Source organism: Klebsiella sp. C349492 (genome assembly GCF_042055345.1).
Classification (GTDB): Bacteria; Pseudomonadota; Gammaproteobacteria; order Enterobacterales; family Enterobacteriaceae; genus Klebsiella; species Klebsiella scottii.
Map to the genome: position 1 here is coordinate 1,141,530 of NZ_JANQCE010000001.1, position 114,292 is coordinate 1,255,821.

Consider the following 114,292-nt stretch of genomic DNA (forward strand, 5'->3'; position numbering starts at 1 on the left):
TTCTACCACCACCCAGTCGCCCGGCTCCGTAACCGCCTGCAGGCTCAGGTTGAGCGCCTCCAGCGCGCCGGCGGTAATCACGATCTCGTCCGGCGAAATATTCATTCCCTGCAGCGCGTAGCGGCGGGCAATGGCGTGGCGCAGTTCGTCGTTGCCCGGCGGCAGGTTTTCAATCACGCTCATCGCCGTCGCGGTTTTACTGACCTGGGCCAGGGAGCGGTTTAGCTGCTGCAGAGGGAACAGGCGCGGGTCGGGAAAAGCGGAAGCAAAAGGCAGCATGGAGGCCTGACGGCTGGCCTGCAGCACCTCAAAAATGTAGGTATTGATATCCACCGATTCATGCCGGGTCACCTGCGCCGGCGGCTCAGGCTGGCGCGACTTAACCGGTTTTGGCGCGACGTAGTAGCCCGACTGCGGGCGGGCGATAATTCGCCCCTGGCTCTCCAGCAGCTGGTAGGCGTGACTGACCGTCATAAAACTCATTCCGCTGCTGACCACCTGCTCGCGCAGGGAGGGCAAGCGGTCGCCGGGCTGCCAGACGCCGAGCGCAATCTGTTCGGTCAGCTGCTGTGCCAGCTGTTGGTACTTTTTCATAGGTAAGTCCGCAGATGAACGTATAGGCCTATAGTATAACAGGTGATAAAAAATGGCAGTTTATAAAAACTGTTATGCATACGCCTGCGGCCGATCTTGTAGCACGTCTCCCCCTCCGCATCGTGGCGATAATGCGCCGCGGCGGCGAAAAATCCATAACAGTAACCTGACTGTTATAGGAAAAAAGAGCCTTTCTGCCTCTGCAACCGAAAGCAAGCGACGCCTAAAATTGCGCGGAATCAATTTTTTTGCGGAGCACTGCATGTTCGGTCTTGATGCATTCCACCTGGCGCGAATTCAATTCGCTTTTACCGTATCGTTTCATATTATCTTTCCCGCCATCACCATCGGGCTTGCCAGCTATCTGGCGGTGCTGGAAGGGCTGTGGTTAAAAACCAAAAATCCCGTCTGGCGCTCGCTGTACCACTTCTGGTCGAAAATTTTTGCCGTGAACTTCGGCATGGGCGTCGTCTCCGGGCTGGTGATGGCCTATCAGTTCGGCACCAACTGGAGCGGGTTTTCCGAATTCGCCGGTAGCATTACCGGGCCGCTGCTGACCTATGAGGTGCTGACGGCCTTCTTCCTCGAAGCCGGATTCCTCGGCGTGATGCTGTTTGGCTGGAACCGCGTCAGCCCCGGCATGCACTTCTTTGCCACCTGCATGGTGGCAACCGGGACCATTATTTCGACCTTCTGGATCCTCGCCTCCAACAGCTGGATGCAGACGCCGCAGGGGTTTGAGGTGGTCAACGGCCAGGTGGTGCCCGTCGACTGGTTTGCGGTGATCTTCAACCCGTCATTCCCCTACCGCCTGCTGCATATGTCGGTCGCGGCCTTTCTTAGCAGCGCGCTGTTCGTCGGCGCCTCGGCGGCATGGCATCTGCTGCGCGGCAACCAAACCCCGGCCATTCGCGCCATGTTTTCGATGGCGCTGTGGATGACGCTGATCGTCGCCCCCATCCAGGCGATGATTGGCGATATGCACGGCCTGAATACGCTTGAGCATCAGCCGGCAAAAATTGCCGCCATCGAGGGCCACTGGGAAAACCGGCCAGGGGAACCAACGCCGCTGCTGCTGTTCGGCTTGCCGGATATGCAGCAGGAGCGCACCCGCTATGGCCTCGAAATTCCGGCGCTCGGCAGCCTGATCCTCACCCATAGCCTCGATAAACAGGTTCCGGCGCTGAAGGAGTTTGCGCCAGAGGACCGCCCCAATTCGACCATTGTGTTCTGGTCATTTCGCCTGATGGCCGGCCTCGGCATGCTGATGATCCTGCTCGGGGCGCTGGCGCTGTGGCTGCGCTACCGCCGGCGGCTGTACCACTCGAAGCCCTTCCTGCGCTTCGCGCTCTGGATGGGGCCATCGGGGCTGATTGCCATCCTCGCCGGCTGGGTTACCACCGAGGTTGGCCGCCAGCCGTGGGTCGTCTATGGCGTGCAGCGCACCGCCGATGCCGTTTCCGCCCACGGCGACCTGCACATGACCATCAGCCTGCTGACGTTTTTCGTGGTCTACAGCTCGGTCTTTGGCGTGGGCTATAGCTACATGCTGCGCCTGATCCGCAAAGGCCCGCAGGAGGTCAATCCGCCGGTCACCGGCACCCCGGCGCGCCCGCTTTCCGCCGCCACCGGCAATTTTGAGCAAAAGGAGTCCCACTAATGGCTATCGACCTGTCGGTAATCTGGTTTGCCATCATCGTTTTCGCCACCCTGATGTATATCGTCATGGACGGCTTCGATTTAGGGATTGGCATTTTATTCTGCACCATCCGCGACGCCGAGGATCGCAACGTGATGGTGAACAGCGTGGCCCCGGTGTGGGACGGAAATGAGACCTGGCTGGTACTGGGCGGCGCGGCGCTGTTCGGCGCCTTTCCGCTGGCCTACGCGGTGATTATCGATGCGCTGGCTATCCCGCTGACGCTGATGCTGGTCGGTCTGATCTTCCGCGGAGTGGCCTTCGAATTTCGCTTCCAGGCCACGCCGTCGCACCGACCTTTCTGGGACGTTGCTTTCCTTGGCGGCTCCCTGCTGGCCACCTTCGCCCAGGGAGTGGTGGTTGGCGCGGTCATTAACGGTTTCCCGGTCAGCGGCCGCACCTTTAGCGGCGGTATGCTCGACTGGCTTACGCCGTTCACCCTGTTTTGCGGCCTGGGGCTGAGCATCGCCTACGCCCTGCTGGGCGCCAGCTGGCTGGTGATGAAAAGCGAGGAGCCGCTGCAGGAAAAAATGCGCGGCGCGTCGCGGGCCCTGCTGCTGGCGCTGCTGGCGGTGATTGCCGCTATCAGCCTGTGGACCCCGCTGGCGCAGCCCGCTATCGCCGCGCGCTGGTTCAGCTTACCGAACCTCTTTTTCCTGCTGCCGGTGCCGCTGCTGGTGCTGGCTCTCAGCGTCTGGCTATGGCGAGCGTTAGGCAGCCGCGACCATCACGGGCGGCCTTTCCTGCTGACTCTTGGGCTGGTGTTCCTTGGCTTTAGCGGACTGGGGATCAGTATCTGGCCGCATATTATTCCCCCTGCCATCACCCTGTGGCAGGCCGCCGCGCCGCCGCAGAGCCAGGGATTTATGCTGGTGGGCGCGGCGCTGATTATTCCGGTGATCCTCGGCTATACCTTCTGGAGTTACTACGTATTCCGCGGCAAAGTTCAACACGGTGAGGGGTATCATTGATGAATCGATTATGGCTTAAGCAGATAGTCTGGATGGTGGCGCTGTGGGGCGGGAGCGTGCTGGCGCTAGCGGCGGTGAGCATGGGTTTTCGCCTGCTAATGACCGCCGCCGGGCTAAAAGCCTAACTTGTTATCTTAACCGTCCACTAACCGGCAGATGGGCTGCCGGTTAGTGGACGCTTCCGCCCGGCGCCGATCAGGCCCCTTTGCGTTTGGGCAAGGTTTTCAGCAGCTCGTCCGGGCTGACGGAGGCCACGATGCTTCCCGGAAGCGGCATTTTCAGAATATGGTTCTTCATTTTGCCCACCACGTGCATTTCGCAGGGACGACAGTCGAACTTCAGCGTCAGCACCTCGTCGCCGTGAATAAGCTGCATCGGCGTGGCTTTCCAGCTCTTAATCGAGCCTTTTGCCTGCTTCGGACACAGATTGAAGGCAAAGCGCAGGCAGTGCTTGGTGATCATCACCGGCACGTCGCCTTTCTCTTCGTGCGCTTCATAGGCGGCATCGATCAGCTTCACGCCGTAGCGCTGATAGAACTCGCGCGCCTTGTGGTTGTAGACGTTAGCCAGAAACGAGAGATGGGTTTCCGGATAGACCGGCGGCGGCACGGACACCGCCTTGCGCCGGCCGCGAGGCGCGGCGTCAATCCGCGCCTGATCCAGCATCTCTACCGTTTCACGCCGCAGCTGATTGAGCAGGCCGTTGGGCACAAACAGCGCGCCGGGCAGCGCTATCTCAACATCGCGGGCGAAATAAATGGTCTGGCCTAATTTCGCCACCCCGTCGCGCAGGTTGGCCAGCGCTTTATCGGCCTGGGTCGCTTCGGCGAACTCGCCGTCGAGGGTGTGGGTCACGCTGACGCCATCTTCGCAGGTCATCGTCAGCACCAGCTGTTCCTGCCAGCCGCTGAGGGTGATATCCACCGCAATCCGCCGCTCGCTGGAGGTCTTTTGCAGCGCCTGCTGCCAGTTGTGGTCGAGATTGCGGTTCAACGCCTGATGCGGGCGCGCTTTATAGAGATCCGCCGGCATTTCGTTGGGCCATACGCGGTAGCGGTTTTCACCGGTTTTCTCTACCATATTGGCGCGAAAACCGACAATCTCACGCTTAATCATCACATTCAGGCCATCGCCGTTGGTCAGCGCTTCGCTCACCTCAACGTCAAGATGGTCTTTACCCACCTTCAGCACTTCGCCCACCGGCAGGCCGATAAACTTCGGCGAATCGAACGCGCCGATATCGCCTTTACGCGCGTTGACGAAATAATCGGTGCTGCCGCGATGGAAGGTTTTATCCGTAGAGGGCACAAAGAAATGTTCGGTGCGTCCGGCGGAGGCACGCGCGAGATCGCCCCGGTCTTCAATAATCGCGTCCAGCATCTGGCGATAGTGGGCGGTAATGTTCTTCACGTAGCTCATGTCTTTGTAGCGACCCTCAATTTTGAAGGATCGCACGCCGGCATCGATCAGCTGGGCCAGGTTGGCGGTCTGATCGTTATCTTTCATCGACAGGAGGTGTTTCTCATAGGCCACCACCCGGCCCTGGTCATCTTTCAGGGTATACGGCAAACGGCACGCCTGAGAGCAGTCGCCGCGATTGGCGCTGCGGCCGGTCTGCGCGTGGGAGATATTGCACTGCCCGGAGTAGGCCACGCACAGCGCGCCGTGAATAAAGAACTCAATCGTCGCATCGGTGTGTTCGTAGATCGCCTTGATCTGCTGCAGATTCAGCTCGCGCGCCAGCACTATCTGGCTGAAGCCGACGTCGGAAAGAAACTTTGCCTTTTCGACGCTACGGATATCGCACTGGGTGCTGGCGTGCAGCTCAATCGGCGGGATATCCAGCTGCATCACCCCCATATCCTGCACGATCAGCGCATCAACGCCGGTTTCATACAGGTCGGTAATCAGGCGCTGCGCGGGCTCAAGCTCATCATCGTGAAGGATGGTATTCAGCGTCACAAAAACCTTCGCCCCGTAGCGGTGGGCGAAAGGCACCAGCCCGGCGATATCGCTGAGGCTGTTGCTGGCGTTGTGGCGCGCGCCAAAGCCCGGTCCGCCGATATAGACCGCGTCCGCGCCGTGTAAAATAGCTTCACGGGCGATCCCGGCATCGCGGGCGGGGCTAAGAAGTTCAAGATGATGGTTTTGCAGGCGCATACGATTGTTGTTATCCGTTATAGGGGGCGAAATGGCGGCTATTGTAGTCAGAAGTGGGCAGAGACGAAAACAATTTCCACCGCGGCCGCGGCGTGAATTTTCAGATTCTGGCAAAGCATTGAAGGAAAAGCTATTTCCCAGCCAAAACCCCACAGGGTAAAGTCACTGCGTATTCCGGATTTTCCTCGTCACGTTGTGGATTGTTTTATCAGTCATCTTGATTGGCCGCGGGTTAACAGCCGGCGGCTTTTTCTTTTGGGTAATGGATCAGCGAATGAAAATGGGCGGTCTGCGCGCCGCTGTTGCGGTAGGCATGCGCCAGGTCGCCGGCAAAGCGCCGCCCTTCCCCCGGCTGCAGGGTCAGCCACTGCCCCTCAAGGCACAGCTCCAGTACTCCGCTGATAACCACCACGTGCTCAATCACCCCCTTTTCATGCGGCGTTGACTCGCTGAGCGCGCCGGGAGCGAGGGTGATGGAAAAATGGTCGAAACGCAGCTGCGGGTCCCACGGAAAAACGGGCGTTACCACCATCGCCTGCTGCTGCGGGTCGAAGGCGGCCGGCGCAACGGAATCATCGGCAACGATAAACGTCGAGAAGGCCACGTTCAGCCCGGTGGCGATTTTCCACAGCGTCGCTACGGTCGGGCTGGATTCGTTGCGCTCAATCTGACCGAGCATCGCCTTCGACACGCCGGTCTCCTCCGCCAGCCGCGACAGGCTCCAGCCGCGCTGTTGACGCAGCGTTTTCAGGGTCGCTGCAAGATGTTGCGCAATATTCATTCCACCTCCTGATTTTCTCAGCGGAAATTATACGCGTATTAATATGATTCTACAGGGTGTTTAATTGCGAAAAGCGTTTGCGGTACTCCCGGGGCCCCACGCCAAACTGCTGATTGAACAGGCGGGAAAAATAGAGCGCGTCGTCGTATCCCACCAGCTGAGCGATGTGCGCAATCGTCAGCTGCGCGTGTTGTAAAAGCAGCGACGCGCGATTCATGCGCTGTTTTTCTCGCCAGGCGAAAATCGTCATTCCCGTCTCCTGGCGGAACAGGTGCGCGAGCCGTGACGGTGACAGAAATGCCCGCGCGGCCAGCGTATTGATGGTGATCTTCTCCTCAAGATGCTCATCAAGGTACTGACAGATGGCGATGATACGCGGATCGAGCGAGAGGCAGTTGCTACCCGGCTGCAGCTTGAAACAGTGGAGTAAAATCTTTTCCAGACAGTTTACCGCCAGAATCGCATCCAGCCGGTCCGCCGAGGAGTAAAGGCGGATCACCTCTTTAAAATCGCTCTTTAAGCGCTGAATAAAATCGTCGTCGCTGCTCCGGGTTATCCCTACGTCGTGCCATTGACGATCCCATTTCAGCCAGTCAATCCAGTATGGGCGCGGCATAAAATAGATCCACAGGTGCTCCCAGCAATCGCTTTTCGCCTCGCGACCATAATGATGGGGGCAGCCAGGAGGAAACAGCACGACATCGTTGGGACGGCAGATGAAGGTTTCGTTATTACGATGAATCACCCCTGCGCCACGGAGAGTGATATTAATAATGTACCCCTTCATGCCCCGCTCGCGCTGAATGAAGGTATCCAGCCTGTTGCCCGGGAATATTGGCGTATAGCCCGCCACCAGCCAGGCGTTAAAGGTAAAACTGCGCATTAATGGCGAATAGATAATCAGATCATCATCCATCGTCTCTGTCTTCATTGTCGGCAACCACATCGCTGTCTAACCCATGTTGCTTATTCTGCCTGCATTAAAACAGGGCGCAACCGCGAGATTGCGCCCGCAGATTACTCCGCCAGTTTCCCCTGCGAAAGGTCCGTCGCTACCCGCTCGTAGAGCGTGTCCAGGCGATAGAAATACATGATCGCCATATTGATAAGCGCCAGGCCAAAGGGGAACGCGATAAATAAAAATTCAATCATCGACACCACCTGCGGCGACTGCACCGCATTGCCGCCGCTGATAAACCCCGCCGCCCCCAGCATCCAGCCGACGCTCGCGCTGCCCAGCCCCATTCCCAGCGTCTGCCCGAGGGTCCCGGCGCTAAACAGGATGCCTTCAATTCGCAGGCCGGTTTTCCACTCGCCGTAATCGATGGTATCGGCGAGGAAAGCGAACATCGTCGCGCCGATGCCACAGAACCCGACGCTGCGCACGGCGGTTGCCAGGATGATAAATAGCGAGTTGGTCTTATCGAATAACGGTAGCAGATAGGCGATGCTGCACACCGATAGCCCCAGCAGCGCCAGATTGCGCTTGCCGAGGCGCTTAATAAGCCAGGGAATAACCAGCAGCGTGATCAGCCCGGGGGTATATTGCGCGAGGCTGATCCACGACATCAGCGATACGTCCTGCAGGATATAACGCGAGTAATAGACGCTGATCGTGGATAGCGCCGTCAGGCTGGTGAAGGTTATCAGCAGATAAAAGAAGATCATTAGCCAGTAGCGGTTGCCGATTATCGAACGCACCACTTCCCGCGTTTGAATATGATGCCGGTTTTCCTTATTCACCGGTTTAATTCGCTCGCGGGTCCAGGCGCCGGTCAGCAGCAGGCACAGGGCGGTGAAGAAACCAAATATCGCAAAGACCAGGATCCACGCCGTCTGGCTATTGCCGAGAGCCGCCACCATCGGCAGGGTAAAGACGCCGACGGTCAGCGATCCGCAGGTAGAGAGCCCTTTGCGAAAGACGCTAAGGACGCCGCGTTGCCAGGTATCGCGGGTGATTAGCGCCAGCAGCGAGCCGTAGGCGATATTGTTGGCAGTGAAAAAAATATTCGCCAGCAGGTAGGTCACGCACACGTAGATTATTTTACCGTTGTCGCCAATGTCGGGTACGGTGGCCATCAGGAATGCCGACAGGCCGAAAGGCACGGCGGTCCAAAGCACCCACGGCCGCGCTTTGCCCAGCCGGGTCTCCGTTTTATCAATACGAATACCGACAAACACGCAGATTACGCCATCCACCACCCGGGCAAAAAACATTAAAGAGCCAATCAGCGCCGCGGAAATCCCGACGATATCGGTATAAAACCATGCCAGAAAGGTCACCATCATCGTATAGGTAAGATTCGTTCCGTAATCCCCTAAACCAAATGCCAGGCGCTCGCGAAAGCCAGGCCGATCGTCAGTGGAGTGCTCCCGCGCAATTGATAAGGTACTCATGGTTTGTTCTCCAGCAGAATAATTTGCACATCCCAATCGCCTAAATCGATCTCATCGCCGGCGTGGATCGTTTCACCGCTAAAAAGCATGCGACCGGCAGGCTGACTAAATTTAACGCGCTGCGGCTCGGCGCTATAGTTAAAGTAATAAATCAGCTGATTGTTATGTTCATCAAAACCACGGCGCATAATTACCGGGAAGGTAATATGGTCATCAAATATTCCAGAGAAGGCGGTTTCAGTCGCTACATGACGGAATATTGCGGCTAAAACCTCGCCAGATAAATGACAGCCGATATAGGTTGTGCTCCCCTGATAAAACCGATTAAAGGTTACGGCAGCATATTTATGCCAGTAAGGATGTTCGTAGCGGGCTAATACCGTCGAGTCGGCTTCCGGCTCCAGCAGCTCGATCCAGTCATGTACTGTGGTATCGAGGCCCGATAACGGCAGGCAGCTCGATGTCAGCCCGGTGCGCTGCGGCTCAACAAAAAGCTGATAGCGGGCGCCGACGGCCGCCGAGATAATTCCCGGCTGCACGCAGGAGCGCACTTTCATATTTTCATCCGCGAATCCGGACTTAAATGAGAAAATAGCATGACCGCCCTGCCTGATATAATCATTAATCTGCAGCAGCTTTTCATCGCTCACCGTATAAAGCAGCGGAAAGATCAGCATCTCGTATTGAAAGATTCGCGGATCGTCGACGGCCAGAATATCCACTTCAATATTCATCCGGTACAACGTGTCATAGTACAGACGGAAGATGTCATTGTACTGGTGCTGCGCATCGCGGGAGAACTGATGCCCGCGCCACGGATGCCAGTCGATTGCCGTCAGGCATTCGTTGCTCACCACCAGGGCGATGCGGCTTTTGCGCGAATATGCCATCGCCTGCGCCGCGAAATCACGCAGTTCAGCGCCGGTCTGGCAGACCTCCTGGTAAACCGGGTTGGGCTGCAGATCGTGGCTTAAAATCCCCTTCCAGTAGGTTTCGTAAGCGTTATGCAGCGAATGCCAGTGCCAGTAGCCAATCAGGCCGGCGCCGCTGGCGACGTGGCTCCAGGCCTGCAGCCGCAGCTGTCCCGGGAACGGCGTCCACTCCTTGAAGGCCTGGGCCTGGGTCTCCAGAACCAGATAGCGGCGATCTTTGGTCACCCGCGCAATATCGCCGGCAAAGGCGATTTCCGCTCCCGTTAAGCTAAACTGGCTGGGGTGATACACATCAACCCCGGTAATATCCACAACCGCGGAGGTTTTAAAATGGTCGACCTCCGCGCGGACACCGAACGACCAGTTGCGCCAGTCAAAGTCAAAGTTGTGGGTAATAAACTGCCGATCGTTTTTATATTCACGCACCAGCCCGGCCTGCCAGCCAAGGAAGCGGGTGACCAGCGAACGTTGAAAGGTCCTGAATGCGCAGCCCAGGCTGGCGTTAATCGTCCCGGTCAGCGACGGGAAATCCTCCCAGGCGTCAATGCGGTTGCTCCAGTAATCAAGGCCGAACGCGCGATTCATCTCCGCCAGGTTATTATTAAAGCGTTTTTTAAGATGCTTGATAAATTCAATCTGCACGTTTTCAGAGCAGCTGTCATAATATTTCGTTTCGTTATCAATCTGAAAACCAATCACCGCCGGGTGGGCGGCCGTCGTCTTTAATAGCTGGCGAATAATCCGTTCGGCATACCATAAATAGGCCGGATGGGTAATATCCATTTTTTGGCGGTGACCATAGCTATTTTTCCCTTGGGGAGTTGTCGCCATAACCTCCGGGTGTTTTTTCGCCAGCCATGCGGGAATGGCGTAGGTCGGGGTGCCGATAATTACCGCAATATTATTTTCATGCATGGCGTCGAGAACCGTGGTCACTGAACTGAAATCAAACTCCCCTTCCTGTGGCTCAAAGGTACTCCAGGTACTTTCCGCAATCCGCACGTAATTAATACCCGCCTCTTTCATTAGGGCAATATCTTCCTGCAAACGCTCCTCTGCTAAATATTCACGATAATAAGCAACGCCGTACCAAAACTTTTCCATTTCTCGCTCCTCTTTGTTACCGGAAACATAACGCACAATCTTAAGAAGCGGATGAAATTAGCTGCTGGCAACATAGAGCAATCTGCTATCGCCATCGGGAGTCGATAGCGATCACATTTTCCGCTGACGGCAGGCGCTACCGATTGCCCCCTTGTGCGCTATAGCGCACGGTGGTACATTTTATCGGATGTTATAACGCACAAGAGGTTATCATGCGCTCGTTTTCCCTTCCGCTGCCGACGCTGCTCGCCGGCTTTATCGCGGTGCTGGTCGGCTACGCCAGCTCTGCGGCCATTATCTGGCAAGCCGCCGCCGCCGCGGGGGCCGATGCGGCGCAAATCGCCGGCTGGATGACGGCGCTGGGATTAGGTATGGGCGTCAGCACCCTCGCGCTGACGCTGTGGCGTAAGGTGCCAATCCTCACCGCGTGGTCCACTCCCGGCGCGGCGCTGCTGGTAAGCGGGCTGCAGGGCGTGACGCTGGAGCAGGCGGTGGGGGTATTCGTTTTTGCCAACGCCTTAATCGTGCTCTGCGGCGTGACCGGCCTGTTTGCCCGCCTGATGAAAATCGTCCCCCACTCGCTGGCGGCGGCGATGCTGGCCGGGATTTTGCTGCGTTTTGGCCTGCAGGCCTTCTCCAGCCTGCAGGGTAATCTTGCCCTCTGCGGCGGCATGCTCGGCGCCTGGCTTATCTGCAAGGCCCTGCTCCCGCGCTTCGCGGTTGTCGCCGCGCTGCTGGTGGGAGGCGCCATCGCCTGGGCCAGCGGCGAGGTAAGCGGGGAACATCTCAGCCTCTCGTTCGTTGCGCCGACGTTCATCACGCCGCACTTTACCCCTTCTCTGCTGCTCAGCGTCGGGCTGCCGTTTTTCCTCGTCACTATGGCGTCGCAAAACGCCCCCGGCTTCGCCACGCTGCAGGCCTCCGGCTATCCGGTGCCGGCGTCGCCGCTTATCGTGGCGACCGGCGGCCTGGCGCTGCTGCTGTCGCCGTTTGGCGTTTATTCCATTTGCATTGCCGCGATCACCGCCGCGATTTGTCAAAGTCCGGACGCCCATCCCGATCCTCAGCGCCGCTGGCTTGCGGCGGCGGCGGCGGGCGGTTTTTATCTGCTTGCCGGTCTTTTCGGCGGTTCGATTACCGCGCTGATGTCGGCGCTGCCGACGGCGTGGATCCAGATGCTCGCCGGGCTGGCGCTGCTGGGTACCATCGGCGGGAGTCTGTTTCAGGCTCTGAATCATGAGAGCGAGCGCGATGCGGCGGTGGTGACCTTTCTGGTCACCGCCAGCGGTATCACCCTGGCGGGAATTGGTTCGGCCTTCTGGGGCCTGCTGCTGGGCGGGGCGAGCTACGCTCTGCTGTCAGCGCTGCGCCGCGCGTAGCTGCGACGGCGTCAGCCCGGTGGCGCTTTTAACGCGGTTGCTGAAATGGCTGGCGGAGCTAAAACCGCAGGCCAGCGCAATGTCGGTCAGCGAACGGGCGCTGTGGCAGATAAGCTCCTGCGCGCGAACCATACGGCGCTGCATCACGTACTGATGCGGCGCCATTTTCATCGACTGGCGGAACATCCGCGCAAAGTGATATTCGCTGAGCGCCGTCTCCTGCGCCAGCTCGGCCAGCGTCAGCGGCTGGTCAAGATTCTCCTCAATCCACGCCAGCAGCGTGCGCAGAACGTGCGGCGCCAGGCCGCCGGTGACCGTCGGTAAGCGCCACTGGACGTTCGAATAGTGCTGGATCAGGTGGGTCAGCAGCAGCGTGCTGGCGGAGCTTAAGGTCAGCTGGTTGGCCTGCTGCTGCCAGTCGTAGTCGAGGAGAAACTGACGATAGACCGCGGTGATTTTATCATCCTGGGAAAAGGTTTGTTCCTGCAGGCTAAACGATGCCGGGCTGCGGTCCCAGATCTGTTCCCCGACGCGTCTGAGATGCGCATCGGTGCAGTAGAGGTGGACAAAAGAGAGGTCTCCCCGGATATCCCAGGTACTTTCAGCGCCCTTTGGCATCAGGCAGAAGCGGTCCGGCCCGCCGCCGTTTTTCCAGCCCTGCGGCGTTTTCTGATAGCTTTCGTAACCGTCGGCAACGTACAGGCTCAGCGTGTGGTGGTCGCTGCGTACCGTCACCGTATCGAGGTTGTTGTACCACGCCGCCAGTTGAATGCCGGAGTTCAGCTCCACCGTTTCCCGCAGCACGGCTTTTTGTCGACGTAATGTTTCGAAAGTCCCGTAAGCCATAGCCTTCACAAATCAGATTCCGCAAACCCGTAGTCTATGGAGAGTCGACGGCGGATACCAGACCTCCCGGCCCCTTAAAACAAAATAAGCGCAAGAATTTGCAAGTCCGTAACAAGATGGTGACAGCGGCGCGGGCGAAAAGCCGCCACACTGCCCGCGAGTGTTCTTACGGGAGAGATATTTTGAACGCATTACTCTATGGGCTGGTCGTCGTTATCTGGGGCACGACGTGGATTGCCATTTTTCTCCAGCAGGGTCCGGTTGCCGCGCCGGTATCGATTTTTTGGCGCTTCGCCGTCGCCAGCCTTACCATGCTGGCGATTCTGCTGGTCACCCGCCGCCTGCGTCCGCTGGCGTTGCGCGATCACCTGTTCTGCGTCCTGCAGGGCTGCTGCGTGTTCTGTTTTAATTTCTGGTGCTTTTATACCGCTGCGGCGCATATCAACACCGGGCTTGAATCGGTGATTTTTTCTATGGCGGTGCTGTTTAACGCCATCAATGGCTTTATTTTCTTCCGCCAGCAGCCGCCGGGTCGTTTCTGGCTCGCCGCCGCGCTGGGGCTGGCCGGGATCGTGACGCTGTTCTGGGACGATCTGACGCGCAACGGCCTGAACGCCTCTCTGCTGTGGGGGATTGGCCTTAGCGCGCTGGGGACCTACGGCTTTTCGCTGGGGAATATGCTCAGCATCCGCCACCAGCGCCGGGGTCTGGAAACGCTAACCACCAACAGCTGGGCGATGCTCTACGGAACCCTGGTGATGGGCGCAATCGCCCTGATACGCGGCGATGATTTCTCGCCCCAGTGGACGCTGAGCTATATGGGCGCGCTGCTCTATCTGGCCCTGTTCGGCTCCGTTATCGCCTTCGGCGCCTACTTCACGCTGGTCGGGCGAATCGGCGCCGGCAAGGCCGCCTACAGCACCCTGCTGTTCCCGCTGGTTGCGCTGACGATCTCCACCTTTTATGAAGGCTACGTCTGGCACGGCAACGCGGTCGCCGGGCTGGCGTTGATTCTGGTGGGTAATCTGGTGATGTTCGCCCGACCGGAGCAGTTGTTCCTGCGCCGCAGGCTGGCGTAACTGGCGGGAGTCAGCAGCACTCCCCGGCAGCGATGCCGCCGGGGAGACGTTCAGCCGCGCCGGCGAACGGCGCGGGGGGATTATTTCTGCGTCGGGTCGAATTTCACCGCGTCGATAGCCATATCGTCGATAACCTGCTTCAGGGTATCAATGGTCATCGGCGTATTTTCGTTGGCCAGTTTTTTCCCCTCGCCTTTACGCACGATCTTGATCACCGGCTTGTTCGTCCCGGCATCGATCAGCTCACCTTCAAAGTAGAGGTTGGTATCCATCGTACGGTGCCCGGTTGCCATTTCGGTACCCGCAACCACCAGCGCCACCGGCACCACTTCATAGAACTGCAGCCCCTCTTTGCTGGAATCCACGCCGGTAATGGCGCCGCGGAATATCAGGCTGCGCGGACCTGCGGTTGTCGCCAGCGTTTTACGCTCGGCAATCGCCTGCTTCATCTGCTTATTGGCGTAGGTAAGAATATCGCTCAGCGCCTGGGCCCCAACCTGGGTAGAGGGTTTAGGGATTGGGTAATAGGTGATGGGGTTATAGACCACGTTATCGTAGTTTTTCGGATTGTAATCCGGTGAAATCCAGCGCAGTTCCGCTTTACCTGATGCTGAGGTCGTCTCTTTTAAGTTGGAATAATCTTTTAAAAAACCTGAATACCGATCCGGTTGGGCAATTTTGGCAGCGCAGCCGGTTAAGGCTAACAGGCCAGCAAGAGCAGCGGCTTTAAATATAAAATGAGTACGCATGATGAATCCCTGTAAATGCAGTTGTCGGCACGGTTTATAGCAAAACACCAGGGTAAGTGTTGTGACAAAAAGGGTGAAACGCCAGGCGTTGGCAAAAATAAATCCGCCACGGTGGGCGGATTTATTTCCGGCTTGAGAAAAATACTATTCACGATCGCAGCCGCGCATCAGCTGACGGATTTATTCCAGATTCGCGTGACGGCTAAACATCTGGGCATCGCTTTGCGCCGTTTTATCTTTGAGATAAATAATTATACTGTCATATATAAGCCAGCTTAATTGTTCAAAAGAAGAACCGGTGGGTTGAATGGTCGCCGCCTTTGTCGATGACTCCGCACTTTTGGCCGTAATGCCGGGAATACGGATCGCCACATCCGCCAGCCGGCCTATCGTGTGGTCCGGATAAATGGTTAGCGTCGCAATCCGCGCGCCCTGCCCGCTGGCTTTCTGCGCCATCGTCACCAGGCTGCCGGTTTCTCCCGACCCCGACCCGACAATCAATAAATCACCTTGCTGAATTGACGGGGTGGTCGGTTCACCGACAAACCAGACGCTAAAACCAAGATGCATTAATCGGTTAGAAAAAGCCCGCGCGGCAAATCCGGAACGCCCGGCGCCGGCGACAAAGATACGTTCGGCCGTGAGGATCATCTCGCCAAGGCGCGTCACCGCATCGCCGTCCACCTGGCGGGCGTCGTCGGCCAGTTCTGAGATAATAGCGAGCAGGTTATCGCAGCTTTTCATCATCATCTCCTTAGGCGTTAACCATCGCCGCTTTAATCAGGCGCGCTTCTTCCAGCGGATCCTCGGCGCGGGTAATGGCCGAGCCGACAATCACCACGTCCGGTTTTAGCGCCACATAGTCCGCAATCGTCCGGCTATTGATGCCGCCGGCGACGGAGATGCGAGAATACCTGGCGTGCCGTTTGATAACCCGCAGGTCTTCAAGCGGCTCTCTTCCCGCCGCCTGCTGATCGGCGCCGGTATGGACAGCAAGATGTCGGACGCCAGCGTCCTCCAGCTCGCGAATACGCGTTGGCAGATCGTCAACGCAAATCATATCAACCACCACATCGCGGCCGGCCTCTTCCGCCGCCCTCAGGCAGGCCTTCACCGTGAGAATATCGGTGACGCCGAGCGTCGTTACGTAATTTGCCCCCGCATCAAAAGCCAGCTTACTTTCGAAGTAGCCGCCATCCATAATTTTCTCGTCGGACAGCAGCTCCTTCTCGGGAAAGCGTTCGTGAAAGCGCTCAACCGCCGCCATGCCCTGGGCAATAACAAACGGCGTACCGATTTCAATGATATCCACGTGCTCACGGAGTTTTTCCGCCAGCGCCAGCGCCTCAGCAAGAGGTAATTCATCCAAAGCTAATTGCAGTTTCATCGTATCGTCCTTTTGATTATAAAGATGCCAGGCCCACGGCCGTAGCCGGAGCGTCAAGGTAGGTTTTGAGGGAGTCATCGAGCAGTAAAAGCGTCAGGCACAGGCCGTTCATTTCAAGCGAGGTGACATAGTTGCCAACGTAGCTGCGCCACAGACGATGGCCGCGCAGAGTCAGCAGATGGCCGATACGGCCCGCCATCAGATACTGTTCCATCAACGGCGTGGCGCCAAGGCCTGAGACCATGACGGCGAACTCCCTTTGCTCCTCCGCCAGGGAAAAATCATCCAGCAACGCCTCCACCATCACGGCGGCGATCTCTTCTGCTTTGGCTAAGGGGGAAACGTGGCTCCCGGCTTCGCCGTGGTGGCCGATACCAAACTCATAGGTGCCGTCGGCAATGGCAAAGTTAGGCTTACCCACGGCCGGAATTGCGCATGGAGCCAGCCCGACGCAGACGCTGCGCGTGTTGTTCGCCGCCAGGCTGGCGGCAGCGACGGTCTCTTCCAGCGAGCCGCCCGCCGCGGCCACCGCGCCGGCCGCCTTCCACATAAAGATGCCGCCGGCGATACCGTGCCGCTGCTCCGCCCGCTCCGGCGGCGCGGAGGCAATATCATCCCGCGCTTTGACGATGGCGACGCTGTGGCCCAGTTCCCGGGCCTGTTTCAGCGCCATCTGGACGTTCATCGAGTCGCCGGCATAGTTGCCAAACAGGCAGGCCACGCCCCTGCCGCGATCGGCAATTCGCATCGCATCAAGGAAAGCGTTGGCCACCGGGGATGAGAACACCTCGCCAACGGCCACGGCATCCAGCATACCGGCGCCGAGGTAGCCCAAGAATGCCGGTTCATGCCCGCTGCCGCCGCCGGTGACCAGCCCCACGCGGGGGGCAATATCGGCAGCAGAACGACGGTGCACCACGCGATGGTTTTCAGCGCTCAGCTGCACCTCGCTCCCGTGCGCAAGCAGAAAGCCCGCCAGCATGTCGTCCACGACGTCATCAGGGTCATCTATAAATCGTTGCATCAGTTTTCCCCTTTATTGATTAATACAATCGCTGTGTCGGCAAAAGCGCTCAGCAGCAGCATCGATGAGCCGGCTCCCGCATCGGGGCAGCCCCGGCTGCGTTCTCCGAGACGGCTGGCGCGGCCGACCCGGGAAACCAGGCCGCTCGTCGCGGCAAAACTGTCCTTGGCCGTTTGCCGCATTGATTCGAGAGCGCGTATCTCGCCTTCCCCGCGAGCCAGTAGCGAGCTAAGCGCATCGGTGGCGGGGATCAGCACGTCGAGCAGCGTTTTATCGCCGGGCCCTGCCGGGGTGAGCTCACGCAGATCGGCCAGCGCGCCAGTGAACATCCGCTGAAGTACGGCGGCGTCAATCACCTCCTCTGCGCCGCCGCGACTGAGCCCGGCAAACCAGCAGCCATACAGAGGCCCCATTGAGCCGCCAATGTCGTTCAGCAGCTTCTCGCCGATAGTCTGAAAAGCCTCGGTCATGGTCATTGCCGGCGTTAGCGCCTGTCCGGCAAGGGTGAACCCCTTATTCATATTGATGCCGTGGTCGCCATCGCCCGCGGCGCCGTCTATTTCGCTCAGCCAGGTTTTATTTTGCTGAATAACGGCAATCATATTTTTGGCAATAGCAAGCCCGTCTTTGTTGGTAAAAGACATAAACACCTCAAAAAATCAGAATATCAGTGCGGCATTAGCGCTGCATATTGAAATAAAATCGCATCATGTAGCCGCGTATTTTGTAGAACTCCGGTAAAGTGCGTTATTGCCTGACTCGCATTATGTTCAGCGATATATTTTTGCAAAGTAACGCTTTGCTCATCTTGCGGATCGAAATAGTGCAGAGCGGCCGCAAGGCCCTTAACTAAATAATCTGCGGGAAGCCCCGCGGCCTCGCACTGCACGCAGGGGGCGGTCAGTCGATCCTCAGGCGACAGCTTGCGGATCGGCGAACGGCATACCCGGCGAACGGTGTCCGTGATGCCGGGAGTGCTAAAACGCTTGATAACAAAGCGGATATACTCCTCCAGTTCGACAAGCGGAAAAGCATACTTCAGGTGCAGCAATTGCGCCGTTTCGCGCATGCTCTGTTGTATTTCGCCCCGCAGTCCATCATTGCTAAAGATTTCCTGCATCGTCTGATAGCCTTTGAGATGTCCGATATATCCGGCCCACGCGTGCCCGCCGTTAATAATATAGAGTTTACGCTCAAGATATTTACGCAGATCGTGGGTATAAATAGCATCATTAACAGGCAACGCGCCCTCATCGACGAGGCCGTTTTTATCAATAACCAGTTCATAATCGACGCCGATATCAACGACATCAAGCCCTTCCCGCCGGGTGGTCAGGACCATGCGGTCTACCGCGGTATTGGGAAAAGCGGCCAGCTCATCAATTTCAGCCATCTCGCTACCGGCGCAGCGCTGAATTTCGCGACGCAGGATCTCGCCGTTGAGGAGCGCGTTCTCACAGGCCAGCACGTTGATGCGCGGGCGGCCGGCGCGTCGCCTGGCGAGCAGCCCCGCCAGTATCAGCGGGGCAATTTTCGGCAGATTATCCGCCCACACCGCGGTCGTAATCAGGTCCGCATCAACCATAGCCTGAACAACCGCCGGGAAGTCGCTCTCCGGAGATAATGCGCGCAGGGTAGGAATAAATTTTTTTTGGTATTCTTTCTCTATAAGATACAAATTGTAGCCATGCTGTGCGTTTATTTGCGCGTTAAGCTCGACATTACGCTCAACGAACGTAATGTCATAGCCAGATCCTGCCAGCAGATCGCCAATAAACCCGCGCCCGATGCTGCCGGCGCCAAAATGTAAAGCTCGCATCTTTACCTCCTGTCAGAATATGCCGAATAAAGCGCCAAAAATAGAGACGGCAATAATCAGGACCATAATAATCGTAAAGTTTTGATTGCGTTTTAGCAGCCACCAGTAAATACCGAATACGGCCAGCAGCGGTAAAATACCGGGGACAATGTTGTCAATCACCTGCTGCAAAATAAACGGCTTATTTTGGTCGCCAAAGCTAAACTGAAGCGGCGTGCTTAACTTCACATAAGTCGACGAGAGCGCACCCATCATAAACAGCCCGAGGGTGCTGGCGCCGTTTATCAAGGTGCGAATATGCCCCGACTGCAGTATTTCGCGAATTGACGCCTGGCCCGCCCGGTAGCCGTAGGCGGCGAGATTGCGCCCGACGATTATCTGGATCAGCGGCAGCATCAGTAAGAAAAATGCGCCAAGAATACTGCCGTTGGTTGACAGGGTGACGGCAAGGCCAAAAATAATCGGCTTTAAGGTTGCCCAGTCAATTGAATCGCCTATTCCCGCCATCGGCCCCATCAGCCCGGTTTTAATACCGGTAATAGTGTCATCATCAATATCGGCCCCCCTGGCCTTCTGCTCCTCCATCGCGATCACAATACCGTTAATCGGTGCGCCGTAGACGGCTTCAGTATTGTAGAACACCAGGTGACGCTTAATCGCCTGCTTCAGGTCCTCCTTTTCCGGATACAGTTTTTGCAAAACCGGCAAAATTGCGGTGACGAATCCCAGGGCCTGCAGGCGTTCGTATGAGATGCCCATCTCAGCAACGATGTAGTAATAAAGCCAGCTGTTCTTAACGTCTTTTTCAGTGATTTTTTTGGAGTCCATAGCGTTCATCCTCAGGCACCTTTTTGGTTTTGATAATAGGAGATAAGCAGAACGGCGCTGAGACCAAAAATAGCGGCGCCAAATACCGGAATACCGCTAAACTGCACCAGAAAGTAACCAATAAAAAACCAGGGCAGGAGCGCAGCTTTACCAATCACAAAAATGGTCAGGGCAAATCCCAGCGCGGGCAGCAGCCCACCGGCGACGCTAAATCCGTGAATCAACCACTCCGGAACGCTATTCAGGAAAGCGGTAATGCTGTCTTTCCCATACATGTTGGCCAAAAAGGGAACCGGGAAACGAATAAAGAAACCGAGGACCGTCGGCCAGACGATAGCGCACATTTTTATCTGTCTGACGTTTCCCTCTTCGGCATACCTGTCGGCCATATGCACAAATACCGCATTGACCGTTTTGCGGAACTGGTCTAAAAAGACCCCCATGACGCCGACCGGGACGGCGATAGCGATCGCCAGCGTCGGCGACAGCCCCGTATTCAGCGCCAGCGGAATAGCCACCAGCCCCGCCAGGCAGTCATCCGCGGGGAGGTTCGAGCCCGCGGCCACCAGGCCGATGTAAAGAATTTGGATCGCGGCGCCGATAATAACCGCCTGGGTGACATCCCCCATAATCAGGCCGATAAGTACCGAGGCGAACAGCGGCTGGCGGATCGCGTGGGTGATGGCATAGCCAACGTCCGTTTTACAAATCCAGTACCAGATGCCGGTAAAAATTGCGACTTCAACCATGATTAACCCTCCAGCCGGGCAATGGCTTTATCCAGGCTTAACTTGACTTCTTCCGGAGTCACCTGGAAATAAACCTCTGCCCCACCTTGCCGTATATATTTCAGGTCTTGTAAATCCTGCTCATCGATCGAAATACCGCTTACGACGCTGCGCCGGTTCACGCCACCGCCAAGTCCGCCAATCTGCACGGAGCTAAATAGCACCTCGCGCTCAACCAGCCTCTTAACGTTGCCAATCGATTTAAAAAGCAACAGCACATTATTTTTGCCATTGCTAAAATAACCATCGTGAAGCCTCGAAAGGAAACTCTCTTCTGACAGCACGTGAACATCAACACCCGGAGGCGCCGCCATCACATAAATATCCGCCAGAAAGCTATCCTGCGAGAGTTTATTATCAACAATAACAATTTCAGTTGCTGCGATGATGTTCCGCCATTTTGTAATGACCTGACCGTGGATCAGTCGAAAATCGACCCGGACCAGTTTTATATTATTCATATTCATTACCATTAGTTATAGAGGTGATGTTCTTGATACTGCCGTTTCCTGCTTCAATAATTCGCGAGACAAGCTCTGACAAAGTCACTTCTTCACGCTGCATTTCCGCTTCAATTAACATCGGTAAGTTCATGCCGCAAATAACCGGATAGCCTCTGAGCTTGGCAAAAATAGCCGCCACGTTAGATGGCGTACCGGCATAGATATCGGTGAAGATAATAATATTTTCCGGGGCAGCAGAAAGTAATGCTGAAATATCATCCATGAGCTGCTCCGGCGCCATTCCCGGCTCAAGGGAAAAGCAGTAAACATTGTCCATTTTGCCTAAAATCATTTCACAGCTTTTAACTAACTCGCGGCCAAAGCCGCCGTGAGAAATCACCAGAATCCAGGGTGCTGCAATCTTTTGATCCATAAAGAAATCCTGATAGAGATAATTAACCGCGGGATTTCCCTCCGGTGATATTAATCGTCGTTCCGGTGATATAGCTGGCCCTGTCCGACAGTAACCAGCTCACCAGATCGGCGATCTCTTCCAGACGACCGGGTCGTCCGAGGGGAATTTTGTGGCTGTAGTCTTCGTCTATACTGGCGAACGCCATGCCGCGGGTATAGGCCAGCGCTTTACGGTGCACAGCGTTTCCCATCGGCGTTGGTTCATTGATGCCCGGCGCGACGCCAACGACCCGAATGCCAAAGGCCCCAAGCTCTTTTGCCCACGAGAGCGTAAAGCCGTGCAGCGCGGCTTTGGTTGCGGCATAGCAGCTTTGTCCCTTTGAACCCTCGATGCCGGCTTCAGAAACGATATTGACGATCGCCCCGGATTTTTGCCCGATCATGATCCGCGCCGCTTCCTGGGTAAAAATAAAAGGGCCTTTTTGGTTAATTCTGACCATAAAGTCAAAATCATCATCGCTTAACTCATATTCAGGCTGGCTGCCGTAATAATCGACGAGCAGACGCGCGCGATTAACCGCGGCATTATTCACCAGCCCATCAAGACGCCCGTAGCGCGCAACGACATCGGCGATCAGCCGGCATACGGATGGCCGGTCGGTAATATCGCACTGACGGTAATCAACGCCGCTAACAACCGCCGCCGCCGCCGGCTGCTGAATATCCGCCACCACCACCTGAGCGCCGTTGCCGGCAAGCCCTTTGGCGATCCATTCGCCGATTCCTGAACAGCCGCCGGTAACAATAATCACTTTGGGACCAAGCGCGATCCACTGTGTTGATGCCATTTGCATTATCTCCAGTTGAGAGTCAGTGCAATGACTAATACAATTAACGTGCCATGTTTATTTAAATAATATTATCAACAAGTTAATGGTAGTGTTTAAGGTTGATTTTTCGTTAAACACTATTCAGCCCTGTTTTCAACACTTCCTCTTCGGGCAGCGCGATCCACGGCTCCATCAGTTCATAAATCATCAACGCTTCAGTGGTTGTCAGCGAGATACGATATTTATTAATCAGCGTGCGGAATGCATCCGGAACCAGGGCCATAAAGCGCTGCTGGCGTTCGTTAAGTTCAAACGCATCGCGGTGGGTCAGGCCGTCATGGGTCAGCAGGCGTTCAATTAACGCCGCCAGATGCATAAAAAGATTGATTCTCAGATAGCTTTCAAAATGAATGCTGTAGCTCAGCTCGAAATACTTAACAACCTGCTCCACTTCCTCAATGATGATATTCGGGTTGAGAAAAGTAAGATGGCTCACCACCCCTTCGAGGGTAAAAAGAATGACGATGTCATCAATCATCTTTTGCAGCTCATCTGCGGTGAGCAAATCTGAAAAATAGTTCTTCCATAGCAGTTCCGGCTTATCATTTATCAGCTGTCGGGTATTAACCTGCGGAATATAGCCGGCATTAAGCTCGGTGGTGGTGATCAGTAAACGCGTGCCGTACAAGGCGCTATCGGCTTTCGATAGTTTCCATTTCAGATCGTCATACTCCATGGTCACAATTTCCAGCGTTTCATCAGCAATATAGCGGCGGGTGATTTCTTGCAGCTGGCGCGATACGCCCTCACCGGAAATACAGGAGATAATAATCTTATTGCCCTGCAGCAGGCCGGAATAGTAGCGAGCCTCCACCTCCCATGCGCCTTTAATACTATCGACAACGGCCTTCATCGACAGCTGATGCTGAATTTTTCCCGCAATATCCAGCGCCATTGAGGTGCTGACGTTGTTCATCACCAGCAGGTCGCCCTGGATATGCAGCTTTATTTCGCTATAAATATCCTGCAGCGATCCCATATCGACCAGAATAATCATGCCGTGCTGCTCTTCCAGCTGATTAATCCAGGTGGTCAGATGGGCAATAATGCCGCGGGTATTCACCGACAGCGGCATATCAAATGCCTTAAGATAGAACCCGCCCAGCAGACGGTTGGCGGTACCGGCAATACTCGAGGCCGTCGAGCGCCCGTGCGCGACAACGATGCCCTGAATCAGCGGCGCGGACTCGATTTGATGATAAAAAATAGCGCTGAGCAGTGGTTTCATCAGGGCGAGCTGCGTGCGGGGAAACTGTTTGGCAAACAGGGTAATACACTCATCCGCCAGCAGCCGGGCCCGCTGAGGAACATATCCGGTCACGCCGATGAGCCGCCCGACGCTGTCGGGATCGACCTCCCTGCTCAGGCACCACTGCAGGCTATGAAAGACCGCTTTCTCCGCCGTTGCCGGAACGGAAATACCGGTTAGCTCGCTAAACTCCTGCAGCGTATCCCGCACCAGCTGCCAGACGATCCCGTGGTACAGATTGCCTCCGGGCAGGCTCGCATGCTCCTCCAGCTTATTGACGAACAGCGGCACGTTGGCGGCGCGACAAAAATTCTCCAGCAGCTGTTCATCGCGGGTGATCCAGGAGGTTGCCAGAAGATCTACGGGTAGCGTCCCGTCATCTCCCTCGCTAAACGTTACCGTATCGTGCTCGCCGCGAACGCCGGATGCGCTGCGGATAGTTATCTCCTCCGCTCCGCGCTGCGCCCATGCCGAGGCGCAAAGAACTTTGATGCGATTCTTTAGCTCACCGATATTACCTTTTGCCGGGGTGGCGAGCAGCTGACGGATCAGCGCACCGTCAACATGGACCCGCTGCTTAAAACGCCGGGCTTCCCGGGCAAAAAAATGTGAGATAAGCGCCAGCCGTTCCATATAGGGGCGCGCGTTCCAGCCGGGTAGCTCAACGGTAACGGGAATACGCCGCAGGAAGGTGGTCAGCAGTACGTTTTCACTATTTTCAGTCGTCGCAAATAAAAAGCGAACCTTCGCATGATGGGGCTGGCGGTTATCCCCCAAACGATAAAAATAGCCTTTATCCATAAATAAAAAGAGCTTTTCCTGGTTCTCCGCCGACAGACGATGTATTTCATCGAGAAAAAGAAAACCGCCGTCGGCCTCGTCGAGCAGGCCGGATTTGTTTTTTTCCGCGCCGGTAAAGGCACCTTTGATATAACCAAACAGGGTCCCGGACAAGAGTTCCGGGTTATTAGCGTAATCGGCACAGTTTAGTTCTATTAGTTTTACCTGCGATGAGATAATCCCCACCGTTCCCGCGTGCTGGTGCAGCAATTGCGCCAGGTAACTTTTGCCGACGCCGCTTTCCCCCGTAATCAATACCGGCAGGCCGCCGTCGGGATAGCTGACCGCGGCGAGGCACAGCTCAACGGCATGTTTCAGGCTACCGTTGGCGCCAATCAGCGACTGGAATACGCCGGGGCTCTGCGGCTCATCATCGGCGACGGAAGGTATGCGGTCCGTTAGCCAGAAGCGCACGGGGCGCGTGGCCTCTTTGCGCAAATAACCTTCATCGCAAAGCTGATTGAGATAAAGACTAATAACGCTGCGGCTCGCGGACGTAAAGGATTCACAATCACGCGTGGTAAATCCTGATACGCCATCGCGATAAAGGGTATTCAGTTTGCGATAAAGATTTTCTTTGGCTGACATCGTTTCACCCGCAGTTCCCGGCATTCCAGATGGGCACCATGTTGCTTTAAACGGGCTTTAGCAAGAAGTCAGCGGTGTGAAACCAATCCATCTCACAGTTTCAATAAAAAACGCCCGGCCTGTTTCCAGGCCGGGCGGAGTTTATTTTATATCAACCTGATAAAAAATATGCTTACCAAAAGGGTCAATCTCATAGCCGGAAACATCTTTGCGCACCGGTTCAAAAATAGTCGAGTGGGCAATCATGACCGCCGGCATTTGATCGTGCATCATCTGCTGCGCCTGCTTGTAGAGCGCCTCGCGCTGGGGACGATCGCTTATCGATTTCGCCTCGCTAATCAGCTTATCGAACGGCGGATAGCACCACTTCGCCGAGTTGGAGCCGCCGTTGGCCGACTGGCAGGTAAACAGCGGCCCGAAGAAGTTATCCGGATCGCCGGTGGCGGTAGTCCAGCCCATCAGGGCCGCCTGATGCTCGCCGTCCTTAACGCGCTTGAGGTATTCCCCCCACTCGTAGGTCGTGATTTTGGTCTGCACGCCGATTTTCGCCCAGTCCGCCTGAATCATCTCCGCCATGCGCTTAGCGTTGGGGTTATACGGGCGCTGGACCGGCATCGCCCACAGGTCGATAGTCAGGCCGTTGGCCATCCCCGCTTCCTGCAGCAGCGCTTTGGCTTTTTGCGGGTCATAGTCATAATCTTTCAGCTCCGCGTCCGCGCTCCAGACGCCCGGCGGCAGCAGATTTTTCGCCACCGTACCGGTGCCGTGGAATACGGCTTCGATAATCGCCGGTTTATTAATCGCCAGCGCCAGCGCCTGGCGCACTTTGACATTATCCAGCGGCGGCTTTTGGGTATTGAAAGCAAGGAATCCGGTATTCAGACCCGCCTTACTCAGCAAATTAATATTATTATTTTCCTTCATTCTCGGCAGATCCGCCGGGTTAGGGAACGGCATAACCTGGCACTCGTTCTTTTCCAGTTTGGCGTAACGCACCGAGGCGTCCGGAGTAATGCTAAATATCAGGCGGTCGGTCTTCGCTTTGCCCTGCCAATATTCCGGGAAGGCGGTATAAAGAATGCGCGAATCTTTTTGATACTGGGCGAGCTTAAACGGCCCGGTGCCGATTGGATCGTTGTCGACGCGCTCCGGAGTGCCCGCTTTAAGCATCGCATCGGCATACTCCGCCGACAGAATAGAGGCGAAATACCAGCCAAGATCGGCAACAAACGGCGCTTCGGGATGGGCTAAGGTAAAGCGCACCGTATATTCATCAGGCTTGTCAATCGCCGTAATCAGCTGACCAAATTCGAGGCTTTCAAAATTGGAATAGTTGCCGTTGGAGACATTATGGTATGGATGCTTCGCGTCCTTTTGCCGCATAAAGGAGAAGATAACGTCATCGGCATTAAAGTCGCGCGTGGGGGTAAAATACTTGTTGCTTTGAAACTTCACGCCCTTGCGCAAATGGAAGGTGTAGGTTTTGCCATCTTCGCTGACCTCCCAGCTTTCGGCGAGGCTCGGCTGCAGCTCGGTGGTGCCCACCTTAAAGTCCACCAGCCGGTTATACACCGGGACCGCGCTGGCGTCGACGCTGGTACCGGAGGTGTAGAGTTGAGGATTGAAGTTCTCCGGCGATCCTTCGGAGCAGTAAACCAGGGTTTTGCCCGCGACGGTGGAACTAACCGTCAGAGCGGCGAATGCCAGGGCAAGCGTTGTGAGTTTGCGTTGCATTGGGTTTCCTTTTTAATTTGTCAGCTAATGAATAGCTTGTTGTTTTCTTATCCATACATAACACTAAAGCCTGATTGCAAACACCTGAAAAAATAATAAATAAGGAACGACTATGTCATCTCCACTCGCCGAACGGCTCACCCAGCGCTTCTTCCGCTACCTCGCGATCAGCAGCCAAAGCGACCCTCGCGCCACCACGCTACCGACCACCGCAGGACAGCACGAGATGGCCCGCGAGCTGGCGCAGGAGCTGCGTCAGCTGGGCCTGGACGATATCGAAATTGATGAGCATGCGACCGTCACCGCGGTGAAGAGAGGCAACGTTCCCGGGGCGCCGAGGATCGGTTTTATCACCCATATCGATACCGTAGACGTCGGGCTGTCGCCGGATATTCACCCGCAGATCCTGCGCTTCAACGGTGAAGACCTGTGCCTGAATGCGGAAAAAGAGATCTGGCTGCGGGTTGCCGAACATCCGGAGATCCTCGCCTATCCTGGGGAAGAGATTATTTTCAGCGACGGCACCAGCGTGCTGGGGGCCGATAACAAGTCGGCGGTGACGGTGGTGATGACGGTGCTGGAAAGCCTGACGCCGCAGGACCGCCACGGCGATATCGTGGTGGCGTTCGTCCCGGATGAAGAAGTCGGCCTGCGCGGCGCCAAGGCGCTCGACCTTAACCGTTTCGCCGTCGATTTCGCGTGGACCATCGACTGCTGCGAGCTGGGGGAGATTGTCTATGAGAACTTCAACGCCGCGGCGGCGGAAATCCGCTTTACCGGCGTCACCGCGCATCCGATGTCGGCGAAAGGCGTGCTGGTCAATCCCCTGCTGATGGCCACCGAGTACATCAGCCACTTCGATCGCCAGCAGACCCCCGAACACACCGCCGGACGCGAAGGCTACGTGTGGTTTAACGGTATTCAGGGGGACCAAAGCAGCGCCCTGCTGCAGGCCAGCATTCGCGATTTTGACCTCGACGGCTTTAACCGCCGCAAGCAGCAGATCGGCGAGGTGGCGGCCAAAATCGCCGCGCGGTATCCAACGGCAAAAGTTGACTTCCAGGTGAGCGATACCTACAGCAATATCAGCAATGCGCTGGGGGAGGACCGCCGGGCCATCGACCTGCTGTTTACCGCGATGGAGAGCCTGGGGATTACGCCCAGGCCGACGCCGATGCGCGGCGGCACCGACGGCGCGGCGCTATCGGCCAAAGGCCTGCTGACGCCGAACTTCTTTACCGGCGCGCACAACTTCCACTCACGGTTTGAGTTTCTGCCGCTACGCGCCTTTGAGGCCTCTTACCACACCGCGTTCCAGCTCTGCCTGCTGGCGGCGCGCTAGGCCGGTTTCCGCGCCAGCATGGTGGCGAAGCGCAGCTTGATACGATTACCGTTGGCGTCGGTGCGGTGCAGCTCACCGACCTCTTCGTTGTACCTGAGGAACGTCCAGCCGGCGTAATAGCTGCGCAGTTCTTCCGGTTTAAAGGCGAACGGGAAGCCAACGGTACACGGATAATCTTCGGTATCCATCGCCGCCACGATCAGGTTATAGCCGCCCGGCCTGGTGCAGCGCTGCATATTGGCGATCAGGCCGGGGATGGTTTTCGCTTCGAGGAACATCATCACCACGGTGGAGAGAATAAAATCGTACTCGCCGTCGAAGCTCAGGGTATTGAGGTCCTTGATTGCCGACTGCAGGTTATCAATCCCCTCCTGCGCCCGGATGGACTCCAGATTATCGATGCTCGCCGGGTTTTTATCCCAGGCGGTAACGTCATAGCCGTTGGCCGCCAGGTAGAGGCTGTTGCGTCCGTTACCGCAGCCGAGATCCAGCGTTTTGCCCGGCGGCATCAGCGTCGCGGCGTGCACCACTTCGGAGTGGGTGCGGGTCATACCATATTTTTCAGTAAAGTAGTTTTCGTCACGGATAGTCATGCTTAATCCTTATTTTTTAACAGAGTGGCGCGCTCGACGCGGATCAGCAGCTTACCGCGCACCAGCAGCAGGAAAGTGCGAATCAACAGCAGCCCGATAATCAGATTGGTAAAGACGAACAGCGGGATAGCCAAAAAGTGGAAAAAGCCGTTCGGCTGGCTATGCCCAAGATGCAGCCCGGTCGTCGCCAGCGCCGAGATGCCGAACGAGAAGCTCCAGAACGAGGCGTTGAACGGCTGCTGCAGATACCACGGCATCAGCCGCAGCATAAACAGCAGCTGCAGCAGGCCGTAGCCGAACAGCAGCTTAGCGAAGGTGTCCGCCTCCCCGCCGTTGACGCTCAGCCAGGCGCTACAGGCAACCAGCGCGGGCGCCAGCTGAATGCCCAGCGAGGTGCGCAGAGCGGCAGGCAGCTCGCCGTCGCTGCGCAGCCGCTGCAAAATGACCGGCTCCAGGCTCAGCCAGGAGAAAATCCCGGCGCCAAGGAAAACCAGCCCGGCATCGTTAAAGCCCAGCGCGCCGCAGGCCATAGCGCTGATGAAGTTATTGGCCACCGTCGGCAGATACAGACCCGGCGTCGTCGCGTCGCTGGGGTGTCTGCCGCGCCACAGCCCGGCGCTTTGCCAGGCCGAATAGGAGAGCTGCAGCGCCACGCCGACGATAAACAGCCCCAGCGAGAGCGGGCGGCACCACGGCACGAAGCCGATAGAGACCAGCATGGTGGTCGCCGGAAACAGGCTGACGAAGCTGCTGGCGACCGGGTGGCGCATCTCCTGACGCACGCTCCCCGGAAAGCGCACCGCGCGGGTGATAAAAGCGGCCGCCAGCAGCGCCCATATCGTGGCCGCCAGCAGCACCAGGCCATCGCCAACGCTGCGGCTTAGCGGCCAGATAGTGCTGGCATAGCGCCACGCGAAACCCATTCCAATAATGCCCAGAACCATCCCGAAATAGCCAGCAGGTAGATTCAGCACCCGCTGCTCCGACTCTTTTTTATTCATTTTATTTAATTTTTCAATTTATCTTTAAGGTGCATTTTAAAAGAACCTTCAAAAACGCGCTACGGAGATTTTTGCTATGTTTGTGTTAAGCAAAAGTAAAGGGAGCCGCTGATGAATAAATATTGCCTGGGCGCGCAGGTTCGCCAGTTTCACTACCAGCAGGACGGGGTTAAACATAGCGTAAATCTGAGGCAAATTGTGGCCTTACGTGATTTCGCCGACGTCAAAAGCGGCAGCGAGGGCGGCTGGCTGGACGACGAGGCGGCCCTGAGCCAGGAGGGAGAGTGCTGGATCTACGACGCCAACAGCGCCGTTTTCGCCGGCGCGCGGGTTGAAGGCAACGCGCGGCTCAGCGGCACCTGCACCGTCAGCCACTGCGCCCTCATCGGCGGCAATGCCCGGCTGGAGGACGCCCGCGTCAGCCACCACGCCCATATTAGTGACAACGTCACCGTGACCGGTTCCGAGATACGCGGCCACTGCCGGCTGGCCGACGAGGCACGGATCCTCCCCCGCTGCCTGATTATCGCCGCTCAGGGCCTCACCGGCGACGGTGATAAAATCCTGCAAATTTACCAGCGGGCCACGGTCAGCGCCTCGCGGATCGTCCATCAGGCGCAAATTTACGGCGACGCCTTCGTCGAACGGGCCTTTGTTGAGCATCGGGCGGAGATTTTCGACCACGCCCGGCTGGAGGGCAATGAGATTAACGACGTCTGGGTTTGCGATAATGCGCGAGTGTATGACCATGCGCGGCTTATCGCCGGGCGCGAAGAGGATGCCATCCCGACCCTGCGCTACAGCTCGCAGGTGGCGGAAAACGCCGTGGTTGAGGGCAACTGCCTGCTCAAGCATCGGGTGATGGTGGGCGGCCACGCCCGGCTCTGCGGCGGCCCCATTCTGCTGGATGATGAAGTGCTAATTCAGGGCCACGCCTGCATCAGCGGCGACGTGGTGATCGAGCATCAGGTGGAAATTACCGATCATGCGCTGATTGAAGCCAGCAGCGGAGATGCGATTCATCTGCGCGGCCGCAAGGTGATCAACGGCGACGAGCATATTACCCGCACGCCGTTGGCCGGATTTCTGTCACCGTGAATCCTGGCCGGGGTGACAATCGATAATCCGCCCGTAGATATTCTGGTCGTCATAGGAGCCGTTCAGGTATTCAGCCTGCTGCAGACAGCCTTCGAGGGTGAATCCATTGCGCAGGGCCACCTGATTACTTTTGTGGTTGGCCACCCGGCACTTAATCACGAAGCGGCGAACAACGCCGCTGCGCGCATAGTAATCTATAAAGGCCTGCAGCGCCTGTGAGAGCAGCCCCTGCCCCTGATGGCTTTCGTCAATCCAGTAGCCGATATAGGCCGTCTTATTGATCGGTTCAATCTGGTTAAACGACAGGACGCCGACCATCTCATCCTGCAGGAACAGCAGGAACATTTTGGCGTAGCCGCGCTGATGCAGCATGACGTTGCCCTGCACGTGCCGCCGGGTTTCATCTTCGCCGCGCACCTCTGTCGGCCAGCTCAGCGAGTGCTGGAGCCAGCGTTTGTTTTTTTCCACCAGCTGGTGCAGGACGGTGACGTAACGTTCATCGACGGCGCGCAGCACCAGCCGGTCGTTCACGACGATCTCTTCCGCGGCGGGGGTATTTTCTGTGGTCATCGCACTCTCTCACTCACTGCGCGCAGGCCGACCTGCGCGCGTTCGGGCAGGTTGGCCTGCAGGACGGTTACTTCATCACCCGGTCATCGACGTAGCGACGCTCGTCCGCAGCGGGCGGGAAATACTGATACAGCCAGGTTTCGCTGATCGCATCGCCCTGACAGCGCAGGAACATGCGCATCTCTACCGGGTCGGTGGAGTCGTTAGTCGGATACCAGTCGAACAGGATGCGGTAGCCGTCAAACGGTTCGACGTAGAGGATTTCGACCTGCTTCGCCTCGCCGTTAGAGAGGGTGATCACCGGCTCGATGCCTCTCGGCGCCGCGGCCTTCAGGTCTCCACCGACAAAATCAATCGCGAAGCGGCGGGCCCACTTGTCCGGATAGTGCTCGCCCGGCGCCCAGCCTTCCGGGAAGCCGCCCATACCGGTGCGGGTGGCCAGCACGCGGGCCAGCGGCGAACGGACCGGCGGCTGCGCGCTCCAGTAGAGGCGGTAGCTGAAGTCCAGCTCATCGCCCGCCTTGATCGCTTTTTCCGGCTGCCAGAAGCAGACGATATTATCCAGCGTCTCGCCGGTGGTCGGGATCTCCATCAGGCTTACCGCCCCCTTGCCCCACTGATTACGCGGCTCGACCCACAGGCTTGGGCGCTTGTTGTACCAGCCCATAATGTCCTGATAGTGCGAGAAATCGCGGTCGAGCTGCAGCAGGCCGAAACCGCGCGGGTTTTTATCCTGGAAGGCGTTGAACTGCAGCTTCTGCGGGTTGTTCAGCGGGCGGCATACCCACTCGCCGTTGCCGCGCCACATGGCGAGACGATCGGAGTCGTGAATTTGCGGGTGGATGGTATCGCAGGTCCGCCGCTCGTTGTTGCCGCAGCTGAACATGCTGGTCATCGGCGCGATGCCGAGCTGCTTGATATCCTTGCGGGCGTAGATGTGGTTCTCCACATCCATGATCACCTGCGTCTCCTGGCAGTTGATCACAAACTTGTATGCGCCGGTTACGCTCGGGCTGTCGAGCAGCGCGTAAACGGTAAAGACGGTGGCGCCCGGCTTGACGGTTTCAAACCAGAACGAGGTAAAGTCCGGGAACTCTTCCGGCGTGTCGGTAAAGGTATCCACCGCCAGGCCGCGGGCGGAGAGCCCGTACTGGTAAGTGCTGTCCACCGCGCGGAAGTAGCTCGCGCCGAGGAACGCCACGATATCGCGACGCGCCAGCTCCGGCGCTTTGAAGGCGCGGAACCCGGCGAAGCCGAGGTCGGTCTGCCCTACCAGCTGTTTGGTGTCTACGCCGGCATCGTTGTAGTTAAACAGCTCCGGACGGAAGTGAATTTCACGCGCCTGGTGGCTCTGCGTATCGAGGGAGAACATGCGCACCCGGCGGCGAAAGCCCATTCCGACGTGGAAGAACTGGATATCCAGCTGGCGATCTTCGATGTTGTTCCACAGCGAGTGCCCGGCATCGTACTGGATGCTGTTATAGGCCTGCGGCGTCAGATTCGCCAGCGTCGGCGGCAGGTCGCGCGGAGCGCCGCCCCAGGGCTGACGGGAGAGATCGTGGGCCATCCCTTGTAACACGGAGAAGTCAAAGCGGCGCGTCAGCCCATCGGCGATGCCTGATTCTTCAGCAAGCGCGGCTTTTGAGAAAAGAGAGGCGACTCCTGACGTCCCGCATACGGCGGCAACTGCCATGGAAGATTTAAGAAAACGTCTGCGGTTCATGCCTGAGAAAGCGTCCTTCTGTTGTGCCAATTGAGAGGCAACGCGACAAACAGATGCGTCGTGAATTTCGCTCACTCTAGACAAAAACGATTAATAATCCAATTGTTGGCGACAGAAAAAACGTGAAAAAAATATGTCCACCGGACCAGACTGAATTCTCCGCCGGATAAACCGGCGGGAGAATGACGCACTATTTCACGCTGACGTCGATGCCCGGGAAGTATTTCGCCGCCAGCCGGGCGATGGTGCCGTCGGCGCGCACTTTATCAATCGCCGCATCGAGCTGCTTTTTCGTCGCCTCATCGCCCTTGCGCAGACCGTAGCCAATCCCGCTGCCGAGGATCGTATCGTCAGCAACCGGTTTGCCGATAAAGCCAAAGCCTTTGCCCTGCGGCTTGCTGAGGAATCCGGCCTGTCCGGCGGCGGACATCACCAGCGAAGCGTCGATGCGCCCGTTTAGCAGGTCGGCCCACGCCATATTCTGGTCTTTATAGGAGACCACGCTGACGCCGTGTTTTTCCCAATGCTCTTTGGCATAGGTTTCCTGAATCGACCCCTGCAGCACGCCGATGGTTTTCCCCTTCAGCCCTTCAGGAGTGGCCTGCATGCCGCTGTCGGCTTTCCCTACCAGCTGCGACGGGATGCGATAAATCGGCTGGGTAAAGTCGATGCTCTTGCGCCGCTGTTCGGTAATGTTCATCGCCGAGTTAATCGCGTCGAATTTCTTCGCCACCAGCCCCGGGATCAGCGCGTCAAACGAGGTCTCCACCCAGCTGCACTGCAGCTGGGCCGCCTGGCAAATGGCATTTCCGAGATCAATATCGAAACCTTCCAGCTCCCCGGCCGTATTGCGGCTTTCAAACGGCGGATATTCCGCTTCCACGCCGTAGCGTAATTCGCTGGCGGCAAGCGAAGAGAAGGTGCAAATCATCCCCAAAGCGAGGGTAAGGGCTTTTATTTTCATCGTGTGGCTCCTCAACGCGGCTTAACGTGACACAGCGCCTGCGCGCCGGCCCGTAACGTGGCTTCATCTTTAGCAAAAGAGAGGCGAATCAGTTTGTTATCAGTACCATCTGCATAAAACGCCGACAGCGGAATAGTGGCGACGCCGTAGTCGACGATCAGCCTCTTCACCATCTCGCTGTCGCTTTCGTCGCTGAAGTGGCTATAGTCCGCCAGCATGAAGAAGGAGCCGGCGCTCGGCAACAGGCGGAACGGCGAATCCGCCAGCTGCCGCTGAAGCAAATCGCGCTTTTGCTGATAAAACGCCGCCAGCCCCAGCCAGGATTGCGGGTCGGTCATCTGCTCAGCAAACGCGTACTGCATCGGCGTATCGGCCGAAAACATCAGAAACTGGTGGACCTTGCAGATTTCATCCATCAGCGCCGCCGGCGCGACGCAGTAGCCCACCCGCCAGCCGGTCACGTGATAGGTTTTACCGAAGGAAGAGACGATCACGCTGCGCTCCGCCAGCTGCGGATGGGTGGCCATCCCGTGGTGCTGCGCCCCGTCGAAGACCACGTGCTCATACACCTCATCCGACAAAATAACGATATCGGTATTGCGGGTCAGCGCCGCCAGGCGGGCTAAATCATCGGCGGAGAGCACCTGGCCGCTGGGATTATGCGGCGTATTGATAACGATCATCCGCGTCCGCGGCGTGATGGCGGCGGCGACTTCGTCCCAGTCGATGGCAAAATCGGGCACCGTCAGCTTGATCGCCACCGGCGTGGCGCCCTGGAGGCGGACGATCGGCCCGTAGCTGTCGAACGCCGGCTCGAAATAGATAACCTCATCGCCGGGATGCACCAGCCCGCCGATGGCGGAGTAGAGCCCCTGGCTGGCGCTGGCGGTAATCAGCACTTCGTCGTCAACGTGGTAGCGAGTGCCGTAGAGCGCGGCGATTTTCTCGGCGATGCGCTCTTTCAGCACGCGCAGCCCGGTCATCGGCGCATACTGGTTATGCCCTGCGGCCATCGCCCGCGTCACCCCCTCAACCAGCCGGGTATCGCAGGCAAAATTGGGCGCCCCCTGAGAAAGGTTGATCGCATTATGCTGCGCGGAGAGCTGGCCGATTACGCTAAAAATGGTCGTGCCGACATCGGGTAGTTTGGAGCGGGTGGTCACCGGAGTACTGAGACGCATGGTTAATCCTTTCTCATTATATTTGCATAACCATTCAATCTAAAGGTGCTGACGGCGACAAACGAATTGTTGTCATAGTAGCCATGAGCTTTGATCATGGCTGAGGGTGAAGAACGGCCAGCCGCTGGCCGGCCGTGGCAGGAACTACTTGTTGGTTAAGGTGTTAAAGCTGGTCATCAGGTTGCGATAATCCGGGATGCGGTTAGAGAACAGCGTCCCCAGCCCTTCAATATCATTTCTCCAGTCGCGATGCAGCTCACAGGCTGCGCCAAACCACGACATCAGCTGCACGCCGGCCTGCGACATGCGATCCCATGCGGCATCGCGGGTAATCGGATTAAAAGTCCCCGAGGCGTCGGTTATCACGAAGACATCAAAGCCCTCTTCGATGGCCGACAGCGCCGGAAACGCCACGCAAACCTCGGTGACCACCCCGGCGATAATCAGCTGCTTCTTGCCGGTCGCTTTCACCGCGTTGACGAAATCTTCGTTATCCCAGGCGTTAATATTGCCCGGGCGGGCGATATAGGGCGCATCCGGGAACTGCGCTTTCAGCTCAGGCACCAGCGGGCCGTTGGGGCCATTTTCAAAACTGGTGGTCAGGATCGTGGGCAGGCCGAAGTATTTTGCCAGGTCGCCAAGGGCGAGGACGTTGTTCTTGAATTTATCCGGGTCGATATCGCGCACCAGCGATAGCAGCCCGGTTTGATGGTCGACCAGCAGCACTGCTGCATCACTCTTATCCAGACGGACGTACGGTTTAGCCATGATCTTTTCCTCATATCAACATCAGGCGATCCCTGCCAGAGCGGGCGCTCTGGCAGATGCTTGCGCAATAAGGCTGATAGTAGTTTAACCGCGGGCCGCTGATTAGTCGGCGAAAGTGCAACGCATTGTCCCATTCCCGGAACGAAGCGTGGCATACTGCCTATGATCAAAATGCATAGCTGGAGACGACATGTCGCGAAGCGCCCTGCCTTTTAATACCGTCGAGACCTTTCTGGTCACCGCCAGACACCTCAACCTGACCCACGCCGCGCGGGAGCTGTGCCTGACTCAGGGCGCGGTGAGCCGCCAGATTGCGGCGCTGGAGGGTTGGTTCGGTTTTCCGCTTTTTGAACGCCACGCGCGCGGGCTGCGCCTGTCGCCCCAGGGCAGCGCCCTCTACCCGGAGCTCCAGTCGGCGTTTGGCCGCCTGGTGACCGTCGCCGAACAGGCCCGCCAGCAGCAAACGGTGGTGCGCCTGAAGGCGCCGACCTGCGCCATCCGCTGGCTGGTGCCAAAGCTGGTGGCGATAGAGCAGCGCCACCCGGAGCTGCAGATCGCCCTGACCACCACCACCGAACATAGCGTTAACTTCAAAACGGAGCCCTACGATGCGGCGATCGTTTTTGGCACCCATCAAAGCGCCGGCGATCTGCTGTTCGAAGAGGCGCTGACGCCGGTCATCAGCGGCAGCACCCCGTGCGACGCCCGCCTCGACGGCGCGACTTTTTTACATCCGACGCGGGATAAAACCGACTGGTCGCTGTGGCTGACGCAGTTCTCCCCCGATGCGCCGCTGGCGATGCGCAAAAACCAGCACTTCGATACCATGGATCTGGCGATCACCGCCGCCATGCAGGGGCTGGGGATCGCCATCGCCGATGCGACGCTGGTGGCGGAAGATCTGCGTGTTGGCCGCCTGCTGCGCCCTTTCGCCCTCAGCGTGAAAACCGGCGCCAGCTACCGTCTGCTGGTGCGGGCATCGCAGAGCAAAGCCGATGGCCTGGCGCGGTTTCGCGAGGAGCTGGTTAATCCAGAGTCACATGATGGCGCATCACCCGGCGGAACAGCGCCAGCCGCGCGCGCATAAAGCGGTTCTCCAGCCTGAACCCCACCCTTTTATGCAGCCCGATACGCAGCAGCCGGTCGCGACCGCGCCGGCAGGCCAGCCAGCGCACCGGGCCCGGCAGCTCGCTGCAGCCGCTGCCGGCAAGGCGGGCGAAGCTGGCCCAGTAGTCGGCGATCTGCCCCGCAAAGGCCCTATCGCCATCATCGGCATAGCCGCGTACCGGCTCGGCGAGCGCGAGGGTATCGAAGACGTAGGGAACCTCGTCCCCGTGCCACGCCCCGTGCGGATAGGCTTCATCCGCGGCCTGCGGCACGTAGTCGAACCAGTAGCGCCAGCAGGGCTGTCCGACCCGCTGCTGGGCCTGCATCACCACATAGCCAAGAGTGGTGAACGCCATATCCCGGCACACTTCGCGGCCGAGCGCCGCGTCGCCCTTAACGCCGGGATAGAGCAGTTTAATCAGCCCGAGGCCGAAGCGCCGCTCGCGGCGCAGCTTCTGGATCTGCCCGGCAATATCAACGCCGAAGACCGCCATCACGCTGGCCTCGTCGCTGTTCGAGCCGATCAGGACCGGCAGCGGATGCTGACGACCGGCGAAGAAGGTCTCCAGCATCGGCTGCGGCAGCACCGCATCGCCGACGATTGGCGCCGGGCCGATACTCAGCGGCGCGGTAAGCGGCCAGAAGGCCTCGGCGGGGATCGCCCGCAGCTGCTCGGCGCTGGCGTCCGGCAGCGAAAAATGCTCCGCCAGCCGCCGCCCCTTCTCCAGCGCCCTGGCGCGCGGGAGGTCCGGCAGCGTATAGCCGCTTTGGACGATCGCTTTATGGAACAGCCCCTTGGCCTTTGGCGAGACCATCAGCGATAGCACGCTTCGCGCGCCGGCTGACTCACCAAACAGGGTGACGTTTGCCGCATCCCCACCGAAGACGTGGATGTTCTCCTGCACCCACTGCAGGGCGGCAATTTGATCGAGTAGCGCAAAGTTATACACCGGCTCGCCCTCCTCGCCCTCCAGCGCCGGATGCGCGAAGAAGCCGAGATGCCCCAGCCGGTAGTTCACCGTCACCACCACAACCTCCCTGCCCGCCAGCGCCTGCCCATCGTACGGCGGCAGGCTGCCCGCGCCGATGGTAAAGCCCCCGCCGTGCAGCCAGACCATCACCGGCAGCGGCTGGGTGCGGACGGCGGGCGACCAGACGTTGAGATATAAGCAGTCTTCCGAGAAACGGCCGGGATCGCCGCCCCCCAGCTCGCGGCAGTACTCAATGTCCTGCCAGCTGGCGGCGGAGAAGGCGTCGGCCCGGCGAACGCCCTGCCAGCGCGCCGGCGGGCGCGGGGCGCGCCAGCGCAGTTCGCCAACCGGCGGCGCGGCGTAGGGGATGCCGCGCCAGATATGAATCCCCTGCTCAGAGATCCCGGATAAAGTGCCCTGGCGGGTTTTCACCAGCGGCGTAGACGGATTCTGCATGACCTGCTTCCTTTTACGGTTTATGCCAGCAGAGTACCGGTTTCAGAGCAGACCGCAACGCCGTTTACTGCGATCCTCCGCCTGCTGATAGAGCGCAAACTCGTCGAGTACCGGGCAGCCGAGCGCCGCTTCAAAGGCGTCGCGGCTGGCGTTGCCGTGGCTGCGGGCCTGCGTTTCGTTACCCAAATTAGACTGGAAAATCCCCGCCGCGCTCACCGGCAAAAAGTCTTCATAAATAATCGGTTGGGCAATCAGCCAGCCGCGCTCAATCAGCGGCTGCGGATCGTCGCCGGGACCGAAGGCATGGCGGTGGGCTTCCCCCGCCGGCGTCAGCCGATAGCGGAACCACGCCAGCTCCTGCTGGCGCAGCAGAAACTCGCTGTCCGGAAACTGGCTGAACACATCCTGCAGGTGGCGCTGATGCTGGAGGTTGTCCTTTCCGACTCCGGCCTCGTTCAGCAGGCGATCGTACAGCGCCCGCCCCTTCGGCGTCAGCGCGATCCCGCGCTGTTCGATTTCGCCAAAACGCGCGCTGTGGGTGCCCCGATGCTCCCCGGCAAAAATCACCGGCTCCTCCAGCGCTTTAAAGCTGGTCTGGCGCAGCAGGATCGGCACATCGCGGCGCGGCGGGCCTTCGATCAGCGCCTTCGGCACGATGCCGCACTCCGGCATCAGGGCCTGAACCCGGTCGATATCCAGCGTGCGCGGCGTCAGATGATTAATGTGGCAGCCCGGGAAACAGACCACGTCGGCAATCAGCCGATGTTCATTCTGCAGGACGTGATAGGTTTCATCATCTACCGTGGCGTGGCTATGCCAGCGGAACGTCTCCAGCGCCTCGCGCACAAACTCCCGCGCTTCAGCGGGCGTGAAAGCGCCGCTCTCTTCGTGCTGCGCAATCAGCGCCCGACAGCGCGGGGTAAAAATATCGCGCTTAGCCAAAATCTCCGCCGCCCGCTGACGCAGTTCGTCGCTGGCGATCAGCTCCAGGCGCAGCAGCGAGGTAAAAATACGGAACGGGTTACGCGCCAGCGCGGCGTCATCCACGGGGCGAAAGGCGGTGGAATGGACCGGCACCCCGGCCTGGGAGAGATCGTAATAGCTCACGGGGAACATCCCCATGATGGCAAACATACGGCGCAGCGTCGCCAGCTCTTCCGCGGTGCCGACGCGGATTGCGCCGTGGCGCTCAACGTTCAGCCGGGCCAGCTCATCGGCATTCGCCAGCTGCTCGTGCAGCCTGGGATTGTGCTCCAGCACCGCCAGATTGACGTCCGCTACCAGCTCGAGCAGCGTTCCGTACTGCGGAACTTCCTGCTGATACATCGCCGACATAGCCTGTGAAAAATGTTCCCGAATTTCATCAGCCGTGATGGTGTTCGCCATGATGTCTTACCTCCAGTGAATACTTCCTGGAGTGTAGAGAAGGCCTCTCGCGCCAGCAGGAAGAATTTACAAACTGTGATGCGGATAACCTGCCCCTGCCCTTTGCCCGGCGCAGGACATAACCCTGGGTTATGAAACAGACCCTTTAATTTCACTTTAAATTAACAAAGCATTTACACACACTGTTTCTGGCGAAATTAAAACAAGATGCCCTGTACCGAATAAAACGGAGTACGTACCCTATGAACGATAAATGGTCCCCGCGCGAGGTGCTTCATCGCGACTATAACAGCCATCCTCCCGCTTACGCCCCAGGCTACAAAACCAGCGTCCTGCGCTCGCCGCGCAATGCGCTGATCTCCCTGCAGAACTCGCTTTCTGAAATTACCGGCCCGGTGTTCAGCCACGATGACCTCGGGCCGCTGGATAACGACCTTATCCTTAACTATGCCAAAGAAGGCCTGCCGATCGGCGAGCGTATTATCGTGCACGGCTACGTTCGCGACGGCTTTGGCCGCCCGATGAAGAACACCCTGGTGGAGGTCTGGCAGGCCAACGCCGGCGGCCGCTACCGGCATAAAAAAGATCAGTATCTGGCGCCCATTGACCCCAACTTTGGCGGCTGCGGCCGGGTACTGACCGACGAAAACGGCTACTACTGTTTTCGCACCATCAAGCCGGGGCCCTATCCGTGGCGCAATCAGGTCAGCGACTGGCGCCCGGCGCATATTCACTTTTCCCTCTCCGGGGATGCGTGGGCGCAGCGCCTGATCACCCAGATGTATTTCGAGGGCGACCCGCTGATTAAGCAGTGCCCGATCGTCAAAACCATCAATAACGACGATGCCGTTCGCACCTTGATTGCCGAACTGGATACCCATGCCGCCGTGCCGCTGGACTGCCTGGCGTACCGCTTCGATCTGGTGCTGCGCGGCCATCGCGCGACGCTGTTTGAAAACCGCACTCAGGGGGCCGCCCGATGAAAGACTATTTACCAGAAACCGCCTCGCAAACCGCCGGCCCCTATGTTCATATCGGGCTTGCGCCAGAGGCCGCGGGCTTCCACATTTTCGAAAATAACTTTGGCCCGCAGCTCGCCACTGCGGATACCGAGGGCGAGCGTATTACCATTGAGGGCCGGGTTATTGACGGTTCCGGCACTCCGGTGCGCGACGTGCTGCTGGAGATCTGGCAGGCCAACGCCGCCGGACGCTACGCGCATCCCGACGACCGGCAGACCGGCAAAAAGCGCGATCCGGCGTTTCGCGGCTGGGGCCGCAGCTGCTCCGACTTCGCCTCCGGCGTCTGGCGCTTTGAAACTATTAAGCCGGGCGCGGTTGTCGGCCGCGACGGGCGGGTGATGGCGCCGCACGTCAACTTATGGGTGGTGGCGCGTGGGATCAACATCGGCCTCAATACGCGGATGTACTTTGCCGACGAGCAGGAGGCCAACCAAACCGATCCGGTGCTCAACCTGATCGAGTGGGAGGTGCGCCGCCAGACGCTAATCGCCCGGCGCGAAGCGCGCGGCGGCGAAATCGTCTATCGTTTCGATATTCATCTGCAGGGCGAGAACGAAACCGTCTTTTTCGATCTTTGAGGTCATTTTTCCCCCGTTTGCCCCGGCACAGCCCGGGGCATCGTCTTTTTAGCGTCGGCTAAAAGAATTTGTAATATAACAAGAGTAAATGTTAATAATATTTTGCCATTGGGTTATCAAATTTAAACAATATCGCTTGTCACTCATACCGCTCTGTTTTTAGTATCAATTATGGAAAAAAACGTTCTCTTTAGTCAGCGCATTCGCTTGCGCCATCTACACACCTTCGTGGCCGTCGCTCAACAGGGAACGCTGGGGCGTGCGGCTGAAACACTTAATCTTAGCCAACCCGCTTTATCAAAAACGCTGAACGAGCTGGAGCAGCTGACCGGAACGCGGCTTTTTGAGCGCGGGCGGCTTGGCGCACAGCTGACGCTGGTCGGAGAGCAGTTTCTCACCCACGCGGTAAAGGTCCTCGACGCGCTTAATACCGCGGGCCAGGCGCTCAACCGCAAAGAGGGAATGAATCCCGACGTGGTGCGCATCGGCGCGCTGCCTACCGCCGCCCTCGGCATTCTGCCGACGGTCATCGGCCAGTTTCACCAGCAGCAGAAAGATATCACCCTGCAGGTCGCCACTATGAATAACACCATGCTGCTGGCGGGGCTTAAATCGGGGGAGATTGATATCGGCATCGGGCGCATGTCCGACCCGGAGCTGATGAGCGGTCTGAACTATGAGCTGCTGTTTCTGGAATCCCTGAAGCTGGTGGTTCGCCCCGGGCACCCGCTGCTGCAGGAGACGGTGACGCTCAGCCGGGTGATGGACTGGCCGGTCGTCGTTTCGCCTAAAGGGACGATCCCCCGCCAGAATGCCGAAACGCTGCTGCAAAGCCAGGGATGTAAAATTCCCGCTGGCTGTATAGAGACGCTCTCGGCGTCGCTGTCGCGCCAGCTGACCGTCGATTATGACTATATCTGGTTCGTCCCCTCCGGGGCGGTGAAGGACGACCTGCGGCGCGGCCTGCTTAGCGCGCTGCCGGTACCGACTCAGGGCGCCGGTGAACCGATCGGTATTCTGACCCGGGTCGATGCCACCCTCACCTCCGGCGCGCAGATCCTGCTCAGCGCGATTCGAAAATCGATGCCGGCCTGAACCTGGTCCCGGACAGATCGCCGCCTGTCCGGGCAAATCGGTTATCCCTCCCCACCAGACATCGCCCTGTCCTCTCTACGTTTCCCCCCGGCAGGCCGGCGGCAACCGACCGCAGATAGCGCCGTTTGCTTAGCAGCATAATCAATAAGTGCGAAATTATTTATTAACAATTGCGCAAACTTCGGTAACAGATTTATCATTGCCACGATTTCACCATATGGTTCATATGAAATCAAAATCAGCGATCAACCCTCTTTCATGAAGCCATTTATCGCTTCACTCAAAAGATAAACATTAAATTTTTGATTCATTTGGTTCACCCCTGAGAACGGGTGGTTAAGGAGACAACATGACAACGGGTCACGCGCCACGAGGATTCCCCCGGATCCTGAAGTGGCTTCTCGCCGGGCTGATGCTGATAATCGGCCTGGCCATCGGTATTCCTGGCATAAAGCTCGCCACGCTCGGCGGCAGCCTCTATTTCAGCCTGATGGGGCTGGCGATGGTTATCGCCTCCGTACTCATCTTCCGCAACCGCCGCAGCGGCATCCTGCTGTACGCGCTGGCGTTTGTCGCGTCCATTGTTTGGGCCATCGGCGATGCCGGATGGACCTTCTGGCCGCTGTTCTCGCGCCTGTTTGTCTTCGGCGCGCTGGCGCTTCTTTCGGCCCTCGTCTGGCCGTTCTTCTCGGTTAACGCGACGAAAAAAGGCCCGGCCTTTGGCCTCGCGGCGGCGCTGGCGGTCGTGCTGGCCGTCAGCTTCGGCTGGATGTTCAAGGCGCAGCCGCTGGTGAGCGCCACCGAAGAGGTACCGGTTAAGCCGGTTGCCGCCGGCGAACAGCAGAAAAACTGGGAGCACTGGGGCAATACTACCCACGGCGATCGCTTCGCCGCGCTGGATCAGATTAACAAGCACAATGTTAATCAGCTGCAGGTGGCGTGGGTCGCCCATACCGGGGATATTCCGCAGAGCAACGGCTCCGGCGCCGAAGATCAGAATACCCCCCTGCAAATCGGCGATACGCTGTATGTCTGCACCCCTTACAGCAAGGTGCTGGCGCTGGACGTTGATAGCGGCAAGGAAAAATGGCGCTACGACTCAAAGGCCACCGCGCCAAACTGGCAGCGCTGCCGCGGGCTCGGCTATTACGCGGACGGTGTGGCCCAGTCGGCCCCGGCGGCTGACGTTCAGCCCGCCGCCTGCTCCCGTCGCCTGTTCCTGCCGACAACCGACGCGCGCCTGATCGCCATCGACGCCGATAGCGGCAAACCGTGTGAAGAATTTGGTGAACACGGTGTCGTCGACCTGAGCGTTGGAATGGGTGAGATCAAAGCGGGCTACTACCAGCAGACCTCGACGCCTCTGGTGGCCGGGAACGTGGTGGTGGTCGGCGGCCGCGTGGCGGATAACTTCTCCACCGGCGAGCCTCCGGGCGTGGTACGCGCCTATGATGTCCACAGCGGTAAGCTGGCGTGGGCATGGGATCCGGGTAATCCAAACCTGACCGGTCTGCCGCCGGAAGGTCAAACCTACACGCGCGGTACGCCTAACGTCTGGTCAGCGATGTCCTATGATGCGAAGCTGAACCTGATCTACCTGCCGACCGGCAACGCCACGCCGGACTTCTTTGGCGGCGAGCGGACCGCGCTTGACGATAAGTACAGCTCGTCAATCGTTGCCGTCGATGCCACCACCGGCCAGGTGCGCTGGCACTATCAGACGACCCATCACGACCTGTGGGACTTTGACCTGCCGTCGCAGCCGCTGCTGTACGACCTGCCGGATGGTAAAGGCGCTACTACCCCGGTACTGGTACAGACCAGCAAGCAGGGCATGATCTTTATGCTCAACCGCGAAACCGGTGAGCCGGTTGCCAAAGTGGAGGAGCGCCCGGTTCCGCAGGGCAACGTCGAAGGCGAGCGCTACTCGCCGACCCAGCCCTACTCCGTCGGCATGCCGATGATTGGTAACGAAACGCTGAAAGAGTCGGATATGTGGGGCGCCACGCCGGTCGATCTGCTGATCTGCCGTATCGCCTTTAAATCCATGCGCCATCAGGGCATTTTCACCCCGCCGGGCGAAGACCGTTCATTGCAGTATCCGGGTTCGCTGGGCGGCATGAACTGGGGCAGCGTGTCGGTCGACCCGAATAACGGTCTGATGTTCGTCAACGATATGCGTCTCGGCCTGGCAAACTATATGGTGCCGCGCGCCAAAGTCGCCAAAAATGCCAGCGGGATTGAGATGGGTATCGTGCCGATGGAAGGCACGCCGTTTGGCGCAATGCGCGAACGCTTCCTGTCGCCGCTGGGCATTCCATGCCAGAAGCCGCCGTTCGGTACGATGTCGGCAGTGGATCTGAAAAGCGGGAAGCTGGTGTGGCAGGTGCCGGTCGGTACCGTTGAGGATACCGGCCCGCTGGGGATTCGGATGCATATGCCAATTCCAATCGGCATGCCGACGCTCGGCGCATCGCTGTCTACTCAGTCCGGCCTGCTGTTCTTCGCCGGCACCCAGGACTTCTACCTGCGGGCGTTTGATACCGCCAGCGGTAAGGAAATCTGGAAATCTCGTCTGCCGGTCGGCAGCCAGTCCGGTCCGATGACCTACGTTTCGCCGAAAACCGGCAAGCAGTACATCATCATCAACGCCGGGGGCGCACGTCAGTCGCCGGATCGCGGGGACTATATCATCGCCTACGCGCTGCCTGACCAGCAGTAAGCACGGAGTCTTGTCACACTCATACCTGCCGGTGAAGCCACCGGCAGGTATTTTTTTGCCTCAGCGAAGCGCCTCTGACGATCGGCGTCGGCACTCGCAGGCGCGTTGTGCCTGCTGCCGGTGATTACTGGTCGCCGAAATGAATAACGGTACGGATTGATTTACCTTCGTGCATCAGGTCAAACGCTTCGTTGATCTGATCCAGCGGCAGGCGGTGGGTGATAAACGGATCGAGGCGAATTTTCCCCGCCATCGCGTCTTCAACCATGCCCGGCAGCTGGGTGCGCCCTTTGACGCCGCCGAATGCGGAACCGCGCCATACGCGGCCGGTTACCAGCTGGAACGGCCGGGTTTTAATCTCCTGGCCCGCACCGGCAACGCCGATAATCACGCTCTCGCCCCAGCCTTTATGACAGCACTCCAGCGCCGAACGCATGACGTTGACGTTGCCGATACACTCAAAGCTGAAGTCCACGCCGCCGTCGGTGAGCTCAACAATGACGTCCTGCACCGGCTTTTCGTAATCACGCGGATTGACAAAGTCGGTCGCGCCCATCTCTTTGGCGAGCGTGAATTTTTCCGGATTGGTATCGACCGCCAGAATGCGCCCGGCTTTCGCCTGTACCGCGCCCTGAATAACCGCCAGACCGATTCCGCCGAGGCCGAATACCGCTACCGTATCGCCCTCTTTCACCTTCGCGGTGTTGTGAACCGCACCGATCCCGGTCGTCACGCCGCAGCCCAGCAGGCAGACTTTCTCCAGCGGAGCCTGGGGGTTAACTTTCGCCAGCGAAATCTCCGCGCAAACGGTGTATTCGCTGAAGGTGCTGGTGCCCATATAGTGATAAATCGGCTCGCCGTTGTAGGAGAAACGGGTGGTGCCATCCGGCATCAGGCCTTTGCCCTGGGTGGCGCGAACCGCCTGGCAGAGGTTGGTTTTGCCGGATTTACAGAATTTGCACTCGCCGCACTCGGCGGTGTACAGCGGAATAACGTGATCGCCCGGCTGCAGGCTGGTCACGCCTTCGCCGACTTCAACGACAATGCCGCCGCCTTCATGCCCCAGCACCGCCGGGAACACGCCTTCCGGATCGTCCCCGGAGAGGGTAAAGGCATCGGTATGGCAGACGCCGGTGTGGGTGATCTTGACCAGCACTTCGCCTTTTTTCGGCGGCGCGACGTCAATCTCAACGATCTTCAGCGGCTGGCCCGGGCCAAACGCGACTGCTGCACGTGATTTCATAAGGGTCTCTTCCTTCGTCATGATTTATTTTAAGTAGGATCGTAGCAGATGGCCGACTTCCGCCATTCGTATCGCTCTTTGGTCAGGGGTGGTTTCGCCGCTTACCAGCTCATCCTGGAGATGAATTTCCACCATCTCCCCCATCAAACCGTTGGTTGCGCCGCGAATTGAGGCGATCTGCTGCAGAATTGTCATACAGGACTCGCCGGACTCCAGCGCGCGCTCAAGCGCCTCGACCTGCCCGCGAATACGGCGCACGCGGCTCAGGGCGCGTTTTTTATCTTCAGGTGAATGTGGCACGGTGACGCCCTCCATATCATATAGGGGGGTATACTATATTTAATTAAGCAATATGGCAAATTGAAACGCCGCTTTAACCGTAGCACAGCGGCGCAGTTTTGGGCTCAGCTCAGCTCCAGCATCATATCCACACAGCGTAAATCAGCATTGGCCAGCTTTGATGGCAGCCATTTTTCACCGAGCGCCACAAAGCCGTGGCGCAGATAGAAACCGGCGGCGTTGGGCGTGGCTTCCAGCGTGATTCGCGTCAGCCCCCGGCGACGCGCTTCAGCGATTATCGTCGTCACGATAAGCCCGGCGTAACCTTTACCGAAGCACTCCGGGCGGGTAAAAATCGCCTCGACGCTGCCGGCGCGAAGGTCGAGATAGCCGGTCGCTGCCGCGCGCCCGTTCGCCTCTTCGATCACATAAAAGGGGTTGTCGCGCACCGCATGGCGATAGCCTTCCGGCATCAGATCCGGCGTCCAGGCCTGCAGAACCTCGGCGTCATAGCTTTCACGACAGCCGTGGCGTATCGCCTGATTGCGGATTTCCCATAGTGCTGGCGCTTCATCCGGCGCGGCAAGTCTGACTCTCATCTTTATCCCCTCTTCCCGTTGGTGCGATCAGATGTATCACAGTCCGCGGTAAAAGAAATAAAAAACCCCGCACAGGGCGGGGTCTGAACGTAGAAAGCTAATCACAGCTAGCGCTTGCGCGGCATCATGCGCAGCAGCGTATTGTCTTTCCAAAAATAGTGATGCATCAGCGCGGCCAGCGCATGCAGGCCAACGACAAAGTAGCCGGTATTCGCCAGCAGGCTGTGTACGCCCTTCAGCGTATCCACCAGCTCAAAATTACTTTGCGCCGCAAAGGGCATCGTCAGGCCAAACGCATACCACGGGTTGCCGCGGTTATACATCATGACCATGCCGACGATCGGTAAGGCGATAAACAGCAGATAGATAACCAGATGCCCCAGGTGCGCGAAACCGGTCATCATCGGCGATGGCTTCGGCACAATCGGCGGTGCGGGAGATTTCAGGCGCACCAGCAGTCGTACCACCATCAGTACGCAGATGGAAATACCGCAGGATACATGAATCATGTTAATCAGCGGCCGGTCGCTGCGAGGGAAAAAGCCCCGCAGCTCCATAGCGGCATAGGCGCCAACCACTAATAAAAATACCAGCCAGTGGATGCCTATCTGCAGGCCGGAGTATTTATCGCGCATGGGAAAACCCTTAACAAAAGTGTGATGCCGACAACATAACGGCCTTTTATTAAAAATTCATTAACTTTTACGTACTTATAAGAAACAATCGCGAGGAATCATGCATTTAGTGGCAATACAAGAAGTTAAGCTGTAAGGCTGAAGGAGATTGTTGGTCGTTTGCGGCGTTTTTAACGCCCTCAAAAGCGCCCCTAAGATACTTTTCGCCCCCCAATCCCCCCTAAAATACGACCTATTTTCGCCATCAAACTCACGAGTTTCGGGAAGATTTTTATGTTTGAACACATGTAAGTATCCAGAGCATAATCAGATTAAGACCATCTGGACCGTGGACCTGGTTATTTCTCGTTAACGGCTACCTGGGCCGGGCATTCTTCTGTACGAGTAAAATCTCACTCAGTTCCCGTTACGGTAACGGTAGATTTCCGCAAAAGATGATTAAGCATACCGTCACCCCAAATCAGGGCGACTGTAATTTCATAGATACATTCACTTAACTATTCTTGTGATAAAATGAAAGAATTTTATCGCCCAACTTCTTACTGTCCAAAGGCATTTTGAAGCCATTTTCAGTATTAAGCTTCCCCGCAATATAACTATCAATCAGCAAATCAGAGTTGAAATATATGCGCAAGTGATTCCCGATATTTTCTTCTATTATGCCATTTAACGCCAGAGAACAATTTCGACTATTTTTTAAACGCACGCTCAGCGAGTAATATTCTTTTGAATCAAACATATAATTATTCATCACCAAAGATGAAATACACTCTTCTTTTAAGGTGAATGTCTTATTATTTGATTCGTAATTGAGCCCTTTTTCTGCACAGAATGCAAATTTCGCAAAAACAAGACAGAACATGCCAAGTGTTACTTTCCCAAACATGGCCATATTTACTCTCCTTAGAATTATCTCCTGAGTTAAGACTCTCGTAAGACAGATGGCCCCTAAAACTTAGCATAATGGGGACTGCCAGGGGAGCAGAAAGCGCTTTCACTGTCATTCTGGGGAATTATGAGTAGAGATCCAGTTCAATTTTACGCTCGCGGGCGGCGGACTGCCGCGCACGCTGCGCGGTCTTTCTCTCGAATGCTGATTTAGCCAGTCAAAGCCCGTTCAACACACGCTCTCCCCATGAGAATGTTAAAAATTTAAAGGTAACCCAAAAACCCCTGCTCCCCTCCTGGCACATCTGATTACCAAACATTCTCGTAGGCACGCAGTGATATGGATTGTCGCGGTACACACCGGTTTGCGGCATGGGGTGCTTCGGCTTGAGAAGATATCAACCTTCAGACAGGAGAGATTAACATCAGCAAAAATAAGACCAATGATGTTGATCATCTACTCACGGCCGCAGATATCCATCCGCGTGCGCAGCTACGCGAGGGAAACTTGCCGTTCGCCTGCTTCACGCCATTGCCAACGAAAATAACTTAATCTGTATATGGTAGTGCGGTCAGCGCCACATTAGCCGCCGCCAGCAATCGCGATTCGGCAACACCATCGCGAGCCTGAACCGACAGGCCGTGCAAAAAGGCGGCGAAATAATCGCCAATGCTGTCAGCATCGGTAGTGGCAGGCAGCTCGCCGCTATGCACCGCCTGACGCAGCCGGTCGATAATCTGCTGCGTGCGCTGGAGACGATGCTGAGCCAGCCAGGTTTTGATGTCGTTATTTTCCACGCTGACGCTGGCAGCGGAGGCAACCACCATACATCCTTGCGGCAGGTCCGGTTGGCAGTAGAGGCGCACAGCATCCATCAGCAGCGTTTTGATTGCCTCCCGCACGTTGCCCTCGGCGGCAAAGGCGCGATCCGCGAAGCCCCCTTCCTGATTTTCGTAGTCAGCAATCGCTTCCCGGAAAAGCTGTTCTTTTGAACCGAATGCCTTGTAAATACGCGCGGAAGCGATGCCCAGTTCCGCCACCAAATCCGACATTGACGTCCCTTCATAGCCCTGTCGCCAGAATAGATTACGCGCTTTCAAAAGCGCCAGTTCACGATCGAATTCGCGCGGTCTGCCTGCCATTACGTTGCTCCAGTTGGTCCGATATTTAGCGATCAAGGATCGCTTAAATCGTTGAGATTACCAACGCATTTATAATTTTGCTTGCGGTTATCCGTTTTTACTCCTATTGTTTGTCAATCGACAAACAATAGGAGTTTACGATGAAAACCCTCAAAGGTCCAGGCCTCCATCTCGCTCAGTTTAGCGACGAGGTCGCCCCGTTCAACAGCCTGGCTGCGATTGCCCAATGGGCCGCAGAAACCGGTTTTAAGGCATTGCAAATCCCGGCATGGGATCGGCGTCTCTTCGACGTGGCAACCGCGGCGGAAAGCCAGACCTACTGCGACGATCTGACCGGTATGCTGGCGGAACACGGTCTGGTAGTCAGCGAACTGACCAGCCATATCTTCGGCCAGCTGATGGCGGTACATCCGGCCTACGACAGCTTATGTGACAGCTTTGCGCCGTCCGAGGTACACGGCAATCCGCAAGCCCGCGGCGAGTGGGCCCGGCAACAGCTGCTGATGGCCGTCAAAGCCTCCGCGCGCCTTGGCCTCAGCGAACTGGGCACCTTTTCCGGCTCGCTGGCCTGGCCTTATCTGTTTCCGTTCCCGCAGCGTCCGGCCGGGCTAATCGAAACCGCCTTCGACGAGCTTGCCAGGCGCTGGCTGCCGGTACTCAACGCCTGCGATGAGCAGGGTATTAATCTGTGCTATGAAATCCACCCGAGCGAAGATCTACACGATGGCGTGACGTTCGAAATGTTCCACCAGCGGGTGGGCGAACATCCCCGCTGCCGGGTACTTTTTGACCCGAGTCATATGGTGCTACAGCAGCTCAACTACCTGGAATTTATTGATATTTATAAGGACGTCATCAATATGTTCCACGTTAAAGACGCCGAATTTAATCCCACCGGCCGTCAGGGGATCTACGGCGGCTATCAATCATGGATCGATCGCGCGGGCCGCTTCCGCTCATTAGGTGACGGTCAGGTTGATTTCAAAGCCATTTTCGCGAAGCTTGCGCAATACGATTACGCCGGCTGGGCAACGCTGGAGTGGGAGTGCTGCCTGAAGAATCCGCTGGACGGAGCCCGGGAGGGGGCAGAGTTCATCAGCAACCACATTATTCACATCACCGATAAGGTGTTCGACGACTTCGCCGGCGCGCCGGTAAATCCTCATCAAATCAAAAAATTACTCGGCATACGCTAGGCCAGAATATTTAAAGGAATCCCTCATGGAACAACAATACGGCGAGATCCTCTACGCGGATCTTGAGGTGCAACACGTCTATCCTAAGGTCAACGGGCAGCGCATCCACTGCGCCGTGGCGGGAAAAGGTCAGCCGGTACTGCTGATACCCGGCTGGCCCCAGACCTGGTATACCTGGCGCTACGTCATCCGCGCGCTTGCCGACGCCGGTTTTCAGGCGATCGCCGTTGACCCTCCGGGCATCGGCGATTCCGATAAGCCCCATGGCGGTTACGATACCGGAAGCGTTGGCGCCGTGCTGCACGCAGTCATGGCGCAGCTGGGGCATACGCGCTACAGCCTGGTGGGCCACGATATTGGCATGTGGATTGGCTACGCCATAGCGAGCGATTTTCCGCAGGCGATTGAGCGACTTGTGCTGACAGAAGCGGTGATCCCGGGGCTGGCCCCTGCCCCGTCGATTTTTGTCGCGCCGGAAGAGAATATTTTCCTTTGGCACTTCATGTTCAATCAGCTGGCCGATTTACCGGAAACCCTGACCTACGGCCGTGAATCACAATATCTCAGCTATATTTTCAACCGCTGGTCTCATCGCCGCGATCGGGTAGCCGCAGAGGTTTATATCGCCGCCTATTCTGCTCCGGGCGGGCTGCGCGCGGGCTTCGATTACTATCGCGCGATCCCGGAGACCATTCGGCAGAACCAGCTCCGCAAGCAAGTGCCTTTAACAATGCCGGTGCTTACGGTGGGAGCAGAATATGCAACGGCTGATGCGCCGCTGGCAACGCTGCAGGGCAATGCTCACGATCTGCGCGGCGAGACGGTGGCCGGGTGTGGTCATTTTATTACCGAAGAGTGTCATGAGGATTTTATCGGGCTGATCGTCCCCTTTCTTTCAGAGGAGACTCACTATGCCGCTTGATCCGCATATTGCCGGCTTCCTCGCCGCTTCATCGCAAAGGAGCGCATCGCCGCCAGCGTCGCTGGGCGAGATGCGCGCGGCCGCTGAAGCCGATTTGCTTCAGCTACAGGGAGAGATGGAAATCAACGATGGCTTCAAAGATTATGTCGCCATCGTTGATGATGGCTACGGTATTGCCCTTCGCGCCTATACGCCCGTTGGCTTAAATACTGAAACCGCGCAGCCAGCGATGCTGTTTGCTCACGGCGGCGGTTGGTGTCTGGGATCGCTGGCGCTGTACGATCGGCCTTGTCAGGCATTGGCCAATGCCACCGGGCGGATAATAGTGTCAGTGGATTACCGGCTGGCGCCAGAGCACCCATTTCCGCGACCGTTAGAGGATGTTTATCAGGCGCTATGCTGGGTTTACGCACAGGCGCAGCGTTTGGGCATCGATAGCAACCGCCTGGCGGTGGGCGGCGATAGCGCCGGCGGGAATCTCGCGGCGGCAACCGCGCTACTGGCGCGGGATCGCGGCGGTCCTCGCATTGAGCATCAGCTGCTGCTGTATCCGGCGTTAAGTCGCGATATGGCAACCGGGAGCTATCGCGAGTTTGCTGAGGGCTATTATTTAACGCGTGATGCGATGGCATTTTGCTGGCACAGCTATCTGGGAGAACGCCGTCATCCTCATGCCGAACCGCTGCACGCGGCTTCACTGCGCGGTTTGCCGCCGGCAACCATCCTGAGCTGCGAATACGATCCGCTGCGCGATGAGGCCGAACGGTATGCGCTTCGGCTGCAGGAAGCTGGCGTAGCGGTACGCTGCGAGCGACTGCCGGGCATGGTGCACGCCTGCATTCATATGTCAGGATTGACCCCTGCGACGCGTCGGCTGTTCGAGCTGGCGAGCAGTTAAGGAAATATCAGCTCGCCCGTAGGCGCGTCCCCGTCGCCTGGTGTCACCGATGGCCCTGTGGTCCAGTTCAGCCGGGCGCTTAGTGGTGAAAAAAGTCAGGGACGTGCCGTTTGCCCTAAGCATCCGCTCGCAATATGTAAAAGCGACATTTGCTATGGGAGTGATGGGCTAAGTTCAGATGTTCATTGCATGCCAGAAGCGAACATCAAGGTCATTGCGACACGTTAAATACCGGGGAGTCGGTTAACCTGCTTTCAAGAATGTTGATGATCAAATCGAGTGGGAAGATGATTTCATCGGTATGTCTGAGCTCTTCTATTGTCCACCAGTAGTGATCGCGAATGACTTTTTTTTCGTTGCTACTCCACCTTGAGCGGTCGATATCTGATGTATTTGTATTAATAATGAAGAAACGCTCATCAGCAACAACCGTCTCCCCATCAGCTAGCATCATGGTGAAGGATCTGGATGCGATCTGCGGTCCTGCAGCTGTTCTTATCAGACCCGTTTCTTCAAGTAATTCGCGTAAAGCAGCCTGCTCGAAGGATTCATTGTGTTCAAGCCCTCCACCCGGCGTTGCCCAATATGTCCTGCCGCTCAAAGCGTCATCTGTATGGCAGAAGCAAAAGAGCAAGACGTGATTTTCAGGCGAAAGAACTATTAATCGAGATGATGGGCGAGTGCGCACAAATCCCCCTTACATAAAGTGTTAACCATTTAGTCAGCCGTCAGCGTGAAGTTCATTAACCGCATTTCTGGTTAAGGATCCAGTGCGAAACAGCAGTGAGTGCTGCGGGTGAATACGCATATTGCCCCAACAACAGAAACAGGCCCTGTTTCCACAGCGGCAGCTGTGAGGGAAGCTGGTAATCAAACCATCTACTGCGCAGGAGCCCGTGAGTCGCACCGGCAACCAGTTGGATGCATCGGGGAGTGCTCTCTGGTAACTTCCTGGCCCAGATCTCGACTGTTTCATTCGGGTCCACATTTCGATCGTTCTCTCCCATCATGATTAACGCGGGAGTATGCATCCCGGAGATCTCTTTGGTTGCATCCGCGCGGGAATTTCTGCGCTCGAAGTCCTGCCGGGTACAGCGCGACAGGCAAGGATGTGCAGCAGCTTCCTCCGTAAACTGTCTGTCAAAGGTCTCTTCTTCAAGTTTTTTAGTCTGGTCAATTTCAACGGCCGAACGCCCGGCAAATTTGAGCCGTTGCTCCAGATAGTATACGCCCTGATTTCGCCAGTTTATCGCCGCGCCGACCAGCACGGCAAAATCGGGGAGAGCCAGCTGGCTAGCCTGCGGCACGACCCATCCGGCCTGCGAAAATCCGAGAAATCCCGCACGACTGTCTTTCAACTCAGGCTGTTGTTTCATTTTTTGTAATGCCATTGCCGCTTCTTCTGCGCGATCCGCCATTGTCTGCGCCAGCCAGTTCCCGGTGCTTGTTCCTACGCCGGGTTTATCCCATGAAAAAACGGCTATTCCCTGGGCCACCAGGAACTTAACAAGCGGAATATACCCGTCTGCGGACCAGCGATCCTGGGCACCGTCGCCGTGAACGATAAGCACCACCGGTGGATTAACTTTACCAGGAGGAAGAATTAACGTCCCGTGTAAAATATCCTGATGGTGCTGAAATGATATTTCTCTCTGTTTTCCATAACCAGAAAGATCAAAATCTGACAGGCGAATAACGAAGAAAGCACAAAAAATGACGATCGCGGCAAAGAAGAAGATAAGGTATTTCATCTGATGTCTTTTTATTCAGCCGAGCATATTAAAAGAATAATTTATTACGATAGAAACCGGCATATGAAAACTATCATCAATGTTATATTGCCTCCACTCATTTCATTACCAGACGATGCCAATATGGACATTACCTTAATACGGCACGGGAAGCCTGACGGCGTAAAGAACCGGGGTTTGTTGTGGCTTAAAACCAGCGAAATGCCTGCCTGGATAGCGGATTATAACGCTGCCACGGTAGCTGAAATGCCCTCTCCGAAGACAAAATCCGCCTGCGAGGCCAGCGATTATTTTGTCTGCAGCCCCCTGCCGCGCGCGCTTTCGTCTCTATCTGCGCTGGGGGTGAACCCGGATGCCATACTCCGCGACCTCAGCGAAGCGCCGCTGCCCGTTATCAACGTAGCGCTAATAAAATTCCCCGCGGGTATCTGGCTGATGCTGTTCCGCCTGCTCTGGTTTTTTGATCTTGCGGCGGGATCTGAATCAAAAGCTGAAGTCCGGGCGCGAGCAGCAAAAATGGCGCGGGAGCTGATCGACACGGCGGCGCAGCACGGGCACGTTGTCAGCATGGGCCACGGCCTCTTAAACACCTTTATTGCGCTGGAATTAACGCGTCTGGGCTGGATAAAAATTGCGGGTACCGGCTCAGGCTACTGGAGCCGGGTAACGTATCGTTCCCCACGGTAAGTCTCTAAGGGCGTCGTCGATTAGGTATCGCTGATATGGCATGGACAAAATCGATCGACGCCCAGTAGCACGGCGCGCCATAATCCCGGCCGCCGCCCGCTAGCCGGAACTTGCGATCAAGCGATAGAGCAGCAGAAGCTGCTTATGTTCTGCGCTAAAAAGCTGATAAAATGCAGAAAATTTTTAAGATACGTGAAAACTTATGCCAAGGAAAAAACTGCATCTGCGCACTCTCATGCTGATGTTGTCCGTCGGAGGGATCCTGCTGACATCAATGCTGCTGCTCAGCGCCCTGACGCTTTTCCAGAAGGGCAACATTGAGGATCGGTTACTCGAGAACAACCTCGCCTACGCCCGTAAACTGGCGGATACCACCGACCGCTACCTGGTGACGGCGCAGCGGGAGCTGGCCTACAGCGCCGGGCAGATAAAAGCCCTTAACGACCGCCGCCAGCTGCAAAATGAAGCTGACCGGCTGCGCCTGCAGTCCGGCTTTTTCAACTCGGTGGTAATTGTTAATTCCAACGCCGTTATTGCTGCCGCCTCTCCGGAGAGCCTGAAGCTGGTGGGGATAAAGCTGCACTCTGGCGCTAGCAGGCAGGCCATAGCCTCAAAAAAGCTTTTTATCTCTGAACCTTTTATATCGGCGGCGGGTAATTACGTCGTGTTTGTCTCGCAACCATTATTTAGCCCCGGCGGCGACTATCTCGGTTATATCGGCGGCAGCATCTATCTGCAAAAAGAGAGCATGCTCAGCGATATTCTAAGCATGCATTTTTACGAAAATACAACGGACGTCAGCGTCATTAATAATGAAGGTAAAATAATCTTTAATCGCGATCCGACACGAGTGGGCGGCGGGTTTAATTCTGCTCCCGGCCTGCAGGAGCAGATTATCAAAACGCAAAACGGGCACTTTTTTGGCGATGGCAAAAGCGGCGGCAACCTGGTTGGCTACGCCAGCCTGAAGCAGGCCGACTGGAAGGTTATCATCTCGGGGGCATCGGAAAGCGTATCCCGTATATTAATGCAGACGGTAGTGAACGCGTTCTGGTTCACGCTCGCGATCATCATCCTCACGGTGACGACCGTAACGATTTTTGCTGCCATCATTTCGGCTCCGCTGGAGAAACTCGCAGAATTCACGCGCGCGGAAAACAATGAGTCCACGCTCAAAAAGCTGGCCAATATTAACGTCTGGTACAAGGAAGCGGAACGTCTTAAAGAGGCTTTCAGCCTGCATCTGCAAATAATGGCCAGGCGGGTAAACGCCCTCAGCGATGAAACGATGACGGACCCGCTGACCGGACTCTATAACCGCAAAGGTTTCAGCACCCTGCTGAAACAATCCCTCCATTCCGCCGAGCGCTGCATCATCGCGATTGATATAGACCATTTTAAAAAGATTAACGATCTGCACGGGCATGACGGCGGCGATGCTGTGCTGGTCACATTCAGTGAGAAGCTGCGCAACCTCTGCGCCGACGGGCAGGTTGCCTGTCGGTTTGGCGGTGAGGAGTTTGTGGTGTTCCTGCCGGATACCGGCCTGACAGCGGCGGCGGCGGTGGCTGAACGCATCCGGGTGGGGATCGAAAATGCCGATTTCCCCCACGCCGGGAAAGTGACCATTTCCCTCGGCGTTGCCGGGTTCAGCGATAACGAAAACGATGTTTACACCGTCCTTCGCAAAGCTGATTTGGCGCTCTATGAAGCCAAACGTTCCGGTCGTAACACCGTGGTTATCGACGACGCCGGGGGATTTTCCCGCATCTGAACGGGCGAAAATTACTGCGCCACGCAGGTTCCATAATGCTGAGAGGCGAAAATGCCTCCCGGCATAACCGTATTGCGGCTATGCACCGAATCACCGCTCCTCGTCATTGTCGTAACGGTGACGTTACCGACCTCTGACGTTTCAATAAAAGACATGCCGTCTACGCCGTTTGGCACGATGGCTACCTCGGTCGAACCGGCGTTTCCGGCCATATAGGCCTTGCTTGTTCCGCTATCGATGATAAACGTCAACACCATCGGGTTTTTAGCGACATGATTGCCGCTTTGGTCACTATAGGTCGGGTAGGAACACTTAACCGACGTTGTTTTCGCCGTCACCGCAAACGAGGCGCTACCCAGCGTCAATACAGCCAGAAAACAGCTGCCCGATAGATTCATTGCTAACACCTTTTATCCATAAATTCGCCCGCGGCAGAAAGATCGTACCGCGCTAATCTGCCGTCCGGCCGCGCCATTTTTTATGCGCTAAGGAGATTTTTTCTGTAGTAACCGCATCGACAACGCCCGCTTCAAATCTGCGCGCGTTGGCTAATGATAAATCCTGTGCCGCCCTTTTCTCCAGCTCTCTTAATGATTGTTCGTTCAGCGCCCCGCTCTTCAGCAGACGAAGCTTTATTGCCAGCTGCCGCTTTGCTTCCGCTCTGGTGCGGGGCGGTATCTTCAGCGCCTCAATCTCTGCCTGAAGAGTTAACCGCGCGGGGGTCGTTTTTCCTGCCGCGATCAGCCGGCCGATCCTGCGTTTTTTTGACATCATTTAACTCCTAAACCGCCGGGGTGGACGATTGGGCAAGGCGTTCCTGAGCGCCATAAAAGAAAGCCGTTTTTATAACAGCGGAAACAGAACGCGTCCCGTTTTATCGGCCCGACTTCCTCCCGCCAGATGATGAACGAATGCATTAATTTTTCTGTAGCGTTTTTTCAAAAGCTTAGCCACGAGGCCGATTTTGCTGGTTGCCCAGGCCGGCCGACTGGAGTATGCCTGTATGAGTTTTACCCTCTAACCGACTCACCAGGAGATTTTCCATGAGCAAGCTTGGAATTAATGGATTTGGTCGTATCGGACGTCTGGTATTACGCCGTTTGTTGGAAGTTAACAGCCCGCTGGAAGTGGTGGCAATTAACGATCTCACCTCGCCTAAAGTGCTGGCCTATCTGTTAAAACATGACTCTAACTACGGTCCCTTCCCGTGGAGCGTAGACTACACCGACGACGCGCTGATCGTTAACGGTAAGACCATCACCGTCTACGCCGAGAAAGAGGCCCGGCACATTCCGTGGAAAAGCACAGGCGCGGAGCTTATCGTGGAGTGCACCGGTTTCTATACCTCGACGGAGAAAGCCCAGGCTCACCTGAGCGCCGGGGCGAAAAAGGTTCTGATCTCCGCCCCCGCCGGGGAGATGAAAACCATCGTCTACAACGTCAATGACGACACCCTCACCGCAGACGACACCATTATCTCCGTCGCCTCCTGCACCACCAACTGCCTGGCGCCGATGGCCAAAGTGCTCCACGATGCGTTCGGGATCAGGCTCGGCACGATGACCACCATTCACGCCTACACCGGCACCCAGTCGCTGGTCGACGGCCCGCGCGGCAAAGATCTACGCGCCTCGCGCGCGGCGGCGGAAAACATCATCCCGCACACTACCGGGGCGGCGAAGGCGATTGGTCTGGTCATTCCTGAGCTCAGCGGCAGGCTGAAAGGCCACGCCCAGCGCGTGCCGACCAAAACCGGATCGGTCACCGAACTGGTCTCGATTCTTGAGAAAAAGGTGACCGCCGAAGAGGTCAATCAGGCGATGAAGAACGCGGCGGCGAATAATGAATCCTTCGGCTATACCGAAGAGGAGATCGTCTCTTCCGACGTGATTGGCAGCCACTTTGGCTCGATTTACGACGCCACCCAGCTTGAAATCGCCGAGGCAGGCGACGTTCAGCTGGTCAAAACCGTGGCGTGGTACGACAACGAATACGGCTTCGTCACCCAGCTCATCCGCGTGCTGGATAAGTTTGCTAAATAGGTTGTAACCGTAGCGGATAGCCCTCGGCTATCCGCTTTTTCACCCGCGGCTCAGGCCTGCAAATAGACCACCTGGGTCTGCAGGTATTCGTTCAGACCGTGGCGGCCGTCGGCCCCGCCGATGCCGGATTTGCGCCAGCCCGCATGAAAGCCCTGCATGGCTTCAAAGTTCTCGCGGTTAACGTAGGTTTCGCCGAACTTCAGCCCCTTAATCGCCTTCATCGCCACGTTCAGGTCGCGCGTATAGATTGACGATGTCAGCCCGTAGTCGCTGTCGTTGGCCATCGCCAGCGCCTCCTCAAGCGTGTCAAACGCCACCACCGGCAGTACCGGGCCAAAGGTTTCTTCGTGGACGATATCCATCTCCTGGCGCACGTCCAGCAGCAGCGTCGGCGGATAAAAATAGCCGCTGCCGGCAACCGCTTTGCCGCCTAAGGCAAGGCGCGCGCCCTGAGCCAGCGCTTTGGCCACCTTCTGCTCGACCCGCTCCAGCGCGGCGGCGTTGATCAGCGGCCCCATCGCAATATCATCGCGCAGGGCCGGGTCGCCGAACTGCACCGCTTTCAGCGCTTCGCCGAGGCGGTTAACGAAGCGATCGTAGATCCCTTTCTGCACGTAAACGCGCTCAACGCAGTTGCATACCTGCCCGCTGTTGATCACCCGCGAATCGACCACCGCCTTGACCGCCAGCTCAAGATCGGCGTCATCCATCACAATCGCCGGCGCCTTACCGCCCAGCTCGAGGCACACTTTGGTGATATTTTTCGCCGCAGCGGCCATGATTTTTTCACCCGCGCCTACGCTGCCGGTCATGCTGACCATCGCCACTTTCGGGTTCGCCGCCAGCTCCTGGCCGACGGTCTCCCCGCGACCTAACACCAGGTTAAACACCCCCTTCGGCAGGCCAATATCATCGACAATCTGCGCGAAGGCAACGGCGTTATTGGGCGTGAACTCGCTCGGTTTAATCACAATCGTATTGCCGGTCAGCAGCGCCGGGGCGAGCTTGCGGGCAATCAGGAAGAACGGGAAGTTCCACGGCAGGATGCCGGTGGTCACGCCGAGGGCGCGTTTGAAAACGAGGATATTTTCGCCGGGACGGTCGCTTTGCACGATTTCACCTTCGTAGCGCCGCGCCCACTCGGCCATATAGTCGAGATAATCGGCGGTAAAGGAGACCTCCACTGCCGCCAGCTGCTGAGTCTTCCCGCCTTCAGCTACGATAAGCGCCGCAATCTCGCCGGCGCGTTCGCGGACCCCGATGGCGATTTTACGCAGCCAGCCGGCGCGCTCGATAGCCGGCAGCGCCTCCCAGGCCGGCTGCGCGCGATCCGCGGCATCAATGGCCCGCCGCGCGTCTTCGGCGCTGCCGTCGGGGATACGGGAGAGCAGCGCTTCGGTAGCGGGATTAAGCACGTCAATCCAGGCGTCGCCGCGTCCGGCAACAAACTGACCATCAATATACATCGGGTGCTGAACGGGTGCTGTCATAGCCTGCTCCTGTAGATTTATTGTTTTTAACAAGTGATTTATTTGTTAAAAATCTATCCATAAGAGGCAATAAGAGCAGTCCGCACGCCTGATTATGTGAATTACTTCATAAAAACGGCCCCGAAAGCCGGGGGAAACGTTACATTCAGGCAACACAAACTGCCCGTTTGCGACAAACCTGGCGCAAACGGGCAAAAATCATCAGCCTAAGGTTCGCTCGCCGAGGGCGTGGGTCAGGAGGCTGTCTTCACTCAGCTGGCGCCACGCGCTGACAATCCGCGGAGGCATATCAACGTGGGCAATAAAATCTTTACCCAGCGGACCGTATCCCTGCGGGCCATTCTGCAGGCGCGGCAGCTCGCCAAGGATCAGCGCCAGATAGCGCCCCACCGGCCACAGCCCGTGCGCCGCCCCGCTGAACGCCAGGCCCTGCTCCGGCGTATTGCGCAGCCGGGGCACGAAGCCCGGGGTGCTGTACCAGCGCGGCAGCGGATCTGCCCCCTGCCAGACGCGGGCGAAGGTCGCCATCGTTCGCCGCTGCATGGTCGGGTCCTGGATAACCACGCCCGCGCGGTGCGCCAGCCCCTCGGCCTCGAGCACGTCGCGGGTAAAGCGCGCGTTCTCGCCGCAGTTGGTGGAGCGCGCTTCCGTCACGATCCGCTCGCGCGGTATGTGCCAGTACTGATGGGCGATATCGGCAAGGATAAGCGCTTCGGCGCGTCCCTCTACCGGCAGCGAACCATAGCGCGGATCGTTGCGTACCGCCTCATAGAGAAATGAAGTTGAGTGCCCAATCCCGCCGCTTATCAGCAGCGGAACCTCGGCGTCAGCCGCCAACCGGCAGGCGGCATCAATGGTCGGGATCACCGCGTTGCCCGCCAGCACCACCACCTCAAACGGCGGCTTCTGCGCCAGCGTTGTAAAATCGTCCTGCGCCAGCCAGGCGCCGACGAGGTTCGCTGCCGCCAGCGTATCGGCGGAGAGCGCCGGGAAATTATCTGACATACCTTCTCCTTTTCAGTTTGCGCAGCGACAACGTCCCTCTTTATCGCCGCGCAGCAGATTGGGCCGATTGTATCCTGTCAGGCGTTAAGTTTCTCCAGCCGCGTTTGCCCTTCTCGCTTCTGCTTTATTTTCCAGCACAGCCACAGGGCGATGAACCACAGCGGCGTGGCGATCAGCGCCTTCAGGGTATCGGGGTCGAAGATCATAATAAAAATGGAGAAGGCAAAAAACAGCAGGCTTAGCCAGCTCATCGCCACGCCCGCCGGCATCTTAAAGGCCGAGCTTTCATGCAGGTCCGGGCGCTTTTGCCGATACACCAGGTAGGCCACGAGGATCATTCCCCAGCTGAAGACCACCATAATGGCCGCCAGCGTTGAGACGATGGTAAACAGGGTCATCACGTTCGGTACGAGGAACAGCAGCAGCGTGCCGCTGAGCATACAGAAGCAGGAGAACAGCAGGCTGCGCACCGGAATGCGGGTATGGCGCGACAGGATGCGGAACTGCCCGTGGGCGTGCTTCTCAACCGACAGGCCGTAAAGCATGCGGGTGCTGGAGTAAACCCCGCTGTTGGCTGACGACATCGCCGAGGTCAGGGCCACGAAGTTTATCACCGCCGCGGCGGCGGGCAGGCCGGCTTTGGCGAACAAGGTGACGAACGGGCTGGCGTCGGGCGACACGCCCGGCCACGAGGCCACGGCAATAATCACCACCATCGACAGCAGATAAAAAATGATAATCCGCAGCGGCAGCGCGTTGATCGCCTTAGGTAAGATCTTCTGCGGATCGCGGGTTTCCGCGGTCATCGTCCCGAGCAGCTCAATCCCGGTGAAGGAGAAAATCGCTATCTGGAAACCGGCGAGGAAGCCGGTGACGCCGTGAGGCATAAAGACCGCCGGGTCGGTAATGTGGTGCAGCGAGGCCTTCACGCCGTCCGGCGAGGTCCAGCCGATGGCGATCATCCACGCGCCGGTGACGATCAGCGCGATAATCGTAATCACCTTGATCAGCGCAAACCAGAACTCAGCCTCGCCGAACATCTTCACCGACAGCAAATTGAACAGGAACAGAATGCCGAGGGTGCTCAGGGCCGGCATCCACGCCGACATTTCGGGAAACCAGTACTGCATATAGCTGCCGCACACCACCACGTCGGCAATACAGGTCACCACCCAGCTCAGCCAGTAGGTCCAGCCGAGGTAAAAGCTCGCCTGCGGTCCCAGATAATCGCCGACGAAATCGGCGAAGGAGCGATAGTCCAGGCGGGTGAGCAGCACTTCGCCCATCGCCCGCATCACCATATAGGTAAAAAAGCCCACCAGCAGGTAGATCAGCAGGATCGAGGTCCCCGCCACCGCAATATTTCGTCCCGCCCCCATAAACAGGCCGGTACCGATAGCGCCGCCCAGCGCAATCATCTGAATGTGCCGGGCGCCAAGGCCGCGTTTGAGCTGCGACGGGCACTCCCCGTCGATGGCAGGATGCTCCTGCCCCTCACGTTGATGTTGAGTCATGTCGATTCCTTCAGAGAGGCAAAGAAAGGCATGGCGCGGCAGACTTCAGCAGCAAACCGGCGCGTTGCCCGTTTGCCACTCCCGCATTCGGAAACAGGATGTAGGGAGCCTGCGCATCGATAACCCACGTTTTCTCCGCCTGACGCGCAATAACGTGCCCGACGGCAAGCGCGGTGAAGTTTTCAGTTTGCGGATCGAGGTGCAAGGTGAAGCGATCGTCGCCCTTGATGATGCTCTCCTGAACCACAAAATGGCGCATCGGCTCCTTGAGGCGCGACGGCAGCGCCCCGCCGCCGATCGTCGCCCGCAGCGCCGCATCGGCGGCGGCAAACAGGCGCAGATCGTTCTCGCCAAAGGGCATCACCTTGCCCAGCTCCAGCGTCGCGCTTTCGGCGGCAAACGTCTCGCCGGTAAAGTGGGTAAAGGTCCCGCCGGGTTCGGTATGACGCACCACCGCGTCCATACCGCTGGCGGCGAGCAACTGATAAAACCCGGCGCTGTACTCTCCCTCCCGCGCGGGGAGAAGCGCAAACTGGCGGTAGCGCGAGCCGCGGATGGCGGTATGCAGATCGAGATGCACTCTGCCGACGCGGCCGTGGGCATCGGCCGCCGTATAGAACGCCCGGACCGCCGCCTCCAGCTCCGCCGCGCGCCGGGACTCATTGCCCGGCGCCGCGCGCAGATGACGCCCGCCGAACAGGCGGTTGAGGTCGTTATGCAGATAGCGGCGGGAGGCGCGGATCGCCGGCAGGTTGCCGAAGACGATCAGCAGCGCCTGCGAGAGCGGCTGCTGGCCTTGGCTCAGCGCATGCGCGATCTCCAGCAGCATCTCTATCGGCGCGGTTTCGTTGCCGTGAATGCCGGCTGAAACGATCGCCGCCTGCTGCCACGGCCTCTGCGGCAGCAGCTGCAGCACGCCGTCCGCCAGCCAACGCGCCTCAATTTCTGCGGGAAACGCCCACTCCGCCAGCCGACAGTGCAGTAAATCATTCACCTTGTTGTCCATTCCCGGTCCCTTAGCGCTGGAAGTCATAGATGCAGCCCAGGCGCAAAATCTGCGTCAGTTCATCAAGGGCCTGATACACCTCGCTCAGGAGCTGCGGGTCGGCCAGGTCGCGGGCGTGGAGGCGATCGCGGTAATGCTTCTCGACCCACTGCGTGAGCTGCCGATAGCGCGCGTCGTCCATCAGGCTGTGCGGATTCACCGCCGCCAGCTCGGCGTGGTTCAGCACCACCCGCAGGCGCAGGCAGGCCGGGCCGCCGCCGTTGCGCATGCTTTCACGCAGATCGAATACCGCCAGCTCGTCGATCGGCGACGCGCTGTCGCTCACCAGCCCGCTCAGGTACTGCCAGACGTTGTCGCGCTGGCGGCACTCTTCCGGCACCACAATCAGCATTTTGCCATCCGGCTTGCTCAGCAGCTGGCTGTTGAACAGATACGAGGCGACGGCGTCGTTAAGCCCCACCTGGGCCTGCGGAACCTCGACGCTGACAAACGGAATATCCAGGCGGGCCGCTTTTTCCCGCAGGGTCGCCAGCAGCGCCTGCTGCTGTACAAAGGCCTGCTGATGATGGAACAGCACGTGGCGATTGCTTACCGCAATCACGTCATTATGGAACACGCCGCCGTCGATGGCCGCCGGATCCTGCTGGGCAAAGACGGTATATTCCGGGTTCAGCCGATGCAGCCTCGCCACCGCCTGGCTCGCCTCCAGGGTCTGGCGCGCCGGATATTTTTGCGGCGCCACGCCGCCGCTGGCGCGCCTGCCGTAGACAAACAGCTGCAGCCCCTGACGGCCGTAGTCGTAGCAGAAGCGGTTGTGGTTTGCCGCCCCTTCATCGCCCAGGTCGCCGTGCTGGGCCAGGGCATGGTGATGGACGAAATAGCCTTCGTCGGCAAAGGTCGCGCGTAAAATCGCCGCGGTGGTCGGCGCTTCCTGGGAGCGGTGCAGCTTGTTGGTCAGGTTGGCGACCGTAAAATGCAGCCTGCCGTCGGCGCTATCGGCGGATGGCGATACCGTCGCCGCGTTGGCGGTCCACATCGACGATGCGGAGCTGAAGGCCGAGAGCAGATGCGGCGCGTCGGCAGCGGCGCGGGCGATCACCTGCTCATCGCTGCCGTAAAAGCCCAGGCCGCGCAGCGCGGCGATATTCGGCCGCGGCTGCGGGGGTAAAATCCCCTGAATAAAGCCCCTGTCGGCAAGGGCCTTCATTTTGCATAAGCCCTGCAGCGCCGCCTTCTTCGGGTTGGATACGCCGTCGCGGTTATTTTGCGAGGCTTCGTTACCGACCGACAGCCCGGCGTAGTGGTGCGTAGGCCCAACCAGGCCATCGAAATTAGCTTCAAAACCAGACATAGTGTCCTCACAGAATCCGTTGTCAGAATGGCAGGCCGGGCGACGTTGCCGCCGGGAGCGTCAGCGTTTCGCTGACCAGCGAGGCCATCGGCCAGGCGCAATAGTCCGCCGCGTACCAGGCCGACGCGCGGTGGTTGCCGGAGGCGCCCACGCCGCCAAACGGCGCCTTGCTGGAGGCGCCGGTCAGCGGCTTGTTCCAGTTGACGATCCCGGCGCGCGCTTCATCGGCGAGCCTGGCGAACAGCGCCGGATCGGCGGAAATCAGCCCGGTCGCCAGCCCGTAGCGGGTGTTGTTGGCGATGCGGATCGCCTCATCAAACTGCTCATAGCGGACCACCGTCAGCAGCGGGCCGAAATACTCTTCGTCGGGCACGTCGATCCCGGTGACGTCAATAATTCCCGGGGTGAGCAGCGTGGAGTTGGGATCCGGCTGGGTCATGCGCAGCAGCACCTTGCCGCCCAGCTGCTCAAGCTTGTCCTGCGCCGCCAGCATCCCCTGCGCCGCCTGCAGGGAGATAACGCCGCCCATAAACGGCTGCGGTTCGGCATCCCAGCGGCCGGCGCGAATGCTGGCGCTGGCGGCAACCAGCCGCTGCAGCAGCGCGTCGCCCTGCTCCCCGCGTTTGACCACCAGCCGGCGGGCGCAGGTGCAGCGCTGTCCGGCGGAGATAAACGCCGACTGGATAATCACGTGCAGCGCCGCGTCGACGTCAAGCGCGTCGGCGACGATCAGCGCGTTGTTGCCGCCCATCTCCAGCGCCAGCATCTTCTCCGGCTGGCCGCCGAGATAGCGGTGGAAGTGGAAGCCGGTTGACGCGCTGCCGGTAAACAGCACCCCGTCAATATCGCGGTTTTCCAGCAGCGCCTGGCCGGTCTCTTTGCCGCCCTGAATCAGGTTGATAACCCCTGCCGGGATCCCGGCCTGCTGCCACAGCTGCACGGTCAGCTCGGCGGTCGCCGGCGTTAGTTCGCTGGGCTTAAAGACCACCGTGTTGCCGGCGATCAGCGCCGGAATAATATGACCGTTCGGCAAATGTCCGGGGAAGTTGTACGGGCCGAAGACCGCCATCACTCCGTGCGGCTTGTGACGCAGGAGCGCTTTGCCGTCCGGCATCGGCGATTCGCGATAGCCGGTGCGCTCGGCGTAGGCGTCAATGGAGATCGCCGCTTTGCCGATCATCGCCTGCACCTCGGTGCGGGTTTCCCACAGCGGCTTGCTGGTTTCACGGGAAATCAGCGCCGCCAGGGCCTCTTTATGCGCATCAAGCAGCGCGGCAAACCGCTGCACGCAGGCAATACGCTCCGCCAGCGCAAGATGGGACCAGGCATAAAAGGCGCCGCGCGCCGCCGCGCAGGCGGCCTGCACCTCCGCCGCTCCCGCGCTGGCCGCCTGCCACAGCGGCGCCTGGTTTTCCGGCGCCAGCTTGGTTAACGGCGCGCCCGAGCCCTGCAGCCACTCGCCTGCGATAAAATGTGCGTTTATTGCCATGATGTCCTGCTCTCCGGATTAAGTGTTACCGCATGAACCCGGTCAGTCTCGCTAACCTCGAGGGCGTCCAGCGCGGCGCGTTCGTTGTTCTCTTCCGGGGTCAGCAGCACCGCGCGGAAATGTTCAAACCGGTTATTGGCGACGATGATCGGCGCCGCCCGCTGCGCCATGACGTGCATGGCCGGGATAAACCGGCTCTCGCCGATCGCTCTGATACTGTCGGTTTGCGCCTCCAGCACCGGGCCGGCGTCGAAAATATCCACCGACCCGCGCCAGCTGAAGCCCTCTTTTTCAAGGATCGCCCGCGCCGGCGAGGTATTGGCATGCACCTCGCCAATCGCTTCGCGGGCGTTTTCCGGCAGCAGCGAGACGTAAATCGGATACGCCGGCATCAGCTCGGCAATAAAGGTTTTCATGCCGGTGCCGGTCAGCCGGTCGGCGTCGGCAAACGGAATATCGAAGAAGTGGTGGCCCAGCGCATCCCAGAACGGCGAATTACCGTGCTCATCGCTGCGTCCGCGCAGCTCGGCGAACAGATGCGGCGAAAACAGCTCCCGGAAGGCGGCGATAAATAAAAACCGCGCTTTGGAGAGGAACAGGCCGTTACGGTTTTTTTGGTACTCCGGGTCGAGGAACAGGGTGCAGAGCTCGCTATGGCCGGTGTGGTCGTAGCTGAGGTTCAGCAGCTCCTGATTTTTATAGACCCCCAGCTCCTTCGAGGCGCGAACCGTGCGCTGCAGGCGGAAATTGTAAAAGGGTTCGTCGAGCCCTACCGCCACCTCAATGGCGCTGACGCCCACCGCCCGCGACAGGTCGGTATCCTCCAGCACGAACAGGAAGCCCTGCTGCCCGCGGGGCAGCCTGCCGGCGAAGGTGTCGACGCTGCGCTGGATCCGCGCGGCCAGGCGCGCGGGATCGTTCGGTAACGACGTCATGCCGACCCCCGCCCGCGAGGCGAGGCGAATGATGTCGTCGAGATCGTTTTCCCTGACGGGACGAAATAGCATCATAAACCGTCTCCCGGATTAGCGCGTCAGGCGGGCGACGGCGCGATCGAGGCGCACGAAGGCTTCCTCAATGTCCGCCAGCGGAATATTGAGCGCGGGGGCAAAGCGCAGGACGTCAGGTCCGGCGATCAGGGCGATCAGCCCCTCCTGCGCCGCGAGGTTGGTCAGCGTTTTGGCCTGGCCGCGCAGGCGGCTCGCCAGCTCGGCGCCAATCAGCAGCCCGACGCCGCGCACCGCGCTGAAAAGATCGTACTTCGCGTTTAGCGCATTCAGCCCGGCGACGATAGCGTCGTGGCGCTCGCCAACCCCGGCCAGCAGCGCCTCATCCAGCTGCGCCAGAACGCCGTTGGCCGCCGTTGCCGCCAGCGGATTGCCGCCGAAAGTGGTGCCGTGGGTCCCCGGCTGGAAAACCTGCGCCCACGCCTCTTTCACCAGCATGGCGCCAATCGGGAAGCCGCCGCCCAGCCCTTTGGCGCTGGTGAGTATGTCCGGGACCACGTTATAGTGCTGGTAGGCGTAGAGCGCGCCGGTCCTCCCGGCGCCGGTCTGAACTTCGTCAAAAATCAGCGTGACGTCATGCTGGTCGCACAGCTCCCGCAGCGTCCTGAGGAATGCCGGATCGGCCGGAACCACGCCGCCCTCGCCGATAATCGGCTCAACGATCACCGCGCAGGTTCGCGCTGAGATGGCGACGGTGAGCGCCGCGATATCGTTATACGGCAGATGGGTAATATCCGGCGGCAGCGGCGCGTAATCACAGGAGTATTTCGGCTGTCCACCCACCGACACGGTGAACAGCGTGCGACCGTGGAAGGCGTTATTGAAGGCAATAATTTCGCTTTTATCGGCGCCAAACTTATCGTGCGCATATTTGCGCGCCAGCTTCAGCGCCGCTTCGTTGGCTTCCGCCCCGGAGTTGCAGAAGAAAACCTTATCGGCAAAGGTGGCGTTAACCAGGGTTTTAGCCAGCTGCAGCACCGGCTCGTTGGTATAGCCGTTGCCAATGTGCCACAGGCTGTCGAGCTGCTCTTTCAGCGCCGCCGCCAGCGCCGGATTGCAGTGGCCAAGAGAGTTAACGGCGATGCCGCCCGCCAGGTCGATGTACTCTTTACCCTGCCGATCCCAAACTTTCGACCCTGCCGCTTTAAGCGGAATAAACGGGGCCGGTGCGAAACAGGGAACCATATAAGAATCAAAATCTTCACGAGTAATGCTGCCTGACATAACGCTTCTCCGGAACAATTGTTGACAATAATTAATGTTGTCAGTCGTGGATATTCGAAATTAACCATTCCCGTGCGCCGTTTTTATTGCGAGCGAATCCGTTGCGATGAAATGAAATTCAGCGCAAAAAATAAAGGCCTTATAAACGCAAGGGCAATTGTTAAGTCATGGTTAATAGCTTGTGCATTGCGTGCTCTCATGCTGGCGCCTACTGTGCTACAAAGTCAATACGGTTGGCTAGCAATTTATTCACTTTTTGAAGACCATCAAGGTAATGATAAATATAGATAATTTATTTTTATATTCACTAATTTGCATAAAATATGCATATTGATGCACGACATGAGGCGGGTTTTCAGTGCGTAGTTATTCACTTAAAAAATAAAATTTCTAACAAAAATGTAAAATTCGTAATTGCCGTCAAATACTGCTTTATAAAATTGGTGATATTATTCATCACACAGAGTTTACTGCTGTAGCTATTCCACGGTTTTACACGACATAAATAACATTGAGAACAGGACTCTTATGGAAAAGTTATCTTACGCATCTGAAAGTAGTGCATCTCCCTGGACAACCTATCTGCGCCAGATCGACCGCGTAGCGCCTTATCTGGGCGATCTCGCCTACTGGGTGGAAACCCTGCGCCACCCGAAACGCGCGCTGATCGTCGACATTCCGGTGCAGATGGATGACGGCACCATCCGCCACTTCGAAGGCTATCGCGTACAGCACAATCTTTCGCGTGGACCGGGTAAAGGTGGTGTTCGCTACCATCCGGACGTTGACCTGAACGAAGTGATGGCGCTTTCTGCCTGGATGACCATCAAGTGCGCCGCAGTCAATATTCCTTACGGCGGCGCTAAGGGCGGCGTTCGCGTCGACCCGTTCAGCCTGTCGGAAGGCGAGCTGGAACGCCTGACCCGCCGCTACACCAGTGAAATCGGCCTTATCATCGGACCGCAAAAAGATATTCCGGCGCCGGATGTCGGCACCAACGGCAAAGTGATGGCATGGATGATGGATACCTACTCCATGAACCACGGCACCACCATCACCGGCGTAGTCACCGGCAAGCCGATCCACCTCGGCGGTTCTCTCGGTCGTGAAAAGGCCACCGGCCGCGGCGTATTTATCACCGGTCGCGAAGTCGCTGGCCGCTTCGGGATTGAAATTGAGGGCGCGAAAGTCGCGCTGCAGGGCTTTGGTAACGTCGGTAGCGAAGCGGCCCGCCTGTTCTCCGAGGTTGGCGCCCGCGTGGTGGTTATTCAGGATCACACCGCGACGTTGTTCAACGAGGGCGGGATTGATATGGCCGCCCTGACCGCATGGCAGGCGGAGAAAAAGCAGATTGCCGGCTTCCCTGGCGCCCGCGAAATCGAGAAAGAAGCGTTCTGGACCACGCCGATGGATATTCTGATCCCGGCGGCGCTGGAGGGTCAGATCACCCGCGAGCGCGCGGAAAAAATCAGCTGTAAGCTGGTGCTGGAAGGGGCTAACGGCCCGACCTACCCTGAGGCCGATGACGTGCTGGCCGAGCGCGGCGTGATCGTGGTGCCGGACGTTATCTGCAACGCCGGCGGCGTAACCGTCAGCTACTTCGAGTGGGTGCAGGATATGGCGAGCTTCTTCTGGAGCGAGGAGGAGATCAACGCCAAAATGGACCGCATCATGACCGATGCGATCGTCCACGTCTGCGAGAAAGCCGCCGACAAAGAGTGCTCTCTGCGTACCGCGGCCTATATCGTCGCCTGTGAGCGTATTCTGATGGCGCGTAAAGATCGCGGGATCTATCCGGGCTAAGGCTCGACGACGATCGCCACAACCGCCCGGGCCCTGGCCCGGGCTTTTTTTGCCCTTTCGCCGCCGCACGTACATTTTTCGAACAGACCATTAACCATTTTTCTATTTAACCTTGAATTCGCCAATCCGTCGGGCATAAACTCATTAGAGCTCTAATGACTTTGTGGAAGACTATGGATAACCGACAGCTTACCTTTTCCCATTTACTGTACCTCACCGCGCATCACTGGCGGCTGGCGGTCAACCGCCGCCTCAAGGACCTCGGCATGAGCCAGGCCAGCTGGGTCGCCGTCTCGGCGATTGCCCGCAACCAGCAGCCGCTGTCGCAAAGCGAGCTGGCCCAGGAGCTGGGCGTAGAGAGCGCCACTATCGTCCCGCTGATCAACCGGCTGGTGGAGTTAGCGCTGGTGGAGCGCGTAAAAACCGACAGCGACCGGCGCAAGCGCCTGCTGGTTGCCACCGACAAAGGCCTTGAGCTTTATCTGCAGGTAAAAACGGTGGCCGATGATTTACGCGAAGAGATTTTAAGCGCCATCAGCCCCGAAGAGCGGCAGCAAACGCACCTGGTACTGGAAAAACTGCTGCGCGAGGTGGAGAAAAAGTAATGCCTCGCCGTCCTGAAAACCCCTACGTGCCCCATGACTGGGCGCCGCATGAAAAGCCGGCGATCCTCGGATCGCCCTCGACGCCGATCCACCCGACGCCAAAGCGTATCGCCTACGGCATTGTCGGGCTGCTGGTCTGCCTGACCGGCGCGCTGGGCAACGCGGTGGTGACCGCCAACCTGCAGAACCTGCAGGGAACCTTCGCCGCCTGGTCGACGGAAATCGCCTGGCTGCCGGCGGTCTACGTCATGACCAACGTCTCGATCAACCTGCTGCTGGTAAAATTTCGCCAGCAGTTCGGCCTGCGCGCCTTTACCGAAGGCTTTCTGGTGCTGTACGTGCTGGTGACCTTTTTCCACCTCTTCGTCAACGATCTCAGCTCGGCCATGATGGTCCGCGCCGCGCACGGCATGGTGGCGGCGGCGCTCAGCTCGCTGGGCATTTATTATCAGGTGCAGGCGTGGCCCGCCCGCCACCGCCTCAAGGCGCTGACCATCGGGATCACCGGCTCGTCGCTGGCGATCCCTCTCGCCCGCCTCTTCTCCACGGAGCTGCTGCAGATTGACGAATGGCGCGGCCTCTACTTTTTTGAACTGGGGCTGGCGCTGGTCTCTCTCGCCTGCGTAATGGTGCTCAAGCTGCCCCCCAGCGATCGGAAGAAGGTGTTCGAGAAAAAGGACTTTATTACCTTTATTCTGCTGGCCCCCGGCATGGCGCTGGTCTGCGCCGTTCTCTCGCTGGGCCGCCTTGACTGGTGGTTTGAAGCCCCGTGGATCGGCTGGGCGCTGGCGGGCGCGGTGGTGCTGATTGTGTCGGCCATCGTCTTCGAGCACAACCGCAGCAACCCGCTGCTCAACACCCACTGGCTCTCCAGCGGCAGCATCCTGCGTCTGGGATTAATTATGCTGCTAATGCGGATCGTGCTGGCGGAGCAAAACACCGGGGTTATCGGCTGGCTGCAGTACGTGGGGTTGCAGAACGAACAGATGACCCAGCTGGCGTGGTCGATTTTCGCCGGGATCGCCTGCGGCATCGTCGCCAGCTGCCTGACCCTCAACCCGCAGCGGCTTTACTGGCCCACCGCCACCGCCCTGGCGCTGATCATGATAGCCTCGCTGCTCGACAGCCGCTCGACCATCCTGACGCGTCCCGAACAGCTGATGTTCAGCCAGTTCCTGCTCGGCTTCGGCAGCGCGTTCTTCCTGGCGCCGGCGATGCTGGCCGGGATCGGCGGGGTCATTGCCGACCAGCGCAACCTGGTGAGCTTTTCGGTGCTGTTTGGCATGAGCCAGAATATCGGCGGCCTGCTGGGGTCGGCGATCCTCGGCACCTTTCAGACCTGGCGGGAAAAGTTTCACTCCAGCCAGCTCGCCGACCAGATAACCACGCTGAATCCGCTGATTGCCGAGCGCCTGCAGCAATACAGCCAGATGTATCAAAGCCAGATTGGCGACAGCACGCTGCTGAGCGTGCAGGCCAGTACGCTCCTGCAGAACGCCTCAACGCTGCAGGCCAATATTCTTGCCTACAATGACACCTATCTGCTGACGGCGTTGATTTCCGCCGGCACGCTGATCTGGGTGTTCTGGCGCCTGATAAGGCTGCGTATTACCGCTCGCATTGCGCTTAAACGCGCGACGGGAAACAAATAACAAAGATAATTTTTACTCTGGAGTCGTTATGAGTCAGCAGGATGCCGCCAGGCAACAGGCCAATACCCGCAATAATATCCGCGTAGTCTCTATTTTCAGCGCCGCCGCCATTGGCCTTGTTGGGGTGCTGGTGATTCTGTACGCGTGGCAGCTGCCGCCGTTTACCCGCCACAGCCAGTTTACCGATAACGCCTACGTGCGCGGGCAGACCACCTTTATCAGCCCGCAGGTCAGCGGCTATATCACCGCCGTCAACGTCCAGGATTTTGCCGAGGTCCAGCCCGGAGAGACGCTGTTCCAGATTGACGACCGGATCTACAGGCAGCGCGTCCACCAGGCGCAGGCTACTCTGGCGATGAAGGAGTCGGCTCTGAAAAATAACCAACAGCAGCGCCGAAGCGCCCAGGCGGTGATTGCCCGCAATGAGGCCGCGCTGCAAAACGCCCGCGCGCAGAATCAAAAAACCCAGGCCGACTTAAAGCGGGTGCAGGATTTGACCGCCGACGGTTCGCTGTCAATTCGCGAGCGCGACTCGGCAAGAGCCAGCGCCGCGCAGGGCACCGCCGATATTGAACAGGCGAAAGCCACGCTGGAAATGTCGCGTCAGGATCTGCAATCCACCATCGTCAACCGCGACGCGCTGGAAGCCGACGTTGCCAGCGCCAGGGCCGCGCTGGAGCTGGCGGATATCGATCTGCAGAACACGCGGATCGTCGCGCCAACCGGCGGACAGCTGGGGCAGATCTCCGTGCGTCTCGGCGCCTACGTCAGCGCCGGTACCCACCTGACGTCGCTGGTGCCGCCGCAGCACTGGGTGATCGCCAATATGAAAGAGACCCAGCTGGCGCACATTCGCATTGGCCAGGCCGCAACCTTTAGCGTCGATGCGCTCGATGGCGAGGCGTTCCGCGGCGTCGTCCAGAGTATCTCCCCGGCGACCGGCGTTGAATTCAGCGCCATTTCGCCGGATAACGCCACCGGCAACTTTGTTAAAATTGCCCAGCGAATTCCGGTGCGCATCGCGGTCGATGAGGGGCAGAAAAATAGCCAGCACCTGCGCCCCGGCATGTCGGTGCAGGTCACCATCGATACCCGTGAGGGAGAGAAGCCATGATGCGCCGGCTCACCCTTGCGCTGGCGCTGAGCGTCGCGCTGGCCGGCTGCCGGTCGGCAGACGTGCCGCCCGCAGCGTCGTCGCTGCAGATCCCCGCCGCCTGGCGCGCCGAAATCGGCCCCGCCAGCCCGCTTGAGGGCGTGTGGTGGCGCAACTTTCACGACAGCCAGCTCAATCAGTACGTGGAACAGGCGCTGCGCTATAACAGCGATGTGCTGATCGCCCGCGAACGGGTGAATGAATACCAGGCGCGGGCCTATGCCGCCGACAGCAGCCTGTTTCCGTCCCTTGACGCCTCGCTGAGCGGCAGCCGCGCCCGCGCGCAGTCCGCCGCCACCGGCCTGCCCATCCACAGTACGGTCTATAAAGGCGGGCTGACCGCCAGCTATGACGTCGATATCTGGGGAGCCAACCGCAGCGCCGCCAGCGCCGCCGAGGCCAGCCTTGAGGCGCAGAAGGCAGCCGCCGCTGCCGCAGACCTTACCGTCGCCGCCTCGGTGGCCGTCGGCTATCTGACGCTGCTCTCTCTGGACGAGCAGCTGCGGGTCACCCGGCAGACGCTGAAATCCCGCGAAGACGCCTACAGCATGGCTAAACGCCAGTTTGAGACCGGCTATACCTCGCGCCTCGAGCTGATGCAGGCCGATTCGGAGCTGCGATCTACCCGGGCGCAGATCCCGCCGCTGGAGCATCAAATCGCCCAGCAGGAGAACGCCCTCAGCGTGCTGATCGGCAGTAACCCGCAGGAGATCAGGCGTCAGGACTTTGCCCATCTGACGCCGCTGTCGCTGTCGTCGCAGCTGCCCTCCAGCCTGCTGAACCGCCGACCGGATATCGCGCAGGCCCAGCGCCAGCTGCTCGCCGCCGACGCCACCCTTGCCTCTTCCCAGGCCCGGCTGCTGCCGTCGATCAATTTGACCGCCACCGGCAGCATGCAGGACCGTACGCTGCCGGACCTGCTCGATAATCCGCTGCGGCTGTGGAGCATCGGCGGCAGTATTCTCGCTCCGCTGCTGAACCGCCAGGCGCTGAACGCCCAGGTCGACGTGTCGATGGCCCAGCGTAACCAGGCGCTGTATGGCTATGAGAAAACGGTGCGCGGCGCGTTTCGCGAGGTCAACGATAGCCTGGACGCCATCACCCGCTACGGCGAACAGCTCACGGAGCTGCAGGAGCAGGAGGCGGTGGCGCAGGAGACGCTGCGGATTGCCGGAAACCGCTATCGTAACGGCTACTCCTCTTATCTCGAGGTTCTGGACGCCCAGCGCACCCTGTTCTCGACGCAAATCAGCGTCGTGCAGGTGAAAAATAACCTGCTGCTGGCCCAGGTTGATTTATATCGGTCGCTGGGAGGCGGCTGGTCTGATTCATCAGGGACGTAATACAGGAAATTTTGCATGCAACAACAATGGTCTGCTGTAGATAATTATCTTGTTGAAACGCTGATCCCGCACGACCCGCTATTGCAGCAGGTGTTAGAGAATAACCAGCGCGCCGGCCTTCCGGCCTATGACGTTGCCGCCAACCAGGGCCAGTTTCTGGCGCTGCTGGTGCGCATCACCCGCGCCCGGCGGGTGCTGGAGATCGGCACGCTCGGCGGCTATAGCACCATCTGGATGGCGCGCGAGCTGCCGCCGGACGGCGAGTTGCTGACCCTGGAAGCCGACCCGCACCATGCGCAAACTGCGCGGCAGAATCTTCGGCTGGCGGGCGTGGACGATCGGGTCGAGGTGCGCGAAGGCCCGGCGCTGGCAACCCTTGAGAATCTCGGCGACCGCCCCGCTTTTGATCTGATTTTTATCGATGCCGATAAGCCCAACAACCCGCACTACCTGCGGTGGGCCCTGCGCTACTCCCGGCCGGGAACGCTGATTATCGGCGATAACGTGGTGCGGGATGGGGAGGTGACTAATCCGCGTAGCGCCGATGAGCGGGTCCAGGGCGTGCGGCGATTTATTGAGATGATGGGCAGCGACCCGCGCCTGACGGTGACGGCGCTGCAGACGGTGGGCAGCAAGGGCTGGGATGGGTTTACGCTGGCGTGGGTCAACGGGTAGCTCCGCTACCGGCAGCGGCCCAAGCCGATTAACGTGGCTGCTCGCTAAGAGAAACTTCTCTCATTAACCTCCGCGGAATATTTCGTTCATTTCCGTGGAATGTTCCGTTCACGTTGAATCCGACGTTTTTCCCACACCCGCTGCGGGTGAACGGCACGGGGGGCGTTTCGCCCGCCCCACGCTGCCAACCCGTGGCAATTAGGTTGCGATTTCATTGCTGAAAGAATTTTCAGCAATGACCATGCAGGCATGAGGCATCGGGATATGCAGCAGGGGGGTTGGGCCGGCTAAAAATCGCTGAGGCGCAGGCGGCTGGCCGCCGCCAGCATGGACAAAAACGCCCGGAGCGTTTTTGAACGACGTTGACGTCGGCCCCGAAGGGGTGAGTCCCAGGGATGGGACTAATAACCTGGCGGAGGCAAGCCTTACAGGGACGTTACCTCTTGCCGTCCCCGAATAGCCAGACGGCGGAGACGAAGGTATCGCGCAGCGACGATTTTTCTTGCCGGGATGCCGGGTCCCCAGGGCCGGGCGAAACCGGCCCTGTGCCGTTCACCTATGCCGCAGTAAACAGAAGTATGCGGGACCAATGGTGAACGGAACATTCCACCGAACACTTCACAGAGCAAGCTAAGAAAACACGCCTTCACCCTGCCCTAAAACGACCATCAGGCGACTATCTGCTCCATCGCCTGCAGGATCCGCTTATCGGAAATGGGGTACGGGGTACCCAGCTGCTGGGCGAAGAAGCTGACGCGCAGCTCCTCGATCATCCAGCGGATCTCCTGCACGTCCTCGTCGTCACGGCGGGCTGGCGGCAGCTTATTCAGCCACTGCTGCCACGCCTGCTGAATGCTCTCAACCTTCAGCATCTGCGCGCGATCGCGGTGCGGATCGACCGCCATCTTCTCCAGCCGCTTTTCAATCGCCTGCAGATAGCGCAGGGTATCGCCCAGCCGGCGGAAGCCGTTGCCGGTGACGAAGCCGCGATAAACCAGGCCGCTCATCTGCCCTTTGATATCCGACAGCCCCAGCGCCATGCTCATATCCACGCGCCCTTTCAGGCGCTTGTTGACGTTGAACACCGCGGTCAGGATCTGCTCAACCTGTTTGGCAATCTCCACCACCGTATCGTTGAGCTCGGCGCGCACCTTGTCGTGCAGCTGCGTAAAGCCCTCTTCGGTCCAAACCGGCCCGCCGGCCTCGTCGATAAGCTTATCGACGCCGCAGGAGATGCAGTCGTCAATCAGATCCAGCACCTTGCCGTAGGGGTTAAAATAGAGCCCCAGCTTGGCCTTGTTCGGCAGCTTCTCGTGCAGATATTTGACAGGCGACGGAATGTTCAGCAGCAGCAGCCGGCGCAGACCGCGCCACATCGCCTGCTGCTGTTCGAGCGGATTGTCGAACAGCTTAATCGCGACGCTGTCACGTTCGTCCACCAGCGCCGGCCAGGCCTTAACCCGATAGTTGCCGCGCTTTTGTTCATAGCTTTCCGCCAGGGTGCCGAAGCTCCAGATATGCAGCCCGCTCTGCTCGATACCGTCATCGGCCACCGCGGAGAGCGTCTCCTGCACTTTCCCCTTCAGCGCATCCTTTAACTCCTGCAGCGAACGGCCTTCGGCGAGCTTCTTGTTCTTATCATCCACCACCCGGAAGGTGATTTTCAGGTGATCGGGCACCTGATCCCACTGCCAGGCCTCGCGGTCGATGGTCACGCCGCTCATCCGCCGCAGCTCGCGCTCCAGCGAATCCAGCAGCGGTAGCTCCAGCGGCGTCGCGCGGCCTAAAAAGGCTTCGGCATAGTTCGGCGCCGGCACGAAGTTGCGCCGCACCGGTTTCGGCAGCGATTTAATCAGCGCGATAATCAGTTCCCGACGCAGGCCGGGGATTTGCCATTCGAAGCCGGACTCGTCCACCTGGTTGAGCAGCGGCAGCGGAATATGCACCGTCACCCCATCGGCGTCGGCGCCCGGTTCGAACTGATAGGTCAGACGCAGCTTGAGGTTGCCCTGGTGCCAGAAGTTCGGGTAGTCCAGCTTGCTGACCTGCTCCGCACCCTCTTTAATCAGCATGCTCTTTTCGAAGTTGAGCAGATCCGGAGTCTCGCGGCTGGCCTGCTTCCACCAGTTGTCGAAGTGGCGCGCCGAGATGACGTCATGGCCGATGCGCCGATCGTAAAACTCAAACATCGTTTCGTCGTCGACCAGGATGTCGCGGCGGCGCGATTTGTGCTCCAGCTCTTCGATCTCTGTTCGCAGCTTGAGGTTATCGCGGAAGAAGGCGTGACGGGTCTGCCAGTCGCCCTCCACCAGCGCGTGGCGGATAAACAGCTCGCGGCACAGCGCCGGGTCAATCTGGCTGTAGTTCACCTTGCGGGCGGCGACGATCGGCAGGCCGTAGACGGTTACTTTCTCCGTCGCCATCACCGCCCCCTGCGCCCGCTCCCAGTGCGGTTCGCTGTATGAGCGCTTAATCAGATGCTGCGCCACCGGCTCCACCCATTCCGGGTCGATGCGCGCGGCGATGCGCCCCCACAGGCGGCTGGTTTCCACCAGCTCGGCAACCATAGTCCACTTCGGCGGCTTCTTAAACAGCCCGGAGCCCGGGAAGATCGAGAAGCGGGCGTTACGCGCGCCGGTAAACTCCTGCTTGTCGGTATCCTTCATGCCGATATGCGACAGCAGCCCGGTCAGCAGCGCGGTGTGAATTTCGCGGTACTCCGCCGGCTCGCTATTTACCGGCAGGCCCAGCTCTTTCACCACCTGGCGCAGCTGGGTGTAGATGTCCTGCCACTCGCGCACCCGGAGGTAGTTAAGAAAATCGACGCGGCACTGGCGGCGGAACTGGTTCGATGACAGCGCTTTCTGCTGCTCGCCGAGGTAGTTCCATAAGTTGACGAAGGCGAGAAAATCCGACTCTTTATCGTGGAAACGGCGGTGCTTCTCATCGGAGGCCTGCTGCTTGTCCATCGGACGTTCGCGCGGGTCCTGAATCGACAGCGCCGAGGTGATGATCATCGCCTCGCGCACGCAGCCGTGCTTTTGCGCTTCCAGCACCATCCTCGCCAGCCGCGGGTCAACCGGCAGCTGGCTGAGCTGGCGGCCCATCGGCGTTAGCTTATAGGCGGTCATCTGCTCGTCGGTGGTAATCGCCCCGAGCTCCTCCAGCAGGCGCACGCCGTCCTGAATATTACGCTTGTCCGGCGCCTCAACGAACGGGAAGGCGGCGATATCCCCCAGCCCCAGGGCGGTCATCTGCAGAATAACCGACGCCAGGTTGGTGCGCAGGATTTCCGGGTCGGTAAACTCCGGGCGCGACAGGAAATCGTCTTCGGAATAGAGACGAATACAGATCCCTTCCGATACGCGGCCGCAGCGGCCCTTACGCTGGTTTGCGGAGGCCTGAGAAACGGGCTCAATCGGCAGGCGCTGCACCTTGGTGCGGAAGCTGTAGCGGCTGATGCGCGCGGTGCCCGGGTCAATAACGTACTTAATTCCCGGCACCGTCAGCGAGGTTTCCGCGACGTTGGTCGCCAGCACGATGCGCCGCCCGCTGTGGGACTGGAAGACGCGGTTCTGCTCGCTGTTCGACAGCCGGGCATAGAGCGGCAGCACTTCGGTATGCCGCAGGTTGAGCTTGTTGAGCGCATCGGCGGTATCGCGAATTTCCCGCTCTCCGCTCATAAAGATCAGAATATCGCCGGGACTTTCATGCCCCAGCTCTTCGACGGCGTCGAAAATCGCCTGCAGCTGATCGCGCTCGGTGTCATCGGCCTCTTCAACGATCGGCCGGTAGCGAACCTCGACCGGATAGGTGCGGCCGGAGACTTCGATAATCGGCGCATGGTTAAAGTGGCGCGAGAAGCGTTCCGGATCGATGGTCGCCGAGGTGATGATGATTTTCAGATCCGGACGCTTCGGCAGCAGCTCCCGCAGGTAGCCAAGCAGGAAGTCGATATTGAGGCTGCGTTCGTGGGCCTCATCGATAATGATGGTGTCGTACTGCATCAGCAGGCGGTCCTGCTGGATTTCCGCCAGCAGGATACCGTCGGTCATCAGCTTGACCATCGTGTTGTCGCCGACGTGGTCGCTAAAGCGCACCTTATAACCGATGCAGCCGCCAGGTTCGCTTTGCAGCTCCTCGGCGATGCGGTTAGCCACGGTACGCGCCGCCAGACGACGCGGCTGAGTGTGGCCAATGAGGCCTTTCACCCCGCGCCCCAGCTCCATACAGATTTTCGGCAGCTGGGTGGTTTTACCGGAACCGGTCTCCCCCGCCACAATCACCACCTGGTGGTCGCGCACGGCTTCGAGAATCTCTTGTTTTTTCTGGCTTACCGGCAGGTTTTCCGGGTAGGTAATCGCCGGCCGCGCCGCTTCGCGCAGCAGGACTCTCCCTGCCGCCGCCGCAATCTCCTGCGCCATCTCCCGCAGAATAGCCTGCTGGGATTCAGGATTTTTAACCTTCTTCACGCCGTGCAGACGGCGGGAAAAGCGAGACCTGTCGCGCAGCATCAGGCCGTCAAGCTGCTGGAAGAGCTGGGGGAAGGTGAAAATTTGTTGTTCTGTCATAGCGTTATCGGGCAGTGCTCTGCCAGGAAAAATCTCTTTTGAAGTATTGCTGTAGATTACCACAGCTGGGCATTTCATGCCTTGTTCAAAAAAACTGAACACAGAGTTCGATTTATTGCGCTTTCTCTGTGGCATGATTGTGAATAAAGTGTCAGCAAGCACCAGGGCATCGACCCGTCAATCTCATATAAGGAAACACCCATGAGCAAAGTATTAGTTCTGAAATCCAGTATTCTGGCAGGGTACTCGCAATCCGGTCAGCTGTCCGACTATTTTGTTGAACAATGGCGTGAAAAGCACGCTGAAGACGCGATCACCGTGCGTGACCTGGCAGCAAACCCGATCCCGGTACTGGATGGCGAACTGGTTGGTGCTCTGCGTCCGAGCGATGCGCCGCTGACTCCGCGTCAGCAGGAAGCGCTGGCGCTGTCCGACGAGCTGATCGCTGAGCTGCAGGCGAATGACGTGATTGTTATCGCCGCGCCGATGTACAACTTCAACATCCCGACTCAGCTGAAAAACTACTTCGACCTGGTGGCACGCGCCGGCGTCACCTTCCGTTACACCGAGAAAGGGCCGGAAGGTCTGGTTACCGGTAAACGCGCTGTCGTTGTGACCAGCCGCGGCGGCATCCATAAAGATACCCCGACTGACCTGGTGACTCCGTATCTGTCGACCTTCCTCGGCTTCATCGGCATCACCGACGTGAACTTCGTCTTCGCTGAAGGTATCGCTTACGGTCCGGAAGTGGCTGCCAAAGCGCAGAACGACGCGAAAGCGGCCATCGATAGCGTGGTTGCAGCGTAATATAGATTGCCACTCCCACCGCCCGGTGGGAGTTTCTTCTCCCCGTCACCCACCTTACGAGACGCCTCGTAAAATCAGCAGCCAATTCTGCCTGTAAATCCCCCAACGTATACGATAGCGCTCACGGCTTGCGGCCAGCTGTCTCCGATCTCCAGGCCTGACCTGACAAAATGTCGAAAAATCAGCGATAGGTACCATGTACACGCTCAGGTGTACATGGTACCTTAACAAGGAGCGTACTCATGTGCTGTGCGATTGAATTTATCGAAACGCCGCTGTTTACCCGGCAGATAAAACAGCTTGCTACTGACGATGAGCTTCGGGCGCTGCAGAAAGAACTCATTGGCAATCCGGATGCCGGGGATATCATCCAGAATACGGGTGGACTACGGAAAATCAGGATGGCGACCGGCGTTCAGGGGAAAAGCGGCAGCGCAAGGGTGATTTATTTCCTCGCCACCGCTGAGATTATCTATCTGGTTTTGGCGTACCCGAAAAGCACCAAAGATAATCTGACCGATGCTGAAAAAGCGCAGCTCAAAAAACTAGCTAAACTACTGAAAAATGAGGTGTGACATGAGTTTTTTTGATGAGCTTCAAACGTCCCTCAAAGAAGCCGTTGATATCAAAAATGGCGATAAAGCCCCGGCCCGCGTGACTCGCTATGAGATCGCTGACGTAAAAGCTATTCGAGCGCAGCTGAACGTTTCCCAGACGGAAATGGCGCAAGCGCTGGGAACCAGCGTGGATACCATTAAAAGCTGGGAGTCCAGACGACGTAACCCAACGGGACTTGCGGCAAAAGTGCTCGCGGCGATTCAGGCGAACCCGGCACTCTTTCGCGAGCTGGCTAAATACTAGGCCCTCGAAGCCAGAGGGCTCAGGTTCAGGATGATGATTTCGGCCGCAGGCTTTCATCAAACTCCAGCCGCTTTCTCTGCGGCTCCGCCTCCTTCAGCGGCTCCACCTGGTGCAGCGTTTGCTGGCAGCGCTCGACCAGCGCCTGATACTCCCGCGTCCCCTGCTTTTTCCACGCGATCTCCTGCTCACTCAGGGTGCGAATGGCCTTCGCCGGGCTGCCGACGATCAGATGGTTGGCCGGCATCTCGGCTTTAGCCTTAACGAACGCCGAGGCGCCGACGATGCTGTTTTCGCCAATCGTTGCGCCGTCGATAATCACCGCGCTCATCCCGACCAGCGCGTTGCGGCCGATAACGCAGCCGTGCAGGATCGCCCCGTGGCCGATATGCCCGTCCTCTTCAACCACCGTATCCTGGCCGGGAAAGCCGTGCATCACGCAGTTATCCTGAATATTGGCGCCGTCTTTCACCACGATGCGTCCGAAATCACCGCGCAGGCTGGCGTTAGGGCCGACGTAGACGCCTTTACCGAGGATCACGTCGCCAATCAGCACCGCCGTGGGGTGAACGTAGCTTTCATCCGGTACCACCGGGGTCATACCGTCTATCTGATAAATCGGCATCGGCTCTCCTTAAGCGGCGGTCAGGCCGCCAAAACGTTGAAAATAGAGCGGCCCCGGCGCCGGCAGTTCGCCGACCGAGCTCTCCCCGTTCTCACTGACGAAGGCCAGCGCGCCGGGCGCGACGCGTTGATAAATATTGATGCACAGCTGGCGCGCGGTCTGCCCCAGCCAGTGCGCCGGCAGCAGCTCCTCCGGCAGCAGCGGATCTTTTAGCACCACCCGACGATAAAAATGGATTAGCAGCAGCTGGATCTGGAAGCAGCGCTCTGCGGTCAGCTCCGCGCTATCGACGTCGCGCAGCAGCGGCAGCAGCGGGCGAAACAGCGAAATAAAGGTTTCGTACATCGCGTTTTGTTCGGTCAGGTGCCAGCACTCCTCGACGCGCGCGCGCAGCGCCGCCCGGGAGAGCGCCAGCGGAGAGTGCGCTTCAAAGCAGATGACGTTTTCCGCCACCCCCGCTTCATGCAGCAGCGACTGCACGTCCGCCAGCTTCTGCGCCGGCGAGGCGAGCAGGCTCGGCGCAAGTGCGCCAAAGCCCTGCCACAGAAGCTGCTTTTTCACCTCCGCGAGGGTGTTTTTTTCCAGCCCCTCGGAGAGCAGCAGCAGCCAGGTGCCGTCCCACTCCGGCGCGCCGGCGCGATAAATTTTGTGCTCCGCGCGGCGGGTCAGGCGCAGCCCCTTGTCGCTCAGACGATAGAAGCTGCGGCGGCCGATACGCACCACGTCCAGCCACTCCTCTTTGTTGAGGCGAAACAGCGCCGTCCGCACAAAACGTTCGCCGAATCCCAGCCCTTCGAGCAGGGCCGCCACGCTGCCGAGCCACACTTCGCCCCCGCGCTGCAGCAGGGAATCACCGTACAGGGAGGCGATCAGCGACGTCCCGCTAATCGGCATCGCCGTCACCGCCTGTTGAATAAAATTATCAAGCCTGCTCATCTGATTCATTCCGTTGCGGTTAGTAGTCCATGACGAATCATAGCACAGGGAACTCCCGGCAGGGGCGCTGCGTCCCGCCGGGGATTTCATCGCCCGGCCGGGCCGGGAGGCGCTGACCTAGCCGTTGGCGGCGACCTTGCGCAGGTCGAACACCCGGCAGGCCTTCCCTTCCGAGCGCGGGATGCTGCCGCAGTTGACGATGCTGATATCGGTGGAGATCCCGACCATCGACTTGATGCGGTGGCGTAGCTGATGGCAGATCTGGCAGCGCTGCTCGTGGCTCAGCGACAGGCTGCTCTCCTTCAGCTCCACGCGCACCGAAAGTGAATCAAGATGGCCGCGACGATTGACCTCCAGCTGGTAGTGCGGCGCCAGATGCTCCACCTTGAGGATCTCCTCCTCCAGCTGCGACGGGAAGACGTTGACGCCGCGAATAATCAGCATGTCGTCGCTGCGTCCGCTGATGCGATCCATCCGCCGCATGCTGCGCGCGGTGCCCGGCAGCAGGCGGGTCAGATCGCGGGTACGGTAGCGGATCACCGGCAGCGCCTCTTTGGTCAGGGTGGTGAACAGCAGCTCGCCGTGTTCGCCATCCGCCAGCGGCGTACCGTCGTGCGGGTTGACTACTTCCGGATAGAAATGGTCTTCCCAGATGGTCGGGCCGTCGGCGGTTTCCAGACACTCCATCGCCACCCCCGGCCCCATCACTTCCGAAAGGCCGTAGATATCGAGGGCGGTGATCCCGAGACGACGCTCGATTTCAGCCCGCATCGCCAGCGTCCACGGCTCGGCGCCGAATACGCCAACCCGCAGCGAGCAGCGGCTGGCATCGCCGCCCATCTGCCGCTCCAGTTCTTCAATCAGGTTCAGGCAGTAGGAGGGCGTGACCATAATCATATCCGGCTGAAAATCGCGGATCAGCTGCGCCTGTTTTTCCGTCTGGCCGCCGGACATCGGGATCACCGTGGCCCCCAGACGCTCCGCGCCGTAGTGCGCGCCAAGGCCGCCGGTAAACAGGCCGTAGCCGTAGGCGACGTGGATTTTATCTTTTGCCGTGCCGCCGGCGGCGCGCAGGGAGCGGGCGACGATATTGGCCCAGGTATCGATATCATTTTGCGTGTAGCCCACCACCGTCGGTTTGCCGGTGGTCCCGGACGAGGCGTGGATGCGCACAATCTGCTCCATCGGCACCGCAAAGGTATCGAACGGGTAGTTATCGCGCAGATCCTGTTTGGTGGTGCACGGGAACTTGCTCAGGTCGCTCAGTTCATGGAAATCGTCAGGATGCACCCCCGCCGCGTCAAACTTGCGGCGGTACATCGGAACGTTGTCGTAAGCATGTTTCAGCGTCCACTTCAGACGCTGGGTTTGCAGAGCCTGTAATTCATCACGAGAAGCGCTTTCAATCGGATCTAATTTTGTATTAGTTATCATTTTAGGGTACTCGCAGGTAAATTAGCTCACACTCGCTCGAGGATCATGGCAATGCCCTGACCCACGCCAATACACATCGTACACAGGGCGTAGCGCCCGCCGCGTCGCTGCAGCTCCAGGCTCGCGCTCAGCGCCAGCCGGGCGCCGCTCATTCCCAGCGGATGGCCTAAAGCGATGGCGCCGCCGTTGGGGTTAACGTGCGCGGCATCATCCGCCACCCCCAGCTGTCTGAGCACGCCCAGCGCCTGGGCGGCGAAGGCTTCGTTCAGTTCAATAACGTCCATATCGTTGATATTCAGCCCCGCGCGCTCCAGCACCTTACGCACGGCGGGTACCGGCCCGAGCCCCATCAGCCGTGGTTCAACCCCGGCGGTCGCCATCGCCACAATGCGCGCCCGCGGCGTCAGCCCCTGGGCCAGGACCTGCTGTTCGCTGGCGATAATCAGCGCCGCGGCGCCGTCGTTGACCCCGGAGGCGTTGCCGGCGGTGACCACGCCGCCCTTGCGGAACGGGGTTTTTAGCTGAGAAAGCTGCTCCAGGGTGGTCTCCGCCCGCGGATGCTCATCGTCGCGAACGACGCTGACCGCCCCCTTCCTGCCAATAATCTGTACCGGGACGATCTCCTGCGCCAGGATGCCGTCACGCTGGGCTTTCGCCGTCAGCCGCTGGCTGCGCAGGGCGAACGCGTCCTGATCTGCGCGGCTAATATTTAACAACTCGGCTACATTCTCCGCCGTTTCCGGCATGCTGTCAGTGCCGAATTGCTGCTGCATGAGCGGGTTCACAAAACGCCAGCCGATAGTGGTATCAAACAGCTCCGCCTGACGCTGGTACGGCGCGCTGGCCTTACCCATCACAAACGGCGCCCGCGACATCGACTCCACGCCGCCGGCAATCATCAGGTCGGCATCCCCGGCCTTAATGGCGCGGGCGGCAAAGCCGATCGCGTCCAGCCCGGAGCCGCACAGGCGGTTGATGGTGGTGCCGGAGACGCTCGGCGGATAGCCCGCCAGCAGCGTCGCCATATGCGCCACGTTGCGGTTATCTTCTCCGGCCTGGTTGGCGCAGCCGAAAATCACGTCGTCAATGCAGCCGGGATCGAGGCGCGGATTGCGGCTCAGCAGCTCGCGCAGCGGAACAGCGGCTAAATCATCGGCCCGCACGCTGGCGAGCGCCCCGCCGTAGCGGCCGATCGGCGTACGAATTCCGTCACAAATAAAGGCGTCACGCATCAGACTTCTCCTGTGATTGTGCCGCCGATGCGGTGCGATTTACCGCGAAACAGGGCGACAATTTTCTGTTGTTGGTTAACGATTTCGATGTCGTAGACGCCGGTCAGTTTGCCCTGCTGCCTGACCCGCGCGGTGGCGACCAGCCGGTCGCCGGCGAAGGCCGGACGCAGAAAATCGATGCTTGCCGCCGAGGCGACCGCCGCCAGCCCCTGGCTGTTGCAGGCGTAGGCAAAGGCGGTGTCGGCGAGGGAAAAGAGTTGCCCGCCGTGGCAGGTTTGATGGCCGTTAAGCATGTTCGGCGCGACGGTCATGGTCATCTGCGCGTAGCCCTCGTCCATCTCGATAATGTCGATCCCCAGCGTTTGGGCGCAGGTGTCGTGTTCATACATTGCGCGCGCGTTGCGCCAGGCCTTATCGTTCATTGCGCATCTCCAGCAGCGCCTTCTGGCGCAGTAGCGAACAGGGGCGATAGCGCTCCTCGCCGTAGTGCTGCTGGAGGTTTTCCAGCAGGCGCAGTATGCGGTTCCAGCCCAGCCGGGCGCCCCACGCCAGCGGGCCGTGCGGGTAGTTCACCCCCAGGCGCATCGCGGTATCGATATCCGCCGGATCGGCCACGCCTTTCTGCACCGCATCCAGCGCTTCATTCACCAGCATCGCCACCGTGCGCCACACCAGCAGCCCCGGATAGTCGGCAACCTGCAGCACTTTTTTGCCCTGCTGCTGAAAATAGCGCACCGCTTTATCGGTGGCCGACTGTGGGTTAGACTCCGCGCTCGCCAGCACCACCGTCTCCCCGGCGCTGTGGTCATAGACCGCCACCGGACGGCCGTGCTGCGCGCTCAGGGCCTCGGCGGTTTGGCCTTCGGTCTCCATCAACAGCAGCTCGTCAAGTTCGGTGACATTGTCACTTTTACGCGTCACCTTCCGCGCGCCTGCCGATTCGGCCACCGCGCTGAGGCTCAGATCCGCCTCGGCGTCCAGCGGCCAGCGGTATACGCCCTGCCCGCTCTTTTTGCCCAGCCGTCCGGCCAGCGCCAGCTCCTGCTGCAGCAGCGAGGGAAGGAAGCGCCGATCCTGCCAGAAGGCGTTAAATACCGAACAGGTCACCGCGAAGTTGACGTCCTGGCCGATCAAGTCGGTCAGCGCCAGCGGCCCCATCGGAAAACCGCCGCCGTCGCGCAGGGCGGCGTCAATGACCTGCGCGGGAGCCACCTGCTCCTCCAGCGCCCGCCAGGCTTCGGCGTAGAACGGGCGCGCCACGCGATTGACGATAAACCCCGGCGTTGAGCGGCAGCGCACCGGCTGCTTGCCCCACGCGCTAACGCACCGGCACAGCTGTTCGACCACCTCCGGCGAGGTGGCCAGGCCGCTGACCACTTCCACCAGCTTCATCACCGGCGCCGGATTAAAAAAGTGCAGGCCGGCCACGCGCTCCGGGTGCTTCACCCCGGCGGCAATCGCGGTAATCGAAATCGAGGAGGTGTTGCTGGTGAGCAGCGCGGAGGGCGAGCAGATCTCCGCCAGCTGGCTGAACAGCGCTTTTTTGATCTCAGGACGTTCGGAAGCCGCTTCAATCACCAGCTGCGCCGGCGCCAGCGCGGCCAGCTCCGTCGTCGGCACGATGCGGGCCAGCAGCGCCTCGGCCTGCTCTGCCGTCAGCCTGCCGCGCGCGACGCGCGAGGCCAGCCGCTGGCGAATACCGTCCACCGCGCGGGTTAGCGCATCGCCGGCGATATCGTAGAGCAGCACCTGATGTCCGGCGCCGGCGGCGACCTCCGCGATTCCTGACCCCATGGTGCCGCCGCCGATCACGGCGACGGTATGCAGTGTTGTGCTCATAAGCTATTTCCCGCTGAACAGTGGTGGACGTTTGGCGAGGAAAGCGCTCACGCCTTCGCGGTAGTCGGCGCTGCGTCCGGCCAGGCGCTGGTAGTCGCGTTCCAAATCAAGCTGGGCATCAAGGCCGTTGGTTTCCGCAGCCAGCAGGGCTTGCTTAATCAGGCCGAGGCCGAAGGTCGGCTGCGTCGCCAGATGACGGGCCAGCTGACGGCTGGTGTCCGCCAGCTCGGCGTCTTCCACCAGCTGCCAGATCATCCCCCACTGGGCGGCCTGTTCGGCGCTGAGCTTCTCGCCCAGCAGCGCCAGCCCCATCGCCCTGGCGCGTCCGGCGATCCGCGGCAGAAACCAGCTGCCGCCGCAGTCGGGCACCAGCCCAAGCTTGCTGAAGGCCATTACGAAGCTGGCGGATCGCGCGGCGAGCACCAGGTCGCAGCCCAGCGCCAGAGTTGCCCCGGCCCCGGCCGCCACGCCGTTAACCGCCGCAATCACCGGCTTCGGCAGCGCCGCCAGGCGGCGCACCAGCGGGTTATAGAAGCGCTCCACCGACAGCCCCAGATCCGGCGCCGGGCCGCTGGGGTCAACGTTGCGGTCGTTTAGATCCTGGCCAGCGCAAAAGCCGCGCCCGGCGCCGGTAATCAGCAGGCAGCGCACGCTGTCGTCGCGCTCGGCCTGGGTCAGGCACTCGGCGAGCTGCTGATGCATCACGTCATTAAAGCTGTTCAGGCGATCCGGACGGTTAAGGGTAATCGTCATCACGCCCTGTTCTACGGTGCTGAGAATAAAAGCTTCCACGATTAGCGTCCTTTAAATTGCGGGGTACGTTTTTGTAAAAAGGCGTCGATGCCTTCGCGACGATCTTCCGTCGCGCTGAGCAGCGTAAACAGCTGACGCTCCTGCTGGAGACCGGCCTGCAGCCCCACCTCCTGCGCCTGGCGCAGCGCCTGCTTCGCCGCCCGCAGCGCCAGCGGCGAGTGGCGGGCAATGGTCGCTGCCAGCTTGAGGGCATACTCATCGCTTAACGCCGGCGGATAGATATCGCTCACCAGACCGGCCTGCTGCGCCCGCCGGGCGTCGATCGTTTCGCCGCTCAGCACCATGCGGCTGGCCAGCGCCTTGCCGACGCAGCGGATCAGCCGCTGGGTGCCGCCCGCGCCGGGCATTATGCCGAGGGTGATTTCCGGCACCCCGAAGCGGGCGTTATCCCCCGCGACCACCAGGTCGCAGAGCAGCGCCAGCTCGCAGCCCGCGCCGAGGGCGTAGCCGTTCACGGCGGCAATCAGCGGCTTGCTGAAGGCGTCAATTCGCGCCCACAGGCGGGGGCGAAGATCATCGAACGTGGCCGGAAGATCTTTTTCCGCCATTTCGTTAAGGTCGGCGCCGGCGGCAAACACGCGCTGGCCGCCGCTAATCATGCAGACGCTAATGTCCGGGTCGGCCGCCGCGGCTTCCAGCGCCTCGGCAAGCCGGGTCAGCAGCGCATTATTGAGCGCATTGCGCGCCTGCGGGCGGTTGAGAGTCAGGTGCAGCACCCGCCCGTGGCGGGTAATCAGCAGTTCGCTCATGCCATCCCCCGGGCGTCAAAATCCACCACCACGTCGCCGCTGGTCGGCAGCGCCTGGCAGCTGAGCACGTAGCCGGCCGCCAGCTCGTCCGCTTCGAGGCTGTAGTTTGCCGCCATCGCCACTTCCCCGCGCAGCACCTTGCATTTGCAGGTAGCGCAGACGCCGCCTTTGCAGGCGAACGGCAGATCCGCCCCCTGGCGCAGCGCCGCGTCGAGAATGCTGTCATCTTCCGCGCTGAGGGCCACCAGCCGATCGCGGCCGTCCTGGCGAATGGTGACGGTTCGGCCCCCGGCCTGCACGCCGGTCGCGCGCTTAACGCTGCTGCCCGGGGTATTAAAGCGTTCAAGATGAATGCTGTGCGCCGCCATCCCGAGCTCCCCCAGCGCGGCTTCCGCTTCATCCATCATCAGCGCCGGGCCGCAGATAAAGGCCTCGTCGAAGCGGCTGAAGTCCAGCAGCCGGCCGGAGAGCGCACGCAGCTTAGCGCCGTCGATGCGCCCCTGCAGCAGGTCGCTGTCCATTGACTCCTGGCTAAACAGGTGCACCACCTGCAGCCGCTGCGGGTAGCGATCTTTCAGGTCCGCCAGCGCCTGGCGAAACATCATGCTGTGGCTGCTGCGGTTGCCGTAAATCAGGGTGAAGCGGCTCTGCGTTTCGGTGGCGAGCGTGGCGCCGATAATCGCCATCATCGGCGTAATGCCGGAACCGGCGGCAATCGCCAGGTATTCGCCGCGGCGTTCGGCCTGCGGCTGGTAGCCAAAATGGCCCTGCGGCACCATCACCTCCAGGGCCATACCCTGGTGGATATCGTGCTGCGCATAGCGGGAGAAGCGGCCGCCGTCGATGGCCTTCACCGCCACGCTGATTTCGGCCGGGGAGCGGCTGCGGCAAATGGAGTAGCAGCGCCGCAACTCTTCCCCGCCGAGGCGGGCTTTCACGGTCAAGTGCTGGCCGGGACGGAAGGCGTACTCCGCCTGCAGCGCGTCGGGGATCGCAAAGGTAATGGTCACCGCATCGCGGGTTTCCGGCTCCACTTTCGCGACGGTAAGCGAATGAAACGTCGTCATGGCAACCTCAAATACATTTAAAGTAATCAAAGGGTTCACGGCAGCTGTCGCAGCGGTAGAGCGCCTTGCAGGCCGTAGAACCGAATTCGCTAATCAGCGAGGTGTGGAGGCTGCCGCAGCGCGGGCAAACCACCTCCTGCGGCATACCGGCATGGCAGGCGTGCCCCTGCGGCGGGCTGATCCCGTACTGGCGCAGGCGCTCGCGGGCCGCCTGATTCATCCAGTCGGTGGTCCACGGCGGGTCAAGCTGCAGGACGATATGCACCGGCGCGTAGCCGTGGCGGGCCATCGCCGCGCGGATCTCGCCCAGCAGATGCTCCGTTGCCGGGCAGCCCGAGTAGGTCGGAGTAAAGCCAATCACCCAGCCCTCGCCGCGCGGCGCCACGCTGCGCACCATTCCGAGGTCGGTAATGGTCAGCACCGGCACTTCCGGGTCGGGGATCGCGCTGAGCAGAGTCCAGATAGCGTGAACGTCGGCGGGCGCGATCGCGGTCAGTCGTTGCATAGCCGCCTCCCGCTACCACTGCTGGCCGGGATAGGCGCGCTGCAGATACTGCATCTCCGCGAGCATCGACCCGAGGTGTTCGCTGTGCAAACCCTGCTTGCCGCCGCTGCGAAACGCCGCTTCCTGCGGGATCCGCAGACCCGACTCCAGCAGCGCGGTATGCACCGCGCTCTGCCACGGCCCCTGAAGCTCGCGCGGGTCGACGGCAATCCCCTGCTCGACCAGGCACAGCTCCAGCGCGTCGGCCATAAACAGTTCGCCGGTAAAGCGCCACAGGCCCTCAACCGCCTGCTGCATTTTTTGCGCCGAGAGCGGCGTGCCGTTGCCCAGCCGTTCGAGCCAGCCGCGGCTGAAGCGCAGGTGATAGCGCACCTCCTTCAGCCCTTTGGCGGCGATGGCGGCAAGCTGCGCATCGCGGCTCTCCACCAGGCGGGTGAATAGCTCTACGTGCCAGGCGTCAATAAAGAGCTGACGGGCGATGGTGTCGGCGAAGCTGCCGTTCGGCTGCTCCACCAGCAGCAGGTTGTGAAACTGACGCTCGTCGCGGCCAAAGGCCAGGGTGTCTTCGTCCCCGCTCCCCGCCAGCTCCGCCGCGTAGCTGAGAAAGTTACGCGCCTGGCCGAGCAGGTCGAGGCCGATATTGGCCAGCGCCAGGTCGATCTCCAGCTCCGGCGCGTGGCCGCACCACGCCCCCAGGCGCTGGGCCAGCACCAGGCCGTTATCGCCCAGACGCAGGGCATAGGTTGCAACGGGATTCAGGTTATTCATCGCTGCCTCACATATGTTCCATGCCGTCCGGCACGCTGTAGAAGGTGGGATGGCGGTAGATTTTGCTCTCCGCCGGGTCAAAGAATTCGCCGCGATCTTCCGGCTGCGAAGCGATAATTTCGCTGGCCTTCACCACCCACAGCGAGCAGCCTTCGCTGCGCCGGGTATAGACGTCGCGGGCGTTTTCCAGCGCCATCTGGTCGTCGGCGGCGTGCAGGCTCCCCACGTGGCGATGCGAGAGTCCCTGTTTGCTGCGGACAAAAACTTCATATAACGGCCAGTAAACGTTGCTCATCATGCTTCTCCTTACGCCGCGTCGCGGGAGTGTTGTTTTTGCGCATGGGCCAGCGCGGCTTCCCGCACCCATGCCCCCTCTTCCCAGGCTTTACGCCTGGCGGCCAGCCGTTCGTGGTTGCAAATCCCGCGGCCGCTGATCACCTCGTGAAGCTCCTGCCAGTCGATTTCGCCAGAGCGGTAGCGTCCGGTGGCTTCGTCAAACTGCAAATCGGGGTCCGGTACCCGCATGCCGAGGATCGCCACCTGCGGCACGGTGTTGTCGATAAAGCGCTGGCGCAGCTCGTCGTTGGAGTGCAGCTTGATCTTCCACGCCATGCTGCGCGCGCTGTTGGGCGAGCTGTCATCGCTGGGGCCAAACATCATCAGCGCCGGCCACCAGAAGCGGTCGATCGCGTCCTGCAGCATCTGCCGCTGCTCATAGCTGCCCTGGGCCAGCACCATGCAGGCTTCAAATCCCTGGCGCTGATGGAAGCTCTCCTCTTTGCAGATTTTGACCATCGCCCTGGCGTAGGGGCCGTAGGAGGTGCGGCACAGGGCGACCTGGTTGACGATGGCGGCGCCGTCCACCAGCCAGCCGATCACGCCGATATCCGCCCAGCTCAGCGTGGGGTAGTTAAAAATGGAGGAGTACTTCATCCGCCCGTCGAGCATCTTCTGATAGAGATCTTCCCGGGCGCAGCCGAGGGTTTCCGCCGCGCTGTATAAATAGAGGCCGTGGCCGGCCTCATCCTGCACTTTTGCCAGCAGGATCGCCTTGCGGCGCAGGGTCGGCGCGCGGGTGATCCAGTTCCCTTCCGGCAGCATGCCGACGATTTCGGAGTGCGCGTGCTGGCCAATCTGGCGGATCAGCGTCTGGCGATAGGCGTCAGGCATCCAGTCCTGCGGTTCGATGGCCGTATCCTGCGCGATGCGCTGGTCAAAGCGTTGTTGTTCTGTCACGTCATCACCTTTATGATTCCTGTAAATTCAATAAATCAGTTTTTATGAATCACTTTGTTTTATAAAAGTTACACTCTGGTTAAATAAAACCACAAATTTTGTTTGTTCTTTTTGTGACGATCGCCGCAAAACATTCCGTAACCAGCGTAAATACAGCAACATACAGCCCACCCTTACGGCATCATCGATCACAATGTTAATAAATTATTAAATATAGGCTTGCATTTAATGATTCATAAAATAACTATTTATAGATATTTCACGTAACACATCTGGAGATTCGCGATGCAGCAGTTAGCCAGCTACTTATCCGGCGCCTGGCAGACCGGCCGGGGCCGCACCCGTACTATTCACCACGCCATCAGCGGCGAGGCGCTGTGGGGCGTCACCAGCGAAGGGCTGGATATGGCGCAGGCGCGCCGCTTTGCCATCGAGCGCGGCGGCAAAGCGCTGCAGGCTATGACCTTTATTGAGCGCAGCGCGATGCTCAAGGCGGTGGCCAAACACCTGCTGGATCATAAGGCCGATTTTTACGCCATTTCGGCGCAAACCGGGGCGACCCGCGCCGACAGCTGGGTCGATATCGAAGGCGGCATCGGCACGCTGTTTACCTACGCCGGGCTGGGCAGCCGGGAGCTGCCGGACGATAACCTGTGGCCGGAAGATGAGCTGATTCCGCTATCAAAACAGGGAGGCTTCGCCGCCCGCCACGTGCTGACCTCGAAGTCCGGCGTAGCGGTGCATATCAACGCCTTTAACTTCCCCTGCTGGGGGATGCTGGAGAAGCTGGCGCCAACCTGGCTGGCCGGGATGCCGGCGATCGTCAAGCCGGCCACCGCCACCGCTCAGCTGACCCAGGCGATGGTGAAGTCCATCGTTGACAGCGGCCTGGTGCCGGAAGGCGCCCTCAGCCTGATTTGCGGCGGCGCGGGGGATCTGCTCGAGCGTCTCGATAGCCAGGACGTGGTGACCTTCACCGGCTCCGCCGCCACCGGCCAGCAGCTGCGCGTGCACCCGAACCTGGTGACGAAATCCATCCCCTTCACCATGGAGGCCGACTCGCTGAACTGCTGCGTGCTGGGGGATGACGTCACCCCGGAGCAGCCGGAGTTCGCGCTGTTTATTCGCGAAGTGGTGCGCGAAATGACCGCTAAAGCCGGACAGAAATGTACCGCTATCCGCCGGATTATCGTGCCGCAGGCGCAGGTCAGCGCGGTGAGCGAGGCGCTGATCGCCCGCCTGCAGAAGGTGGTGGTTGGCGACCCGGCGCAGGAAGGGGTCAAAATGGGCGCGCTGGTGAATAGCGATCAGCGCCGGGACGTGCAGGAGAACGTCAATACGCTGATTGCGGCCGGCTGCGAGATCCGCCTCGGCGGCCGGGCGGACCTCAGCGCCGCCGGGGCCTTTTTCCCGCCGACGCTGCTGTTCTGCCCGCAGCCGGATGAAACGCCGGCGGTGCACGCCATCGAAGCCTTCGGCCCGGTGGCGACCCTGATGCCGTACCAAAACCGCGAGCACGCCCTGGCCCTCGCCCGGGCGGGCGAAGGTAGCCTGGTGGCGACGCTGGTCACCGCCAGCGGCGAGCTGGCGCGAGAATTTATTCTCGCCGCCGCCCGCTCGCACGGACGTATTCAGGTGCTCAACGAAGAGTCGTCGACCGAGTCCACCGGCCACGGCTCCCCGCTGCCGCAGCTGGTTCACGGCGGTCCGGGCCGCGCGGGGGGCGGCGAGGAGCTCGGCGGTCTCAGATCGGTGAAACACTATATGCAGCGCACAGCGATTCAAGGCAGCCCGACCATGCTGACCGCCATCTCCAGACAATGGGTTCGCGGCGCGCAGGTGGCTGAGGACCGCATCCATCCGTTCCGCAAATATTTCGAAGAGATCCAGCCCGGCGATAGCCTGCTGACTCCGCGCCGCACGCTTACTGAGGCGGATATCGTCAATTTTGCCTGCCTGAGCGGCGACCACTTCTACGCCCACATGGATAAAATCGCCGCCGCCGAGTCGATTTTCGGCGAGCGCGTGGTGCACGGTTATTTCCTGATCTCCGCGGCCGCCGGGCTGTTCGTCGACGCCGGCGTCGGGCCGGTTATCGCCAACTACGGCATGGAAAACCTGCGCTTTATCGAGCCGGTGAAGCCGGGAGACACCATCCAGGTGCGCCTGACCTGCAAGCGCAAAACGGTCAAGCGCCAGCGTACGGCGGAAGAGCAAGCCACCGGCGTCGTCGAGTGGGCGGTTGAGATTTTTAACCAGCACCAGCAGCCGGTGGCGCTCTACTCCATTCTGACCCTCGTTGCCCGCCAGCACGGCGATTTCCCGGCCTGACGGCAAATCAACCGCTCCATCGCCCCGGAACATGGCCGCTACGCCCTGCCCGGGGCATAACTGGCAAATCTGACAAACAACCTGGCAAGAGCAAACAAACGCCTGATGGCCCGGCGCTGATAGCTTAGTGCTACTGAAGCCGACTTTCGCAGCGGCAAGGCACAACACAACAATAAGACGAGGTCACAATGGCAAACGGCTCGATTCTTTCCCCGCGTAAAACGGCTTTGGCCCTGGCGGTCGCCCTGTTTTGCGCCTGGCAGACGCCGGTACTGGCGCACGGTAGCGAAGCGCATATGGTTCCGATGGACAAGACGCTGCAGGAGTTTGGCGCCGACGTGCAGTGGGACGACTATGCCCAAATGTTTACGCTGATCAAAGACGGCGCCTATGTCAAAGTGAAACCCGGCGCCAAAACGGCCATCGTCAACGGCAAGCCGCTTAACCTGCAGGTTCCGGTAGTGATGAAAGAGGGGAAAGCGTGGGTTTCCGAGACCTTTATCAACGACGTGTTCCAGTCCGGCCTCGATCAAACCTTCCAGGTTGAAAAACGCCCCCACCCGCTCAACTCCTTAACCTCGGCGGAAATCAGCAAAGCGGTCACCATCGTCAAAGCGGCGCCGGAGTTCAAGCCGAATACGCGCTTCACCGAAATCTCCCTGCACGAGCCGGATAAAGCGGCGGTGTGGGCTTTCGCCCTGAACGGCACCGCCGTGGACGCCCCGCGCACCGCCGACGTGGTGATGCTCGACGGTAAGCACGTTATCGAGAGCGTGGTCGATTTACAGAACAAGAAAATCCTCTCGTGGAAAGCGATTAAAGACGCCCACGGCATGGTGCTGCTCGACGACTTCGCCAGCGTGCAAAACATCATCAACGCCAGCGATGAGTTTGCCGCGGTGCTGAAAAAGCACGGCATCACCGACACCAAAAAGGTGATTACCACTCCGCTGACCGTCGGCTACTTTGACGGCAAAGATGGCCTGAAACAGGACGCGCGGCTGCTGAAGGTGGTGAGCTATCTGGATACCGGCGACGGCAACTACTGGGCGCACCCGATTGAGAACCTGGTGGCGGTGGTCGACCTTGAGCAGAAGAAAATCATCAAGATTGAGGAAGGTCCGGTGATCCCGGTGCCGATGGAGTCCCGCCCTTACGACGGCCGCGACCGCGTGAAGCCGGCGGTCAAGCCGCTGGATATCACCGAGCCGGAGGGCAAAAACTACACCATCACCGGCGATATGATCCACTGGCAGAACTGGGATTTCCACCTGCGGCTGAACTCGCGCGTCGGGCCGATCTTGTCCACCGTGACCTATAACGACAACGGTAAAAAGCGCCAGGTGATGTACGAAGGCTCCCTCGGCGGGATGATTGTCCCGTACGGCGATCCGGACGTGGGCTGGTACTTTAAGGCCTATCTCGACTCCGGTGATTACGGTATGGGCACCCTGACCTCGCCTATCGTGCGCGGCAAAGACGCCCCGGCCAACTCGGTGCTGCTGGATGAAACCATCGCCGACTATACCGGCGCGCCAACCACCATCCCACGCGCCGTGGCGATCTTCGAACGCTATGCCGGGCCTGAATATAAGCATCAGGAGATGGGTCAGCCCAACGTCAGCACCGAGCGCCGCGAGCTGGTGGTTCGTTGGATCAGCACCGTCGGCAACTATGACTACATTTTTGACTGGGTATTCCACGAGAACGGCACCATCGGCATCGATGCGGGAGCCACCGGGATTGAAGCCGTGAAGGGCGTACTGGCGAAGACCATGCACGATCCGAGCGCCAAGGAGGATACCCGCTACGGGACGCTGATCGACCATAATATCGTCGGCACCACCCATCAGCATATCTACAACTTCCGCCTGGATCTCGACGTCGACGGCGAGAATAACAGCCTGGTGGCGATGGACCCGGAAGTGAAGCCGAATACCGCCGGCGGCCCGCGGACCAGCACCATGCAGATTAACCAGTACGCCATCGATACGGAACAGAAAGCGGCGCAGAAATTTGATCCGGGCACGATCCGCCTGCTGAGCAACACCACGAAAGAAAACCGGATGGGCAACCCGGTGTCGTACCAGATAATCCCTTACGCCGGTGGGACGCATCCGGTGGCGACCGGCGCCAAGTTTGCCCCCGATGAGTGGATTTATCATCGTCTGAGCTTTATGGATAAGCAGCTGTGGGTCACCCGCTATCATCAGGAAGAGCGCTACCCGGAAGGCAAGTATCCTAACCGTTCGATTCACGATACCGGCCTTGGTCAGTACGCGAAAGATAACGAGTCGCTGGACAACCATGATGACGTGGTCTGGATAACCACCGGCACCACCCACGTGGCGCGTGCCGAAGAGTGGCCGATTATGCCTACCGAATGGGCCCACGCGCTGCTGAAGCCGTGGAACTTCTTCGACGAAACCCCGACTCTCGGCGAGAAGAAGAAGTAACCGCAGCGCCGCCGGAGAGGACTCCGGCGGCGTTATCTATATCTACGGCAACCCGGAGAGAGCCTCCCGGGGCTAACTGAAATCGAGCAGGATTTTGCTCTCTCTTCCCTGCCGGCGGCTGGCGACGATGGCTTCCTGCCAGCGCTGAAAAGGCAGCACCTGCGCCGCGGGCATGATGGTCTGAGGCAACAGCCGCCAGATGTCGCTAAACGCCGCCCGCCACTCATCGACGCCTGACGCCGGCAGCGCCTCGCGCAGATGAAATTTACTCACCCGCGCGCCGTCGCGCGATTGCGTCAGCGGCGCGCCGGAAAGCAGGCCGTAGGAGATCAGCGTCGAAGATGCCGGCAGCATAGCCAGCATCTCGCTGGAGGACTCGCCGCCCACCGCATCAAACAGCAGATCGGTCTGCTGGAGCACCTGACCGAGCATGCCGCGATCCGTCGTCATCAGCGGATAAACCCCCTGCCGCTCCAGCCCGGCGCGATGCTGCGCGGAACGAATCACCCCGCACACCGAACGCGCGCCCATCCGCAGCGCCCACTGGCCCAGCAGGCTGGCGCAGGATGAGGCGGCGGCGGTCAGCACGATATTCTTCCCCGCCACCGGCCAGCGTCTGAGCATCAGCAGCGCGGTCAGGGGATTGATATAGCCCCGCGCGGCGAGCCTGTCGTCAATCCCGTCCGGCACCGGCACCAGCCACTCCCCGGCGATATCCAGATAGCTCTGCCAGGTTCCTTCGCCGCGCAGCGGCAGCACGCGCTGGCCGGGCGCAGCGCCCGAGTCCGGCGATGCTGCGACCACCACGCCCACCCCTTCATAGCCGGCAACGGCGGGAAGCGTCGTGCGGTGGCGGTAGGCGCCGGTGACGGGGATGAGATCGGAAGGATTAAGCGGCGCATAGCGCATTTGCACGCGTACTTTCCCCGCCGCCAGCGCCGGCAGAGGCTGCGTTTGCAGGGTCAGCACGCGCTCAGGCGGCCCGTAACGATGGTAGCAGATGGCGTGGTTGAGCATATTCCGCACGGCACAATAAAAGCAGGATAATAGCAGAGTCTGCGCCTCGAATTCCTGCGGTCATTGTGTCCCTCAGCCCGGCCCGTCGCTGGCGGCGGCCAGCAGCGGTACGATAAGATCGCTCAGCGGCGTCGGGATGCCGTGCTGGCGCCCGCGTCGCTGCACCACGCCGTTGCGGATATCCCACTCCAGCGGCAGCCCGGCCTCGCGGTCGATCAGGATGGAGGTACTCAGATCGGCCGGCGCGCGGTGAAAGACCTCAACGATCTCCTGCGGCACGCTATCGCTTAATATTGCGCCCTCGGCGCGCGCAACGCTCAGGCATTCGCGCAGATAGGCTAAGGCCACGCCGGTAATATCCTCCCGGGCAAACATGCCGGCGCGACGCCCCGCCAGCACCATCAGGCCGGCGACGGCGTTCTGCAGCAGCTTGCGCCACGCAACGGTAGTGAAATCAGCGGCCAGATCCACAGAGCAGCGGGTCCCGCGCAGCGCGTCCTGCACCAGCCGAGCCTGCGCGGTGTCGGGTAGCGTCAGCCCCGGGGCCGCGCGCAGCCAGACGGAGGCAGCTTCTTCCCGCAGCGCCGGAAACCACACCACGGCAGGCAGCACCGCGGCGCCCGCAACCCTGGCGGCAAACTGCTCCTGCTGTTCAACGCCGTTTTGCAGCACGCATACCAGCGTATTTTTATCGCACAGCGCCGTCAGCCATGCGGCAATACCGTCAATCTGCGTCGCCTTCACCGCCACGAAAACCAGATCGAACGGGCGAGCAATAGCCGCAGGATCGGTCAGCACCGGTCCGGGCACGCTAATCTGTCCGCCGTCGAAACGCAGCGATAGCTGCTGATGAGCGGTACGCCCGCAAACCACCGGCGTACGCCCGACCTCATGCAGCGCAGCCGCGATGGTGGTACCGATGGCGCCGGGGCCAATAAGCGCAACTGCAGGTTGCTTCGACATGACTATCGCCTCCTGATGGGTATTTCCCGCCCTGACGGCGAGAAGAGAAAACAAACAGTAGCGACAAATCACCGCCTTCAGCAAGTCCCGGTCCGCAGAAAACGATTATTCACGGCCTGGGGCCGGTTTAACGGCTGATGGTCAGGGAGACGCTGCCGCGGTTGTTATCGTACATCTGCCAGGCGTCGTTGGCCCAGGCGTATAAATAGCCGCTTTTGGCCGGCGTAAAGCGACATTCGCTGCCAATGACAAAGATCTGATGCAGCTGCTGAGGAACGGCAGGCGCGGCGGCGGCGCTATTGGCGACCACGCCAATTAACGCGAACCACGGCGCCGTGCCAACGCGTCTGCTCAGCCAAAAATCGACGTCCTGATTTTTGGTCGCCCCTTTCCACAGCATCTCCAGCTTATCGGTTACGGAAGCCAGGATCTGCGCCGCCTCGCCGGGATAAAACTTCCCGTCGTCGGTGCCGTCGGCATCGCAGGGAATCGAGCTGTCCATCCATTTTCCCGAAGCGCTAAACCGGTACTCTACGCCCGCCTCCAGCCAAACTCCGGTTTCGTTCCAGCGTTCACGGGCAAAGACGTCAAGCGTCACCGGATGCCCGGACGTCAGCGCCCTGAGGCGCCGGTAGCTTCCGTGGAGCAGCGAAGGCTGGCTTTGACGCCGCACAACGCTGTCATCAATATCGGCGCTGCCTGCCACAATCTGCGGCACCCCGCGCGGGCAGGTGTGCAGCAGCTTAAACACCCCGGTCACCGAATCGTGCAGCAGGCCCTGAGCGTCGGGCCTGAGCTGGGTAGCGATATCAGGGTGCAGCTCAAGGCCGAGATCGCGCGCTTCGGACATCATCCACTGCAGAGGGATATCCGATAGTCCGCACTGCGCGTAGCCGCCGCCAACGTCCGAGTGCACGCCGACGAACCAGCGCTGCTTCACCCGCGGGTTTGCCGCCACGTTATCCCACAGCGTCGGGATAAAGCTTTGCCGCTGCTCGTCCAGCGCCAGCGCGTGGCGGGCGTTTTTGACGATCGGGCTTAAGGAGGTATCGTGGAACGCATACTTTTTCGGGTCGTCCAGCAGGTTGGCTAAGGCCAGATCGTCAGGGATCCCCAGCGAGCCCACCGTTTCCCAGACGCCAATAAAATAGATCGGCACGCTCTCTTTGGTGGGATTTCCCGTGGCGACCTCATAGAAGGGCCGCCCGACGCTGGCAATCACCGCCGACGCGCTGGCCGCCGGCTGGCGGTAAAGGCTGAACAGATCGTTGATGTCCTCCCAGACTTTGTCGTCGCCGGTTCCGGCTCCGCCGGCATTTAATAAACCGCAGCGTGAAATCATTCCTCCAAGGCTTCTTACCGTATAAGCCCCGCGGCTAAAGCCAAATAACCATATTTTATCGCCGGGTCGATAGTTGGTGGCCAGCCAGTAATAGGCGCTAATAATATTTTTATCCAGACCGTCGCCTATGCCGCCGCCAATATAACGATCGACCATGCCGCCGTCGGTGCCAACGCCGGGATGATAATAAACGCGCTGGCCGCTATTTTCCGCCACGGCGTTGCGCAGTTTGACCACGTTCGTCGGCGCGGGTTTGCCATCATCAAGCTGCTGGGGCGTATTCCAGGTACCGTCACAAAAGACCAGTAAGTTCATATGAACCTCATCGACAGGCCGTGTTAGAAGGGGGGGAACAAATTAAAAATAGCAGACTGTAATCGATTCAGGAGAACAATAAAAAACGCCCGGCGACTCCCGGATTGTTTAGCAGCAGGCGCCGACGGAGCATTTGGCTGGCACGTCAATCAAGTCAACGTTATTACGGGGATCATCATGAGGACAGCAACTCACCGGCCGTCGTGGTGAACGATTTATGCAAAATAAATTCATTAAGCCAGCCGCAAAAGCTGGAGGTTATATTTAAAACCTGCGCCGGATATGAGGAAAATATAATTTTCTGGTATAAAAAAGTGAAAAAAAGCGCCGACGCTCTTTATTGCTTTTATTCACGGTATTAGCGGTGATTGCCACTATTGCCGGAGAGCAAAGATGGGCGTTAGGGCGATACCGCGCCTGTAATCCGCGCCGGTAGCCGGATTGCAGGCGCCGGGCTCAGCGGCTAATAGCGCACGCAGACCGATTTCGTTTCACACCAGTCATCCAGCCAGTCCGGGCCGAAGTCGCGCCCGGTGCCGGACTGCTTCATTCCGCCAAACGGCAGGTTGGCGTCGATAAGCGTATGGCTGTTGACCCATACCGTGCCCGCCTGCAGGCGCTCGGTGTAGCTCAGCGCCTGGCTCAAATCGCCGGTCCAGACGCTGGCCGTCAGGCCAAAGTCGCTGTCGTTGGCGAGACGCAGCGCCTCTTCGCCATCGGCGACGCGCACCAGGTTCACCACCGGACCAAAGACCTCCTCTCTGCTGAGCCGCAGCCCGGCATCGGGGTTAATCACCAGCGTCGGCGCAATGTAGTAGCCCTTGCCGTCCGGCCCGCGGCTGCCGGTAATCAGCTCGGCGTTCTGCTGCCGCGCCTGATCGAGATAGGCGGCGACTTTGTCGCAGTGCGCCCGGGAGACCACCGGGTTAATGTGGGTTGACTCCAGCATTCCCGGACCGACCTGTAGCGACTTCACCGCCTGCTCAAAGCCGCTCACCAGGGTATCGAACAGCGGCGCTTCGATATAGATCCGCGAGCTGGCGGCGCACACCTGCCCCTGATTGAGGAAGCTGCCGGTCATCAGCCCTTCAATCACCCACTCCGGATTGGCGTCTTTCAGGACAATGGCCGGGTTTTTACCGCCCAGCTCAAGCGTGACGCGGGTCAGCCGGTCGGCGGCCACGCGGGCAATCTGCTTGCCGGTCGCCGTCGAACCGGTAAAGCTCACCTTTGCCACCTGCGGATGCGAGGTTAACGCCGCGCCGCACTCCGCCCCGCTGCCGGTAACCACGTTAAATACGCCGTCCGGCACGCCGGCTTCGCTCGCCAGCTCTGCCACGCGCAGCAGGGTCAACGGCGTCGTTTCCGAGGGCTTAATCACGATGGAGCAGCCTGCCGCCAGCGCCGGCATCACCTTCCACATGCCGATCATCAGCGGGAAGTTCCACGGCACGATCCCCGCCACCACCCCGACCGGCTCCTTGCGGGTCCACGCCTGGTAGCGCGCGCCCTGCGGGAACGGAATCGACACGTCCAGCGTGCGGCCGCTGATCTTGGTGGTCAGCCCGGCGGTATAGCGCATCCAGTTCAGCGTGCAGCCGACTTCAAAGGCGCGGGAGATGTTAATCGATTTGCCCTGTTCCAGCGTCTCCAGCTGCGCCAGCTCCTCGCCGTGCTGCTCCACCAGGTCGGCAAAGCGCAGCAAAATACGTTCACGATCGGCCGGGGTGCGTCCGGCCCAGCTGCGGGAGACAAACGCGCGCCACGCCGACATCACGGCGCGGTCAACGTCCGCGGCGCCGGCATCCGCCGTGCTGGCGATGGCCTCTCCGGTCGCCGGGTTCCAGACGGTCAGCCGCTTATCGCTCTGCGCCGCCTGCTGGCTGCCGTCGATATACACGCCATGCTGCCGGTCTAAAAACTGCTGTACGCTGGCAAGCAGCGCTACCTGTGCTGTGGACATATCGCTTCCTTATTCCTCACGGATCGTGAATTCAGTCTACGACGCGCTCAGGCTGCACGCTTTTTTCTCTGTGACATTCGTTTTTGCCGCTGTGACAGCCGCCGCAATTAGGCATATTGCGCGGGCAAAAATGTGCCTCAGGTAATAGTTCTTTCATATACTCCGCGCTTCGCTCTTGTTTGGCGCAGCGTAAATGCAACAATGCGAAAACATTATTATTACAAGAGACGAGCTATGGCGGCGGCAGATAACGGACAGGACTACCAGCACTGGTTGGCGAAAATCAATCAGGTCTGCGGACATTTTGCCGCGCGTCCCCTCGACAGCGACTTTCACGGGGAGATAGATGCCAGCTATGCCGGCAATCTCAAGGTCAGCACCGTCACCGCGCGCGGCGTCAATCTCTACCGCACCCGCAACGAAATCAAGCGCGATAACGATGCCTGGTTTTATACCGTGTTCCAGCTCTCCGGCCAGGCGGCCATTGAGCAGGACGATCGTCAGGTGGTGCTGGAAGCGGGCGATATCACGCTGATCGATGCCTCCCGCCCCTGTTCAATCTTCTGGCAGCAAACATCGCGCCAGGCGTCGCTGCTGCTGCCCCGCCAGCTGCTGGAGCAGCAGCTGCGCGGGATCGAAATCCGCGTCGTCACCCGGCTGGAGAAATCCCTGCCGATGGTGCAGCTAAGCCAGCGCCTGCTGCACGAAAGCATGAGCAGCCCGGCGCTTTCGCAGAGCGAGAGCGAGGCCGCGCTGGAGGCCATCGTCTGCCTGCTGCGCCCGATGCTGCACCATCACGATGGGCAGCCGTCGCGTCGGGAGAAGCAGTTTCAGAAAATTATGGCTTTGATTGATGAGTCGATTCAGGCGGAGCATCTGCGCCCGGAGTGGCTGGCCAGCGAAACGGGGATGTCGGTGCGCAGCCTCTACCGGCTGTTCGCCGATAAGGGGCTGGTGGTGGCCCAGTATATTAAGAACCGGCGTCTGGATCTTTGCGCCCGGGCGCTGAGCAACGCCCACGATGATGAAAAGCTGGCGGGGATCGGCTATCGCTGGGGATTTAGCGACCATAGCCACTTCTCGACCGCCTTTAAGCAGCGCTTCGGCGTTTCGCCGGGAGAGTACCGCAAACGCTGCCGCTGATTATTTACGCAGCCATTTGCCGTTCAGGCCCTGCACGTATTCACCCGGCTGCGCCCGCGTAACCAGCTTCTGGCCGGCCATTTTCGCCACCTCATCCACCGGCAGGTTGTTATCATCCGCCAGCCGCTGATAGCCTTCGCTGCGCGCGGCGTTGATCTGCTTCACCAGATCCAGGGTTTCCCGATCCTGGCGCAGCGGGGCAAGATAGCCGCTGAGCGTTTCGCCAACCCGTCCCTGCTCCCGCGCCTCGCCGAGCGTCAGGGCCATCGCCGAGGTGCTAAAGAGCGCCAGCGCCAGGGCGGTCGTCAACAGTCGTTTTCTCATCGCCACCTCAGAATAGATCGCTACGCGACTTGAGCAGATCCTCAACGTCCTTATCCACTTTAATATGAATCTCATGCTCAATTTTGACATTCATATTGATGGTGATCGGCTCCTTCGATGCCGCAATCTCAATCCGCGGCGTACAGCCCGTCAGCAGTATCGTCGTTGCCAGCAGCATCGTTAGCAATTTTATCATCGTTGTTCCTTAGAGCCTGTCCCAACAGGCGTACAGTGTTGCTTATCCTTACAGCGCTGAGCGGGAAGCGCCGCATTCTGTTCAAGCCATGCCTGCAGGTTGTCGCCGAAGCGCAGGCTGCGCCACAGGTCAAAAATGTTCTCTTCATGAGAGTAGTTGAGATGCACCGTATTACTTCTCTCCCCGACGCGGCTGGTGCCGCTAATCGTCGCCTGCAGCGTCAGGACGCCCAGATTATCGAGATTAATGCGCGTCCACGAGCGGGCGATCTCCATATAGCGCAGCCAGTTAATCGCCGCGCCCGCCGAAATATTGTCTTTAACCATCGCATCGGCCATATCCTGGTCGAGCCGCAGGGTCATCGGGCCGGGGTTGCTCAACCAGCCGTCCTTGATTATCCATTTGTCATTATCCAGCCACAGCGGCAGCGCGCCGTTAAAGGCCCCGGACATGGCGAACTGTTTGGTATTCACCGCGCTCACCAGCTCGCTGCTGGAGATGTGCCGCAGGCGCAGCAGCGCCGGATCGCGCTGCGGCATGCGCAGCTGCTGCATGGTCAGTTGGCCGCCGAGAATATCGACGCTGACGTTACTTAGCTGTAGCGGGTTGCTTTCGCTCCAGGGGTATGATCCCTGCAGGTCGGCGGAGAGATTACGCGCCGTCACCTGGTTGATTATCTCGCCGATGCGCAGCGAAACCGGCCGCCGGGTGCCGAGCTGCCAGGTCCCCTGGCTGAAGCGAAACGGCAGCACGAAATCGACGCCGTTGATCTGATTATCCGGCATCCAGGCGCTACCGCCTTTCAGTACCCCGTGCCCGCCGGCCTCAAAGCCCTGATCGGCGGCGGCAGAGAAGGCCACCTGGGCGTACAGCGACCCTTCGCGCAGGTTCATTTTCCACTCCGGCGGCAGCAGCGGCTGGAAGACGGTCAGCGACTGCTTCGGCCACCACGCCTGGCCGCGCAGACGCTCGCCGTCCCAGCGGCCGGCCAGCCGCACGGGGCCGATTTTATCGGCGTGCAGCGAACCGTTAAACTGGAACCAGGTCGGGTCGCGCCCGTTGAGGCTAAATTTCAGCGTCGAGGGCGGCAGTTCGCTGCCGCTGCTAAAGCTGGTTTTGCCGGCATCCAGCGACAGTGCGCCGGTCAGCTTCGGATGCTGTTCGTCGCGCAGCCAGCGGATCGGCTGTTCCAGGGTCAGCCGAGGGGAGCTGACCAGCATGGTGCCGTACTGCAGCTTATCAAATCCGGTGGACAGGCTGTTCAGGACGATGGCGCTGTCCACCCACTCTCCCGCGCCCTTCACGTCCCAACGCGCCTGCATCGGCGTGAAGTGGCCGTCGCCCCAGTAGCGCCACTGCCAGCGGCCGCGGTCGGGCATAAAATTGTCGGCCTTGCCGTCAAGATGCAGCGTGAAGTCGCCCATCTCCTGCTCGTGAGCGCGCAGAATAGCCTGCAGCCGGCCGTCCACGCCCTGCCGGGTAACCTGTACCCCCGCCAGCGGCAGGCGTATTTCATCAATATTCAGTGAGTCAATCACCCGCCCGCGCGAACGCAGCAGCGCGCCGGGGTGGAAAGTCAGCTCCGGCGCGGTAAGCGGGCCGCTCAGCCTGGCCGGCAGCGCGGCGTAAACGATAAGATCCCCGAGCTTCGCCTCGCCGGTCAGCCGCAGCGGCATATCGCTGCTATCCATGCTCAGCTTGCCGGGGCCCACGTTCAGAACCGCGTTGCCCTTCCCGGCCTCCCCTTGGGTCAGCACGTTCAGGCGCCCGCTGACCTGCATATTCTCGGTTCCCAGCTGCCAGTCGTCGACCGCCAGCGCCACGCGGCCGCTCAGCGGATAGCCGGCATATTCGGTGCTCCAGCGACCATCGCTAATCGCAATGCGTTCGGGGGTAATTTCCCACGGCAGGTCGAGCATCGGCTGCACCTCACCCCGCGGCGTCACCAGCAGCTGCCCACGGTTTTTCTGCCACTCCAGCTCGGCGTCAACCAGCCCCGGCTCCTGCGGAAATTCAAAGGTGCTCAGCAGATGGCCGTCAACCGGGAAACCGTCCGGCACCAGCGGCATATGGAACTCGCCGACCAGCCTGACCGGAGCCTGGCCTTCAACCAGCCGCGCGGAGAAGTCGCTGACGGTCAGCGCCTGACCGCGCAGGCGGGCCTGCACGCTGACCTCAGGCCCGCTGTAGCCGATATCCTGCTGCGTCGGCGTCAGCGACATCACCAGCCGCCCCTGCCATTTTTCCCACGGCGACAGGCGCAGGTTCTCAATGGTCAGCCAGCTATAGGGCAGCATGGACTGCCATTCCGCCAGGGTACGCGGCGCGCCGGGCGCGGGTTCACTCTCCGGGAGCTTGCTCAGGCAGACGCTGTTGATATCCAGTTCATCGAGATGCAGGCGCCAGCGGCTGGGGTGGGAAAGTTCGGCATTGGTGACTCTTGCCAGCTCGCAGTCGCCAACCATGTAACGTAAATCGGGGATACGCAGCGCGGTGCGCGTCAGGCGCGGGCTGTCGGTAAGCGAGATCCGGGTCCCCGCCGGGAGCCAGATCCCGGCCAGCGTCGGCACCCAGTGGGTCAGCGTAGACAGTAGCGCCAACGGGAGCAAAAGGAGAGCTAACACCAGCGCGATAGCGGCTTTATATTTACCCTTCATGGGCGCTTAATATCCTGAATCAACAATAGTATATGCCGAATGTAGCGCTTATTGTGGCACGTTCGACCAGTGAGTTAAAGTTTGCGTCCTGCCTAAGAATAGCCGCTGCGCCGCCATCGTCGCGACGATTTTCGACCCGCCGCTGATTTAGCCTTCATTTAGCCAGTCCCTGTCACACTGGCTGTTCGTCATCAGAGCAGGCCGGAGGGGGAGCGTGGCGTTTATCTACTCGCTGATTGAGTCGGCACAGAGCCACTATGCGCTGCTACTGCTGCTGGTGTTCCTGCTGACGTTTATTAAATCCTGCGCCATCGTCTCGCTGCTGGTGCCCGGCACGTCCGGCCTGCTGCTGCTCGGCACCCTCGCGTCCGCCAGCCTCGGGCATTTTTTGCTAATGTGGCTCAGCGCCGGGCTCGGGGCAATCGGCGGATTCTGGCTCTCCTGGCTGGCAGGACGCCGCTACCGGCACCATCTCCACCGCCTGCGCTGGCTTAGCGCCGAGCGCCTCGCCCGCAGCCAGCTGTTTTTGCGCCGCCACGGGGCCTGGGCGGTATTTTTCAGCCGCTTCCTTTCTCCGCTGCGCGCCACCCTTCCGCTCGCCAGCGGGGCCAGCGGCACCTCTTTCTGGCGCTTTCAGCTCGCCAACGTCAGCTCCGGCCTGCTGTGGCCGCTGATCCTGCTGGCGCCCGGCGCCTTTAGCTTCAGCCTGGGGTAAAAACGCATTATGTTTTAAAGCGATACCTCGGCGCAGAGATATACTCTAGAATTATGATTATAACCTGTTATTTAAACTAATTTTTAAGAATTGTACGATTATTTTAAATATGCTACCGTGACGGTATAATCACTGGAGAAAAGTCTTATGAAAATCGCTGTGTATAGTACAAAGCAGTACGATAAAAAGTACCTTCAGCATGTTAATGATACATATGGCTTTGAACTCGAGTTCTTCGATTTCCTGTTAACTGAAAAAACCGCGAAAACGGCCAACGGCTGCGAGGCGGTGTGCATTTTCGTTAACGATGACGGCAGCCGCCCGGTGCTGGAAGAGCTGAAGTCGCACGGCGTGAAGTACATCGCCCTGCGCTGCGCCGGCTTTAATAACGTCGATCTGGATGCGGCCAAAGAGCTGGGCCTGCGGGTGGTGCGCGTGCCGGCCTATTCGCCGGAAGCGGTCGCCGAGCACGCCATCGGGATGATGATGTCGCTGAACCGCCGCATTCACCGCGCCTATCAGCGTACCCGCGATGCCAACTTCTCCCTCGAAGGCTTAACCGGCTTCACCATGTACGGTAAAACCGCCGGCGTTATCGGTACCGGGAAAATCGGCGTGGCGGCCCTGCGGATCCTGAAAGGATTTGGCATGCGCCTGCTGGCGTTCGATCCATACCCAAGCGCCACCGCGCTGGATCTCGGCGTCGAGTACGTTGATCTGCAGACGCTGTACGCGCAGTCGGACGTGATCTCTTTGCACTGCCCGCTGACCGATGAGAACTATCATCTGCTGAACCATGCGGCATTCGATCGGATGAAGGATGGCGTGATGATCATCAACACCAGCCGCGGCGCGTTGATTGATTCGCAGGCGGCCATCGACGCCCTGAAGCATCAGAAAATCGGCGCGCTGGGGATGGACGTCTATGAGAACGAGCGCGATCTGTTCTTCGAAGATAAATCCAACGACGTGATTCAGGATGACGTGTTCCGCCGCCTGTCGGCCTGCCATAACGTGCTGTTCACCGGGCATCAGGCGTTCCTCACCGCCGAGGCGTTAATCAGTATTTCGCAAACCACCCTCGACAACCTGCGCCAGGTTGACGCCGGTGAAACCTGCGCCAACGCGCTGGTCTGATATCCTTCCCCTTTTGTGCCCTCCCCCTGCGGGGGGCACATTCAGATAAGCCCCACAGAATTTGCCTGCAGTACAGTTACACTCCGCTTACCTAAAAGATGTGAAATATTTCTGGAGAAAAAATGAATAAGTTTGCTGCACTGCTGGCGGCAGGAATGCTGCTTTCCGGCTGCGTATATAACAGCAAGGTGTCCACCAGCGCGGAGCAGCTTCAGCACCATCGGTTTGTCCTGACCAGCGTCAACGGTCAGCCGCTCAAGGAGGGCTCGAAGCCGCTGGAGCTGAGCTTTGGCGAGAAGACGTTCGTCTCAGGCAATATGTGCAACCGCTTTAGCGGCGAAGGCAAGGTGTCGGATGGCGAGCTGAAGGTCAAAGCGCTGGCGATGACCCGGATGCTGTGCGCTGACCCGCAGCTTAACGAGCTGGACGCCACGCTCGGCAAAATGCTGCGCGACGGGGCGCAGGTCGATCTCACCGAAAATCAGCTGACGCTGGCGACCGCCGATCGGACGTTAGTGTATAAGCTCGCCGATCTGGTTCACTAATTCTACGGGCCGGCTGGCGCGCGTCGGCGCCGCGGGCACGATGCCCGCAGAGGACGTCCGTATGGGGCTGATGCTTAGTAGTTACCGCAGCTGCCGCCGGCCAGCGCCTGCTCGCTGCAGCGCTTGCCGTTAGGCAGCGCGCACATCCCTATCGCCGAGCCGTCCAGCTGACGCGCCACCGACAGCGAGCCGCCAATCATCGCGCAGTTTGCCTGCCCGGTACTGCTCATCGCAGCACGCATGCCCGGTGATACGTGGGCCGCTGTCGCCTGCTGAACAGGTTCACTACTGCAGGCCGACAGTAATAACGCGGCACATCCAACTAAAAACGCAGCTCGCATCGTCTCTCCCCTCGGAAACATCTTAAAATAAACAAACCCAAGAATAATAGGCAGCCCGGCGCCCGACGTCGAGAGGTGAAACAGGTATTTATGCGCCACATTAACATTTTCTAGCAAATTTCCCGGCGGATCGCCGATTTTGAGTAAGGTGGCACGCCTGTTCCTGCGGATAAGCCGCCGCATAAACGCCTGCTGAAGCAAAAATTATCGCTGGATAACCATTCCACCACCGACGCCTTTGCCAGCCGCAGGCACGCCGATCTTCGGCGCCCGGCTTAGGAGCTGGTTTTCCGCGCAGCGCTGGCGCTTTAGCGCCCTTGCGCCCGGAGAATTTATGCTAACGGGATAATAATCAGCAGGATATCGATCACCGCTTCTCCTCGCCCGGCCCGCCGGCGGGGGGAGTTTTATGGATCAATTTGTGCACTCGAAAGACGCACAACTTCAAGGGCATACCGAAAGCCCCTATACTCACTACTTATAATTACAGGATCCGCCGCCGTTTTGCGGGTCCCTTCTTTTGTTTGCGCAATGTTAGGGTCTCTTTTTATGATTACTATCGACGGTAATGGCGCGGCCGCTTCTGTCGCGTTTCGCACCAGTGAAGTTATCGCCATCTACCCCATTACCCCCAGCTCAACGATGGCCGAGCAGGCCGACGCCTGGGCCGGTAACGGGCTAAAAAACATCTGGGGCGACGTACCTCGGGTGGTCGAAATGCAGTCGGAAGCCGGGGCTATCGGCGCCGTGCACGGGGCTTTACAAACCGGCGCCCTCTCGACGTCCTTTACCTCCTCGCAGGGTCTGCTGCTGATGATCCCGACGCTGTACAAACTGGCCGGTCAGCTGATGCCGTTTGTCCTGCACGTCGCCGCGCGTACCGTCGCGACCCATGCGCTGTCCATTTTCGGCGATCACTCGGACGTAATGGCCGTGCGGCAGACCGGCTGCGCGATGCTCTGCGCGAGCAACGTCCAGGAGGCGCAGGATTTTGCCCTGATTTCCCATATTGCGACCCTCAAAAGCCGGGTGCCGTTCATCCATTTCTTTGACGGCTTCCGCACCTCGCACGAAATCAACAAAATCGCGCCGCTGGCGGATGACACCATCCGCAGCCTGCTGCCGCAGAATGAAATCGACGCCCATCGCCTGCGCGCGCTGAATCCTGAACATCCGGTAATTCGCGGAACCTCCGCTAACCCGGATACCTATTTCCAGTCCCGTGAGGCCACCAACCCGTGGTACGACGCGGTCTACGACCATGTCGAAACGGCAATGGACGATTTCGCTACCGCCACCGGCCGTCGCTATAAGCCGTTCGAATTCTATGGCCATCCGCAGGCTGAACGGGTGATTGTGGTGATGGGTTCCGCCATCGGCACCTGCGAAGAAGTGGTGGACGAACTGCTCGGCCGCGGCGAAAAAGTCGGCGTGCTGAAAGTGCGCCTCTACCGCCCCTTCTCCGCCGCCCACCTGCTGGAAGCGCTGCCGGAAAGCGCGCGCGCGGTCGCCGTGCTGGACCGCACCAAAGAGCCCGGCGCCCAGGCAGAGCCGCTGTACCTCGACATCATGACCGCGCTGGCGGAGGCGTTTAACCGCGGGGAACGCGAAACGCTGCCGCGCACCATCGGCGGGCGCTATGGCCTGTCGTCAAAAGAGTTCGGCCCGGAGTGCGTGCTGGCCGTGTTTAACGAGCTGAGCGCGGCCAAACCGAAACCGCGCTTTACCGTCGGTATCTATGACGATGTCACCAACCTCTCCCTGCCGCTGGGGGAAAATACCCTGCCGTCGGAGGCGAAGCTGGAAGCGCTGTTCTACGGTCTGGGCAGCGACGGTAGCGTATCGGCCACCAAGAACAACATCAAAATCATCGGCAACTCGACGCCGTGGTTCTCGCAGGGCTATTTCGTCTACGATTCGAAAAAGGCCGGCGGGCTGACCGTTTCGCACCTGCGCGTCAGCGAGAAGCCGATTCGCTCTTCCTACCTGATCTCGCAGGCCGATTTCGTCGGCTGTCATCAGCTGCAGTTTATCGATAAATATCAGATGGTGGAGCGGCTGAAGCCCGGCGGGATTTTCCTGCTGAATACGCCGTACGCCGCCGATGAGGCGTGGTCGCGCCTGCCGCAGGAAGTGCAGGCGATGCTTAACCAGAAGCAGGCGCGCTTTTATGTCGTCAACGCCGCCAAAATTGCCCGCGAATGCAGCCTCGGCGCGCGTATCAACACCGTGATGCAGATGGCGTTCTTCCATCTGACGCAAATTCTCCCGGGCGACAGCGCGCTGGCCGAGCTGCAGGGCGCGATTGCCAAAAGCTATAGCAGCAAAGGTCAGGAGCTGGTTGAGCGCAACTGGCAGGCGCTGGCGATGGCCCGCGAGTCGCTGGCCGAAGTGCCGCTGCAGCAGGTCAACGCCGCCAGCCCAAACCGCCCGCCGGTGGTCTCCGATTCCGCGCCGGACTTTGTCAAAACCGTCACCGCCGCCATGCTGGCCGGACTCGGCGATGCGCTGCCGGTCTCCGCTCTGCCGCCGGACGGCACCTGGCCGATGGGCACCACCCGTTGGGAAAAACGCAATATCGCCGAAGAGATCCCTATCTGGAAAGAGGAGCTGTGTACCCAGTGTAACCACTGCGTCGCGGCCTGCCCGCACTCGGCAATCCGCGCCAAGGTTATCTCCCCGGAGGCGATGGAAACGGCCCCGGCCAGCCTGCATTCGCTGGATGTGAAATCCCGCGATATGCGCGGACAGAAATACGTTC

103 protein-coding genes (2 of these 103 only partly in view) are annotated in these 114,292 nt (G+C 59.3%); 34 read left to right on the forward strand and 69 right to left on the reverse strand.

All coding sequences use genetic code 11. From position 1 onward, the window contains the following. A protein-coding gene (locus NWP14_RS05375) for a PLP-dependent aminotransferase family protein (protein ID WP_095097514.1) crosses the window boundary here: on the reverse strand, nt 1-594 show its 5' end (the start). The gene continues 825 nt to the left of window position 1, outside the view; only the first 594 of its 1,419 coding nucleotides appear in the window; the start codon lies at nt 592-594; the stop codon falls past the left edge of the window. Nucleotides 595-856: 262 nt separating this feature from the next. Here NWP14_RS05375 and NWP14_RS05380 point away from each other — a divergent pair, with 262 nt between their 5' ends. From NWP14_RS05380 to NWP14_RS05390, 3 genes are read left to right on the forward strand one after another with little or no spacing between them, the layout of a single operon-like run. Further along, nucleotides 857-2,254, forward strand: coding sequence for a cytochrome ubiquinol oxidase subunit I (locus NWP14_RS05380; RefSeq protein WP_095097511.1), 1,398 nt, complete (start codon nt 857-859; stop codon nt 2,252-2,254). Beyond that, a complete protein-coding gene (gene cydB / locus NWP14_RS05385; RefSeq protein ID WP_375214924.1) occupies nt 2,254-3,264 on the forward strand; it encodes a cytochrome d ubiquinol oxidase subunit II in 1,011 nt (336 codons plus the stop codon). Before NWP14_RS05380 ends, cydB begins: the two co-directional genes overlap by 1 nt. Beyond that, nucleotides 3,264-3,389 carry a DUF2474 domain-containing protein gene (locus NWP14_RS05390; RefSeq protein WP_095097506.1) on the forward strand — a complete coding sequence of 42 codons (126 nt, stop codon included), beginning with the start codon at nt 3,264-3,266 and terminating at the stop codon, nt 3,387-3,389. The genes cydB and NWP14_RS05390 overlap by 1 nt, the downstream gene beginning before the upstream one ends. 70 nt (nt 3,390-3,459) lie before the next feature. Here NWP14_RS05390 and NWP14_RS05395 read toward each other — a convergent pair whose 3' ends face one another. The 5 genes from NWP14_RS05395 to NWP14_RS05415 all read right to left on the reverse strand — a co-directional run bounded on the left by NWP14_RS05395 (nt 3,460) and on the right by NWP14_RS05415 (nt 10,638). Next, the gene (locus NWP14_RS05395) at nt 3,460-5,424 is read right to left on the reverse strand and encodes a U32 family peptidase (protein WP_375214925.1); all 1,965 of its coding nucleotides are present in this window, start codon (nt 5,422-5,424) and stop codon (nt 3,460-3,462) included. Nucleotides 5,425-5,656: 232 nt separating this feature from the next. Then, a complete protein-coding gene (locus tag NWP14_RS05400; RefSeq protein WP_095097500.1) occupies nt 5,657-6,205 on the reverse strand; it encodes a helix-turn-helix domain-containing protein in 549 nt (182 codons plus the stop codon). A gap of 49 nt (nt 6,206-6,254) precedes the next feature. Continuing rightward, the gene (gene araC, locus NWP14_RS05405) at nt 6,255-7,136 is read right to left on the reverse strand and encodes an arabinose operon transcriptional regulator AraC (RefSeq protein ID WP_095097497.1); all 882 of its coding nucleotides are present in this window, start codon (nt 7,134-7,136) and stop codon (nt 6,255-6,257) included. Nucleotides 7,137-7,222: 86 nt separating this feature from the next. Continuing rightward, entirely contained in the window at nt 7,223-8,602 is a 1,380-nt protein-coding gene (locus NWP14_RS05410) for a glycoside-pentoside-hexuronide (GPH):cation symporter (protein WP_331835299.1), read from the reverse strand. Continuing rightward, entirely contained in the window at nt 8,599-10,638 is a 2,040-nt protein-coding gene (locus tag NWP14_RS05415) for a beta-galactosidase (RefSeq protein ID WP_375214926.1), read from the reverse strand. Before NWP14_RS05415 ends, NWP14_RS05410 begins: the two co-directional genes overlap by 4 nt. A gap of 212 nt (nt 10,639-10,850) precedes the next feature. Here NWP14_RS05415 and NWP14_RS05420 point away from each other — a divergent pair, with 212 nt between their 5' ends. Continuing rightward, entirely contained in the window at nt 10,851-12,017 is a 1,167-nt protein-coding gene (locus NWP14_RS05420; RefSeq protein ID WP_095097488.1) for a benzoate/H(+) symporter BenE family transporter, read from the forward strand. On the opposite strand, the gene NWP14_RS05425 is transcribed toward NWP14_RS05420, so the two are convergent. Continuing rightward, nucleotides 11,997-12,863, reverse strand: a complete 867-nt coding sequence (locus tag NWP14_RS05425) for an AraC family transcriptional regulator (RefSeq protein WP_331835758.1) — start codon at nt 12,861-12,863, stop codon at nt 11,997-11,999. The genes NWP14_RS05420 and NWP14_RS05425 overlap by 21 nt on opposite strands. A 182-nt stretch (nt 12,864-13,045) precedes the next feature. Between NWP14_RS05425 and NWP14_RS05430 the strand changes: the two genes are divergently transcribed. Next, nucleotides 13,046-13,942: a DMT family transporter gene (locus tag NWP14_RS05430; RefSeq protein WP_095097482.1), complete on the forward strand. Its 897-nt coding sequence runs from the start codon at nt 13,046-13,048 to the stop codon at nt 13,940-13,942. A gap of 80 nt (nt 13,943-14,022) precedes the next feature. On the opposite strand, the gene NWP14_RS05435 is transcribed toward NWP14_RS05430, so the two are convergent. The 13 genes from NWP14_RS05435 to NWP14_RS05495 form a co-directional block, all read right to left on the reverse strand. Further along, complete coding sequence (locus NWP14_RS05435) at nt 14,023-14,691, reverse strand: DUF3313 domain-containing protein (protein WP_095097479.1); 669 nt, start codon at nt 14,689-14,691, stop codon at nt 14,023-14,025. 180 nt (nt 14,692-14,871) lie between these two features. Then, nucleotides 14,872-15,435, reverse strand: a complete 564-nt coding sequence (gene hxlB, locus NWP14_RS05440; RefSeq protein ID WP_095097476.1) for a 6-phospho-3-hexuloisomerase — start codon at nt 15,433-15,435, stop codon at nt 14,872-14,874. Nucleotides 15,436-15,445: 10 nt separating this feature from the next. Next, nucleotides 15,446-16,078: a 3-hexulose-6-phosphate synthase gene (gene hxlA / locus NWP14_RS05445; RefSeq protein ID WP_095097473.1), complete on the reverse strand. Its 633-nt coding sequence runs from the start codon at nt 16,076-16,078 to the stop codon at nt 15,446-15,448. Between the two features lie 16 nt (nt 16,079-16,094). Then, complete coding sequence (locus NWP14_RS05450; protein WP_375214927.1) at nt 16,095-17,102, reverse strand: dihydroxyacetone kinase subunit DhaK; 1,008 nt, start codon at nt 17,100-17,102, stop codon at nt 16,095-16,097. Next, nucleotides 17,102-17,746: a DAK2 domain-containing protein gene (locus tag NWP14_RS05455; protein ID WP_346431571.1), complete on the reverse strand. Its 645-nt coding sequence runs from the start codon at nt 17,744-17,746 to the stop codon at nt 17,102-17,104. The genes NWP14_RS05450 and NWP14_RS05455 overlap by 1 nt, the downstream gene beginning before the upstream one ends. A 23-nt stretch (nt 17,747-17,769) precedes the next feature. After that, nucleotides 17,770-18,921, reverse strand: coding sequence for a hypothetical protein (locus NWP14_RS05460; RefSeq protein WP_375214928.1), 1,152 nt, complete (start codon nt 18,919-18,921; stop codon nt 17,770-17,772). Between the two features lie 12 nt (nt 18,922-18,933). Then, entirely contained in the window at nt 18,934-19,749 is an 816-nt protein-coding gene (locus NWP14_RS05465; protein ID WP_128878286.1) for a PTS system mannose/fructose/sorbose family transporter subunit IID, read from the reverse strand. Between the two features lie 11 nt (nt 19,750-19,760). Continuing rightward, nucleotides 19,761-20,498 carry a PTS sugar transporter subunit IIC gene (locus tag NWP14_RS05470; RefSeq protein WP_095097458.1) on the reverse strand — a complete coding sequence of 246 codons (738 nt, stop codon included), beginning with the start codon at nt 20,496-20,498 and terminating at the stop codon, nt 19,761-19,763. 2 nt (nt 20,499-20,500) lie between these two features. Further along, complete coding sequence (locus NWP14_RS05475; RefSeq protein WP_095098129.1) at nt 20,501-20,998, reverse strand: PTS sugar transporter subunit IIB; 498 nt, start codon at nt 20,996-20,998, stop codon at nt 20,501-20,503. Then, nucleotides 20,991-21,413, reverse strand: a complete 423-nt coding sequence (locus tag NWP14_RS05480; RefSeq protein ID WP_095097455.1) for a PTS sugar transporter subunit IIA — start codon at nt 21,411-21,413, stop codon at nt 20,991-20,993. The genes NWP14_RS05475 and NWP14_RS05480 overlap by 8 nt, the downstream gene beginning before the upstream one ends. A 22-nt stretch (nt 21,414-21,435) precedes the next feature. Continuing rightward, nucleotides 21,436-22,242, reverse strand: coding sequence for a sorbitol-6-phosphate dehydrogenase subunit (locus NWP14_RS05485; protein WP_375214929.1), 807 nt, complete (start codon nt 22,240-22,242; stop codon nt 21,436-21,438). A 112-nt stretch (nt 22,243-22,354) separates the two neighbouring features. Beyond that, complete coding sequence (locus NWP14_RS05490; protein WP_375214930.1) at nt 22,355-24,961, reverse strand: sigma 54-interacting transcriptional regulator; 2,607 nt, start codon at nt 24,959-24,961, stop codon at nt 22,355-22,357. Between the two features lie 141 nt (nt 24,962-25,102). Then, a complete protein-coding gene (locus tag NWP14_RS05495; protein WP_375214931.1) occupies nt 25,103-26,695 on the reverse strand; it encodes an ABC transporter substrate-binding protein in 1,593 nt (530 codons plus the stop codon). A gap of 112 nt (nt 26,696-26,807) precedes the next feature. On the opposite strand from NWP14_RS05495, the gene pepT reads away from it, so the two are divergent. Continuing rightward, nucleotides 26,808-28,037 carry a peptidase T gene (gene pepT, locus NWP14_RS05500; protein WP_375214932.1) on the forward strand — a complete coding sequence of 410 codons (1,230 nt, stop codon included), beginning with the start codon at nt 26,808-26,810 and terminating at the stop codon, nt 28,035-28,037. Here the strand turns inward: pepT and tehB are convergent. Beyond that, nucleotides 28,034-28,630: a tellurite resistance methyltransferase TehB gene (gene tehB / locus NWP14_RS05505; protein ID WP_375214933.1), complete on the reverse strand. Its 597-nt coding sequence runs from the start codon at nt 28,628-28,630 to the stop codon at nt 28,034-28,036. The two genes, pepT and tehB, sit on opposite strands and share 4 nt — an antisense overlap. A 2-nt stretch (nt 28,631-28,632) precedes the next feature. Beyond that, the gene (tehA, locus tag NWP14_RS05510) at nt 28,633-29,631 is read right to left on the reverse strand and encodes a dicarboxylate transporter/tellurite-resistance protein TehA (protein ID WP_331835312.1); all 999 of its coding nucleotides are present in this window, start codon (nt 29,629-29,631) and stop codon (nt 28,633-28,635) included. Between the two features lie 111 nt (nt 29,632-29,742). On the opposite strand from tehA, the gene ydcK reads away from it, so the two are divergent. Continuing rightward, entirely contained in the window at nt 29,743-30,729 is a 987-nt protein-coding gene (gene ydcK, locus NWP14_RS05515) for a YdcK family protein (protein ID WP_331835313.1), read from the forward strand. Here ydcK and rimL read toward each other — a convergent pair. From rimL to ycaC, 5 genes are all read right to left on the reverse strand, one after another. Continuing rightward, entirely contained in the window at nt 30,721-31,299 is a 579-nt protein-coding gene (gene rimL / locus NWP14_RS05520; protein ID WP_095097433.1) for a 50S ribosomal protein L7/L12-serine acetyltransferase, read from the reverse strand. The genes ydcK and rimL overlap by 9 nt on opposite strands. A 67-nt stretch (nt 31,300-31,366) precedes the next feature. Next, nucleotides 31,367-33,022 carry a glucan biosynthesis protein D gene (locus NWP14_RS05525; RefSeq protein ID WP_095097430.1) on the reverse strand — a complete coding sequence of 552 codons (1,656 nt, stop codon included), beginning with the start codon at nt 33,020-33,022 and terminating at the stop codon, nt 31,367-31,369. Between the two features lie 190 nt (nt 33,023-33,212). Further along, nucleotides 33,213-33,986 (reverse strand): ABC transporter substrate-binding protein, encoded by a 774-nt coding sequence (locus tag NWP14_RS05530; RefSeq protein WP_331835315.1) that lies wholly within the window; start codon nt 33,984-33,986, stop codon nt 33,213-33,215. 11 nt (nt 33,987-33,997) lie between these two features. Further along, nucleotides 33,998-35,167, reverse strand: a complete 1,170-nt coding sequence (locus tag NWP14_RS05535; RefSeq protein ID WP_375214934.1) for a pyridoxal phosphate-dependent aminotransferase — start codon at nt 35,165-35,167, stop codon at nt 33,998-34,000. A 144-nt stretch (nt 35,168-35,311) separates the two neighbouring features. Continuing rightward, complete coding sequence (gene ycaC / locus NWP14_RS05540; RefSeq protein WP_375214935.1) at nt 35,312-35,935, reverse strand: isochorismate family cysteine hydrolase YcaC; 624 nt, start codon at nt 35,933-35,935, stop codon at nt 35,312-35,314. Between the two features lie 190 nt (nt 35,936-36,125). Here ycaC and NWP14_RS05545 point away from each other — a divergent pair, with 190 nt between their 5' ends. Further along, complete coding sequence (locus tag NWP14_RS05545; protein WP_095097419.1) at nt 36,126-37,022, forward strand: LysR family transcriptional regulator; 897 nt, start codon at nt 36,126-36,128, stop codon at nt 37,020-37,022. Here NWP14_RS05545 and NWP14_RS05550 read toward each other — a convergent pair. Further along, entirely contained in the window at nt 36,961-38,469 is a 1,509-nt protein-coding gene (locus NWP14_RS05550; protein ID WP_375214936.1) for a carboxylesterase/lipase family protein, read from the reverse strand. The genes NWP14_RS05545 and NWP14_RS05550 overlap by 62 nt on opposite strands. A 42-nt stretch (nt 38,470-38,511) precedes the next feature. Next, a complete protein-coding gene (locus NWP14_RS05555; protein WP_375214937.1) occupies nt 38,512-39,855 on the reverse strand; it encodes a VOC family protein in 1,344 nt (447 codons plus the stop codon). Nucleotides 39,856-40,097: 242 nt separating this feature from the next. Between NWP14_RS05555 and pcaH the strand changes: the two genes are divergently transcribed. From pcaH to NWP14_RS05575, 4 genes are all read left to right on the forward strand, one after another. After that, nucleotides 40,098-40,838, forward strand: a complete 741-nt coding sequence (gene pcaH / locus NWP14_RS05560) for a protocatechuate 3,4-dioxygenase subunit beta (protein WP_095097410.1) — start codon at nt 40,098-40,100, stop codon at nt 40,836-40,838. Next, on the forward strand, nt 40,835-41,455 hold the full coding sequence (pcaG, locus tag NWP14_RS05565) for a protocatechuate 3,4-dioxygenase subunit alpha (protein ID WP_095097407.1): 621 nt from the start codon (nt 40,835-40,837) through the stop codon (nt 41,453-41,455). The genes pcaH and pcaG overlap by 4 nt, the downstream gene beginning before the upstream one ends. Before the next feature lie 171 nt (nt 41,456-41,626). Continuing rightward, nucleotides 41,627-42,550 carry a LysR substrate-binding domain-containing protein gene (locus tag NWP14_RS05570; RefSeq protein ID WP_095097404.1) on the forward strand — a complete coding sequence of 308 codons (924 nt, stop codon included), beginning with the start codon at nt 41,627-41,629 and terminating at the stop codon, nt 42,548-42,550. A gap of 349 nt (nt 42,551-42,899) precedes the next feature. Next, entirely contained in the window at nt 42,900-45,272 is a 2,373-nt protein-coding gene (locus tag NWP14_RS05575) for a membrane-bound PQQ-dependent dehydrogenase, glucose/quinate/shikimate family (RefSeq protein ID WP_375214938.1), read from the forward strand. Nucleotides 45,273-45,396: 124 nt separating this feature from the next. On the opposite strand, the gene NWP14_RS05580 is transcribed toward NWP14_RS05575, so the two are convergent. The 6 genes from NWP14_RS05580 to NWP14_RS05605 form a co-directional block, all read right to left on the reverse strand. After that, entirely contained in the window at nt 45,397-46,515 is a 1,119-nt protein-coding gene (locus NWP14_RS05580) for an S-(hydroxymethyl)glutathione dehydrogenase/class III alcohol dehydrogenase (RefSeq protein ID WP_095097398.1), read from the reverse strand. A gap of 24 nt (nt 46,516-46,539) precedes the next feature. Beyond that, nucleotides 46,540-46,815 carry a metal/formaldehyde-sensitive transcriptional repressor gene (locus tag NWP14_RS05585; RefSeq protein WP_041147608.1) on the reverse strand — a complete coding sequence of 92 codons (276 nt, stop codon included), beginning with the start codon at nt 46,813-46,815 and terminating at the stop codon, nt 46,540-46,542. Nucleotides 46,816-46,919: 104 nt separating this feature from the next. Then, complete coding sequence (locus NWP14_RS05590; protein ID WP_095097395.1) at nt 46,920-47,393, reverse strand: GNAT family N-acetyltransferase; 474 nt, start codon at nt 47,391-47,393, stop codon at nt 46,920-46,922. Between the two features lie 107 nt (nt 47,394-47,500). Beyond that, complete coding sequence (cybB, locus tag NWP14_RS05595; RefSeq protein WP_375214939.1) at nt 47,501-48,028, reverse strand: cytochrome b561; 528 nt, start codon at nt 48,026-48,028, stop codon at nt 47,501-47,503. Nucleotides 48,029-48,521: 493 nt separating this feature from the next. After that, a complete protein-coding gene (locus NWP14_RS05600) occupies nt 48,522-48,920 on the reverse strand; it encodes a hypothetical protein (protein WP_375214940.1) in 399 nt (132 codons plus the stop codon). A 545-nt stretch (nt 48,921-49,465) separates the two neighbouring features. After that, a complete protein-coding gene (locus NWP14_RS05605) occupies nt 49,466-50,059 on the reverse strand; it encodes a TetR/AcrR family transcriptional regulator (RefSeq protein ID WP_375214941.1) in 594 nt (197 codons plus the stop codon). A 140-nt stretch (nt 50,060-50,199) separates the two neighbouring features. Between NWP14_RS05605 and NWP14_RS05610 the strand changes: the two genes are divergently transcribed. The 3 genes from NWP14_RS05610 to NWP14_RS05620 are packed head-to-tail and all read left to right on the forward strand — an operon-like array spanning nt 50,200 to nt 53,075. Then, on the forward strand, nt 50,200-51,255 hold the full coding sequence (locus NWP14_RS05610) for a sugar phosphate isomerase/epimerase (protein WP_346431584.1): 1,056 nt from the start codon (nt 50,200-50,202) through the stop codon (nt 51,253-51,255). Between the two features lie 25 nt (nt 51,256-51,280). Further along, nucleotides 51,281-52,177 carry an alpha/beta hydrolase gene (locus NWP14_RS05615; protein ID WP_346431585.1) on the forward strand — a complete coding sequence of 299 codons (897 nt, stop codon included), beginning with the start codon at nt 51,281-51,283 and terminating at the stop codon, nt 52,175-52,177. Continuing rightward, nucleotides 52,167-53,075, forward strand: a complete 909-nt coding sequence (locus tag NWP14_RS05620) for an alpha/beta hydrolase (RefSeq protein ID WP_375214942.1) — start codon at nt 52,167-52,169, stop codon at nt 53,073-53,075. Before NWP14_RS05615 ends, NWP14_RS05620 begins: the two co-directional genes overlap by 11 nt. A 211-nt stretch (nt 53,076-53,286) precedes the next feature. Here NWP14_RS05620 and NWP14_RS05625 read toward each other — a convergent pair whose 3' ends face one another. Both NWP14_RS05625 and NWP14_RS05630 read right to left on the reverse strand, forming a co-directional pair. Then, on the reverse strand, nt 53,287-53,763 hold the full coding sequence (locus NWP14_RS05625; protein WP_375214943.1) for an NUDIX hydrolase: 477 nt from the start codon (nt 53,761-53,763) through the stop codon (nt 53,287-53,289). Nucleotides 53,764-53,818: 55 nt separating this feature from the next. After that, nucleotides 53,819-54,826 (reverse strand): alpha/beta hydrolase family protein, encoded by a 1,008-nt coding sequence (locus tag NWP14_RS05630; protein WP_375214944.1) that lies wholly within the window; start codon nt 54,824-54,826, stop codon nt 53,819-53,821. Nucleotides 54,827-54,829: 3 nt separating this feature from the next. On the opposite strand from NWP14_RS05630, the gene NWP14_RS05635 reads away from it, so the two are divergent. After that, nucleotides 54,830-55,513, forward strand: coding sequence for a hypothetical protein (locus NWP14_RS05635; RefSeq protein ID WP_375214945.1), 684 nt, complete (start codon nt 54,830-54,832; stop codon nt 55,511-55,513). Between the two features lie 202 nt (nt 55,514-55,715). Continuing rightward, complete coding sequence (locus tag NWP14_RS05640; protein ID WP_375214946.1) at nt 55,716-57,287, forward strand: diguanylate cyclase; 1,572 nt, start codon at nt 55,716-55,718, stop codon at nt 57,285-57,287. Nucleotides 57,288-57,298: 11 nt separating this feature from the next. On the opposite strand, the gene NWP14_RS05645 is transcribed toward NWP14_RS05640, so the two are convergent. Next, complete coding sequence (locus NWP14_RS05645; protein ID WP_095097362.1) at nt 57,299-57,685, reverse strand: hypothetical protein; 387 nt, start codon at nt 57,683-57,685, stop codon at nt 57,299-57,301. Nucleotides 57,686-57,737: 52 nt separating this feature from the next. Continuing rightward, entirely contained in the window at nt 57,738-58,061 is a 324-nt protein-coding gene (locus NWP14_RS05650) for a hypothetical protein (protein ID WP_375214947.1), read from the reverse strand. A 269-nt stretch (nt 58,062-58,330) separates the two neighbouring features. Between NWP14_RS05650 and gap the strand changes: the two genes are divergently transcribed. After that, a complete protein-coding gene (gap, locus tag NWP14_RS05655) occupies nt 58,331-59,329 on the forward strand; it encodes a type I glyceraldehyde-3-phosphate dehydrogenase (RefSeq protein WP_095097356.1) in 999 nt (332 codons plus the stop codon). Nucleotides 59,330-59,379: 50 nt separating this feature from the next. Here gap and aldA read toward each other — a convergent pair whose 3' ends face one another. The 8 genes from aldA to NWP14_RS05695 all read right to left on the reverse strand — a co-directional run bounded on the left by aldA (nt 59,380) and on the right by NWP14_RS05695 (nt 69,415). Next, nucleotides 59,380-60,819 (reverse strand): aldehyde dehydrogenase, encoded by a 1,440-nt coding sequence (gene aldA, locus NWP14_RS05660; protein WP_331835330.1) that lies wholly within the window; start codon nt 60,817-60,819, stop codon nt 59,380-59,382. Nucleotides 60,820-61,020: 201 nt separating this feature from the next. Beyond that, entirely contained in the window at nt 61,021-61,824 is an 804-nt protein-coding gene (locus NWP14_RS05665) for a YdcF family protein (protein WP_375214948.1), read from the reverse strand. A 77-nt stretch (nt 61,825-61,901) separates the two neighbouring features. Next, nucleotides 61,902-63,338 carry an amino acid permease gene (locus NWP14_RS05670; RefSeq protein ID WP_095097347.1) on the reverse strand — a complete coding sequence of 479 codons (1,437 nt, stop codon included), beginning with the start codon at nt 63,336-63,338 and terminating at the stop codon, nt 61,902-61,904. Nucleotides 63,339-63,348: 10 nt separating this feature from the next. Further along, nucleotides 63,349-64,344 (reverse strand): succinylglutamate desuccinylase, encoded by a 996-nt coding sequence (astE, locus tag NWP14_RS05675; protein WP_375214949.1) that lies wholly within the window; start codon nt 64,342-64,344, stop codon nt 63,349-63,351. A gap of 10 nt (nt 64,345-64,354) precedes the next feature. Further along, nucleotides 64,355-65,695, reverse strand: a complete 1,341-nt coding sequence (gene astB, locus NWP14_RS05680; protein ID WP_375214950.1) for an N-succinylarginine dihydrolase — start codon at nt 65,693-65,695, stop codon at nt 64,355-64,357. Between the two features lie 22 nt (nt 65,696-65,717). Continuing rightward, complete coding sequence (astD, locus tag NWP14_RS05685) at nt 65,718-67,184, reverse strand: succinylglutamate-semialdehyde dehydrogenase (RefSeq protein ID WP_375214951.1); 1,467 nt, start codon at nt 67,182-67,184, stop codon at nt 65,718-65,720. Then, entirely contained in the window at nt 67,175-68,191 is a 1,017-nt protein-coding gene (gene astA / locus NWP14_RS05690) for an arginine N-succinyltransferase (RefSeq protein WP_375215101.1), read from the reverse strand. The genes astD and astA overlap by 10 nt, the downstream gene beginning before the upstream one ends. Nucleotides 68,192-68,209: 18 nt before the next feature. Beyond that, a complete protein-coding gene (locus NWP14_RS05695) occupies nt 68,210-69,415 on the reverse strand; it encodes a bifunctional succinylornithine transaminase/acetylornithine transaminase (RefSeq protein ID WP_375214952.1) in 1,206 nt (401 codons plus the stop codon). 528 nt (nt 69,416-69,943) lie between these two features. On the opposite strand from NWP14_RS05695, the gene NWP14_RS05700 reads away from it, so the two are divergent. The 6 genes from NWP14_RS05700 to NWP14_RS05725 all read left to right on the forward strand — a co-directional run bounded on the left by NWP14_RS05700 (nt 69,944) and on the right by NWP14_RS05725 (nt 76,646). Next, the gene (locus tag NWP14_RS05700) at nt 69,944-71,218 is read left to right on the forward strand and encodes a Glu/Leu/Phe/Val dehydrogenase (RefSeq protein ID WP_095097330.1); all 1,275 of its coding nucleotides are present in this window, start codon (nt 69,944-69,946) and stop codon (nt 71,216-71,218) included. Nucleotides 71,219-71,391: 173 nt separating this feature from the next. Next, nucleotides 71,392-71,823, forward strand: coding sequence for a MarR family winged helix-turn-helix transcriptional regulator (locus tag NWP14_RS05705; RefSeq protein WP_095097327.1), 432 nt, complete (start codon nt 71,392-71,394; stop codon nt 71,821-71,823). After that, complete coding sequence (locus tag NWP14_RS05710) at nt 71,823-73,475, forward strand: MFS transporter (protein ID WP_375214953.1); 1,653 nt, start codon at nt 71,823-71,825, stop codon at nt 73,473-73,475. Before NWP14_RS05705 ends, NWP14_RS05710 begins: the two co-directional genes overlap by 1 nt. A 28-nt stretch (nt 73,476-73,503) precedes the next feature. Then, nucleotides 73,504-74,589 (forward strand): HlyD family secretion protein, encoded by a 1,086-nt coding sequence (locus tag NWP14_RS05715; RefSeq protein ID WP_375214954.1) that lies wholly within the window; start codon nt 73,504-73,506, stop codon nt 74,587-74,589. Continuing rightward, on the forward strand, nt 74,586-75,971 hold the full coding sequence (locus NWP14_RS05720; RefSeq protein WP_095097318.1) for an efflux transporter outer membrane subunit: 1,386 nt from the start codon (nt 74,586-74,588) through the stop codon (nt 75,969-75,971). Before NWP14_RS05715 ends, NWP14_RS05720 begins: the two co-directional genes overlap by 4 nt. Nucleotides 75,972-75,986: 15 nt before the next feature. Further along, nucleotides 75,987-76,646, forward strand: a complete 660-nt coding sequence (locus NWP14_RS05725; protein WP_375214955.1) for an O-methyltransferase — start codon at nt 75,987-75,989, stop codon at nt 76,644-76,646. Nucleotides 76,647-77,314: 668 nt separating this feature from the next. Here the strand turns inward: NWP14_RS05725 and hrpA are convergent. Next, nucleotides 77,315-81,160, reverse strand: a complete 3,846-nt coding sequence (hrpA, locus tag NWP14_RS05730) for an ATP-dependent RNA helicase HrpA (RefSeq protein ID WP_375215102.1) — start codon at nt 81,158-81,160, stop codon at nt 77,315-77,317. Nucleotides 81,161-81,418: 258 nt separating this feature from the next. Here hrpA and azoR point away from each other — a divergent pair, with 258 nt between their 5' ends. The 3 genes from azoR (at nt 81,419) to nadS (ending at nt 82,885) form a co-directional block, all read left to right on the forward strand. Then, nucleotides 81,419-82,024: an FMN-dependent NADH-azoreductase gene (gene azoR / locus NWP14_RS05735; RefSeq protein WP_095097309.1), complete on the forward strand. Its 606-nt coding sequence runs from the start codon at nt 81,419-81,421 to the stop codon at nt 82,022-82,024. A 242-nt stretch (nt 82,025-82,266) separates the two neighbouring features. Continuing rightward, nucleotides 82,267-82,599, forward strand: coding sequence for a type II toxin-antitoxin system RelE/ParE family toxin (locus NWP14_RS05740; protein WP_095097306.1), 333 nt, complete (start codon nt 82,267-82,269; stop codon nt 82,597-82,599). Between the two features lies 1 nt (nt 82,600). Further along, a complete protein-coding gene (gene nadS / locus NWP14_RS05745; RefSeq protein ID WP_095097303.1) occupies nt 82,601-82,885 on the forward strand; it encodes a NadS family protein in 285 nt (94 codons plus the stop codon). Nucleotides 82,886-82,910: 25 nt separating this feature from the next. Here nadS and paaY read toward each other — a convergent pair whose 3' ends face one another. The 13 genes from paaY to paaA form a co-directional block, all read right to left on the reverse strand. Beyond that, nucleotides 82,911-83,507 carry a phenylacetic acid degradation protein PaaY gene (paaY, locus tag NWP14_RS05750; protein WP_375214956.1) on the reverse strand — a complete coding sequence of 199 codons (597 nt, stop codon included), beginning with the start codon at nt 83,505-83,507 and terminating at the stop codon, nt 82,911-82,913. A gap of 9 nt (nt 83,508-83,516) precedes the next feature. Further along, on the reverse strand, nt 83,517-84,443 hold the full coding sequence (gene paaX / locus NWP14_RS05755) for a phenylacetic acid degradation operon negative regulatory protein PaaX (RefSeq protein ID WP_375214957.1): 927 nt from the start codon (nt 84,441-84,443) through the stop codon (nt 83,517-83,519). A gap of 117 nt (nt 84,444-84,560) precedes the next feature. After that, on the reverse strand, nt 84,561-85,877 hold the full coding sequence (paaK, locus tag NWP14_RS05760; RefSeq protein WP_331835343.1) for a phenylacetate--CoA ligase PaaK: 1,317 nt from the start codon (nt 85,875-85,877) through the stop codon (nt 84,561-84,563). Between the two features lie 26 nt (nt 85,878-85,903). Beyond that, nucleotides 85,904-87,109, reverse strand: a complete 1,206-nt coding sequence (pcaF, locus tag NWP14_RS05765; protein ID WP_375214958.1) for a 3-oxoadipyl-CoA thiolase — start codon at nt 87,107-87,109, stop codon at nt 85,904-85,906. Then, nucleotides 87,109-87,531, reverse strand: a complete 423-nt coding sequence (gene paaI, locus NWP14_RS05770) for a hydroxyphenylacetyl-CoA thioesterase PaaI (RefSeq protein WP_346431598.1) — start codon at nt 87,529-87,531, stop codon at nt 87,109-87,111. Before paaI ends, pcaF begins: the two co-directional genes overlap by 1 nt. Continuing rightward, nucleotides 87,521-88,948 (reverse strand): 3-hydroxyacyl-CoA dehydrogenase PaaH, encoded by a 1,428-nt coding sequence (gene paaH / locus NWP14_RS05775; RefSeq protein WP_375214959.1) that lies wholly within the window; start codon nt 88,946-88,948, stop codon nt 87,521-87,523. The genes paaI and paaH overlap by 11 nt, the downstream gene beginning before the upstream one ends. A 3-nt stretch (nt 88,949-88,951) precedes the next feature. Then, nucleotides 88,952-89,740: a 2-(1,2-epoxy-1,2-dihydrophenyl)acetyl-CoA isomerase PaaG gene (gene paaG, locus NWP14_RS05780; RefSeq protein WP_375214960.1), complete on the reverse strand. Its 789-nt coding sequence runs from the start codon at nt 89,738-89,740 to the stop codon at nt 88,952-88,954. A 2-nt stretch (nt 89,741-89,742) separates the two neighbouring features. Then, on the reverse strand, nt 89,743-90,510 hold the full coding sequence (paaF, locus tag NWP14_RS05785; protein ID WP_375214961.1) for a 2,3-dehydroadipyl-CoA hydratase PaaF: 768 nt from the start codon (nt 90,508-90,510) through the stop codon (nt 89,743-89,745). After that, entirely contained in the window at nt 90,507-91,577 is a 1,071-nt protein-coding gene (gene paaE / locus NWP14_RS05790; protein WP_375214962.1) for a 1,2-phenylacetyl-CoA epoxidase subunit PaaE, read from the reverse strand. Before paaE ends, paaF begins: the two co-directional genes overlap by 4 nt. A 7-nt stretch (nt 91,578-91,584) precedes the next feature. After that, complete coding sequence (paaD, locus tag NWP14_RS05795) at nt 91,585-92,082, reverse strand: 1,2-phenylacetyl-CoA epoxidase subunit PaaD (protein ID WP_331835350.1); 498 nt, start codon at nt 92,080-92,082, stop codon at nt 91,585-91,587. A 12-nt stretch (nt 92,083-92,094) separates the two neighbouring features. Further along, nucleotides 92,095-92,850: a 1,2-phenylacetyl-CoA epoxidase subunit PaaC gene (paaC, locus tag NWP14_RS05800; protein ID WP_375214963.1), complete on the reverse strand. Its 756-nt coding sequence runs from the start codon at nt 92,848-92,850 to the stop codon at nt 92,095-92,097. Between the two features lie 7 nt (nt 92,851-92,857). Beyond that, nucleotides 92,858-93,145: a 1,2-phenylacetyl-CoA epoxidase subunit PaaB gene (gene paaB / locus NWP14_RS05805; RefSeq protein ID WP_095097268.1), complete on the reverse strand. Its 288-nt coding sequence runs from the start codon at nt 93,143-93,145 to the stop codon at nt 92,858-92,860. Between the two features lie 11 nt (nt 93,146-93,156). Then, nucleotides 93,157-94,086 carry a 1,2-phenylacetyl-CoA epoxidase subunit PaaA gene (gene paaA, locus NWP14_RS05810; RefSeq protein ID WP_375214964.1) on the reverse strand — a complete coding sequence of 310 codons (930 nt, stop codon included), beginning with the start codon at nt 94,084-94,086 and terminating at the stop codon, nt 93,157-93,159. A 285-nt stretch (nt 94,087-94,371) separates the two neighbouring features. Here paaA and paaZ point away from each other — a divergent pair, with 285 nt between their 5' ends. Both paaZ and tynA read left to right on the forward strand, forming a co-directional pair. After that, a complete protein-coding gene (gene paaZ, locus NWP14_RS05815) occupies nt 94,372-96,417 on the forward strand; it encodes a phenylacetic acid degradation bifunctional protein PaaZ (protein ID WP_375214965.1) in 2,046 nt (681 codons plus the stop codon). A 188-nt stretch (nt 96,418-96,605) separates the two neighbouring features. Continuing rightward, nucleotides 96,606-98,873, forward strand: a complete 2,268-nt coding sequence (tynA, locus tag NWP14_RS05820) for a primary-amine oxidase (protein WP_375214966.1) — start codon at nt 96,606-96,608, stop codon at nt 98,871-98,873. Between the two features lie 72 nt (nt 98,874-98,945). Here tynA and NWP14_RS05825 read toward each other — a convergent pair whose 3' ends face one another. The 4 genes from NWP14_RS05825 to NWP14_RS05840 form a co-directional block, all read right to left on the reverse strand. Further along, nucleotides 98,946-99,890, reverse strand: coding sequence for a zinc-dependent alcohol dehydrogenase family protein (locus NWP14_RS05825; protein WP_375214967.1), 945 nt, complete (start codon nt 99,888-99,890; stop codon nt 98,946-98,948). Between the two features lie 72 nt (nt 99,891-99,962). Further along, on the reverse strand, nt 99,963-100,853 hold the full coding sequence (locus NWP14_RS05830; protein ID WP_331835357.1) for an oxidoreductase: 891 nt from the start codon (nt 100,851-100,853) through the stop codon (nt 99,963-99,965). Between the two features lie 127 nt (nt 100,854-100,980). Continuing rightward, nucleotides 100,981-102,510 (reverse strand): DUF2235 domain-containing protein, encoded by a 1,530-nt coding sequence (locus tag NWP14_RS05835; protein WP_375214968.1) that lies wholly within the window; start codon nt 102,508-102,510, stop codon nt 100,981-100,983. Nucleotides 102,511-102,973: 463 nt separating this feature from the next. After that, a complete protein-coding gene (locus tag NWP14_RS05840) occupies nt 102,974-104,473 on the reverse strand; it encodes an aldehyde dehydrogenase family protein (protein ID WP_331835359.1) in 1,500 nt (499 codons plus the stop codon). Nucleotides 104,474-104,707: 234 nt separating this feature from the next. On the opposite strand from NWP14_RS05840, the gene feaR reads away from it, so the two are divergent. Next, on the forward strand, nt 104,708-105,616 hold the full coding sequence (gene feaR / locus NWP14_RS05845; protein WP_375214969.1) for a transcriptional regulator FeaR: 909 nt from the start codon (nt 104,708-104,710) through the stop codon (nt 105,614-105,616). Here feaR and NWP14_RS05850 read toward each other — a convergent pair whose 3' ends face one another. The 3 genes from NWP14_RS05850 to NWP14_RS05860 are packed head-to-tail and all read right to left on the reverse strand — an operon-like array spanning nt 105,617 to nt 108,793. Continuing rightward, complete coding sequence (locus NWP14_RS05850) at nt 105,617-105,940, reverse strand: YdbL family protein (protein ID WP_331835360.1); 324 nt, start codon at nt 105,938-105,940, stop codon at nt 105,617-105,619. A gap of 7 nt (nt 105,941-105,947) precedes the next feature. Beyond that, complete coding sequence (locus NWP14_RS05855; protein WP_370461201.1) at nt 105,948-106,118, reverse strand: YnbE family lipoprotein; 171 nt, start codon at nt 106,116-106,118, stop codon at nt 105,948-105,950. Between the two features lie 14 nt (nt 106,119-106,132). Next, nucleotides 106,133-108,793 (reverse strand): YdbH family protein, encoded by a 2,661-nt coding sequence (locus NWP14_RS05860; RefSeq protein ID WP_375214970.1) that lies wholly within the window; start codon nt 108,791-108,793, stop codon nt 106,133-106,135. 214 nt (nt 108,794-109,007) lie between these two features. Between NWP14_RS05860 and NWP14_RS05865 the strand changes: the two genes are divergently transcribed. From NWP14_RS05865 to hslJ, 3 genes are all read left to right on the forward strand, one after another. Beyond that, the gene (locus tag NWP14_RS05865; RefSeq protein WP_095097233.1) at nt 109,008-109,508 is read left to right on the forward strand and encodes a DedA family protein; all 501 of its coding nucleotides are present in this window, start codon (nt 109,008-109,010) and stop codon (nt 109,506-109,508) included. 147 nt (nt 109,509-109,655) lie between these two features. After that, entirely contained in the window at nt 109,656-110,645 is a 990-nt protein-coding gene (locus NWP14_RS05870; RefSeq protein WP_375214971.1) for a 2-hydroxyacid dehydrogenase, read from the forward strand. Between the two features lie 122 nt (nt 110,646-110,767). Beyond that, on the forward strand, nt 110,768-111,190 hold the full coding sequence (gene hslJ / locus NWP14_RS05875; RefSeq protein ID WP_375214972.1) for a heat shock protein HslJ: 423 nt from the start codon (nt 110,768-110,770) through the stop codon (nt 111,188-111,190). A gap of 74 nt (nt 111,191-111,264) precedes the next feature. Here the strand turns inward: hslJ and NWP14_RS05880 are convergent, their stop codons facing one another. Then, the gene (locus tag NWP14_RS05880; protein WP_041145253.1) at nt 111,265-111,531 is read right to left on the reverse strand and encodes a DUF333 domain-containing protein; all 267 of its coding nucleotides are present in this window, start codon (nt 111,529-111,531) and stop codon (nt 111,265-111,267) included. A gap of 549 nt (nt 111,532-112,080) precedes the next feature. Between NWP14_RS05880 and nifJ the strand changes: the two genes are divergently transcribed. Further along, nucleotides 112,081-114,292, forward strand: partial view of a pyruvate:ferredoxin (flavodoxin) oxidoreductase gene (gene nifJ, locus NWP14_RS05885; RefSeq protein ID WP_375214973.1) — the 5' portion only. 1,316 nt of this gene lie beyond the right edge of the window; 2,212 of the gene's 3,528 nt are visible here — the first part of the coding sequence; its start codon is at nt 112,081-112,083; its stop codon lies off the right edge, out of view.

What these genes read in the sequence shown, in the direction of transcription:
- NWP14_RS05380 (WP_095097511.1), top strand. Translation starts at nt 857, where the DNA reads ATGTTCGGTCTTGATGCATTCCACCTGGCGCGAATTCAATTCGCTTTT.
- cydB (WP_375214924.1), top strand. Translation starts at nt 2,254, where the DNA reads ATGGCTATCGACCTGTCGGTAATCTGGTTTGCCATCATCGTTTTCGCC.
- NWP14_RS05390 (WP_095097506.1), top strand. Translation starts at nt 3,264, where the DNA reads ATGAATCGATTATGGCTTAAGCAGATAGTCTGGATGGTGGCGCTGTGG.
- NWP14_RS05395 (WP_375214925.1), bottom strand. Translation starts at nt 5,424, where the DNA reads ATGCGCCTGCAAAACCATCATCTTGAACTTCTTAGCCCCGCCCGCGAT.
- NWP14_RS05400 (WP_095097500.1), bottom strand. Translation starts at nt 6,205, where the DNA reads ATGAATATTGCGCAACATCTTGCAGCGACCCTGAAAACGCTGCGTCAA.
- araC (WP_095097497.1), bottom strand. Translation starts at nt 7,136, where the DNA reads ATGAAGACAGAGACGATGGATGATGATCTGATTATCTATTCGCCATTA.
- NWP14_RS05410 (WP_331835299.1), bottom strand. Translation starts at nt 8,602, where the DNA reads ATGAGTACCTTATCAATTGCGCGGGAGCACTCCACTGACGATCGGCCT.
- NWP14_RS05415 (WP_375214926.1), bottom strand. Translation starts at nt 10,638, where the DNA reads ATGGAAAAGTTTTGGTACGGCGTTGCTTATTATCGTGAATATTTAGCA.
- NWP14_RS05420 (WP_095097488.1), top strand. Translation starts at nt 10,851, where the DNA reads ATGCGCTCGTTTTCCCTTCCGCTGCCGACGCTGCTCGCCGGCTTTATC.
- NWP14_RS05425 (WP_331835758.1), bottom strand. Translation starts at nt 12,863, where the DNA reads ATGGCTTACGGGACTTTCGAAACATTACGTCGACAAAAAGCCGTGCTG.
- NWP14_RS05435 (WP_095097479.1), bottom strand. Translation starts at nt 14,691, where the DNA reads ATGCGTACTCATTTTATATTTAAAGCCGCTGCTCTTGCTGGCCTGTTA.
- hxlB (WP_095097476.1), bottom strand. Translation starts at nt 15,435, where the DNA reads ATGAAAAGCTGCGATAACCTGCTCGCTATTATCTCAGAACTGGCCGAC.
- hxlA (WP_095097473.1), bottom strand. Translation starts at nt 16,078, where the DNA reads ATGAAACTGCAATTAGCTTTGGATGAATTACCTCTTGCTGAGGCGCTG.
- NWP14_RS05450 (WP_375214927.1), bottom strand. Translation starts at nt 17,102, where the DNA reads ATGCAACGATTTATAGATGACCCTGATGACGTCGTGGACGACATGCTG.
- NWP14_RS05455 (WP_346431571.1), bottom strand. Translation starts at nt 17,746, where the DNA reads ATGTCTTTTACCAACAAAGACGGGCTTGCTATTGCCAAAAATATGATT.
- NWP14_RS05460 (WP_375214928.1), bottom strand. Translation starts at nt 18,921, where the DNA reads ATGCGAGCTTTACATTTTGGCGCCGGCAGCATCGGGCGCGGGTTTATT.
- NWP14_RS05465 (WP_128878286.1), bottom strand. Translation starts at nt 19,749, where the DNA reads ATGGACTCCAAAAAAATCACTGAAAAAGACGTTAAGAACAGCTGGCTT.
- NWP14_RS05470 (WP_095097458.1), bottom strand. Translation starts at nt 20,498, where the DNA reads ATGGTTGAAGTCGCAATTTTTACCGGCATCTGGTACTGGATTTGTAAA.
- NWP14_RS05475 (WP_095098129.1), bottom strand. Translation starts at nt 20,998, where the DNA reads ATGAATAATATAAAACTGGTCCGGGTCGATTTTCGACTGATCCACGGT.
- NWP14_RS05480 (WP_095097455.1), bottom strand. Translation starts at nt 21,413, where the DNA reads ATGGATCAAAAGATTGCAGCACCCTGGATTCTGGTGATTTCTCACGGC.
- NWP14_RS05485 (WP_375214929.1), bottom strand. Translation starts at nt 22,242, where the DNA reads ATGGCATCAACACAGTGGATCGCGCTTGGTCCCAAAGTGATTATTGTT.
- NWP14_RS05490 (WP_375214930.1), bottom strand. Translation starts at nt 24,961, where the DNA reads ATGTCAGCCAAAGAAAATCTTTATCGCAAACTGAATACCCTTTATCGC.
- NWP14_RS05495 (WP_375214931.1), bottom strand. Translation starts at nt 26,695, where the DNA reads ATGCAACGCAAACTCACAACGCTTGCCCTGGCATTCGCCGCTCTGACG.
- pepT (WP_375214932.1), top strand. Translation starts at nt 26,808, where the DNA reads ATGTCATCTCCACTCGCCGAACGGCTCACCCAGCGCTTCTTCCGCTAC.
- tehB (WP_375214933.1), bottom strand. Translation starts at nt 28,630, where the DNA reads ATGACTATCCGTGACGAAAACTACTTTACTGAAAAATATGGTATGACC.
- tehA (WP_331835312.1), bottom strand. Translation starts at nt 29,631, where the DNA reads ATGAATAAAAAAGAGTCGGAGCAGCGGGTGCTGAATCTACCTGCTGGC.
- ydcK (WP_331835313.1), top strand. Translation starts at nt 29,743, where the DNA reads ATGAATAAATATTGCCTGGGCGCGCAGGTTCGCCAGTTTCACTACCAG.
- rimL (WP_095097433.1), bottom strand. Translation starts at nt 31,299, where the DNA reads ATGACCACAGAAAATACCCCCGCCGCGGAAGAGATCGTCGTGAACGAC.
- NWP14_RS05525 (WP_095097430.1), bottom strand. Translation starts at nt 33,022, where the DNA reads ATGAACCGCAGACGTTTTCTTAAATCTTCCATGGCAGTTGCCGCCGTA.
- NWP14_RS05530 (WP_331835315.1), bottom strand. Translation starts at nt 33,986, where the DNA reads ATGAAAATAAAAGCCCTTACCCTCGCTTTGGGGATGATTTGCACCTTC.
- NWP14_RS05535 (WP_375214934.1), bottom strand. Translation starts at nt 35,167, where the DNA reads ATGCGTCTCAGTACTCCGGTGACCACCCGCTCCAAACTACCCGATGTC.
- ycaC (WP_375214935.1), bottom strand. Translation starts at nt 35,935, where the DNA reads ATGGCTAAACCGTACGTCCGTCTGGATAAGAGTGATGCAGCAGTGCTG.
- NWP14_RS05545 (WP_095097419.1), top strand. Translation starts at nt 36,126, where the DNA reads ATGTCGCGAAGCGCCCTGCCTTTTAATACCGTCGAGACCTTTCTGGTC.
- NWP14_RS05550 (WP_375214936.1), bottom strand. Translation starts at nt 38,469, where the DNA reads ATGCAGAATCCGTCTACGCCGCTGGTGAAAACCCGCCAGGGCACTTTA.
- NWP14_RS05555 (WP_375214937.1), bottom strand. Translation starts at nt 39,855, where the DNA reads ATGGCGAACACCATCACGGCTGATGAAATTCGGGAACATTTTTCACAG.
- pcaH (WP_095097410.1), top strand. Translation starts at nt 40,098, where the DNA reads ATGAACGATAAATGGTCCCCGCGCGAGGTGCTTCATCGCGACTATAAC.
- pcaG (WP_095097407.1), top strand. Translation starts at nt 40,835, where the DNA reads ATGAAAGACTATTTACCAGAAACCGCCTCGCAAACCGCCGGCCCCTAT.
- NWP14_RS05570 (WP_095097404.1), top strand. Translation starts at nt 41,627, where the DNA reads ATGGAAAAAAACGTTCTCTTTAGTCAGCGCATTCGCTTGCGCCATCTA.
- NWP14_RS05575 (WP_375214938.1), top strand. Translation starts at nt 42,900, where the DNA reads ATGACAACGGGTCACGCGCCACGAGGATTCCCCCGGATCCTGAAGTGG.
- NWP14_RS05580 (WP_095097398.1), bottom strand. Translation starts at nt 46,515, where the DNA reads ATGAAATCACGTGCAGCAGTCGCGTTTGGCCCGGGCCAGCCGCTGAAG.
- NWP14_RS05590 (WP_095097395.1), bottom strand. Translation starts at nt 47,393, where the DNA reads ATGAGAGTCAGACTTGCCGCGCCGGATGAAGCGCCAGCACTATGGGAA.
- cybB (WP_375214939.1), bottom strand. Translation starts at nt 48,028, where the DNA reads ATGCGCGATAAATACTCCGGCCTGCAGATAGGCATCCACTGGCTGGTA.
- NWP14_RS05600 (WP_375214940.1), bottom strand. Translation starts at nt 48,920, where the DNA reads ATGGCCATGTTTGGGAAAGTAACACTTGGCATGTTCTGTCTTGTTTTT.
- NWP14_RS05605 (WP_375214941.1), bottom strand. Translation starts at nt 50,059, where the DNA reads ATGGCAGGCAGACCGCGCGAATTCGATCGTGAACTGGCGCTTTTGAAA.
- NWP14_RS05610 (WP_346431584.1), top strand. Translation starts at nt 50,200, where the DNA reads ATGAAAACCCTCAAAGGTCCAGGCCTCCATCTCGCTCAGTTTAGCGAC.
- NWP14_RS05615 (WP_346431585.1), top strand. Translation starts at nt 51,281, where the DNA reads ATGGAACAACAATACGGCGAGATCCTCTACGCGGATCTTGAGGTGCAA.
- NWP14_RS05620 (WP_375214942.1), top strand. Translation starts at nt 52,167, where the DNA reads ATGCCGCTTGATCCGCATATTGCCGGCTTCCTCGCCGCTTCATCGCAA.
- NWP14_RS05630 (WP_375214944.1), bottom strand. Translation starts at nt 54,826, where the DNA reads ATGAAATACCTTATCTTCTTCTTTGCCGCGATCGTCATTTTTTGTGCT.
- NWP14_RS05635 (WP_375214945.1), top strand. Translation starts at nt 54,830, where the DNA reads ATGTCTTTTTATTCAGCCGAGCATATTAAAAGAATAATTTATTACGAT.
- NWP14_RS05640 (WP_375214946.1), top strand. Translation starts at nt 55,716, where the DNA reads ATGCCAAGGAAAAAACTGCATCTGCGCACTCTCATGCTGATGTTGTCC.
- NWP14_RS05645 (WP_095097362.1), bottom strand. Translation starts at nt 57,685, where the DNA reads ATGAATCTATCGGGCAGCTGTTTTCTGGCTGTATTGACGCTGGGTAGC.
- NWP14_RS05650 (WP_375214947.1), bottom strand. Translation starts at nt 58,061, where the DNA reads ATGATGTCAAAAAAACGCAGGATCGGCCGGCTGATCGCGGCAGGAAAA.
- gap (WP_095097356.1), top strand. Translation starts at nt 58,331, where the DNA reads ATGAGCAAGCTTGGAATTAATGGATTTGGTCGTATCGGACGTCTGGTA.
- aldA (WP_331835330.1), bottom strand. Translation starts at nt 60,819, where the DNA reads ATGACAGCACCCGTTCAGCACCCGATGTATATTGATGGTCAGTTTGTT.
- NWP14_RS05665 (WP_375214948.1), bottom strand. Translation starts at nt 61,824, where the DNA reads ATGTCAGATAATTTCCCGGCGCTCTCCGCCGATACGCTGGCGGCAGCG.
- NWP14_RS05670 (WP_095097347.1), bottom strand. Translation starts at nt 63,338, where the DNA reads ATGACTCAACATCAACGTGAGGGGCAGGAGCATCCTGCCATCGACGGG.
- astE (WP_375214949.1), bottom strand. Translation starts at nt 64,344, where the DNA reads ATGGACAACAAGGTGAATGATTTACTGCACTGTCGGCTGGCGGAGTGG.
- astB (WP_375214950.1), bottom strand. Translation starts at nt 65,695, where the DNA reads ATGTCTGGTTTTGAAGCTAATTTCGATGGCCTGGTTGGGCCTACGCAC.
- astD (WP_375214951.1), bottom strand. Translation starts at nt 67,184, where the DNA reads ATGGCAATAAACGCACATTTTATCGCAGGCGAGTGGCTGCAGGGCTCG.
- astA (WP_375215101.1), bottom strand. Translation starts at nt 68,191, where the DNA reads ATGCTATTTCGTCCCGTCAGGGAAAACGATCTCGACGACATCATTCGC.
- NWP14_RS05695 (WP_375214952.1), bottom strand. Translation starts at nt 69,415, where the DNA reads ATGTCAGGCAGCATTACTCGTGAAGATTTTGATTCTTATATGGTTCCC.
- NWP14_RS05700 (WP_095097330.1), top strand. Translation starts at nt 69,944, where the DNA reads ATGGAAAAGTTATCTTACGCATCTGAAAGTAGTGCATCTCCCTGGACA.
- NWP14_RS05705 (WP_095097327.1), top strand. Translation starts at nt 71,392, where the DNA reads ATGGATAACCGACAGCTTACCTTTTCCCATTTACTGTACCTCACCGCG.
- NWP14_RS05710 (WP_375214953.1), top strand. Translation starts at nt 71,823, where the DNA reads ATGCCTCGCCGTCCTGAAAACCCCTACGTGCCCCATGACTGGGCGCCG.
- NWP14_RS05715 (WP_375214954.1), top strand. Translation starts at nt 73,504, where the DNA reads ATGAGTCAGCAGGATGCCGCCAGGCAACAGGCCAATACCCGCAATAAT.
- NWP14_RS05720 (WP_095097318.1), top strand. Translation starts at nt 74,586, where the DNA reads ATGATGCGCCGGCTCACCCTTGCGCTGGCGCTGAGCGTCGCGCTGGCC.
- NWP14_RS05725 (WP_375214955.1), top strand. Translation starts at nt 75,987, where the DNA reads ATGCAACAACAATGGTCTGCTGTAGATAATTATCTTGTTGAAACGCTG.
- hrpA (WP_375215102.1), bottom strand. Translation starts at nt 81,160, where the DNA reads ATGCTGCGCGACAGGTCTCGCTTTTCCCGCCGTCTGCACGGCGTGAAG.
- azoR (WP_095097309.1), top strand. Translation starts at nt 81,419, where the DNA reads ATGAGCAAAGTATTAGTTCTGAAATCCAGTATTCTGGCAGGGTACTCG.
- NWP14_RS05740 (WP_095097306.1), top strand. Translation starts at nt 82,267, where the DNA reads ATGTGCTGTGCGATTGAATTTATCGAAACGCCGCTGTTTACCCGGCAG.
- nadS (WP_095097303.1), top strand. Translation starts at nt 82,601, where the DNA reads ATGAGTTTTTTTGATGAGCTTCAAACGTCCCTCAAAGAAGCCGTTGAT.
- paaY (WP_375214956.1), bottom strand. Translation starts at nt 83,507, where the DNA reads ATGCCGATTTATCAGATAGACGGTATGACCCCGGTGGTACCGGATGAA.
- paaX (WP_375214957.1), bottom strand. Translation starts at nt 84,443, where the DNA reads ATGAGCAGGCTTGATAATTTTATTCAACAGGCGGTGACGGCGATGCCG.
- paaK (WP_331835343.1), bottom strand. Translation starts at nt 85,877, where the DNA reads ATGATAACTAATACAAAATTAGATCCGATTGAAAGCGCTTCTCGTGAT.
- pcaF (WP_375214958.1), bottom strand. Translation starts at nt 87,109, where the DNA reads ATGCGTGACGCCTTTATTTGTGACGGAATTCGTACGCCGATCGGCCGC.
- paaI (WP_346431598.1), bottom strand. Translation starts at nt 87,531, where the DNA reads ATGAACGATAAGGCCTGGCGCAACGCGCGCGCAATGTATGAACACGAC.
- paaH (WP_375214959.1), bottom strand. Translation starts at nt 88,948, where the DNA reads ATGAGCACAACACTGCATACCGTCGCCGTGATCGGCGGCGGCACCATG.
- paaF (WP_375214961.1), bottom strand. Translation starts at nt 90,510, where the DNA reads ATGAGCGAACTGCTGATTACCCGCCACGGGCGGGTGCTGCACCTGACT.
- paaE (WP_375214962.1), bottom strand. Translation starts at nt 91,577, where the DNA reads ATGACGACGTTTCATTCGCTTACCGTCGCGAAAGTGGAGCCGGAAACC.
- paaD (WP_331835350.1), bottom strand. Translation starts at nt 92,082, where the DNA reads ATGCAACGACTGACCGCGATCGCGCCCGCCGACGTTCACGCTATCTGG.
- paaC (WP_375214963.1), bottom strand. Translation starts at nt 92,850, where the DNA reads ATGAATAACCTGAATCCCGTTGCAACCTATGCCCTGCGTCTGGGCGAT.
- paaB (WP_095097268.1), bottom strand. Translation starts at nt 93,145, where the DNA reads ATGAGCAACGTTTACTGGCCGTTATATGAAGTTTTTGTCCGCAGCAAA.
- paaZ (WP_375214965.1), top strand. Translation starts at nt 94,372, where the DNA reads ATGCAGCAGTTAGCCAGCTACTTATCCGGCGCCTGGCAGACCGGCCGG.
- tynA (WP_375214966.1), top strand. Translation starts at nt 96,606, where the DNA reads ATGGCAAACGGCTCGATTCTTTCCCCGCGTAAAACGGCTTTGGCCCTG.
- NWP14_RS05825 (WP_375214967.1), bottom strand. Translation starts at nt 99,890, where the DNA reads ATGCTCAACCACGCCATCTGCTACCATCGTTACGGGCCGCCTGAGCGC.
- NWP14_RS05830 (WP_331835357.1), bottom strand. Translation starts at nt 100,853, where the DNA reads ATGTCGAAGCAACCTGCAGTTGCGCTTATTGGCCCCGGCGCCATCGGT.
- NWP14_RS05835 (WP_375214968.1), bottom strand. Translation starts at nt 102,510, where the DNA reads ATGAACTTACTGGTCTTTTGTGACGGTACCTGGAATACGCCCCAGCAG.
- NWP14_RS05840 (WP_331835359.1), bottom strand. Translation starts at nt 104,473, where the DNA reads ATGTCCACAGCACAGGTAGCGCTGCTTGCCAGCGTACAGCAGTTTTTA.
- feaR (WP_375214969.1), top strand. Translation starts at nt 104,708, where the DNA reads ATGGCGGCGGCAGATAACGGACAGGACTACCAGCACTGGTTGGCGAAA.
- NWP14_RS05850 (WP_331835360.1), bottom strand. Translation starts at nt 105,940, where the DNA reads ATGAGAAAACGACTGTTGACGACCGCCCTGGCGCTGGCGCTCTTTAGC.
- NWP14_RS05855 (WP_370461201.1), bottom strand. Translation starts at nt 106,118, where the DNA reads ATGCTGCTGGCAACGACGATACTGCTGACGGGCTGTACGCCGCGGATT.
- NWP14_RS05860 (WP_375214970.1), bottom strand. Translation starts at nt 108,793, where the DNA reads ATGAAGGGTAAATATAAAGCCGCTATCGCGCTGGTGTTAGCTCTCCTT.
- NWP14_RS05870 (WP_375214971.1), top strand. Translation starts at nt 109,656, where the DNA reads ATGAAAATCGCTGTGTATAGTACAAAGCAGTACGATAAAAAGTACCTT.
- hslJ (WP_375214972.1), top strand. Translation starts at nt 110,768, where the DNA reads ATGAATAAGTTTGCTGCACTGCTGGCGGCAGGAATGCTGCTTTCCGGC.
- NWP14_RS05880 (WP_041145253.1), bottom strand. Translation starts at nt 111,531, where the DNA reads ATGCGAGCTGCGTTTTTAGTTGGATGTGCCGCGTTATTACTGTCGGCC.